Origin of the sequence: Archangium violaceum Cb vi76 (assembly GCF_000733295.1) — a bacterium.
In the GTDB taxonomy this organism is placed as follows: domain Bacteria; phylum Myxococcota; class Myxococcia; order Myxococcales; family Myxococcaceae; genus Archangium; species Archangium violaceum.
Map to the genome: position 1 here is coordinate 1 of NZ_JPMI01000322.1, position 99,149 is coordinate 99,149.

Annotated in this window: 95 protein-coding genes; 40 read left to right on the plus strand and 55 right to left on the minus strand. The window is 69.6% G+C overall.

The features are described from left to right. From Q664_RS43300 to Q664_RS43330, 7 genes are all read right to left on the minus strand, one after another. Positions 1 to 578 (minus strand): DJ-1/PfpI family protein (locus Q664_RS43300; RefSeq protein WP_043410524.1); only part of this gene is annotated, 578 nt, incomplete at its 3' end. Between the two features lie 55 nt (positions 579 to 633). Continuing rightward, positions 634 to 2,298 carry an isovaleryl-CoA dehydrogenase gene (locus tag Q664_RS43305; RefSeq protein WP_043410526.1) on the minus strand — a complete coding sequence of 555 codons (1,665 nt, stop codon included), beginning with the start codon at positions 2,296 to 2,298 and terminating at the stop codon, positions 634 to 636. 92 nt (positions 2,299 to 2,390) lie between these two features. Next, positions 2,391 to 3,050 carry a LysM peptidoglycan-binding domain-containing protein gene (locus Q664_RS43310; RefSeq protein ID WP_043410529.1) on the minus strand — a complete coding sequence of 220 codons (660 nt, stop codon included), beginning with the start codon at positions 3,048 to 3,050 and terminating at the stop codon, positions 2,391 to 2,393. A 192-nt stretch (positions 3,051 to 3,242) separates the two neighbouring features. Beyond that, a complete protein-coding gene (locus tag Q664_RS43315; protein ID WP_043410532.1) occupies positions 3,243 to 4,181 on the minus strand; it encodes a hypothetical protein in 939 nt (312 codons plus the stop codon). Next, on the minus strand, positions 4,181 to 5,158 hold the full coding sequence (locus tag Q664_RS43320) for an esterase/lipase family protein (RefSeq protein WP_043410534.1): 978 nt from the start codon (positions 5,156 to 5,158) through the stop codon (positions 4,181 to 4,183). Before Q664_RS43320 ends, Q664_RS43315 begins: the two co-directional genes overlap by 1 nt. Positions 5,159 to 5,269: 111 nt before the next feature. Beyond that, positions 5,270 to 6,604, minus strand: a complete 1,335-nt coding sequence (locus tag Q664_RS43325) for a DUF1552 domain-containing protein (RefSeq protein WP_043410537.1) — start codon at positions 6,602 to 6,604, stop codon at positions 5,270 to 5,272. Beyond that, on the minus strand, positions 6,601 to 8,283 hold the full coding sequence (locus Q664_RS43330; protein ID WP_200883852.1) for a DUF1592 domain-containing protein: 1,683 nt from the start codon (positions 8,281 to 8,283) through the stop codon (positions 6,601 to 6,603). The genes Q664_RS43325 and Q664_RS43330 overlap by 4 nt, the downstream gene beginning before the upstream one ends. A 253-nt stretch (positions 8,284 to 8,536) precedes the next feature. On the opposite strand from Q664_RS43330, the gene Q664_RS57010 reads away from it, so the two are divergent. From Q664_RS57010 to Q664_RS43340, 3 genes are all read left to right on the plus strand, one after another. Beyond that, entirely contained in the window at positions 8,537 to 9,040 is a 504-nt protein-coding gene (locus Q664_RS57010; RefSeq protein WP_152622674.1) for a hypothetical protein, read from the plus strand. A gap of 81 nt (positions 9,041 to 9,121) precedes the next feature. Continuing rightward, positions 9,122 to 9,349: a hypothetical protein gene (locus Q664_RS59640; protein WP_052519411.1), complete on the plus strand. Its 228-nt coding sequence runs from the start codon at positions 9,122 to 9,124 to the stop codon at positions 9,347 to 9,349. After that, the gene (locus tag Q664_RS43340; RefSeq protein ID WP_052519412.1) at positions 9,346 to 10,257 is read left to right on the plus strand and encodes a DUF3396 domain-containing protein; all 912 of its coding nucleotides are present in this window, start codon (positions 9,346 to 9,348) and stop codon (positions 10,255 to 10,257) included. Before Q664_RS59640 ends, Q664_RS43340 begins: the two co-directional genes overlap by 4 nt. Positions 10,258 to 10,271: 14 nt before the next feature. On the opposite strand, the gene Q664_RS43345 is transcribed toward Q664_RS43340, so the two are convergent. Further along, on the minus strand, positions 10,272 to 11,645 hold the full coding sequence (locus Q664_RS43345) for a hypothetical protein (protein WP_043410541.1): 1,374 nt from the start codon (positions 11,643 to 11,645) through the stop codon (positions 10,272 to 10,274). Between the two features lie 258 nt (positions 11,646 to 11,903). Between Q664_RS43345 and Q664_RS43350 the strand changes: the two genes are divergently transcribed. The 5 genes from Q664_RS43350 to Q664_RS43370 all read left to right on the plus strand — a co-directional run bounded on the left by Q664_RS43350 (position 11,904) and on the right by Q664_RS43370 (position 16,090). Next, on the plus strand, positions 11,904 to 12,731 hold the full coding sequence (locus Q664_RS43350; protein ID WP_043410543.1) for a CheR family methyltransferase: 828 nt from the start codon (positions 11,904 to 11,906) through the stop codon (positions 12,729 to 12,731). 98 nt (positions 12,732 to 12,829) lie between these two features. Continuing rightward, a complete protein-coding gene (locus Q664_RS43355; protein ID WP_043410545.1) occupies positions 12,830 to 13,717 on the plus strand; it encodes a hypothetical protein in 888 nt (295 codons plus the stop codon). A gap of 2 nt (positions 13,718 to 13,719) precedes the next feature. Beyond that, on the plus strand, positions 13,720 to 14,103 hold the full coding sequence (locus Q664_RS43360) for a hypothetical protein (protein ID WP_052519413.1): 384 nt from the start codon (positions 13,720 to 13,722) through the stop codon (positions 14,101 to 14,103). 41 nt (positions 14,104 to 14,144) lie between these two features. Beyond that, positions 14,145 to 14,717, plus strand: a complete 573-nt coding sequence (locus Q664_RS43365) for a hypothetical protein (protein ID WP_043410548.1) — start codon at positions 14,145 to 14,147, stop codon at positions 14,715 to 14,717. A 287-nt stretch (positions 14,718 to 15,004) separates the two neighbouring features. Continuing rightward, complete coding sequence (locus Q664_RS43370) at positions 15,005 to 16,090, plus strand: S1 family peptidase (protein WP_235217101.1); 1,086 nt, start codon at positions 15,005 to 15,007, stop codon at positions 16,088 to 16,090. On the opposite strand, the gene Q664_RS61780 is transcribed toward Q664_RS43370, so the two are convergent. From Q664_RS61780 to Q664_RS43400, 5 genes are all read right to left on the minus strand, one after another. Then, positions 16,041 to 16,544 (minus strand): hypothetical protein, encoded by a 504-nt coding sequence (locus Q664_RS61780; protein WP_052519414.1) that lies wholly within the window; start codon positions 16,542 to 16,544, stop codon positions 16,041 to 16,043. The two genes, Q664_RS43370 and Q664_RS61780, sit on opposite strands and share 50 nt — an antisense overlap. A gap of 99 nt (positions 16,545 to 16,643) precedes the next feature. Continuing rightward, positions 16,644 to 16,922, minus strand: coding sequence for a hypothetical protein (locus tag Q664_RS53490; RefSeq protein WP_052519415.1), 279 nt, complete (start codon positions 16,920 to 16,922; stop codon positions 16,644 to 16,646). A gap of 88 nt (positions 16,923 to 17,010) precedes the next feature. Further along, entirely contained in the window at positions 17,011 to 17,679 is a 669-nt protein-coding gene (locus Q664_RS43390; RefSeq protein WP_043410550.1) for an RDD family protein, read from the minus strand. 57 nt (positions 17,680 to 17,736) lie between these two features. Further along, positions 17,737 to 17,943: a hypothetical protein gene (locus tag Q664_RS43395; RefSeq protein ID WP_084610854.1), complete on the minus strand. Its 207-nt coding sequence runs from the start codon at positions 17,941 to 17,943 to the stop codon at positions 17,737 to 17,739. Positions 17,944 to 18,053: 110 nt separating this feature from the next. Beyond that, a complete protein-coding gene (locus Q664_RS43400; RefSeq protein WP_052519416.1) occupies positions 18,054 to 18,572 on the minus strand; it encodes a zinc ribbon domain-containing protein in 519 nt (172 codons plus the stop codon). A gap of 199 nt (positions 18,573 to 18,771) precedes the next feature. Between Q664_RS43400 and Q664_RS43405 the strand changes: the two genes are divergently transcribed. Next, positions 18,772 to 19,227 carry a DUF2267 domain-containing protein gene (locus Q664_RS43405; RefSeq protein ID WP_043410557.1) on the plus strand — a complete coding sequence of 152 codons (456 nt, stop codon included), beginning with the start codon at positions 18,772 to 18,774 and terminating at the stop codon, positions 19,225 to 19,227. Between the two features lie 82 nt (positions 19,228 to 19,309). Here the strand turns inward: Q664_RS43405 and Q664_RS43410 are convergent, their stop codons facing one another. Beyond that, positions 19,310 to 20,809 carry an HAD-IG family 5'-nucleotidase gene (locus tag Q664_RS43410; RefSeq protein WP_043410559.1) on the minus strand — a complete coding sequence of 500 codons (1,500 nt, stop codon included), beginning with the start codon at positions 20,807 to 20,809 and terminating at the stop codon, positions 19,310 to 19,312. A 113-nt stretch (positions 20,810 to 20,922) separates the two neighbouring features. Between Q664_RS43410 and Q664_RS43415 the strand changes: the two genes are divergently transcribed. Further along, the gene (locus tag Q664_RS43415) at positions 20,923 to 21,597 is read left to right on the plus strand and encodes an START domain-containing protein (RefSeq protein WP_052519417.1); all 675 of its coding nucleotides are present in this window, start codon (positions 20,923 to 20,925) and stop codon (positions 21,595 to 21,597) included. 30 nt (positions 21,598 to 21,627) lie between these two features. Here the strand turns inward: Q664_RS43415 and Q664_RS43420 are convergent, their stop codons facing one another. Continuing rightward, on the minus strand, positions 21,628 to 22,437 hold the full coding sequence (locus tag Q664_RS43420; protein ID WP_043410563.1) for a YwiC-like family protein: 810 nt from the start codon (positions 22,435 to 22,437) through the stop codon (positions 21,628 to 21,630). 236 nt (positions 22,438 to 22,673) lie between these two features. Between Q664_RS43420 and Q664_RS53495 the strand changes: the two genes are divergently transcribed. The 3 genes from Q664_RS53495 to Q664_RS43435 all read left to right on the plus strand — a co-directional run bounded on the left by Q664_RS53495 (position 22,674) and on the right by Q664_RS43435 (position 25,808). Next, positions 22,674 to 23,015, plus strand: coding sequence for a TraR/DksA family transcriptional regulator (locus Q664_RS53495; protein WP_043410706.1), 342 nt, complete (start codon positions 22,674 to 22,676; stop codon positions 23,013 to 23,015). A gap of 139 nt (positions 23,016 to 23,154) precedes the next feature. After that, a complete protein-coding gene (locus Q664_RS53500) occupies positions 23,155 to 23,988 on the plus strand; it encodes a DUF2381 family protein (RefSeq protein WP_084610856.1) in 834 nt (277 codons plus the stop codon). After that, entirely contained in the window at positions 23,985 to 25,808 is a 1,824-nt protein-coding gene (locus tag Q664_RS43435; RefSeq protein ID WP_043410565.1) for a serine/threonine protein kinase, read from the plus strand. Before Q664_RS53500 ends, Q664_RS43435 begins: the two co-directional genes overlap by 4 nt. Positions 25,809 to 25,811: 3 nt before the next feature. Here Q664_RS43435 and Q664_RS43440 read toward each other — a convergent pair whose 3' ends face one another. Beyond that, on the minus strand, positions 25,812 to 26,693 hold the full coding sequence (locus Q664_RS43440) for a DUF3396 domain-containing protein (RefSeq protein WP_063934863.1): 882 nt from the start codon (positions 26,691 to 26,693) through the stop codon (positions 25,812 to 25,814). Positions 26,694 to 26,779: 86 nt separating this feature from the next. Here Q664_RS43440 and Q664_RS43445 point away from each other — a divergent pair, with 86 nt between their 5' ends. After that, positions 26,780 to 27,244 (plus strand): SitI3 family protein, encoded by a 465-nt coding sequence (locus Q664_RS43445; RefSeq protein ID WP_043410567.1) that lies wholly within the window; start codon positions 26,780 to 26,782, stop codon positions 27,242 to 27,244. Positions 27,245 to 27,550: 306 nt separating this feature from the next. Next, positions 27,551 to 28,549 carry a type I methionyl aminopeptidase gene (map, locus tag Q664_RS43450; RefSeq protein ID WP_043410570.1) on the plus strand — a complete coding sequence of 333 codons (999 nt, stop codon included), beginning with the start codon at positions 27,551 to 27,553 and terminating at the stop codon, positions 28,547 to 28,549. Here map and Q664_RS43455 read toward each other — a convergent pair. Continuing rightward, positions 28,536 to 29,675: an EamA family transporter gene (locus Q664_RS43455; RefSeq protein WP_200883853.1), complete on the minus strand. Its 1,140-nt coding sequence runs from the start codon at positions 29,673 to 29,675 to the stop codon at positions 28,536 to 28,538. The genes map and Q664_RS43455 overlap by 14 nt on opposite strands. A 196-nt stretch (positions 29,676 to 29,871) precedes the next feature. Between Q664_RS43455 and Q664_RS43460 the strand changes: the two genes are divergently transcribed. After that, complete coding sequence (locus Q664_RS43460; RefSeq protein ID WP_043410572.1) at positions 29,872 to 31,284, plus strand: aminotransferase-like domain-containing protein; 1,413 nt, start codon at positions 29,872 to 29,874, stop codon at positions 31,282 to 31,284. Here Q664_RS43460 and Q664_RS43465 read toward each other — a convergent pair. The 4 genes from Q664_RS43465 to Q664_RS53505 form a co-directional block, all read right to left on the minus strand. Continuing rightward, entirely contained in the window at positions 31,225 to 32,334 is a 1,110-nt protein-coding gene (locus Q664_RS43465) for an MBL fold metallo-hydrolase (RefSeq protein ID WP_043410575.1), read from the minus strand. The two genes, Q664_RS43460 and Q664_RS43465, sit on opposite strands and share 60 nt — an antisense overlap. Before the next feature lie 92 nt (positions 32,335 to 32,426). Then, the gene (locus tag Q664_RS43470; RefSeq protein WP_043410577.1) at positions 32,427 to 32,885 is read right to left on the minus strand and encodes an Imm26 family immunity protein; all 459 of its coding nucleotides are present in this window, start codon (positions 32,883 to 32,885) and stop codon (positions 32,427 to 32,429) included. Between the two features lie 3 nt (positions 32,886 to 32,888). Continuing rightward, positions 32,889 to 33,569, minus strand: coding sequence for a hypothetical protein (locus tag Q664_RS59645; RefSeq protein WP_160174634.1), 681 nt, complete (start codon positions 33,567 to 33,569; stop codon positions 32,889 to 32,891). Between the two features lie 362 nt (positions 33,570 to 33,931). Then, positions 33,932 to 34,570, minus strand: coding sequence for an energy transducer TonB (locus Q664_RS53505; protein WP_052519419.1), 639 nt, complete (start codon positions 34,568 to 34,570; stop codon positions 33,932 to 33,934). Positions 34,571 to 34,697: 127 nt separating this feature from the next. On the opposite strand from Q664_RS53505, the gene Q664_RS43485 reads away from it, so the two are divergent. After that, complete coding sequence (locus Q664_RS43485; RefSeq protein ID WP_043410582.1) at positions 34,698 to 35,159, plus strand: hypothetical protein; 462 nt, start codon at positions 34,698 to 34,700, stop codon at positions 35,157 to 35,159. A 19-nt stretch (positions 35,160 to 35,178) separates the two neighbouring features. Here the strand turns inward: Q664_RS43485 and Q664_RS43490 are convergent, their stop codons facing one another. Next, the gene (locus tag Q664_RS43490) at positions 35,179 to 36,894 is read right to left on the minus strand and encodes a hypothetical protein (protein WP_043410718.1); all 1,716 of its coding nucleotides are present in this window, start codon (positions 36,892 to 36,894) and stop codon (positions 35,179 to 35,181) included. A 281-nt stretch (positions 36,895 to 37,175) separates the two neighbouring features. Here Q664_RS43490 and Q664_RS43495 point away from each other — a divergent pair, with 281 nt between their 5' ends. Continuing rightward, the gene (locus tag Q664_RS43495) at positions 37,176 to 37,610 is read left to right on the plus strand and encodes an acyl-CoA thioesterase (RefSeq protein WP_043410721.1); all 435 of its coding nucleotides are present in this window, start codon (positions 37,176 to 37,178) and stop codon (positions 37,608 to 37,610) included. Between the two features lie 936 nt (positions 37,611 to 38,546). Here Q664_RS43495 and Q664_RS43505 read toward each other — a convergent pair. Continuing rightward, positions 38,547 to 38,813 (minus strand): hypothetical protein, encoded by a 267-nt coding sequence (locus tag Q664_RS43505; RefSeq protein WP_043410586.1) that lies wholly within the window; start codon positions 38,811 to 38,813, stop codon positions 38,547 to 38,549. Between the two features lie 37 nt (positions 38,814 to 38,850). Continuing rightward, a complete protein-coding gene (locus Q664_RS43510; RefSeq protein WP_043410588.1) occupies positions 38,851 to 39,906 on the minus strand; it encodes a hypothetical protein in 1,056 nt (351 codons plus the stop codon). A 108-nt stretch (positions 39,907 to 40,014) separates the two neighbouring features. Here Q664_RS43510 and Q664_RS43515 point away from each other — a divergent pair, with 108 nt between their 5' ends. From Q664_RS43515 to Q664_RS57030, 3 genes are all read left to right on the plus strand, one after another. Next, complete coding sequence (locus tag Q664_RS43515; protein WP_043410590.1) at positions 40,015 to 40,422, plus strand: Mpo1-like protein; 408 nt, start codon at positions 40,015 to 40,017, stop codon at positions 40,420 to 40,422. Positions 40,423 to 40,540: 118 nt separating this feature from the next. Further along, positions 40,541 to 42,055, plus strand: coding sequence for a metallophosphoesterase (locus tag Q664_RS43520; protein WP_160174635.1), 1,515 nt, complete (start codon positions 40,541 to 40,543; stop codon positions 42,053 to 42,055). A gap of 105 nt (positions 42,056 to 42,160) precedes the next feature. Next, positions 42,161 to 42,346 carry an ATP-binding protein gene (locus Q664_RS57030; protein WP_235217102.1) on the plus strand — a complete coding sequence of 62 codons (186 nt, stop codon included), beginning with the start codon at positions 42,161 to 42,163 and terminating at the stop codon, positions 42,344 to 42,346. Between the two features lie 111 nt (positions 42,347 to 42,457). On the opposite strand, the gene Q664_RS43530 is transcribed toward Q664_RS57030, so the two are convergent. Continuing rightward, entirely contained in the window at positions 42,458 to 43,615 is a 1,158-nt protein-coding gene (locus Q664_RS43530; protein WP_052519420.1) for a Rossmann-fold NAD(P)-binding domain-containing protein, read from the minus strand. Beyond that, positions 43,594 to 44,718 carry a Rossmann-fold NAD(P)-binding domain-containing protein gene (locus Q664_RS43535; protein WP_063934864.1) on the minus strand — a complete coding sequence of 375 codons (1,125 nt, stop codon included), beginning with the start codon at positions 44,716 to 44,718 and terminating at the stop codon, positions 43,594 to 43,596. Before Q664_RS43535 ends, Q664_RS43530 begins: the two co-directional genes overlap by 22 nt. Positions 44,719 to 44,920: 202 nt before the next feature. Between Q664_RS43535 and Q664_RS43540 the strand changes: the two genes are divergently transcribed. Further along, positions 44,921 to 46,282, plus strand: coding sequence for a class II 3-deoxy-7-phosphoheptulonate synthase (locus tag Q664_RS43540; RefSeq protein ID WP_052519422.1), 1,362 nt, complete (start codon positions 44,921 to 44,923; stop codon positions 46,280 to 46,282). A 6-nt stretch (positions 46,283 to 46,288) separates the two neighbouring features. Here the strand turns inward: Q664_RS43540 and Q664_RS43545 are convergent, their stop codons facing one another. Then, the gene (locus tag Q664_RS43545; protein ID WP_084610859.1) at positions 46,289 to 48,349 is read right to left on the minus strand and encodes an ATP-binding protein; all 2,061 of its coding nucleotides are present in this window, start codon (positions 48,347 to 48,349) and stop codon (positions 46,289 to 46,291) included. Between the two features lie 237 nt (positions 48,350 to 48,586). Between Q664_RS43545 and Q664_RS43550 the strand changes: the two genes are divergently transcribed. Then, the gene (locus Q664_RS43550; RefSeq protein WP_043410600.1) at positions 48,587 to 49,549 is read left to right on the plus strand and encodes an ornithine cyclodeaminase family protein; all 963 of its coding nucleotides are present in this window, start codon (positions 48,587 to 48,589) and stop codon (positions 49,547 to 49,549) included. A gap of 50 nt (positions 49,550 to 49,599) precedes the next feature. Here the strand turns inward: Q664_RS43550 and Q664_RS43555 are convergent, their stop codons facing one another. Continuing rightward, a complete protein-coding gene (locus Q664_RS43555; RefSeq protein ID WP_043410603.1) occupies positions 49,600 to 49,857 on the minus strand; it encodes a hypothetical protein in 258 nt (85 codons plus the stop codon). 217 nt (positions 49,858 to 50,074) lie between these two features. On the opposite strand from Q664_RS43555, the gene Q664_RS43560 reads away from it, so the two are divergent. Next, positions 50,075 to 50,350 (plus strand): YgaP-like transmembrane domain, encoded by a 276-nt coding sequence (locus Q664_RS43560; RefSeq protein ID WP_235217103.1) that lies wholly within the window; start codon positions 50,075 to 50,077, stop codon positions 50,348 to 50,350. On the opposite strand, the gene Q664_RS43565 is transcribed toward Q664_RS43560, so the two are convergent. The 5 genes from Q664_RS43565 to Q664_RS59650 form a co-directional block, all read right to left on the minus strand. Beyond that, on the minus strand, positions 50,347 to 51,108 hold the full coding sequence (locus Q664_RS43565; protein WP_043410605.1) for a hypothetical protein: 762 nt from the start codon (positions 51,106 to 51,108) through the stop codon (positions 50,347 to 50,349). The two genes, Q664_RS43560 and Q664_RS43565, sit on opposite strands and share 4 nt — an antisense overlap. A 78-nt stretch (positions 51,109 to 51,186) precedes the next feature. After that, positions 51,187 to 52,095 carry an NmrA/HSCARG family protein gene (locus Q664_RS43570; RefSeq protein WP_043410607.1) on the minus strand — a complete coding sequence of 303 codons (909 nt, stop codon included), beginning with the start codon at positions 52,093 to 52,095 and terminating at the stop codon, positions 51,187 to 51,189. Positions 52,096 to 52,169: 74 nt separating this feature from the next. Next, positions 52,170 to 52,748 (minus strand): hypothetical protein, encoded by a 579-nt coding sequence (locus tag Q664_RS43575; RefSeq protein WP_043410609.1) that lies wholly within the window; start codon positions 52,746 to 52,748, stop codon positions 52,170 to 52,172. Between the two features lie 120 nt (positions 52,749 to 52,868). Continuing rightward, a complete protein-coding gene (locus tag Q664_RS43580) occupies positions 52,869 to 53,276 on the minus strand; it encodes a DUF2203 domain-containing protein (protein WP_043410612.1) in 408 nt (135 codons plus the stop codon). Between the two features lie 69 nt (positions 53,277 to 53,345). Next, positions 53,346 to 53,855: a hypothetical protein gene (locus Q664_RS59650; protein WP_052519424.1), complete on the minus strand. Its 510-nt coding sequence runs from the start codon at positions 53,853 to 53,855 to the stop codon at positions 53,346 to 53,348. 371 nt (positions 53,856 to 54,226) lie between these two features. On the opposite strand from Q664_RS59650, the gene Q664_RS43590 reads away from it, so the two are divergent. Continuing rightward, on the plus strand, positions 54,227 to 55,201 hold the full coding sequence (locus Q664_RS43590; protein ID WP_043410615.1) for a terpene synthase family protein: 975 nt from the start codon (positions 54,227 to 54,229) through the stop codon (positions 55,199 to 55,201). A 33-nt stretch (positions 55,202 to 55,234) separates the two neighbouring features. On the opposite strand, the gene Q664_RS53515 is transcribed toward Q664_RS43590, so the two are convergent. The 5 genes from Q664_RS53515 to Q664_RS43615 are packed head-to-tail and all read right to left on the minus strand — an operon-like array spanning position 55,235 to position 59,823. Beyond that, the gene (locus Q664_RS53515) at positions 55,235 to 55,843 is read right to left on the minus strand and encodes a TIGR02265 family protein (protein WP_084610860.1); all 609 of its coding nucleotides are present in this window, start codon (positions 55,841 to 55,843) and stop codon (positions 55,235 to 55,237) included. A gap of 55 nt (positions 55,844 to 55,898) precedes the next feature. Then, positions 55,899 to 56,594, minus strand: coding sequence for a c-type cytochrome (locus Q664_RS43600; protein ID WP_043410618.1), 696 nt, complete (start codon positions 56,592 to 56,594; stop codon positions 55,899 to 55,901). Next, the gene (locus tag Q664_RS43605) at positions 56,591 to 57,820 is read right to left on the minus strand and encodes a YncE family protein (RefSeq protein WP_043410620.1); all 1,230 of its coding nucleotides are present in this window, start codon (positions 57,818 to 57,820) and stop codon (positions 56,591 to 56,593) included. The genes Q664_RS43600 and Q664_RS43605 overlap by 4 nt, the downstream gene beginning before the upstream one ends. After that, positions 57,817 to 58,437 carry a hypothetical protein gene (locus tag Q664_RS43610; RefSeq protein WP_043410624.1) on the minus strand — a complete coding sequence of 207 codons (621 nt, stop codon included), beginning with the start codon at positions 58,435 to 58,437 and terminating at the stop codon, positions 57,817 to 57,819. Before Q664_RS43610 ends, Q664_RS43605 begins: the two co-directional genes overlap by 4 nt. Before the next feature lie 3 nt (positions 58,438 to 58,440). Further along, positions 58,441 to 59,823, minus strand: a complete 1,383-nt coding sequence (locus tag Q664_RS43615; protein ID WP_043410627.1) for a WD40/YVTN/BNR-like repeat-containing protein — start codon at positions 59,821 to 59,823, stop codon at positions 58,441 to 58,443. A 189-nt stretch (positions 59,824 to 60,012) separates the two neighbouring features. On the opposite strand from Q664_RS43615, the gene Q664_RS43620 reads away from it, so the two are divergent. Further along, entirely contained in the window at positions 60,013 to 61,578 is a 1,566-nt protein-coding gene (locus Q664_RS43620) for an LVIVD repeat-containing protein (RefSeq protein WP_043410631.1), read from the plus strand. Positions 61,579 to 61,701: 123 nt separating this feature from the next. Here Q664_RS43620 and Q664_RS43625 read toward each other — a convergent pair whose 3' ends face one another. Further along, the gene (locus Q664_RS43625) at positions 61,702 to 62,499 is read right to left on the minus strand and encodes a hypothetical protein (RefSeq protein WP_043410634.1); all 798 of its coding nucleotides are present in this window, start codon (positions 62,497 to 62,499) and stop codon (positions 61,702 to 61,704) included. Position 62,500: 1 nt separating this feature from the next. Beyond that, complete coding sequence (locus Q664_RS55720) at positions 62,501 to 63,571, minus strand: AAA family ATPase (protein ID WP_052519426.1); 1,071 nt, start codon at positions 63,569 to 63,571, stop codon at positions 62,501 to 62,503. A gap of 298 nt (positions 63,572 to 63,869) precedes the next feature. On the opposite strand from Q664_RS55720, the gene Q664_RS43635 reads away from it, so the two are divergent. Continuing rightward, entirely contained in the window at positions 63,870 to 64,442 is a 573-nt protein-coding gene (locus Q664_RS43635; RefSeq protein WP_235217104.1) for a class I SAM-dependent methyltransferase, read from the plus strand. Positions 64,443 to 64,458: 16 nt separating this feature from the next. Here Q664_RS43635 and Q664_RS43640 read toward each other — a convergent pair whose 3' ends face one another. The 3 genes from Q664_RS43640 to Q664_RS43650 all read right to left on the minus strand — a co-directional run bounded on the left by Q664_RS43640 (position 64,459) and on the right by Q664_RS43650 (position 68,087). Next, on the minus strand, positions 64,459 to 65,286 hold the full coding sequence (locus Q664_RS43640; protein WP_043410740.1) for a methyltransferase domain-containing protein: 828 nt from the start codon (positions 65,284 to 65,286) through the stop codon (positions 64,459 to 64,461). Between the two features lie 217 nt (positions 65,287 to 65,503). Beyond that, the gene (locus tag Q664_RS43645) at positions 65,504 to 66,781 is read right to left on the minus strand and encodes a YecA family protein (protein WP_043410639.1); all 1,278 of its coding nucleotides are present in this window, start codon (positions 66,779 to 66,781) and stop codon (positions 65,504 to 65,506) included. A 94-nt stretch (positions 66,782 to 66,875) separates the two neighbouring features. Further along, a complete protein-coding gene (locus Q664_RS43650) occupies positions 66,876 to 68,087 on the minus strand; it encodes an OmpP1/FadL family transporter (RefSeq protein ID WP_043410641.1) in 1,212 nt (403 codons plus the stop codon). A 199-nt stretch (positions 68,088 to 68,286) separates the two neighbouring features. On the opposite strand from Q664_RS43650, the gene Q664_RS43655 reads away from it, so the two are divergent. The 3 genes from Q664_RS43655 (at position 68,287) to Q664_RS43665 (ending at position 73,574) form a co-directional block, all read left to right on the plus strand. Then, positions 68,287 to 68,871: a hypothetical protein gene (locus Q664_RS43655; RefSeq protein ID WP_043410644.1), complete on the plus strand. Its 585-nt coding sequence runs from the start codon at positions 68,287 to 68,289 to the stop codon at positions 68,869 to 68,871. A gap of 261 nt (positions 68,872 to 69,132) precedes the next feature. Then, positions 69,133 to 71,100 (plus strand): Hint domain-containing protein, encoded by a 1,968-nt coding sequence (locus Q664_RS43660; RefSeq protein ID WP_152622676.1) that lies wholly within the window; start codon positions 69,133 to 69,135, stop codon positions 71,098 to 71,100. 494 nt (positions 71,101 to 71,594) lie between these two features. After that, a complete protein-coding gene (locus tag Q664_RS43665) occupies positions 71,595 to 73,574 on the plus strand; it encodes a Hint domain-containing protein (protein ID WP_152622677.1) in 1,980 nt (659 codons plus the stop codon). Between the two features lie 197 nt (positions 73,575 to 73,771). Here the strand turns inward: Q664_RS43665 and Q664_RS43670 are convergent, their stop codons facing one another. Continuing rightward, a complete protein-coding gene (locus tag Q664_RS43670) occupies positions 73,772 to 75,781 on the minus strand; it encodes a patatin-like phospholipase family protein (RefSeq protein ID WP_043410652.1) in 2,010 nt (669 codons plus the stop codon). Between the two features lie 78 nt (positions 75,782 to 75,859). On the opposite strand from Q664_RS43670, the gene Q664_RS43675 reads away from it, so the two are divergent. Further along, positions 75,860 to 76,183: a CBS domain-containing protein gene (locus Q664_RS43675; protein ID WP_063934865.1), complete on the plus strand. Its 324-nt coding sequence runs from the start codon at positions 75,860 to 75,862 to the stop codon at positions 76,181 to 76,183. On the opposite strand, the gene Q664_RS43680 is transcribed toward Q664_RS43675, so the two are convergent. Further along, positions 76,180 to 77,058 (minus strand): alpha/beta fold hydrolase, encoded by an 879-nt coding sequence (locus tag Q664_RS43680; RefSeq protein ID WP_043410654.1) that lies wholly within the window; start codon positions 77,056 to 77,058, stop codon positions 76,180 to 76,182. The genes Q664_RS43675 and Q664_RS43680 overlap by 4 nt on opposite strands. Positions 77,059 to 77,222: 164 nt before the next feature. On the opposite strand from Q664_RS43680, the gene Q664_RS43685 reads away from it, so the two are divergent. Further along, complete coding sequence (locus tag Q664_RS43685) at positions 77,223 to 77,918, plus strand: nucleotidyltransferase family protein (RefSeq protein WP_043410657.1); 696 nt, start codon at positions 77,223 to 77,225, stop codon at positions 77,916 to 77,918. A gap of 84 nt (positions 77,919 to 78,002) precedes the next feature. Here the strand turns inward: Q664_RS43685 and Q664_RS43690 are convergent, their stop codons facing one another. The 7 genes from Q664_RS43690 to Q664_RS43720 form a co-directional block, all read right to left on the minus strand. Next, positions 78,003 to 78,959 carry a porin family protein gene (locus Q664_RS43690; protein ID WP_052519428.1) on the minus strand — a complete coding sequence of 319 codons (957 nt, stop codon included), beginning with the start codon at positions 78,957 to 78,959 and terminating at the stop codon, positions 78,003 to 78,005. 131 nt (positions 78,960 to 79,090) lie between these two features. Then, on the minus strand, positions 79,091 to 80,032 hold the full coding sequence (locus tag Q664_RS53525) for a type VI immunity family protein (RefSeq protein WP_052519429.1): 942 nt from the start codon (positions 80,030 to 80,032) through the stop codon (positions 79,091 to 79,093). Between the two features lie 110 nt (positions 80,033 to 80,142). Continuing rightward, on the minus strand, positions 80,143 to 80,979 hold the full coding sequence (locus Q664_RS43700; RefSeq protein WP_043410659.1) for a hypothetical protein: 837 nt from the start codon (positions 80,977 to 80,979) through the stop codon (positions 80,143 to 80,145). Between the two features lie 84 nt (positions 80,980 to 81,063). Then, positions 81,064 to 81,891, minus strand: coding sequence for an OmpA family protein (locus Q664_RS43705; RefSeq protein ID WP_084610862.1), 828 nt, complete (start codon positions 81,889 to 81,891; stop codon positions 81,064 to 81,066). Between the two features lie 94 nt (positions 81,892 to 81,985). Beyond that, positions 81,986 to 82,573, minus strand: coding sequence for a hypothetical protein (locus Q664_RS43710; protein WP_052519430.1), 588 nt, complete (start codon positions 82,571 to 82,573; stop codon positions 81,986 to 81,988). Then, positions 82,570 to 83,256: a TetR/AcrR family transcriptional regulator gene (locus tag Q664_RS59655; RefSeq protein ID WP_052519431.1), complete on the minus strand. Its 687-nt coding sequence runs from the start codon at positions 83,254 to 83,256 to the stop codon at positions 82,570 to 82,572. The genes Q664_RS43710 and Q664_RS59655 overlap by 4 nt, the downstream gene beginning before the upstream one ends. A 74-nt stretch (positions 83,257 to 83,330) precedes the next feature. Beyond that, positions 83,331 to 84,983: a sensor histidine kinase gene (locus tag Q664_RS43720; RefSeq protein ID WP_052519432.1), complete on the minus strand. Its 1,653-nt coding sequence runs from the start codon at positions 84,981 to 84,983 to the stop codon at positions 83,331 to 83,333. A gap of 329 nt (positions 84,984 to 85,312) precedes the next feature. On the opposite strand from Q664_RS43720, the gene Q664_RS43725 reads away from it, so the two are divergent. The 7 genes from Q664_RS43725 to Q664_RS43755 all read left to right on the plus strand — a co-directional run bounded on the left by Q664_RS43725 (position 85,313) and on the right by Q664_RS43755 (position 93,052). Then, positions 85,313 to 87,853, plus strand: coding sequence for an ATP-binding protein (locus tag Q664_RS43725; protein ID WP_084610864.1), 2,541 nt, complete (start codon positions 85,313 to 85,315; stop codon positions 87,851 to 87,853). 404 nt (positions 87,854 to 88,257) lie between these two features. Continuing rightward, on the plus strand, positions 88,258 to 89,109 hold the full coding sequence (locus Q664_RS43730; RefSeq protein ID WP_043410663.1) for an HAD family hydrolase: 852 nt from the start codon (positions 88,258 to 88,260) through the stop codon (positions 89,107 to 89,109). Between the two features lie 153 nt (positions 89,110 to 89,262). Then, positions 89,263 to 90,396 carry an AAA family ATPase gene (locus tag Q664_RS43735; protein ID WP_043410665.1) on the plus strand — a complete coding sequence of 378 codons (1,134 nt, stop codon included), beginning with the start codon at positions 89,263 to 89,265 and terminating at the stop codon, positions 90,394 to 90,396. Positions 90,397 to 90,407: 11 nt separating this feature from the next. Then, entirely contained in the window at positions 90,408 to 91,157 is a 750-nt protein-coding gene (locus tag Q664_RS53535) for a hypothetical protein (protein WP_052519434.1), read from the plus strand. Between the two features lie 48 nt (positions 91,158 to 91,205). Then, positions 91,206 to 91,715: a hypothetical protein gene (locus Q664_RS43745; RefSeq protein ID WP_043410667.1), complete on the plus strand. Its 510-nt coding sequence runs from the start codon at positions 91,206 to 91,208 to the stop codon at positions 91,713 to 91,715. 39 nt (positions 91,716 to 91,754) lie between these two features. Beyond that, positions 91,755 to 92,720 (plus strand): hypothetical protein, encoded by a 966-nt coding sequence (locus Q664_RS43750; protein ID WP_152622678.1) that lies wholly within the window; start codon positions 91,755 to 91,757, stop codon positions 92,718 to 92,720. Between the two features lie 5 nt (positions 92,721 to 92,725). Further along, positions 92,726 to 93,052 (plus strand): hypothetical protein, encoded by a 327-nt coding sequence (locus Q664_RS43755; RefSeq protein WP_043410671.1) that lies wholly within the window; start codon positions 92,726 to 92,728, stop codon positions 93,050 to 93,052. Positions 93,053 to 93,176: 124 nt separating this feature from the next. Here the strand turns inward: Q664_RS43755 and atpA are convergent, their stop codons facing one another. The 3 genes from atpA to atpH all read right to left on the minus strand — a co-directional run bounded on the left by atpA (position 93,177) and on the right by atpH (position 97,049). Further along, entirely contained in the window at positions 93,177 to 94,724 is a 1,548-nt protein-coding gene (atpA, locus tag Q664_RS43760; RefSeq protein WP_043410673.1) for a F0F1 ATP synthase subunit alpha, read from the minus strand. A gap of 165 nt (positions 94,725 to 94,889) precedes the next feature. Beyond that, complete coding sequence (locus Q664_RS43765; RefSeq protein ID WP_235217105.1) at positions 94,890 to 96,332, minus strand: sensor histidine kinase; 1,443 nt, start codon at positions 96,330 to 96,332, stop codon at positions 94,890 to 94,892. A 171-nt stretch (positions 96,333 to 96,503) separates the two neighbouring features. Further along, positions 96,504 to 97,049: an ATP synthase F1 subunit delta gene (atpH, locus tag Q664_RS43770; RefSeq protein WP_043410676.1), complete on the minus strand. Its 546-nt coding sequence runs from the start codon at positions 97,047 to 97,049 to the stop codon at positions 96,504 to 96,506. 160 nt (positions 97,050 to 97,209) lie between these two features. Between atpH and Q664_RS43775 the strand changes: the two genes are divergently transcribed. Continuing rightward, entirely contained in the window at positions 97,210 to 99,030 is a 1,821-nt protein-coding gene (locus Q664_RS43775; RefSeq protein WP_043410679.1) for an Hsp70 family protein, read from the plus strand. Positions 99,031 to 99,149: the final 119 nt, after the last annotated feature.

The window sequence follows — 99,149 nt, forward strand, 5'->3', positions numbered from 1 at the left end:
TGCTGGATGCGCGTGCCCAGCACCTGGAGGAAGCCGGCGATCCACTTCGGATGCGCGGGCCAGGCGGGCGCGGTGACGAGGTTTCCGTCAATCACCGCGTCATCCACCGGCACCTGCACGTAGGTGCCCTTGGCGAGCGTCACCTCGGGGCCGCAGGCGGGGTAGGCCGTGCAACGCCTGCCCTCGAGCACACCCGCCGCCGCGAGCACCTGCAGCCCGTGGCAGACGGCGGCGATGGGCTTCTTCGCCTCGGCGAAGTGGCGGACCACCTGGAGCACCTTCGGGTTGAGCCGCAGGTACTCCGGCGCCCGGCCGCCCGGAATCACCAGGCCGTCGTACTGCGAGGCCTCGATCTCCGAGAACGTGGCGTTGACGGCGAAGTTGTGGCCCGGCTTCTCGCTGTACGTCTGCGCTCCGTCGAAGTCGTGCACGGCGGTGCGCACCGTCTCTCCCGCCTTCTTGTCCGGACAGACGGCGTGGACCGTGTGCCCCACCGCCTGCAGGGCCTGGAACGGCACCATCACCTCGTAGTCCTCGACGTAATCGCCCACCAGCATCAGCAGCTTCTTGCCCGCCATAGGGTTTCCTCCGGGTTGAAGACCCATGAGGAAATAGCACAGCGGGCGTCCCGGCTCACTCCGCGAAGGCGCGCTGGATGAGCGCGTGGAACGGAGCGTGGCCCGGCAGCGTGCCGAACGTCTGCCCGTGTGCACCCGCCAGCCGCGACTCGCAGAAGATGTCCGAGACCTGCTTGTTGCCGGCGCGGATGAGCAGGGAGGCCTGCAGCGCCAGCGCGAGGCGCTCGACGATGTAACGCGCGCGTGACTCGAGCGTGCCCTGGTCGTCGAACTCCTTCGTCAGCCGCGCGACTTCGGCGTCGAGCGCCGGATGTCCACCGCGGGCGGCGAGGAGCTCCTCGAACAGGGCGTCGCGGCTGGCCGGCTCGCGCGTCACCGCACGCAGCATGTCGAGGCACTGGATGTTGCCGCTCCCTTCCCAGATGGAGTTGAGCGGGGCCTGCCGGTACAGCCGCGCGAGGTTCGACTCCTCCACGTAGCCCGCACCGCCGAGGCACTCCTGCGCCTCGTTGATGAAGGCGGGCGCGCGCTTGCACACCCAGTACTTGCCGATGGCCGTGGCGATCCGCCCGAAGGCCGCTTCCCGGGCCTCCCGATGGCTCGCGTCCACGGCCCGCGACACGCGCGCGGTGAGCACGGTGTGCGCCTCGGACTCGAGCGCCAGGTCCGCGAGCACGTTCATCATCAGGGGCTGTTCAATCAGCCGCTTGCTGAAGGCCTTGCGGTACCGGGTATGGTGGATGGCCTGCACGAGCGCCTGCCGCATCTGGCCGCTCGAGCCGATCATGCAGTCCTGGCGCGTGAGGGCCACCATCTCGAGGATGGTGGAGACGCCGCGGCCCTCCTCGCCCACCATCCAGGCGGTGGCGCCGTGGAACTCGACCTCGGAGCTGGCGTTGCTCCAGTCCCCGAGCTTGTCCTTGAGGCGCTGGACGCGGATGGCATTGCGCTCGCCGTCCGGCGTGAAGCGCGGCAGCAGGAAGCAGGACAGCCCGCCCTCGGCCTGCGCGAGCACGAGGAACGCGTCGCTCATGGGCGCGGAGAAGAACCACTTGTGGCCCACGAGCGCATAGGGCTGTCCCGGACCGCGGCTCCCGAGCGGATGCGCCCGCGTGCTGTTGGTGCGCACGTCCGAGCCGCCCTGCTTCTCGGTCATGCCCATGCCGATGGTGGCGCCCTGCTTCCGCGCCGCGGGGATGAACCGCGCGTCATAGGTGGTCGAGCTCACACGGGGCATCCACTCCCGGGCGAGCTCCGGCTGGCGGCGCAGCGTGGGCACGCTGGCGTAGGTCATCGTCAGGGGGCAGCTCGTGCCCTGATCGGCCTGGTTGTGCAGGTAGAACAGCGCCATGCGGGCCACGTGGGCACCGGGCTTGTCCTCGTGGCGCCAGGCGAAGTTCGGCACGCCATGGGCGATGCCCAGCTCCATGAGGCGATGGTAGGCGGGGTGGAACTCCACCTCGTCCAGGCGGTTGCCGTACCGGTCGAACGGACGGAACCTCGGCTTGTTCTCGTTGGCGGTGAACCCGAGCTGCATCAACTCCCCGCCCACGACGGGGCCGTACTTCGCGAGCTCGTCCTCCGCCCAGCCGCCCCCCTCCCGCGTCACGGCTTCACGCAACACCGTGTCGGTGGCCCAGGCGTCGTAGGTGAGCGGCGGAGCCTGGTTCGTGACCTGGTGCGTGAGGAAGCCTTCGGCGATGGTGCGCGAGTCGTTCATGGGGCTGTTCCTAGCAGAAAGCCGCCCCTTCAAACGACAACGCCCCCGGGTGACGACCCCGGAGGCGGCGGTGCTCCACGGTGAGGTGGGAGCTAGATGAGCGGCATGAAGATCTTCAGCCCGCTGCGGCCACCGGCGCCGAGCGTGTTGCGCTCGATGAAGTCACTCACGGAGGAGCGGCCGTCACCGGTGGTGATGGCGGTGTGGCCGTAGATGCTGCCCAGGCGCGACGAGGTCTTCTCCCAGGTGAGCACGAGGCCCGGAGTCTTCAGCGCCTGCTCGAGCGACATGTTGACCTGCTTGAACTTGTCGCGGGGCAGGTTGTTGTCGATCTGGTTGCCATTGCCCCAGACCTTGAAGCCGAAGGCGTTCTGGATGGCCCGGCTCACGCCGGTGGCGCACAGGCCCTGGCTGTTGTACCCGCCCATGCCCAGCGCCGCCGCGCGGCCCGCGCTCGCGAGCTTGCGCATCGCGGGGGTCACGTTGCCCGGGCTCGCGGCGCCACCGCTTCCCTGGACCTTCCCGCCACCGCTCGTGCCGCCCGTGCCGCCGGGGCGGCCACCGCCGCGCGTCCCGCCCGCCTTGGCCGGCTCGAAGCTGTCACCCTTGCCAGGGATGCGCAGCGTCCTTCCCGCGTAGATGAGGTTCGGGTTGGCGATCTTGTTGTGGCGCGCCAACGCCGAGACGCTGGTCTTGAACCGGGAGGCAAGGGCCGAGAGGGTGTCGCCAGGGCGGATGCGGTAGGTGGACATGCGAAATCTCCTGCAATGATTTTCGCGATTTCCCTCCCGGAGTTGCGTCTGGATTTCCCAAACTCTTGGAATCTACGCGGGCCCTCCAGCCGCCCTCCGGGAAATCCTGAATGAAAACGGCCACCTGCCGGTGGGACGTCCTCCGCCATGGCGGAGCACCTGTTTACAAACCTTCTGGACGAACTGTTCCGCTCACTTCGCCAGCGGCACGCCCAGGTCCTGGAGGACCTTGAAGTCGAACACCAGCATCCCGCCCCAGGAGAAGTCGCCGCCGTTGGCGAGATCGAACTGGGCGAAGGGCATCACCGAGACGATGTCGAGGAAGCCCACCCGGGGCCCCACGCCGAGCTGGAGCGGGCGGTCTTCCACGCCCTCCACGCGCTTGGACCAGAAGAGGTGCGCGCCGACGCCGAACTTGAACTCCCTGGCCCACGAGCGCGCATAGGGCGCCCACTCCATCGGCCGGAAGTCGAGCGCCGCGTAGGGGCCGAGGTGCTCGGCCGCGAAGAGGTTCACCGAATCGCCATACACCCCGGCGGACCAGTACCAGGAGGGCACCTTCAAGGCCGTGCCCTTCTCGTCGAAGCGCCACTCGCCCAGGGAGCCTCCCAGGTGCAGCCCGAGGCCCGTCGAGCCGACCCAGCTCCCCTGGTACCGGTACCCCAGGGCGAGCGGGCGGATGAAGAACTGCAACCGCCGGCCGAGCGGGTTGGGATCCTTCCATTCCGAGTGGGCCTGCTTCTCGGGGCACGGGGCCTGCTCGCCGCTCTCGTTCCGGGGATTGGGCAGACGGCAGGTGTCGCACTCGTCGCCCACGCCATCGTCATCCGCGTCCGCGTGCTCGCCGTCCTTCACGGGGACGAACGGGCACGGGTCACAGAGGTCTCCCGCTCCATCCCCGTCGCTGTCTTCCTGGCCAGGGTTCGCATCGAGCGGGCAGTTGTCGGCGCACGCCTCCATCCGGCCGGGATGGCACGCGGGCGCCTCCGTCTGGCCTGGAGGCAGGTCCGGGACTCCATCCCCATCACTGTCCGCGATGGGGACGGGCCCGGTGGCCGGTGGTGTCTGGGCGGCGGCCGGAGCCAGCGCGAGCAGGAGGACGGCGAGCAGGAGGAGCGGAGTGGAGCGCATCAGAGGCAGAGTCCGAAGACGTTGGCGTCACCGCAGAGCAGCGAGTGCTCCGCGGCGGGCAGGCGGCGGATGGTGGCTTCGTCCTGAACCCACGAGGGCAGCCGGTCGCGTGTGAACTGGTCCGGGACGAGCGTGTCGCCGTCCACGTTGATGACCTCCTCCGTGCTGGGAAACTGGGGGAGCCGGAACGCCGTCTTCAGGTTGTTGCCCTGGAGGATGCGGATGAAGTCGAGCTTGCGCAGGGGCTCGAAGTAGCCGGTCGAGGTGGCCCGGTACAGCGCTCGCGCCCGCTCGAGCATTCTCCTGTCGATGTGCTGGGAGAGGTCCTCGGGCGCACCGGGCGCGGGCAGCAGCCCGGCGTTCATCCAGGTGGCGTCGAGGAGCAGCTCGGGCCGGTTGGGATTGCCCCGGGTGACGCTCCAGCGCGGCAGCATCTGGTAGACGGAGGGCCAGGTGCGCACCACCTCCTTCGGGATGGTGCTCTTGAAGAAGGTTCCCTCCAGCAGGGCGAGCAGGGCGCTCACCGAGCCGAAGAAGGGCACGCCCACGAAACACACACCCTGGACGAGCCTCGCCAGCTCCTCGGCGCCCAGGAGCCGGGCCGCCGCCAGGACGACGAGCCCTCCCTGCGAGTGCGCCACCAGCCGCCAGCGGTCACCGCGCGAGGCCTCGGCCTGGAGGTGCTCGGCGAGGCGCTTGCCGCTGTAGCGGATGTCCAGCCGCCAGTCGTAATCGAAGAAGTCCCACCTGGGGAACGCGTGCGCGAAGGGCTCGTAGGCGAGCGTCATGAACCCGCGGGCGACGAGCGTGTTCTCCAGCGGCTCGAGTGCTTCGGGATCCACCCCGTGCTTGCAGCGGAGCGTCTGTGCGGCACCGGCCTGGGCGAGGAGCTCGAAGATGGTCGCGGCCCGCGCTCCCGCGGCGCTCTCGTAGAGCACTCCGCCCGTTCCCGGAATCACCATCTGGCGGCGAGGCATGTGGCTTCCCCCTGCTATCCGGGAAGCCAACACCAGACACACACGAAGGGGCCAGCGCCATGCGCCCGCAACGGCCAGCACCTGACAGAGCGTGGCCGGGATGTTGAGCGCTCACTCCTTCAAGCGGGGGAGGGGGCCCGTGCCGTCATCTCCGAAGCGGCTCACGTCCACGCCCACCGTGTCCAGCATGGAGATGAACAGGTTGGCGATGGGCTCCCCGCCGTAGCGCACGTGCCGTCCGGGCGTCACCGCGCCCCCGCCGCGCCCCGCGAGCACCACCGGCATGTCCGAGTGCCCGTGCGAGTTGCCGTCCGCCACCTCGCTGCCGAAGTACACCAGGGAGTTGTCCAGCAGCGTCGCGTCCCCCTCGCGCACCGACTTCATCCGCTGCAGCAGGTAGCTGAACTGCTCCATCTCCCAGCGGTCTATCTTCGCGAGCGCCGCGTGGTTGTCCGCGTGGTGCTGGTGGTGCGAGTACGTGTGGTGCCCCGTCGTCAGCCCGAGGAAGTCATACACCCGGTCGCTGCGCCCGTTGCCGAGCATGAAGGTCGCCACCCGCGTCAGGTCGCACTGGAAGGCGAGCACCATCAGGTCGCACATCGCCTTCGTCTTCTCGCGCACGTCCTCCGTCCGCTCGGGCCGCGGGCCCTTCGAGCACGTGGGGGCCTGCTGGTCGAGCGCCGCCACACGCAGCTCCAGCTCGCGCACGCTGGTGAAGTACTCGTCCAGCTTGCGCCGGTCCCTCGCCCCCAGCCGCTGCTGGAGCGCCCGCGCGTCCTCGTTCACGAAGTCCAGGATGCTCTGCTCGTAGGCCTTGCGCTTCTCGATCTGCGCCCGCGTCGCGTCCGGGTCGAAGCCCGCGAAGAGCCGGTCGAACACCGCCCGCGGGTTCGTCTCCTTGGCCCGGGGGCTGGTGGGCCCCGCCCAGGAGATGTTGCGTGCGTAGGCGCAGCTGAAGCTGGCGTCGCACGAGCCCGTTCCGTCGCCTCCGTCGTTGCCCAGCTCCAGCGAGGGCAGGCGCGTGTGGGGCCGCAGGGCCCTGGCGGCGAGCTGGTCCATGGAGACGCCCGCGCGAATGTCATCCTGCCTGTTCGTCTTGACCACCTTCACACAGGAGAGGAAGGCGCCCGTGCCCGCCGCGTGGTGGCCGAACTCGTCCGGCCGCCCGGGCTCGTGCGACAGCCCGGAGAGCACCAGCACGTCGTCCTTCACCGGTGCCAGCGGTTGCAGCGTGGGCGACAGCGTCCAGGACCGCCCGGTGCCGCGAGGCGTGAAGTTCGGCATGAAGAGGCCGCAGGGCACGTAGAAGACGGCCAGCCGCAGTGGCGTGGCGCCGGGTTCCGCCGCCCGGGCCACCGTGGGTTGCATCTGCTCCAGCAGGGGCAGGGCCATCAGCGCCCCCAGGCCCCGGAGCATCGTCCGCCGTGACAGCTTGGAGTCCTTCATCGTGAACCCTCCCCGTTCGTGTCCTCCGCCTCCCCACCGCGCGAGGTGAAGGCCTCGCTCCGGATGACGGAGAGGATGAGGTCCGACAGCCGGCCTCCGCTCGTCCGGGCCTTGCTCGCGATGTCGTCCAGCGTGCAGGCATCCGCGCTCGTGGGCCCGCGTCCCAGCCCGTAGGTGAGCAGATGTTGGGCGATGCAGCGCTCCAGCGCCGGGTCCGACGCGAGGAGGGTGCGCAGCTCCACCCCATCCTTGAAGCGGATGCCGCCTGGCAACTCGCCGCTCGGGTCCACCTGGGCACCGCTCACTTCCTCCTTTTGCCGCCACGCGCCCAACGGGTTGAAGTTCTCCAACCCGAAGCCGATGGGGTCCATCAACTGGTGGCACCCCGAGCAGGTGGGGTCGCTGCTGTGCCGGGCCATGCGCTGCTTGATGCCCATGCTCGGGTCCACCGGCGGTGGCAGGCCCTCCACGTTGGGCGGAGGGGGCGGTGGTGCCTTGCACAGGAGTTGTTCGAGCACCCAGAGCCCCCGCTTCACCGGCGAGGTGCGGTCCGGGTGCGAGGTGACGGCGAGGATGGAGCCCTGTCCGAACAGGCCCGCGCGCTCCGGGTGCGCGGAGAGGTCCACCCGCGTCATCTGGCTCGTGCCCGGAGGGGGCAGGCCGTAGTGCCGGGCGAGCCGGTCGTTCACGTAGGTGAAGTTCGCGTCCAGCAGCTCTTTCGCCGGGTGGTCCCCGTGGAGGAACTCGCGGAAGACGAGCCGCGTCTCCTGGCGCATGGCCTCGCGCAGCGAGTCGTCGAAGGGGTAGAGGAGCGGGTCCGGGTGGAGTGAGTCGAGCGCGCGCGTGTACAGCCATTGCCCGGCGAAGTTGTCCACCAGCGCCTCGGCCTTCGGGTCCGCGAGCATGCGGCGCACCTGGCGCTCCAGCTCCTCGGGATTGCGCAGCGTCCCCGCGTCCGCCGCGGCCAGGAGCGCCTCGTCCGGCATGCTGCTCCACAGGAAGTAGGAGAGGCGGCTGGCGAGCTCGTGGTCGTTGAGCGGGTGGGGCGCCGTGGAGGCCGGGTCCGGGTCCAGCTCCACGCGGTAGAGGAAGTGCGGAGAGAGGAGCACGGCCCGCAGGGCCAGCTTCATGCCCGCGTCGAAGCCCTCGCCATGTGCACGCGCGAGTGGGAGGAAGGCCAGGAGCCGGTCCACCTCGGCTGGGGTGACGGGCCGGCGCCAGGCGCGGCGGGCGAAGGGCTCCAGGATGAGCCGCGCGCAGGGCAGCGGGTCCGCCGGCTCGGGCGTGCAGGTGCGCACGCGGGGCCAGGATGCCTCGGCGAGCTTCTCCGCCGCGGCCGAGTACTTCTCCATCAGCAGCGGCCCCAGGCTGAGCACGTCCGCGTTGTTGTCGAAGCCGTAGCCGTGATCGTCCGCGGGGAAGTCTCGCGCCGGGCGGGTGGTGTCTCCCAGCAGGTCGCGCACCGTGTTGTCGTACTCGGCGCGGTTGAGCCGGTGCAGGGTGACGCGGCCCGGAACTGTCGGACCCGGGCAGGCCGGGTTGCCGGGGGGCTCCGTCTGGGATGTGGGCGGCAACTCCCTCGCCTTCGGCAGCTCGTTGCTCCGGCAGCCGGCGAGCAGGAGCGCGCAGGCCGGGGCCGCCAGCACCTTCCGCCAGCTGTGTGGGAACTTCTTGGACACGTGGGACCTCCTCGCTCGGAGAAGGCCCTGAGCAATTTCCCCACCACCCGCTTTCTCCGTGCTGGAGGGATGGGTGGGTGTCGGAAACCCGTCGGGGTGGTGGGCAGGAGAAGGGACGGTGATGGAAGCGGCGTATCCCGTGTGGCCACCGCGCGCGTCACCGTGGGGCACGCGCGTTCACGGCTTCAGCCCGCGGGATGTGTTTCCTGGTCGCTGTCACCGCGAGATGATGGGCACCTCGAAAGGAGAGGACATGCCGCACCGTTTCGTACGCCGTTGGGGAGGGCTGGTTGTTGGCTGCTTGTTGCTCGAGGCCTGTGCGGGCACGCTCGGCCGTGAAGCCCCGCGTCAGTATGCGCTCGATTCACTGAGCGCCAATTGTCTGAAGAACCCTCTCTCCTGCGCCACCGTGAGTGGAAGGGAGGTGGCCACCGGGCCGGTGCAGACGGTGGGGGCGGCCGTGGCGTCCGCCGCGGCCGTGGGCCACGCGCTGAGCCCCGAGGTGATGACCTCTCTCAAGCCGGAGATGGAGAAGTGCGCGGATCATGCGCGCACGGAGGTGTTGTCGCGGCTCAAGGGGACCTTCGAGGGGCTGGTTCCCAAGGAAGCCGAGTGCAAGGCCATGACGGTGGACGCACGGGGCCGGAGCGTGACGTGGGCCATTCGTCTCGGGTTGGAGATGCACGAGGTGGCCCTGGCGTGTGCGCAGGCGAAGCTGGGTGAGCTGGGCCTGAAGTTCAGCCTCAAGCAGCGCTAACGGTTCAACCGGGACACGAAGGAGAAGTCCCTCATCAGCCCCGAGGAACTCGCGAAACTGCTGCGGCAGGGCGGAGAGGAGTTGAAGGGGACGCTGGAGCCGGATGTGGTCATCCACACGGGAGATCCGCTCCTGGTGCTGGCTGTCTACGACTTCAAGTTCCGTTGTGTGGGCTTCGAGAGGGAGCCTGGGTGGAGGAGATACCCCGTGGGCCACCGTTACGCAGGTCGACTCCAGGGAGATATATACCAGGAAGCATTTGGACCCGAGGTCCACCTCATCGGTCCTCGGAAAGGAATGTTCTGGTGAGCGAGCGTTATCCGAGAATCCGTCTCCGCACGAAATCCAGAGGCTATTGGATACACGAGGGCTTGCGGCTGGACTTCTACATGCGCCGGCCGCACACGCAAATGGCCCAGGCGGTCATGCGCTCGATGGATACCTATCTTAACGCCGTGGGCGCGGAGCATTTCGCCTTCTATGTGGACGATGAGGGGGACTGCCAGTCGCTCGATGCGGAGGGCTGGGCGTTCACTCGGCGCCATCTGCTGGAAGATCCCTGGCCCCGCGTCATCCTGCAGCAAGACAGCACGGAGGGGCCGGATCAATATCGCTTCGAGTATCAGGGCAGGCGGATCGATGATCCCGAGTGGCGAGGCTCGGACAAGGAGGCGTGCGTCGCCTCGTTCTGGCTGCCCACGGAGTACCTGGAGGAGCATGGTCCGGAGCGGGTTCGCGCGATGGCGTTGGAACTGGCGGCTCCCCTGCCCTTCTGCTCCGGCAACGTGGGTCTGGCCTTCCTGGGTCCAAATGATGTGGTGGGTGTGACGGAGGAGATTCGCGAGCGGTGCTTGCGCTACCCGGGCATGGACATCCCCGATGTGGTGTCCTTCTCGTACAACATCGGCACGCGGGTGCGCGGCCCCTCGTGGCTGACCTTCCTGGGCCAGCCGGTGTTGGGCGAACTGGGTGGCGTGGACGCCCTGCGTGCGCGGCTGCACTCGCCGGGAACCACGGTGCGGGACCTGGACGGAGGCCGCGCCGTGGTGACGCTCGGAGAATGGCCGGAGGCGGGCGACACCGAGCAGGGCCGCACGCTGCCCGCCTACCGTGAGCTGGCGCGTGTGCTGGAGCCCTGGCGTTACGAAGGGCCCCGGTACGACAAGGACTTCACTCCCGAAGAGAGGCGCCGCTGGGAGCGCCGGTTCCTCGACTGACCTCCGCTCCGCCCTCAGCGTTCCATCTGGACGAGGAAGGTATTGGCGCCCGGCGTGGGGCTCAGCGGGCCGGTGCCGAAGTCCACCGGCGCCCGGAAGGTCCCCGTGAGGACGCTCTCTCCCTGGCGTGACACGGACAGGTCCACCGGCAGTGTCTGGGCGGACGGGTACGTGTGGCTCCACAGGAGTCTTCCCGTGGGGCGCTGGAGCCGCAGCACGTACACGTTGGTCGCGCCCGGGTAGCCCTCCATCGTGCCGAGTCCGAGGCCGAAGTCCTCGCCTCCCGTGTAGCGGCCGGCCACCACCACGCCCGAGCCCTCGTCCATCTCCACCAGCCCCCCCGTGCTGCCGAGCAGCGCGCCCCAGAGCGCGGCTCCCTCCAGGCCGAAGGCGAGCGCGAAGCCGCGGCTCGTGTACGCGTCGAGCTCCCGGCCGCCGAAGACGAGCTTCCCCGTGAAATAGCCGGACACCACCACCTGACCCCCATGGGCCGCCACGCTCATGGTCACGCCCGTGGCGCCCTCGAGCGGCCGCGTCCAGGACGGAGTGCCCTCGGCGGACACTCGCGAGACGGAGGGCACGAGGAGCGGGGAGGGCGGGATGAAGCGGCCGCCGGCCAGGTACAGGTCTCCCGCGTCATCCTGCGCGAGGTCCATGGTCACGCCGCGCGCGGAATCGACGTACACCCAGCGCAGCGTGCCCTGGGCGTCGTACTGGACGAGGTAGGGATTGCTGGCGCCGGTGACGGGCCCGTTGCCGAAGTCCACCTGGCCCGTCAGGGTGCCCGCGAGGGTGATGTGGCCCCGCGTGTTGACGGCCAGCTCCGTGGCGGTGGTGGGCAGGGATCGGGACCACATCGGCGCTCCGTTCCCATCCATCCTCGCCAGGAAGGCCCCGGCGGGCAGCACGCGTCCGCCGAGCTCCAACCCACCGCTCTGCACGCCCGTGAGGAGCACCGTGTCATAGGGCTCCACGGCGAGGCTCAGTCCCCGCACGTAGGGAGTGCCCGTGCCCGGGGGCGCCGCGAGCAGCCGCGTCCACAGCAGCCCGCCTTGCAGCGAGTACTTGGAGAGCACCAGGACGGAAGTGCCTGGAGGCATGCTCCCCTCGGAGCCGATGGGGGTGCGGTGGTTGCCCAGGGTGAGGACGTTGCCCCGCGAGTCGTGCACCACGGCCACGGGCGCATCCGTCTCCGCCGCGCTGCGCAGCGTGTGCACCCATTGCGTTTCGCCTCCGGCGCTCTTGCGCCGGGACCCGGACTGGAGCTCGTGCTCCTGGTCCGCGAGGTCTTCTGGCTTCCACTCTTCTCCGGTGCCGTAGCCGCCGAGCACGGCCAGCGTGAGCAAGAGGGTGGACCGCGGGTGGGGGCGCTTCAGGTCTCCGGCCATGACTGCCTCCCGCCGGCCTTCGCCGGCCCTCGTCGGGCCAAGGTGGGGGTCGCCCGCCGATGTCTCAACAATGAAGACGACCGCCGGTTCGAGCCTCTTGCCCGGGAGGACAGCTCACCCGTCTGGCCTTCAACAACCCTGGGGGCCCCGCCGCTTCCAGTGTTCGAGAACTCGCGCGCCGTGCGCCCGCTCCATGTATGGGCTCAGGAGGGGCGGTGGTGAAAAGGTGGGCGGGGGGCGGAGCGGAGGAGGTGTCTCGTGACGGATGCCGAGTGTCTGGAATTGCTACGGTGGGCCTCATTGCACTTGCAACTGCGCTACGAGGGCTTCCGCCGCGTGCGCGGGCAGGTGTGCAAGCGCGTGGGCCGGAGGATGAAGGCGCTGGGGGGGGTGGAGCTCCCCGCCTACCTCGCGCGGCTGGAGGCGGACCCGGCCGAGCGGGCCGTGCTGGATGCGCTGTGCCGTGTCACCCTCTCGCGCTTCTACCGGGATCAGGGCGTCTTCGAGGCGCTGCGCGAATCGTTGCTGCCACGGATATTGGAGGCCATGCGGTCCCGGGGTGAGTCCGTCTTCCGCGTGTGGAGCGCGGGGTGTGCCTCGGGGGAGGAGCCGTACACCCTGGCCGTGCTCTTCCGGCTGGGCCTGCGGCCGCGCTTCCCGGAGTTCCGCCTGGAGCTGGTGGCCACCGACGCGGATGCCGCGCTGCTGGAGCGGGCCCGCCGTGGGTGCTACCGGCGCGCCACGCTGCGCGAGCTGCCCTCCGGGTGGGTGGACCAGGCCTTCACCTCCGAGGGCGAGGCGCTGTGCCTGCGGCCCGAGTACCGCGAGGGGCTCGACTTCCGCCGCCAGGACTTGCGCCAGGGCATGCCCGAGGGCCCCTTCCACCTGGTGCTGTGCCGCAACGTGGCCTTCACCTACTTCGCCCGGCCCGTGCAGCGCGAGGTGCTGGCACGGCTGTTGGAGCGGCTGGTGCCCGGTGGGGTGCTCGCCATCGGCGCCCACGAGTCGCTCCCCGAGGACGCCCAGGGCCTCGTGCGCGCCGCGGGGGCGCTGCCCCTCTTCCATCCCTCCGGCCCGCGCCTTTGACGCGTCTCGACTTGATGGAATCGAACAAATCCGTTAATCGCGAGAGTCTCTCATTTTCTGCGAATCGGAAATAACCGGTGCAGGAAGGATGCGAGCTCATGCGTAGGGTTTTGGGAGCAGTCGCGGCGGTGATGCTGTTGGGCTGTGGTGGCAGCACGCGCCCGGAAGCGCAGGCGGTGGACGGCCTGGAGCTGAAGCAGGAGTCCGGTGCGGTGACCGGCCGCTTCGCGCAGGCGGGCGCCGAGGCGAGCTTCTCCTCGAAGCAGGTGGAGGAGGGCGTCTACCGGATTGAAGTGCGGCAGAACGGCATGTCGCTGACGGGCCTGGTGGACGCGGTCAATGGCGTGTCGGACCTGGACGGCTTTGGCGAGGAGACGGGCCAGGACACGCAGATGCTGGACGGGGACCGCGAGGTGCTGACGGGCCTGTACGCGGCGCTCAACGAGCGGATTCCCGCGGGGGACGCGGCGGCGCCCGAGGCCAGGTACCTGCGGCGCGCGGTGAGCCTCTGGTCCCAGCACCCCACCTCCGTGGAGCTGCAGCGCGCGGTGATGGGCGAGGAGGGCCGTGGCTACACCATGCTGTGCAGCTACGCGAAGTGCAACGGCAAGTGGACGGGCAGCTGCGGTGGCTCCTACAACTGGTACTCGTACGCCAAGCACGACTGCCAGCACGGCGGCTTCGACCTGGCGAAGAACCAGCAGATCGCCCAGCTCGGCGACCACGCCACGTGCGGCGGCGACGAGTACTACATGAGCGGCAGCACGTGGGTGTGCGGCGAGCCGGACCACTGGAGCCGCCCGAAGGTGATGGGCATCTGCTTCGGCCGCTGCGGTGGTGGCTGCGGTGGAGACACCCAGTACACGCTGGACGCCACCAACCATGACGGGTGCGTGCGCAACGGCCACGCGCTGGCGAGCGCCTACTGCGACGACCAGTTCGTCTCCGCGAGCGACGACGAGCTGTTCGCTGGCAACTGCTACTGACGATGCGCTGGCTGAACGTGAGGGCGGTGCCTCGCGCCGCGTTGTGGCTGGGCCTGGTGGCCGCCCTCGGCTGTAACACGGAGTCCCGGAAGACCGAGGCCGCGCGGACCACGGTGCGGCGCTTCTTCGAGGAGCTGCCCTCGGGGGACTGCGCGGTGCTCGCTCCCTTGCTGACCGGCAAGGAGGGCGACACCTGCCAGGCGACCGTGCGGGAGCTGAACGAGCACGGCGTCTCCCTGGTGGAGGTGCTGGACGCGAAGGTGGACGGACGGGACTCGAGCGCGGTGGTGGTGCGCGCGCGGGTGGCACGGGACGGGAAGGTCCGCGAGCAGCCCATGTTACTGCGCGTGGAGCAGCACCCGGACGGCTGGAAGCTGCGCCTGTAGGGGCAGCGCGCCGGACGGTTTTGGGAGACAATGGAGGAGCGATGAACAACCGGTCCCGTGTCCTTCTCCCGCTCGGTGCGGCCCTGGTGTTGGGGGCCGCGCTGATGCTTCGCTTCGTGCCCACCGGGCCGCAGGCCGTCGCTCCTCCGGCCGGGGCGCCGCCGCCCATGAAGGTGGCTCCGAGCGCTCCGTCCGCGTCCATCTCCGTTCCAGCGGCCGCGCGCGAGCGGCTGGCCGAGAAGGTGAAGTCCAGTCCGGGCGCGGGAGTGACGTCGGAGGGGCGCGGGGCGACGGTGGTGCCCATCGGCCCCGGGGACGTGGTGCCGGAGCCCGAGGTGGCCAATCCCTTGCCGCAGCGGAACGAGCCCATCGAGCCGGAGAAGCCGCAGACGGCGGAGTGGAAGCACGGGAAGCTGGTGCGCATCACGGAGCTGCGGACGCGGGACCTGGAGCGGCTGGAGGAGGAGCGGGCGGCGGCGGAGGCGAGCGGGAACAAGGAGGAGGCGAGGCGGCTGGCGGTGCAGTTGTCGCGTCACCGGGCGAGGCTGGAGGAACTGCACAAGCAGACGGCGGACCTGGCGGGGCAGGCGAGCCAGGAGCAGGCTGCACAGTAAGCGTCACGTGAAGCGGTGAAGGTCGCGTGAAGCGGTGAAGGTCGCGTGAAGCGGTGAAGGTCGCGTGAAGCGGTGAGCACTGCTCCGGACACATCCCCTCTCCCCTCGGGAGAGGGACGGGGTGAGGGTATCGGATGAACCCGGGTTGCGATCACCCTCTCCCTCTGGGAGAGGGCTGGGGTGAGGGTCCGCGCGGAACCCGAGTCCTGCTGTGGCTCGCGCTGGGGACGCTGAGTGCCTGTGCCCCGACGCCGCCCACGCCGAGCCCCTTCATTCGAACGGACACCGTGGTCGCGGGAACCGAGGCCCCGGATGACGCCGCGGTGGTCGCCCTGTTGGCGAGGCGGGCGCGCTGCACGGGAGAGCCGCTCACGCTGCTGTGCACGGGGTCGCTGATCGCCCCGGACGTGGTGCTGACGGCGGCGCACTGCCTGGAGCTCTTCGGGACGGACGGGGCCTACGAGGTCTTCCTCGGGGCGAAGCTGTTGCCGGAGCCGGAGCCCGGGGGCCGTTTCATCCGGGTCGCCAGCGCGGTGCGGCACCCGGGCTACGAGCGAACGAGCCACGCCTACGACGCGGCGCTGCTGCGCCTGGCGAAACCGGTGAACGAATCTCCCCTCCCACTTCCCGAGCCCGCGAAGGCCGCACTGGAGCCAGGCCAGTCCGCGCGGGTGGTGGGTTTCGGAGACACGAGGGACGCGAGCGCCCCCGCGGGGCAGCGCCGCCAGGGAACGCTGGTCCTGACACAGGTGGAGGCGGGCGGCTTCCGAGCGGACCCCGCGCCATCCATGAGCTGCGTGGGGGACAGCGGAGGGCCGGTGCTGGTGCGGGGCGCGGAGGGAGGCGAGGTCCTCGTGGGAGTCACCGCGAGTGGTGACGTGGCCTGCCGCGACGAGGCCTTCAACGTCCGGGTGGACGTGCTGCTCGAGGACTTCATCCGGCCCTTCCTCGCCGGGCAACTGGAGCCACGAGGCCCGGAGCTCCCCCTCGAGTCCCTCTGCACCGCCAGCTGTACGAGCGATGCGCAGTGCCCGGCGGGGCTCGCGTGCGAGACGGTGGCGGAGGGAGGAGCGGCGCGTTGCCTCCAGCCCGCGTTGCAGGAGGGGAACTACGGCGCCCTGTGTTCCGAGGACGTGCAATGCGGAGCGGGCAGCGTCTGCGCGCGCCTGGAGCCCGAGGGCGAGGACGCGTGCCGCTGCTTCACTCCCTGTGTCCCGGCACCGCTCCCCGAGGAGGCGAGCGGTTGCACGGGAGCGCCGGGCGCGAGCCCCTGGTTATGGGGGCTGGGCGCGTGGAGGCTGCTCGTCAGGAGGGGCCGGGCGCTCAGCCGCCGTGGAGGGGCAGGCGCTTGCGCGGGCCGCCGCGGTGGGTGATGTCCATTTCGCTCGGGGCCTTCTTGCGGCCCTGCACGGGCGAGCCGCGCTTGGCACGCGTCTCCTGGCGCTGTCTGGCCTCGTTGCGGGGATGCTTCGGACGCTCCTCGCGGCGGTAGGCGGCGGCGGACTCGGTGGCGACCGTCTTGCGGTGCGGCCCGTGGCGGTACTGGGCGGCGGCCTCGTCCGGAATCGTCTTGCGGCGCGAGGTGGAGCTCCCCGTCTCGGGCAGGGGCAGCTTGAGGCTCTGGGCCCTCTTGCCCTCGCCGGGCGGACGGCGCTGGCTGACGGAGCGCTCGGTCGTCTTCGCGCGGCCGATGACGCCACCGCTCTTCTTCAGGGCGTGGGCGCTCTTGCCGGCGGGGACGTCACCAATGTCCGAGGCCTTCACCGTCAGGGTGGTGCCCTTGGCCTTGGCGCGCCTGGCACGGGACTGCTGGGTTTTCTCTGGCATGGGTTCTCCCCCCAATGGAGGTAGGGATGGCCGGCCGGAATGACCAGGGGAGGCCGGACCATCGCACGGGTGTCTGGGTCGTCTGTGGACGCGGAAGCGCTACAGGGCGTTCCCGCGCTTCGTCTTGCGCCGGGTAACGGTCCGCTTGCCGGGCCGCACCTCGGTGGTGGCGAGCCCGAGCCCCACGGGCTCCGTCATGGCCGGGCCAGGGGTGGCCTTGCGCAGCAGCTTCTGCCGCCGCAGGGCCGCGGCCTGGTCGCGTGGCACGGTCTTCTTGCCCCTGCCCAGACCCGGGGCCTGCCGGTTCGTCTGCGCCTCGTCGACGTCCGTCATCCGCCGCTTGTTCTTGATGCCTGCTACCCGCGTCCTGACTGCCATAGAGTGGCCTCCTGCATCGGAGGTAAGGACGCCCGGGCTGGTTTTCCATCCCCCCGCTGGCTCACCCGTATGCCGGGCGCCCGCTGGCTCAGCGCCCCAACCCGGCCGTGGCCCGCGGGCAGTCCTTCACGATGGCCTGCGCCTGCGCGTCCCCGTCCTCCGCCTCGCTCAGCGCGCGCGACACGGAGGTGGTGCACTTGAAGGGCGAGGGCGGTGTCTTCGCGTTGCAGCAGCGCCACCCGTCCAGCTTCTTCAGGTAGCCGAGCGCCTCGCGCTTCGTGGGCAACACGATGAACCACACCGAGGCGAACACCATCACCAGCCAGAAGCCCTGCCAGCCCAGGCCGCGCTGCCACTTCTTGGTGAACACGGGCACGGCCTCCGGCTGCACCTTCTGGAGGCGATCACCGTAGCGCCGCTGCACGAAGGGCGAGATGACCAGGTCCACCGGGGCGAGCACGGCCCGCACGAGGCCGCGCACCGGGCCCGGCGGGCTCCCGTCCGCCACCAGCCGCAGGCCGAGGACACCCCGCCACAACGTCCACCCGCTCAGCCCACCCGCCAGGGACATGGCGAGCCACGTCACCACCGCGGCCACCACGAGCGCCCGCGGCGTCCGGTCCACGTCCAGCGCCCGCAGCGCCCCCCAACCCAGCAGCGCCGAGGTGGCCAGGTCCAGAAGGTCCGCGAACCACAGCCGCCACAGGTAGCGGGTGTCGGCCGGTTCGAACTCCGAGGAGAACAGCGCGTCGCTCATTCGTTCCCAGCATAGTCCGCGAATCGCGCCCGTCTCGGATTTGTTGCGCGCGGGGGCTCACCCGCCGTCGCGCTTGAGGTGCATCTGGCTGGGGGGCTTCTTGCGCCCGCGCACGGGCACCTCTCCGTGGGGACGCTTCGGCAGGTGGGGCTCCGAGGCCGGCCCCAGCCGGGCCCGGGCCAGGAGCCGCTCGCGCCGGAGCAGCGGAAGCTCATCCCGGAAGGGGGTGGGTCTGCCCTTGCTCGAGTCCGATCGAACCGCCATGTGCTCTCCCTCCTCCGCAAGGTGAGGAATGGGCCCGGCGGACGGCACCGTCATCTCAGCGGGGGGCGGCGCGGGGCGCTGATCGGCCGCTCGCGGGACGGGAGGGGGCTTCAGGAGGTGCGGCGCTTGCCCTGGGCGAGCTCGTCGATGGAGAAGAGCAGGCCTTCCCGGGGAGCGGCCGTGGGCGCCGTGCGGGCGGCGGAGCGCTTGGACTTCGCGGGCTTCTCGTTGGCCGTCTCCACCAGGGTGGCCTTCACGGCGCGGCCCGAGCGGTTCGGCAGGGCCTTGAGGGGCGGCAGGTGCACCTTGCGGCAGTTGCGGCACCAGGACTGCGGCCGGCGCTCGCCGCGGATGATGCGCGTGCCGAAGTCCTGCTCGGTGGGGCCGATGTGGCCGCAGCGGGGGCAGCGCGACAGCGCCGTCTTCCCCACTTCCTTCGCCAACTGCCGCCCGTGCTGCACCACCAGCGACAGCGCCGCCACGAATCCCATCTTCTTGGGGGGCGCCGCCGGCTTGCGAGTCCGCTTCTTCCGCTCGCTTCGGCTCTGCACAGGCATCAGGTCCGCCCCGTCGAGAAGGTTGCCCTGCTCAAGGACTCGCAACGCGCCGTTGGTGGTCGAGTGGCTCACGGCTCTACTCATACTAGGGGGGTCTGACACGCCCTGCTGATCGGCCAGGTCGCCTGGACGCTCCCCTGCCTCCCGGCCCTCCCCGAGCCAGTCCGTCCCCTCTGCCCGGGTCCCCAGAAGCTCCTTCCTGATCGCCCGCTCCCGCCAGCCCCCCGCCCATGCCCACCTTCCAGAAAACGACACTCCAGAGGAGAGCCCCATGGCCGACACGCCCACCGGCGGACCCACGAGCCGCAGTGAGAAGCGCCACCAATCCCACCTGGGCCGCAGCTACGCCGCCTTCATCAAGCACCTGGCCGAGGTAGGGAAGTTGGAGGCGGGACTGGTTGAGTGTGCGGCGGTGTCGGTCATCAACGCGTTGCTGCACCGCATCCAGCCGGAGGAGGCGAAAGACCTGGAGGCGCAGCTGCCGCGCAAGCTGCTGGAGTTCCTGCCCACGGAGGGGCCGGAGAAGGCGGCGCGGAAGTATGGCCGGACGCGGGACGACTTCCTGCGGGGGGTGGCGGAGGACCTGGGCAAGGACGCCTCCGAGGTGGAGAGCCTCGTGCGCGCCGTGTTCCTGGGCCTGCGCGAGCACATCTCGGAGGGCGAGGCGCAGGACGTGGAGAGCAACCTGCCGCCGGATCTGCAGGACCTGTGGCGGCGCACGCAGTAGGGGGCCCGGGGCACCTCCCGGCCGCGCGGCGTGGCAACGGAGCCAACCGTTGGACCCGTTGCTCCCGGTCGCGGCCGGAGCCTCAGGGCGCGCTCGTGTCGTCTCCTCCGGCGGTGGAGGCGGGGAAGACGGGGGTGCCGCCCGGCGTGGTCGGATCATGCGGGAGGCTGCCGCGCGGGCTGCGCAGGTAGACGAAGGGCGTGGCGAAGAGGAAGTTGCTCACCCGGGACGTATAGATGTCCGCGTAGCGCTCCACCTGGCGCGCCAGGTGGCTCTTGTCGTTGCCCGCCCGCGTGAGCAGGCCCCAGATGGGGTTGGACAGCTCGCTGGCGGCGCGCGCCATGGGGCCCAGCTCCGTGTCGAGCTCCTCCAGTCGCAGGCGCAGCTCGGAGGCGCGGGCGTGCAACTGCTCGTCCGGGGGCGAGGGCTCGCGCGGGCCGTAGCCCAGCCGCCGCCGCTGCAGCTCCAGCCGCACCTGGCAGGCCTCGGCCTCCAGCCGCTCCTTGTGCTGCATGCGCTCGGCCAGCCGCGCCTCGGTGGCCCGGAAGGCGCTGATGGCGCGAATCTCGTCCTCCAGCTCGCGGAGGACGAGCGCGGTGCGCCAGCGCAGCACGTTCTTGGTGACGTGCACGTCGCCGAACATGTGGTCGCCCACGTAGAGGATTTCATCCCCGCTCATGCCCAGCGAGCGCTCCACCTCCGTGGCGCTGCCGCCGAAGTAGGGCACGCCCGGCTTGAGCGGCCCCGCGTGCGGACGCAGCAGCCCCTCCTGTCCCTGCACCGTCACCACCTCGAAGAGCGAGGAGCGCGTGGTGAAGAACTCGGGCTTGCGCGCGCTGACGATGACCACGTCGAACAGCTCGCGCCACGTCATCCCCTCGAGGAAGGGGTCGAACGCCGCGTGCATCATGGGCAGCGTGTACGCCCACTCGCTGTTGGTGATGAGCAGCAGCTTCTTGCCCGCGTTCTTTTGATCCAACAGCGCCAGGGCCGTGTCCGGCTCGGCCAGCACGTAGCGGCCCGGGTCGGCGATGATCTCCGCCTTGAGCGCGCCCTCCATGTGGGTGGCATCCAGGCTGCGGCGCACGTGCTCGTAGACGTCCGTGTAGCCCATGGGCCCGGCGAGCTTGCCGGCGTCCAGCAGGTCCACCACCTGGCAATACAGACACGCCTCGGAAAGTGAGAACAAGGTATTGAGAAAGACCCAGCGCCGCTCGGACAGGTCGATGATGGTGCGGGCGTACTCGTTGCGCTGGTTCTCGAAGTCCATGGGCCGGGTGCCATGGAGGGCCTTCTTCACGAAGCCGAAGCGGTTGGCCTTGAGGAGGTTGCCTTTCTCGGTGTCGATGATCAGGCCGCGCATGGCGAGCATCGGATCGAAGGTGAGGTGGCCCACGGGCCAGCCCTGCGCCACGAGCCGATCGCGCATGTGCTCGTAGGCCCTTTGTTCCCACGCCTCCACTTTGTAATGGATGAGCGTGTAGTCCATGTCATAGCCGATGGCCTTGATGGCCCTCATGTTGAGGGTGCGATTACAGAAGAGCCCGCGCTCGGGTGGGGGGGCTGTCAGGTTCCCGGTCATATGCCTACGTTCGTGCCCTGGCCGGTGCCAAAAGTCGATACTTCTGGCGGGGTGGGCGTTGGTGGAGGGCGGGGAGCTGGCCAGGACCCGCCGCAGAGTGAGGGGAGTCGAACATGCGGGGTCTGCCAGGGCTCGCGGTGTTGGTCGTGGCGTTGGTGGCGGGGGGAGCGAGTGCCGGGGACGGGTGGGAACAGGTCGCCGACGGCGAGGTGACCATCCGGGTTCGCAAACGGGCGGACATTCCGGGCTGCCGGGAAGTCTGGGCGGAAGGCGTGATGAAGGCCGGCATCCAGGACATCCAGTCGGTGCTTCGAGACCATGAGAGCTTCCGGCAGTGGATGCCCTATGTGACGGAATCGCGGGTGCTGTCGACAGGGCCCGAGGGAACGCGCGTCACGTACACGAAGTTGGACCTGCCCGTCGTCTCCAACCGGGATTACGTGGTGCGCGTGGTGGACGAGCAGCTGCTGGAGGCGGATGGGACGGGCACGTTCCGCCAGAAGTGGTCCGCGGACAACCAGGCGCTGCCGGAGCAGGAGGGCGTGGTGCGGCTGCGTCACAACGAGGGCAGTTGGGTCATCACTCCGCGCGGCGAGGGCAAGGCGCACTTCGTCTACCGCTTCACGGTGGAGACGGGTGGCTCCATTCCCGGCTTCCTGGCGGGGTTCGGCCAGAAGGACGCGGTGCTGGACACGGTGCGCGCGGTGGAGAAGCGGGCGCGCAAGCAGGCCTCGGCACGTGTCGCGGGGGGGCAGACGGCGACGGGCGGTTCTCCCCGGCCACTGTAGGACTCGGGACGGGGACTCGGGGCGTGGGACTCAGGACAGCCCCACCCCGAGCAGCACGAGGGTGAGGGTGCCGGCCACGCCCAGCGTCCAGCCGATGGAGTGCAGCCGGCGGGGTGAGGGCAGGGCCACGCACAGGCCGAGCGCCACGAGGCCCACGGGCAGCAGCGCCAGCACACGCAGGGGCTGCAGCCCGGAGGCGAGCGCCCAGAGGACCGCGCTGACGAGGGCGGCGGCCACGAAGGCGGCGCCCGTGCACCGCAGCCGCTCGCGGTGCGCCTGGGGCCGGTGGCTGGCGATGACGGTGCGCACGGCCAGGGTGGCCAGCCCGAAGGACAGCCCATAGGTGCCCCAGAGCGTCAGCGCGGTGGACGCGGGCATGCCACCGGCCATGGCGATGGGCACGGCCCAGGCTCCGAGCGCGAGCGCGGCGAGCACCTCGCCCGAGAGCGTGCGCTCCTGCCGTTTCCAGGCGAGCAGGAGCACCTCGCCGCCGAGGATGACGGGCAGCATGAGGAAGGGCCGGGCCTCGGCGGGCAGGGAGAGGGCGCCGAGCACGAAGGCCAGTGCACCCACCGCACCGGCGAGCAGGCCCCACCACCGGGCGCGGGCGCCATCCCGCTCGCCGCGGCGCGCGCCCCGGTGGCCGAGCAGCAGCAGCACTGGCTCATGGGCGAGCAGGCAGGTGAGCGCGGCGCCGGAGAGCCAGAGGGCGCTGGCGGGCGCGCCGGAGACGAAGAGGGCGGTGGCCAGGGGCAGGCCGAGCTGGAACCAGACGCCGTGCTCGCGGGGAAGGAGTCCCTGGAGGAGCGGGCCCGTGGGGTGGGTGGAGAGGGAGGTCATCGCGTGTCCTCGTGCATGCCCACACCTGGAGCAAGGGGTGTTCCAGCTCGCGCTCGGGAGGAGCCGGGAGCCCGCCTGCGCAACGGGTGCACAGGACGTCGTGGGGGGCCGCAAAGCTTGCGCGTGGGGGGCGGGTTTCCCAGGAGATGGCGGCGGGAGGCACGGTTCCTGAAATGGGCTGCGAGCACTGGCCGCGCCGGGTCCCCCGGGGTGTGTCGGAGAAGCGGGGAAGCGCCATGAACACGTTGATGGACGAGGCCCGGATCGCGTTGATTCAGCGGCGGAGCAGCTTGCGAAGCCTGCTGCGGCTCACCCGGACGGAGGCAGGTGCGCAGGGGAGGGGACGAGCGCCGGACCTGGTGGACGATGCGGGCGGGAAGAGCGCGGAGACGGTCCGGGCGCGGCTGTCGGAGCGGGAGGAGCGGGAGCTGCGGGACATCGACGACGCCCTGGTGCGCATCGAGCAGGGCCGGTTCGGGCACTGCGCGCGTTGCGGAGGGGCGATCGGCCGACACCGGCTGCGGGCCATCCCCGAGGCACGTCACTGCATGGCATGCAGCGAGCAGGTGGGCCGCTGAGGCCTTCCTCCGCGAACGCGGGCCGGGCTCCTTCGGTGGAAGGACAGCGGACCTCATCTCCGGAGTCACTCCGGAGGAGATGACCGCGCAAGTGGTTTTCCGCTTGCCTTCATGGGGACCCGCCACGTAGGTTGCTCCCGTGCGCCCTGGAGCCTGGTTCCTGTTGCCCGTGCTGCTCTCCCTGCCGGCCACGGCCTCCTCGCGGGCGGCAGGGCCAGTGCTCCAGCGGCGCACGCTCGTCTTCCCCTCGCGGCCCGCGCAGGTGCCCCCGCCGGAGCTGTACGTGGCCGCCGGTGTGGCCACGCTCGTGTTGTTCGAAACACCTCCACGGCCCGAGGCCCAGGTGCTCGTGCGGGAGGAGGGGCGCATCCACCTCGGCCGCATGGAGGATGGCTCGGTGCTGCTCGTTCCCACCGAGGACCTCGTTCCGGGCGAGCGGGTGCTCTTCTCCGTGGCCACTCCAGCCGGCGCGGAGCCCCTGCGCTTCGTGCTCGTCACCCGGCGCGACGCGGTGGATGTACGGGTGCGCGTGGTGCGTGCCCAGCCCTCCGCCGATGAGGATGGCGCGGAGCTCGTGGCCCGCAGCCTGCTCGACGCGCCGGATGCGCGTGCCACGCTCGCCTTCCCCCAAGAGGGGGTGCAGTACGAATCAGGGGAATCGCGGGGCCGGGTCGACTCCGTGCTCTGGGTGGGGCGGCGCTTCTTCATCGCCGTGTCCGTGCGTGGACGCAAGAAGGATGTGCCCCCCTGGCGGCTGGTGCAGGCGCGGCTGCGGGTGACGCTCCCGGACGGTGTCCTGCTGGAGTGGCCCGCGCGGCTGGTGACGGGGGCGGCGGACCCATGGCTCGAACGTCACATCGTGACCGGCCTGCTTCCGGAGGGGGGCTCGGAGGTGGAGCTGGCGCTGGATGGCGAGGACGCTCCCGGGCCCTTCCGTCCATTGGTCCGGGACGAGGAGCCATCGCGGCCATGAGCACACCACTGCACCCCCACCAACTGCGCGAGGGGGAGATGGTGCGGGATTTCCGTATCGTGCGCTGGCTGGGCGCCGGGGGGTTCTCCTTCGCCTTCCTGGTGGAGCGCGGAGGCCACCAGTACTTCATGAAGGTGGCGGCCCGGCCCCTGTCGCGGGAGGACGCGGACCGGGTGGATGACTGGATGCGCCGCGAGGTGACCTCGCTGGAACTGCTGCATCACACCCACCTGCTGCCGGTGCTCGAATGGGGCCGGTGGCCGGAAGTGGAGACGGGCTACGGCTACTTCGTCACGCCCTACGTCCAGGGCAGCACGTTCCATGTCTGGCGTTGGCGTGAGCGTGCCTCGCTCCACCGCTCGGTGGGCATGGTGTGCGCGTACCTGGAGGCCCTGGCGGTGCTGCACGTTCGCGGGGTGTGTCACCGCGATATCAAGGCGGACAACCTCCTGGTGCGCCAGGAGGACGACAAGCCCTTCCTCATCGACTTCGGCTCGGTGCACCTGCCGTGGGCCCGCGCGCTCACGGAGGGGTTGGCGCCGGGCACGCTCTACTGCCAGCCTCCCGAGGCCGTGGTCTTCCTGGTGTCCGAGGCCTTTCAGCCCGGCTCCCGCCTGGAGGCCCGGCCCGAGGCGGACCTGTACGCCGTGGGGCTGCTGCTCTACGAGACGCTCACCAATTGCCGTCCCTTCAGCACCCGGCTGACGCTGGAGCAGCTGCTGATCGCCATCGGCACCGCGATGCCTCCGGATCCCCGGACGTTCGACCCCGGGCTCCCCGCGGGCCTGTGCGCGCTCGTCATGCGGCTGCTGGCGAAGAATCCCGGGGAGCGCCCCTCGAGCGCCTGGGCCGTGCGCGAGGAGCTGCTGCGGATGCGGGACGAGGAGGGGCACACCGACGTGTGGCAGGCTCCGGCCCGACGGCCTTCGGAGTGCCCGTGGGCGAGCGAGGTGCCCGCGGGGATGGAGCTGTTGCGGGAGGTGGCGGAAGACGCCCCGGCACCGGAGCCCGCGCCTGCTCCCGCTGCTCCCGCCGAGCCCGAATCGGGTGGAGGCGCTGCCTCCGGAGGGGCGGGGTGGAGGGAGCGGCGCCGGGTGCTCGTCACTCTGGCGCTCCTGGTGGGGTTGCTCGGGATAGGGTGGATGCTCTCCTCCGAGAAAGGAACGCACCCCGTGTCCTCCGCTCCCCCTTCCGCGACCTCCAATGATTCCTCCCCGGCGTGGGCGTCCTCTCGCGTGTGCCGGGTGCTCGCCGGGATGGTGAGCCTGTCCACCGCGCAGCTCATCGGGTGCGCCACCGTCCCCGCGAGGCCCGATCCCCTCAGCTACCTGGAGCGGTGTCCCGCCGAGGCCCGTGCCACCCCCGCGCGGCTGGGCCTCGAGCCCCGTGAGCACCCCTCCTTCCTGGAGACGGGGACTCCGGCCTCGCGACGCACCATCGAGGACGGTGGCGCGCTCAACCTCGAGCCGGGTCCCGTCACCGCCGACATGGTCGCCATGGTGAATGGCAAGGAGGTGTGGTTCAAGATCTCCGGCGAAGCGGTGACGCTGCCCCACCGGGTCTACATCCAGTTCGATCGCATCCATCCGCCGGAGGGGGAGCCGTTGCCCATCTGTGGCGTGGCCGTGGATGACATCCACCAGTACGGCATCCCGACGTACGCGAAGCTGCCCATCGAGGGCAACGAGGTGGACCCGGAGAAGGTGGACAAGAGCCCGGGGAGCGTGGTGCTCAATGATCCGCGCTTCGAGACGGTGTTGCGGGGGCCGGAGGGTTACGACATGCCCCGCATCAAGTGGGCGCCGCCGGGCTGGCGCTGAGGCTCAGTCGAGGAAGCGGTGCTCCCAGCGGTGCATCTCCTCCTCGGAGAAATCCCTCCAGCGGTAGGGGGAGTGGTGGCGCCAGGGCTCGAGGACACGCGCCAGCTCGCGGTGGAGGGGGAGGAGGAGGCCCTGCTCGGTGTCACCAGCTTCGGGGCATGCGCCGAGCGTGACGACGACCCGGTCTGCTTGCATCTCCTGGACGGAGATGTCCGGAGAGGAGAGGCGGGAGCGCAGTCCGGCCGCGCCCCCCAGTTCCCCGAGTACCGGCTGGCCCAGGAAGGTCAGCCAGTGGGCACCGCGCACACGTGTGCCCAGCTCCTCGGAAGTCATACCGAGTTCAAGGGCATCCATCCCGGGGTAGCGCAAGGCCAACGCCTTGAAGTCCGGGGGAAGATACAGGAAGTGGAAGGCGAGCCCCGCGTGGCCGGAGTTGAAAGGCAGCTCGGTGCCCAGCTCCAGGGCGAGCTCGCGGACGCGCCCCGGGCCATGCTCATGGAGGTACTCCGTGGGAAGCCAGAAGGTGACCGCACTGAGGAGGTCCGGGTTGTTGCCGTCGAGCCTTCTGCCCCGGTATTCGACACTGTACCCGCTGACGGCATCGGGTCTTTCGTGCAGCTCGACGATGCCTCCACCCGATTCGCTCAACTTGTTCTGGATGAACTGCCATCCCCGGTGGTCCAACTCCTGCCAGTCGCCTTCCGGGTCCACGTACCATTCGAGCGTCCGCGGTCCTACCGCGCGGAGATAGGTCTCCAGGGCACGTCTGACGTCTTGGGCCACTTCCTGATGGGAGCGGCGCATGTAGAAACAGATGCTCAATCCCTCACGCAGCACGAGTGCGCCATGCTCCGCGTAGAGCCTTATTTCTGGGATCCTCTCCATCGGATGATTCTCCAAATGGGGGCCACGAGGTCAGGGCCTGCTCTTCCCTTGAGGCCTGGGTGGACGTCATCTCGAAAGGAAGACACGTGGGACTCGACTACAGCCTCAAGCTCGCGACGGACATGACGCGGGCGAATGCATTGGATCTGCTCGCCAAGTGTATTCCAGAGCTCCAGTGGAGCAAGGAGCATGGCTCCTTCTATGCTCCAGACATCATCATCACGGTACTGGAACTGAGCAGGGAGGGGGACTCCATCATCGAGGAGAACTTTGGCTTCAGGCCTGACCTGTCCGTGGGATTCCGCTATCCCTCCAACCGGGATTACGAGACCTTCGTCAAGATGATGCTGCGGGGCGCCGTGCCACTGTTGGATCAGGGGCGTGACGGCGTCCTGCTCTTCAATGGGGAGATCATCGTCGTGCAGCGGACGGGGGGACGGCTCGTCTTCAACGCGGATTACCGCCTCTACCGTGATGAGCACTGGCTGAAGGCCAACGTCCCCGTGCCCTTCGAGCGCCGTTCCCTGCCCTCACCGCTGCTTCGTGGGTGAGCCGGTCCGAATCCACCTCCCAACCGGTCTCGCGCAGCTGGGCGTCGATGAGGCGGCGGGTGGCGGCCTCGTCCAGCTCCAGCTTCTCTCCGGCCTGGTAGGAGGTGGCGGCCAGGAGCTCGAGGGCTTCGGCAGGCTGAGCGGCGGAGTGGGCCTGGATGGCGTCCAACTCCTCGGAGAGCCGCAGTGCTGGAGCCGGGCAGGTCTCCGGCCGACCCGCCGCGGTGTGTCCTGGCTGGCGGACCCACGAGGCAGGCAGCCGAGAAGGCGTGCGCGGTGCGGCCCCAGCGGCTATAGGTCGAGGGTATGAACGACGTTTCCACTGTGCGGGTCGCACCCGCTGTGTTGCCCAAACCGAACGACCCGTGCTGGTGCGGGAGTGGCAGCAAGTACAAGAAGTGCCACCGGGGCGCGGATACCGTGGAAGCGCGCAAGCGGGGGCCCGAGGCCCCCTCGCGGGGCATCCAGCCGGGCGTCGTCAGCCCCATGCGCACTGTCCCCCCCCACATCCCCCGTCCGGACTACGCCGTGTCGGGGCGGCCCGCTCGCATCTTCCCTCCCTCCGAGGTGAAGAGCCCGGAGGTCATCGCCCGCATGCGCCGCGCCTGCAAGGCCGCCGCCGAGGTGATGGCCGCCACGGCCGCCCACATCCGCCCGGGCATCACCACCGACGAGCTCGATGCCATCGCCCACGAGGAGTACGTGCGCCGCGGCGGCTACCCCAGCCCGCTCAACTACCACGGCTTCCCCAAGTCCATCTGCACCTCGGTCAACGAGGTCATCTGCCACGGCATCCCCGACAACCGGGCGCTCGAGGACGGTGACATCGTCAACCTCGACATCACCATCTACCTGGATGGCGTGCACGGCGACACCAATGCCACCTTCGCCGTGGGAACGATCGACTCGGAGAACGAGCGCCTCATCCGCGTCACGCGCGAGTGCCTCATGGCCGGCATCGAGGCGGTGAAGCCCGGCCTGCCCATCAACGTCATCGGCAAGGCGATTGAAGCGCATGCCACGAAGAACGGCATGGGCGTGGTGCGCGCCTACTGCGGCCACGGCATCGGCGAGCGCTTCCACACCGCGCTCCAGATTCCGCACCACTTCGATCCCCAGGCGAAGACGATCATGGAGCCGGGGATGACGTTCACCATCGAGCCCATGATTACGCTCGGCCACTGGCAGCACCGGGTGTGGGACGATGGCTGGACGGCGGTGACGGCGGACGGCAAGCGCACCGCGCAGTTCGAGCACACCCTGCTGGTGACGGACCAGGGGGCGGAAATCCTCACCGTGGCGTGACGCGCACGCGGCTGCGCACGCCCGTGAAGACGCACAGCAGCACCAGCACGGCCGCGCCCAGGGTGCCGTGTCCCAGCGGCTCGCCGAGCAGCAGCGCGCACCACCCCAGGGTGAGCAGCGGCTGGGCGAGCTGGAGCTGGCTGACGCGCGCCACGCCCCCGAGCGCCAGCCCCCGGTACCAGGCGAAGAAGCCGAGGAACATGCTCACCACCGAGACGTAGCCCATGCCAAGCCACGCGCGCGGACTGGCGGAGAGCATCTCGGGGCCCACGTGGAGCGCCACCACGGGCGCCAGGAAGGGCGCGGCGAGCACCAGGGCCCAGCAGATGACGCGCCAGCTCCCCAGCTCTCGCGAGAGGACCGCCCCCTCGGCGTAGCCCACCGCGGCCGCGGCCACGGCCAGCAGCATCAGCGCGTCCCCTCCGGTGGGGAGCCCCGCGCCCTGGGCCAGCGCGAACCCCAGCACGCAGCCGAGCCCCGCCAGCGCCGAGAGCCAGAAGCTCCACGAGGGACGCTCGCGCGCGCGGAAGACGGCGGCCACGGCGGTGGCGGCGGGCAACAGTCCCACCAGCACCGCGCTGTGCGAGGCGGGCATGTGGCGCAACGCCAGCGCTGACAGCAAGGGGAAGCCCACCACCACGCCCCCGGCCACCCGGGCGAGGCCCCTCCAATGACGGCGCTCGGGAAGCCGCTCGCGGCGCACGGCCAGCAGCAGCCCCGCGAGCACCGCCGCCACCAGCGCCCGGCCCAGGCCCACCACCGTGCTGCCCAGCTCCGGCACGGCCACCCGGGTGGCGGGCAGCGTGAGGCTGAAGGCCACCACGCCGAGCGCGCCCAGCAGCAGCCCCTCCCGCGTGCGCGAGGACTCGGAGCGGGGCGTGGGCGCGAGGCACAGGCGCGCGGGGTCCAACGCCTGCACCACCACCCGGCCGCGTCCCTCCACCTGAAGCGCGTCCCCGGCCTTCAGCACGTGGTCCTCGCCATCTCCCTCCCGGGTGAGCCACACCGTCCCCTCGCGGCACGAGAGCGTCAGCCCTCCCATGCGGGGCAGGTACGTCCACAGCGCGCCCCGGGCGAGCGTCAGGCCCGCGGGCTCTCCACCGGCGACGAGCGGTCTCGAGGTCATCTCTCCACCTCCTCTGGTGTGCTCAACATGGGCCTTTCATGGCGAGCGGAACAGATTCAGCGGCGCGCGTTTGTTACCGGTACAGTTGCCAGGGGTTGAACTGTGCTGGTCCTCGCGGGGGCCAGCTGTATCTGGGTTTGGAGGCGCCACCTCGTTAAGGGAGGCGGTGGCCCCGGTGTCTGGAGTGGAGGGCGCGATGAAACTGTACGAGCAGGTGGCCGAGCGGCTCGGCGAGGCCATCTCCGTGGGCACGTTGCGGGCGGGAGACAGGTTGCCCTCGGTGCGCCAGCTCAGCGCGAGCGAGCGGGTGAGCGTGTCCACGGTGCTGCAGGCGTATGTGCACCTGGAGTCGCTGGGGCTCATCGAGACGCGGCCCCAGTCCGGACACTACGTGCGCCGGCGCCAGCGTCCCCTGCTCGCCGAGCCCCAGGTGTCCCAGCCGGCGGCCTCGGCCTCGCCGGTGAGCGTGAGCGCGCTGGTGTCCCGGGTGTACCGCGCGGCGGGTGACTCGCGTGTCGTCCCCCTGGGAGCGGCGTTTCCCTCTCCGGAGCTGCTGCCCGCCCGGCGCCTCAACCGCGAACTGGCCCTGCTGGCCCGCGAGGCCGGGGAGATGGCCATCGAGTACGACATGCCTCCGGGGTGCCTGGTGACGCGGCAGCAGGTGGCGCGCCGCTCGTTGGATTGGGGCTGCCCGCTCGCGCCGGAGGACTTCGTCATCACCTGTGGCGCCTCGGAGGCGGTGTACCTGAGCCTGTCCGCGGTGGCGCGTCCCGGCGACATCGTGGCCATCGAGTCCCCCGCCTACTACGGGACGCTGCAAGCCATTGAGGCACGGGGGCTGCGCGCGCTGGAGATTCCGAGCCATCCCCGCCATGGCATGGAGTTGGACGCGCTGGAGGCGGCGCTGGCGAAGCGCAAGGTGGCCGCGGTGCTGGTGGTGCCCAGCTTCAGCAACCCGCTGGGCAGCTGCATGCCCGAGGAGAACCGTCAGCGGCTGGTGCGGATGCTCGCCGAGCGCGGCATTCCCCTCATCGAGGACGACATCTACGGGGACCTGCACTTCGGCCCCGAGCGGCCGAGGCCCGCGAAGGCGCATGACACCGAGGGCCTGGTGCTGCTGTGCGGCTCCTTCTCCAAGACGCTGGCGCCGGGCTACCGGGTGGGCTGGGTGGCGCCGGGGCGTTTCCGGGAGAAGGTGGAGCTGCTCAAGTTCGCGCAGACGGTGGGCATGCCCACGCTGCCCCAGCTCGCCATCGCCGCCTTCCTGCGCAGCGGGGGCTATGACAAACACCTGCGCGCGTTGCGCCGGCAGCTCGCGTCCCAGGTGCAGCGGATGGTGGAGGCCGTGGCGGAGCACTTCCCGGAGGGCACGCGGGTGACGCGGCCCGAGGGCGGTTCGCTCGTCTGGGTGGAGTTGCCGCGCGAGGTGGACGCGCTGGTGCTGCACGCGCGGGCGCTGGACGCGGGCATCAGCATCGCGCCCGGTCCCATCTTCTCGGCGCAGAAGCGCTATGGGAACTTCATCCGCCTGAGCTGTGGCTTCCCCTGGTCACCGCGGCTCGAGGGCGCGATGGCCACCCTGGGCAGCCTCGCGCGCAGCCTCGCCTGAGCGCACGGAGCGCCACCACGGCTCCACGGTTTCCACCCGGGACGGCTCCACCGGCACGCCTGCCTTCGGCATCACCAGGTGCACCCGCTGCTCCTGTCCCAGCCGCACGAGCGTCTCCGCCGGATCATCCCACGCGTGGATGGCGAGGTTGAACGTGCCCCAGTGCACCGGGAGGAACGCGCCGCCGCCGAGCAGCTCCAGCGCCTTCAGTGCGTTCTCCGGGCCGAGGTGGATGTCGCCCCACGCCGGGTGGTACGCGCCCACCTCCAGCATGACGAGGTCGAACGGCCCGAGCCGCTGGCGGATCTCCGCGTACTCCGGCGTGAGCCCCGTGTCGCCGCTGAAGAAGACCTTGTGCTTCGGGCCCTCGATGACGAACGACGACCAGAGCGTGCGGTTGCGATCTCCCAGGCCCCGGCCGGAGAAGTGTTGCGAGGGCGCGGCGGTGATGCGCAGCTCGCCGCGGGGGAGCGTGGCGGACTCCCACCAATCCAGCTCGGTGATGCGCTCGGGTGGAATGCCCCACGCCTCCAGGTGCGAGCCCACGCCCAGCGACGTGTAGAAGGGCACGTCCGTGCGCGCCAGCTCGAGGATGGTGGGATGGTCGAGGTGATCGTAGTGGTCGTGCGAGACGATGACCGCGTCCAGCGGGGGCAGCTGCGAGAGCGTCACCGGGACGGGGTGGAAGCGCTTGGGCCCCGCGAAGGCCCAGGGCGACACGCGCTCGCCCCAGACGGGGTCGGTGAGCACGCGCAGGCCGTCCACCTCGAGCAGCACCGTCGAGTGGCCGAGCCAGGTGGCGCGCAGCCCCGTGTCCACCGGCCGGGCCCACGTGGCGAGCGGGCTCTCCAGGGGCAGGGGTCCGGGGGGCGTGCGTTGATTGCCGCCGAAGAAGAACTCGCCCATCGTCGAGAACGCGCTGCCCGGCTTGAGCCCGGGGCCTACTCCGGCGGTGTTCTTGAAGAACCCGTCGAGAAAACGGGGCGAGGAGCGCATGCGCTCGAGACGGAGGCCGTGGGCCTTCCCACCGAAGACGGAACCCTTGGGCATGTGGCGGGTTTAACGCGGGGCCCGCCCGTGTGCCATCCCTCCTCACGGTGCCGGAGGAGGCGGGCAGGTGCTTCCCAGGTGGGCGGCCCGGGTCACCGCAGACGGACCTCGAGGTGCTCCACATCGGCATTGGGCCTTCCCTGGAAGGCGTCCAGCAGGCGTCCCTCCACGGAATCCCGTTCCCAGACCGCCGCCCGCTCGAGACCCACACATTCCTGGGGCTCGGCGGCTCGTTCATGCCCTGCCGTGTCGAAGATGGTGCAGCGGCGGAAGTCCCCCCTGTCCTGCATGAACTGGACGACGGGCTCGGTCAGGGGCTCTTCGAGTGCCCTGCGCCCCAGGACTTCCCACGCCTCCAGGGCCAGATGGCGGACAGCGATCCTGAAGAGGATGGGGCGCGATGCGATCCGGTCCAGATCGGAGTCCGGAGCCGTGGTCCTGTAGTCATAGAAGGCCGCATACGGGGACTCGAGCAGCCTCGCATAGCCGAAAGAGCCATCGGAGAGGGGAATCCTGAGGAAGGTTCCGGTCGTGGGCTTCCGCCTGCGCATCGCTCAATCTCCCGTGTAGGGATGGAGTGGTCCCCACTTCTTGGAGGCGGCGTCGTGGAACAGCCTGCCCAGCGGGTTGTCTTTCGCCACGCCGCGCTGGGCGTTCTCGGTTCGATAGGGCTCTCGGGTGTCGGACCAGGCTCCCCCAAGGGAATCCATCAGTTGCTGCTCCCTTCCACGAATCCGCCAATAGGCCACGTCGCTATACCTGTTCGCGTAGTTGACCGAGGTTCCGACGTCGAACTCATCCAACACGGCTGGCCGGAAGCCGGAGCCTTTGGGTTCATCGTTTTCGTCGAGGTGATGGTTCGAATCTCGTGCGTCGACGGCCGCCACGGCCTGCGGGCGAAGAGGCTTGTTCAGGTCGATGACCATGCTGGTGCGTCCTGCATAGTAGCGGCCGGTTCGGGAATTGAGCTTCGTGTAGGTCGCATAGACGCGTCCCCGGTTTGGCTCCTTCCTGTCTTCATGGGCGTGTGGGCTCCGTTCTGGGACGGGAGACGCATGGGGCTCGGATACCGGTTTCGTTTCAGGCGGGGACCTGGATGCTTCGGGGGCCTGCGTGGCCTTGGGGGCGTAGCAGCCCTGGACCCAGCCTTGAAGGTCGCCGAAGTGCGTGCCGTAGAAGGTATCCGCGATATCGATGGGAGTCTGCGTCCCGCTCAAGGCCGCTTTGACGGTCAAGCAGACCAGGACGACGCTCCCGCCCGCTGCCATCACGGCGCCGCCCGCCACGAGGGCTTTCCCCAGGACTGGAACGGTGCCTGCTTCCGCGACGGTCGTGGCGCCGGGTGGCGCCCATCGGAGCACTGCACTCGGAAGTCCCAGCCCCACGCTCTCGCCGGACACGCCATGGGCAGGAGTGTTCCCCTGACTCCCAGAGTAACGGAACGTATGCGGGCCAGCGCTGGGGCGCAGGCTCCATGTTGGGCCCCCACACCCCACGAGCAACAGCAAGAGCAGCAGAGCCACCGCGCGTGGCATGGATGGCTCCTGGAACCGGGTGCTCGATCGCGGGAACACCCGGCGGATATGACGTCCGCCTCTCACCCCGTGGGGATGCGCACGACGAAGGTGTAGTCCACGTCGAGCGGTTTGCCCTGGGCCATGACAGGAGTGACCCGCCAGGTGGACAGGGCCTCGAGCAGCTCCTGCTCCATGTAGGGCAGGCCATTGAGCAGCCGGCACCTGGTCACCCGGCCCTCCCGCGTCACCACGCAGCGCACCAGCGCCGTGCCGCGCACACGCTCGGCCCGGGCCTCGGGGGTCAACTGCGGCTCCCTCCCGCTCACCCGCTGCGGACGCGTCATCATCGCGGGCTCGAAGGCCACCGGCTCGCCCGCACCGGGCGCCTCCGGCTGGGGCCTCTTCAGCTCGGCCGCCCGGGCCGCCACTGGCGTCCTCTGCTCGGGCTTCGCCCCCACCTTCGTCTTCGCCTCGGCGACTGGCGCGGACCGGGACACCGCGCGCTTCTTGGGCCGCGAGGCCTTGGCCACGGGGGCGGAAGCCGGCTCGGGCTTGGGCTTGGGGGCCGGTGCCGTCTCGGCGATGGGCTCGGGCGCGGGGAGCGCAGAGGTACTCGCCCGTGAGGCCGTGGCACACCCGGTACCACCCAGGGCGATACACGCGGCCAGCAGGCAGATGAGGGCGGGGCGAGGCTGCACGGAGAGGAGAAAGCCAGTCATGCGGGAATTTTATACTAAAACGGGCCGGTGTGCTGCGAGATCAACCAGATGTTCCCGGAAATCCCGTGGAGCCACTGTATGGGATTCAGGGGCCAGGTGGGTGTTATTGGAAGAGAGGAGGTGGACCATGCCGCTGCGACGAGACATCCCCCTGTTCCAACTCGAGACCGAGGATGGGCACGAGCGTGGGACGCGCAAGGCCTGGCAACGGAGGGAGATGGTGGTGGCGTTGCTGCACGCCAATTGTGAGGACTGCCAGCGATTGCACGCGGAGCTGGAGGCGCTGGCGCCCGGGTGGCACCAGGAGGAGGTGGAGGCCTTCACGGTGATGATGCCTGGCCAGCCTGGAGCGCCGGTGCTGCCAGGAGCGCTGAAGGACGAGCAGGGCACGGTGACGTGGAAGCTCGCCGAGTGCTTCGGGCGCGTGCCCGGGACGGCGGTGGTGGCGGTGGCCAGCCGCTTCGGCGAGCTGTACGGGGTGGTGGACGTGCACGGCCAGCCCACGGCGCGGGTGCTCGCCGAGGCGCTGGAGTGGTTGGACCTGGCGCAGCGCCAGTGCGGCGAGTGCTCCGCTCCCCTCTGGGAATGAGGGGGGATGGAGCGGGGCGCTAGGAGCGCGGGCCCCGGGGCGTCACGCGGATGGGGGGCTCGATGAGCTCGGGCGGGGTGGCCCTGGGGTCATCCGGCTCATAGGCGGGCGCGTAGGGGCCGGCGTGCGTCTCCTTCCACTGGCGAGGCACGCGCTCGAGGCCCACGGGGAAGACGGTGAGCTCTCCGTCCTTGTCGATGCGCAGCCGCAGGAAGTTCTTGAAGTCGGCGATGGCGAGCGAAATGAAGGCCTCGTTGGAGTGGGCCCTGAAGCCGTTGACGCTCACCATCAGGTACAGGCCCATGATGAAGGGCCCCAAGAGGAAGCCGCCCAGGAAGGTGAAGAAGGCGCCCAGGAAGAACTTGGCCCACACGTGCTTCCACCCGGCGGCGCACAGGGTGGCTCCGGGGACGAGGATGGTGTTGCCGGGGAGGATCTCCTGACAGATGCCCAGGACGCTGGCGGTGAAGTACATGCCGCCCCAGGCCACGAGGAACGCGGCGGTGATGTGCGCCAGGCCATGCAGTCCGCCGGCCAGCCAGCGCCAGCGTCCGAAGGCCTTGTCCGCGAAGCCCACGAGCCCGCCGAGCGTGGACAGCCCGAGCACCAGGGACCAGGGGCGTGTCACCACCGAGGAGGCCACCGCGGAGAGCACCTGGGGAAACTGCGTCAGCCCGTAGCTTCCAATCTCCGTATACGTGGCCAGCGCGAGCAGCAGGTAGAGCGCGCCCGTCATCAACCCGAAGAGGGGGCTGTGGCGGATGAGCATCAGGTTCTGCCGGGCGAGCTTCCGGGAGGTCTTCTCGTCCGGGAAGCTCTTCTTGAGCGTGTACCGGTCGCGCAGCCGCCGCGCCGCCGGAGCGTGGGTGGGGTGGAGGAAGGCGCCGCCGCCGCCCGCGATGATTTTGTGTTTGCCCTCGGGGTCCTCGTGGCGGCGGTAGTGGTGCAGGTCTCCGGCGAGGAAGAGGCTGATGCGCCGGCCGAACACCTTCTCCTGGAGGTAGTCGAGGTTGTTCTCCAGGTAGCCGCGGCGCCGCCTGGCGGTGGTGGCCATGACCCAGGCGGGCTCGGCGTTGCAGAGGATGATGCGATCCTCGGGCTTCATGTGCGTGGCGACCTGGCGGAAGTACTCCACCTGGGGCACGTCGATGTCGCTGTCGAGCTGCACGTCGGTGCCGACGAGCCACCAGCTCTGGGGCAGCTTGAGGGCGAAGTAGCTGCGGCTCTGCCGGGTGCGCCGGCCGGCCAGCCAGCGGTTGGCGCAGAACAGCCGCATGAAGGCGGACAGGCCGTCATACCAGTCGTGGTTGCCGGGGATGGCGAACAGGTCCGGGCTGGGCTCCGGGGTGCGGCCCAGGGCCTCCTCGTAGGGCTGCACGAGGCGCTCCTCGTAGGTGTCGCGGCTGGCGCCCGGGTACACCTGGTCGCCGCCGAACACGAGGATGCGTCCGCGCTCGATGGCATGGGCCTGGCCGGTGGGGTCCTTCACCTCGAGGGAGGGCAGCGCGAGCAGCCGGGCCACGGCGTAGGTGGGGTTCCACCCGTCACCGGTGTCGGCCACGTAGTCCAGCCAGAAGTCCTCGCCGGGGGACTCCTCCGAGTAGTCGAAGTAGGGCGGCTGGGGACGCACCACGGCCTCGACGAGCCGGTGGTCCGCGCGAGCGCCGAAGACGGCGGCCACCAGCGCGTCCATGCCGGTGCGGATGAGCATGGAGGGGTGGAGCCAGCGCACCATGTCCGCGTGCTGCTCGGGTCTGGTGGCGGTCCCGGAGTCGTCGGGAGTGCCGGTCTCGTGGAGGGTGAAGTCACTGGCGGGCGCTTCAGGCGTCTCCGCGGGCTGCGGCTTCTTCGCGGTGGCGGGCTGGTGGGGTGTCACTGGAGGCGACGGTCCCCCAGCCCCGGGCCCGGGTCAACTCCCCGGTCCGGGACGTGATGGGGCAGGTGGAGGGGGAGCGGGCGAGCGGGCGGAAGATTCCGGTTGCCCGGAGGGCCCGGGCCGTGGTGCATGACGGGGCCATGAACGAATTTCCCATCACCGTGCGCTTCCCCGTGCAGTGGGGCGAGATGGACGCGTACGGCCACGTGAACAACGCGCGCTACTTCACCTGGTTCGAGGCGGCCCGGATCGCCTACATGGCCCGGGTGGGGCTGGTGAGCGCGGAGATGCAGAAGCCGGAGGGCGGGGTGGGGCCGATCGTCGCCGCGACGAACGCGGAGTACCTGCGTCCCGTCGTCTTCCCGGCGGAGGTGGTGGTGGGAGCGCGGGTGACGCGGTTGGGCAACACCAGCATCACCATGGAGTACGCGGTGGAGGATGCCACCAGTGGGGTGCGGTACGCGCGCGGCGGAGCGGTGCTCGTCACGCTGCGCTACCCCACGTACGACAAGGTGCCCGTGCCCCCGGAGATTCGCGCCGCCATCGAGGCGCTCGAGGGCCGCATCTTCGAGTGAGGGGCTACGGGGAGGAGCTGGCGGTGGCGCGGGGAGTGGGCACGCACCGCCATGGTTCCTTGTCCGTCTTGCGGTGGCAGGTGAAGCCGGGCTCGCAGGAGGAGGCGTCCTCGGGAGTGCAGGACTTGTGGCACTCATACTGGTGGCAGACGGTGCCCTCGGAGCAAGGAGGGGCGCCCTGGCCACAGGTTGAGATGCACTGCATCCACACCGCATCCACCGGTTGCGGATAGTCCTGGAGCAGACAGTGCTGGTGCTGGGGACAGGGGTTCTGCTGGCAATCCCGTCCGTATACCGTGGCACAGATGGAGGCGTGCCTGCCTTCGAGTGAGGGGTTGTCCAGGGCAACGCACCGCTGGCCGTCAGGGCAGGTCCGGCCCTCGCAGGTGGGTAGGCAGGAGGGCCCATCCGCCGGTCCCTCCTGACAGAAGAAGCCCTCGGGACAGGAAGATGGGTCCTCGGTTTCGCAGCGGCGGCCACAGCGGGACTGGCAGAGCAGGTCTTTCTCACAGGCGTAGTTGCGGCTGGGAGCGTGCTCCATGCACTCCTCGCCTTCTTTGCGCATACCTGCAAGGGAGCAGACGCGGATGGGGGCTCCGTTAGAGGTGAACTGGGTCCGGCAGACGAATCCCTCCTGGCATTGCAAGTCCGTCACGCACCGGCTGTCCGTGCAGTAGCGGCTCATCGTGTGAGTGCTGAAGAAGCACCGGAGGGGGGATTCACAATCCCTATCCGAAACGCACGATTGCCCGTAGGTGAGAAAGCCTCGCCGTTGCTCGTTTGAGAGCATTGGGACGGGTGCATTGCCCTGTGTGTCTGGCTGGCTCGTGCCCTGCTTGAACATGGCGGCATGGAGCAGCCACGCTAGAGGCAGCGTCAAGAAGAGGCCGGACAGGGCGGCGAGGAGCGCATGCCATCGCATGGGGCTCTCCATCCTCACGGTCTGCCAGGGGGACGGCCAGGGCGACACTCGGGTAGGCAGCGTTGCTGTGCCTCGGGGGTATTTCCAGGCTCGTGGTACTTCATACAGAACTTCATCCAGTCTTCCTCATCGAGCGCACAATCCTTCATCGAGTAGTACTCGTTCATGTCCCGCTCCAGAGCCTGCTCGATCGTCCCATCCCTGCTCCAGGCATGAGGGCAGCCCACCGTCGCGATGAGCAGCAGGGGAGACAGCGTCAGCATCACGGCTCGACTGTTCATACGGCCTCTCCTGTACAGGGGTTGAAAGCCTCGGCCGCTACCCGCCGCGCTTCGCGTCCGCCGGGGCGTTGGGATGGCGTTGCAGCAACTGGCGCAGCATGGGCTGCCGGCGGACGGCCTCCTGCTTGAGCAGGTGGACGATGAGGGCCGGCGGCGCCGCGCTCCAGCGCGCGATGTTCTGGATGAGCATGGGCGAGCGGTAGGTGCGTCCGCACAGCAGCGCCGCCGTCTTGCCGTCCACCGCCAGCCCCACCAGCGAGGCCAGCACCCGGCCCTCCGTGTTGAGGATCAACTCCACGCGCTCCTCGGCCGGCGCGGTGTTGAAGCGCGTGCGCATCACCTCGCGTGCCGTGCGGCGGGTGCCCTCGGGCACGTCCCGGTCCATCGCCACCTTGTACTGCTCCATCAGCCGGCGCCCTCCCCACAGGCGGCGGAAGAGGCTCACCGGCAGCTGCGGATTGCGCACCAGCCAGCGCCGCACCCCGGCGTCCGATGCGAACGACGCCCGGCCACAGAGCGCCTCCAGTCCCACCGGGTGGTGGTGGTGCCGCGCGATGAGCCGCGCGTGCCCCAGCCCCACCCGCGTGTTCTCCAGCACCGACTTGATGACCGCCGGCACCGGGTCGAAGCAGAAGGCGGACAGCTCAGGGTCCTCGGCCCCCCGCGCCCGGCTCGCCCGCTGGTCCTCGGGGAGCGGATGCAACTGCCGCTCGAACAGCTGCCGCCAGTTGCCCGCGGCGGCCTCGACCGTGTCGTCCTCGGGCTCCTCCCCTTCCTCCGCGGGCTCCTCCTCCTCGAGAGGCAGGGGCTCCTCACTCCCGGCCTGGGGCTCCTCGGATGCGGCCCCGGTCCTCGCGGCGGGCGTGGTGGGTGGTGGCGCGGGGGCGGGGGTAGGGGCGGGTAGTACCGCGCCGTGTTCGACGAGGCGGGTCAGGATGGCCTGGACGCGCTCGGGGGGAAAGCCGGTGAGGGCGGGCAGGTGCCGCACGGACGTGAATCCGTCCAGACGCGACAGGAGGAAGCCCTCTTCCGGGGTGAGGGGGAGCTTCGAGACGGCGGCCGAGGGAATGGGCTTGGGCGTCCAGTCGTTCACGATCCGTCTTCCTGGAGTAGGTCAACCCTAGGCCGAATGACACCAGATCGCCAAAGAGACGTGGCGGAGGGTTGACGAATGGGGAGGCTCCGGAAGCACAATTCACCCATGAACGAGCGCATCCCGACCTACGCCGAGTTCTGGCCGTACTATTTGCGTGAGCACTCGCTGCCCAGCACGCGCTGGCTGCACTTCCTGGGCACCTCGGTGGCGGTGAGCCTGGCCGTCACCGCCGGGCTGACGGGCAAGGCGAACCTGCTCCCGTTCGCGCTGGTGTCCGGCTATGGCTTCGCGTGGGTGAGCCACTTCACCCTCGAGCGCAACCGCCCGGCGACCTTCAAGTACCCGCTGTGGTCGCTCTTCTCCGACTTCCGCATGGCGGGCCTGATGCTGGTGGGCCGCCTGTCCAAGCACCTCGCGCGTGCCGGCGTCCGGGACGAGGACGATCAGTCTGGAGGTCATTTGCGGCGGGTGCCGGTACCGGTTCCGGTCCGTACCCGCCGCCACGGCCGCTGAGCGGCGAAGCCGTACCGGGGACGGGGAGCGCCCGTCCCCCCAGGCGGGCAGGCGAGCGCCGGGCCCGTCCTCTCCTGGAGTTGGTCCTGGCCCGGCCCGGTGAGGTATGGAAGGGCGGGTGCCGTCCGACCCGAATCCTCCCGATCTCATCCTCGTCAGCGACCTGCACCTGGGGCGTGGGCGCCTGAGCGGCACGGGCCGCTACCACGCGCTGGAGACGTTCTTCTTCGACGAGGACTTCCTGGACTTCTGCCAGGGGCTCGTCGCCGAGGCGGAGCAGCGGCGCACCCCCTTCCGGCTCATCTTCAACGGGGACACGTTCGATCTGCTGCGCATCGAGCCGGCCCACGTGGGGCCCTCGGCGGCGCGGCGCGAGAGGCGCTTCGGCGCGCCGGTGACGCCCGAGGTGGCCGCCGAGATGATGACGAGCATCCTCGCGGGGCACCCGGCGTGGGTGGAGGCGGTGGCGCTCGTGCTGGCCGCGGGCCACGGCGTCCTCTTCCTGCCGGGCAACCATGACGTGGAGCTGCAGTGGGAGCCGGTGCAGCGTCCGTTGCGCGAGGCGGTGGCCGAGGCGCTGCGGCGGCGCGGGGCCGGGGTGGAGGAGGCGCTCGGGCGGCTCGTCTTCGAGCCCTGGTTCCACCACGAGCCGGGCCGCATCTGGGTGGAGCATGGCAGCCAGTACGATCCCGAGTGCTCCTTCCGCTACCCGCTGCGCGCGGGCCAGCCGGCGCTGTGGGACGGCCCCGCGCTGGAGCGGGACATGCCGCTGGGCAACTTCTTCCAGCGCTACCTCTACAACGCCTTCGGGGCCATCACCTTCATCGTCCCGAGTACCCGGGCCAACTCGCGCTACCTGAGGTGGCTGGTGTGGAACCGGCCCGGGTTGTTGCTGCGGGTGCTCTCCGGCCATGGCCCCTTCTCGCTGCAGCTGTTGCGGCGCGTGGCGATGACGGCGGGGGGCATGAGTCCCCAGGAGGAGGCGCACCGCGCGGAGCTGGAGCGGCTGGCGGCCGGGTCCGGGCTGGGCCGGACGCTGCATGACATCGACGCCCTCAAGCACGTGCCGCCCAACCTCGCCCAGGCGGCCCGCGCGGTGGTGTGGCCGCTGGCCCGGCTCGTGCTGCTCGCGCTCACCGTGGGGCTGGGAGGCTTCGGCCTGTGGTTCGCGGCCTTTGGTGCCATCACCCACCTGCAGGCGGGGCTGGGCTTCAAGACGGTCCTCTTCCTGGGCATGCACCTGGCGCTCATGGCCGTGCTGCTGGGAGGGCTGGCCTGGAGGCTGTTGCGCGCGCCGGCCGCCCCGCCCCGCCCCCTGCGCCGCGCGGCCGGGCACATCGCCCGCCTGCTGGGGGTGCCGATCGTCACCTTCGGCCACATCCACGAGGAGGTGGTGGCGCCCCTGGACACCGGCGCCCCGGGCGCGGCCACCTACTTCAACACCGGCACGTGGATCTCCGTCTTCACCCACGAGCCGCTGCTGCCGCGCGAGCGCATCCAGTTCTCCTTCCTGCGTGTGCGCGGCCACCAGGCGGAGCTGCTGCACTGGAGCCCGAGCCGGGGCCGGGCGGTGCCCGCCATCCTCTTCGAGGAGGACGAGCACGCGGTGGAGCCCGGCGTGAGGGCCGCCTGAGTAGGTGGCCAGAAGTTCCCGACACAAGCGTGGGGTCTCCGCACTGCGTGCGAAGCCACGCCAGGCCGGCCTGTCGGCCGTGTGCTGCACGAACTTGTCCAACAGTTGGACAGGTTTCTGAAGACCGAGCCCGGCAGGGGCACCCGTCCCGCCCGCAAGCCCCCGGGCGAAGGCACCGGCCTGGGGCTCAGCCTCAGTCGCGAGATCATCGAGAAAGGCAACGGCGGCACCCTCCGCTTCGAGTCCGAGGAGGGCCAGTATTCCGAGTTCATCATCACTCTCCCTCGGTGAACCGAGGGAGGTTGTGGCTCAGACGGCGAGCTCGGTGGATGCACGGAACTGGAGGAACTTCACTCCCTGGCCAACAAACCCTTGAGACCCGGCACGGGCGGCGCGGGGGGTTCAGTCCTGGGCCTCCTCGCTGCGGGGTGCCTCGAGGCCGCCGTTCCACGAGCGCAGGCTGGCGCGGCACAGGGCCCGCTCGTGGAAGTCTCCGTCCGGGCGCAGGTTCCGCACGCCGCCGCGCAGGAAGAGCGTCTCCAGCAGCGGCGCGAGCTGCTGCTCGTACAGCTCCATGCACTCGCGCGGGTGCACCCCCGGCCACGAGTAGCACGTCACCGTGGCCCGCCGGTGCTTGTGGGGAATCTCCGCCGGCACCGTCTTCATCCAGCCCGGGTCGTCCGGCAGGAAGACGTACTGGTCCAGGTCCCCGCGCGGAATGCCCTCCAGCGAGCGCACCGTGGGCGGCGTCACCTCCAGCACGTATGGGTCCACCACCAGGTCACACACCACGGCGTGCTGGGGCAACCACGCCAGCCACTCGTTGGGGATGAGGGGCTGGGAGGGGTTGGAGCGCTGGGTGGCATCCACCAGCACGTCCGTGTTGCGCAGCCGCTCGCGCATGTAGGCCCAGTGGCCCGTCAAATCCCTCCCCAGCACCGTCACCTCCACGCCCGGTAGCCCGCGCTGGCGGAAGGCCTTGCTGCGCTCGAGGCGGCCGTACTTGGTGGCCGCCTCCGCCGCGTGCTTGCCCACCATGCCCACCCCCATCACCGTCACGCGCACCGGTGGGCGCCCCGAGTCCAGCAGCGTGGGGTCCGTCTTCTCCAGCGTGTCGAAGGCCGCCTCCAGCCCGTTCCACGCCACCGCGCGCATGTTCTCCACCAGCCGCCGCCCGTCGTCGTCCTCGATGGAGTCCAGGCTGAGCGCCTCCAGCCCCAGCTCGGTGAGGCGGCGGATGCGCCGGGGGCGCGTGGGGAAGTGCAGCATGGACACGAGCGTGGCGCCGCGCTCGAGCTTGGGCAGCTCGTCCAGCTCCGGGGCGCGCAGCACCAGCACCACGTCCTGCTTGTAGGTCTCCAGCCCGTCCACCACGTGCACGCCCGGGCCCGCGTAGTCCGCGTCCGTCAGCCCCATGCCCGCGCCGATGCCGGACTCCACGTACACCCGCACGCCCCGCTCCGTCATCCGGCGCACCAGGCTCGGGAGGAAGTCCCGGCGCTCTCCCCGCTCCTTGTGCATGCGGGGCAACCCCAGCGTCAGCGATTCGCCTTGTGCCATCTCGTCGACTCCGCGCGGGCCACCGCGCGCTCGAAATACCTGCCCTGCTTCTCGTCCAGCTCGTCCAGCGGCTTCTCGAAGGCCACGCGCAGCAGCGGCTCCACCTGCTTTCCGTACACCTCCATGCACTCTCGCGGGTGCACTCCCGGCCACGAGTAGCACGAGAGCGCCACCCGGCGGTGCTTCGTGTTGATGCGCTTGTCCATCCGCGCGTACACCGGATCCTCCGGCTTGAAGACGTACTGGTCCAGGTTGCCCTCGGGGATGCCTTCAATCCCCTTGAGCTGAGGTGGATCCGTGGTGAAGTCGTATGGGTCCACCGACAGGTCCAACATCACCGCGTGCGCCGGCAGCGCGGCCACCCAGTCGTTGGGGACGACGGGGCGGCTGGGGTCCGGCCGGTAGGTGGCGTCCACCAGCAGATCCGTATGCTCCAGCTTGGAGAGCATGTAGTTCTCGTGTCCCGTCAAATCATGGTCCAGCAGGGACACCTCGATGCCGGGCACGCCCGAGGCGAGCATGGACTGGCGCAGGCGCTCGTCGCCGTAGCGGCTGGCGGCCCGGGCCGCGTGGCCTCCCACCGCGCCGGCCCCGAGGATGGTGGCGCGCAGGGGGCGCCGCCCCGGGTCATGGAAGCGCCGGTACGTCCGCGTCAGCTCACGGAAGGCGGCCTGCACCCCGTTCCACCCCACCGACTGGAGGTTCTCCACCAGACGCTTGCCCATGTCGTCGGTGAGGCCGTCCAGGCTCACCCCGCGCAGGCCGAGCTCGCGCAGCAGGGCCACCCGGTGGGGCCGCGTGGGGTAGTGCAGCATGGAGTAGAGGAGGGTGCCCGGGCGCAGCTTGCGCAGCGTGGCGTCATCCGGGCAGCGCAGCACCACCACCACGTCCTGGGCCAGGCTCTCCTCCCAGGTGCCCTGGCGCGCCCTCGGCGAGGCGGCGAGGTACTCGGCCATGGGGATGTCCATGCCGGAGCCGTAGCCCTCCTCGAGGACGATGTCGCGCGCGCCCAGCCGGTCCAGGAAGGAGACGAGCTCGGGGAGGAAGTCCCGCTTCTCACCCGCCTCCTTGTGCATGCGAGGCAATCCGACGGAGAGATTCATGCACGCACCATAACCGGTCGCGAGGGCTCGGGGTGAATCCGCCAGCCGCACTGGCGCGTGACGCACGCGCGGCTCGCCTGCATGCCCTGCTCCGTGCGGGTGGTGAAGCAGGGCGAGTGCCGAGCGGGGTGGTGCCCGCGGCGCGAGCCTCATCACCGGCCGGGGGCGGACGGGCCGGCGGTGTGATATCCCTCCGCCTGGCATGAGCACCTGGACCCCCACTTCCTGGAAGACGAAGCCCATCACCCAAGACGTCCGCTACGAGGTCCCCAAGGAGGTGGAGGACGTCGTCGCGGAGCTCGGCCGGCTTCCTCCGCTGGTCACCTCCTGGGAAGTGGAGCGGCTGCGCGAGCTGCTCGCGGAGGCCCAGCAGGGCCGCCGCTTCCTGTTGCAGGGCGGGGATTGCGCCGAGTCGCTCTCCGACTGCCGTCCGGACATCATCACCAACCGGCAGAAGATCATGCTGCAGATGTCGCTGGTGCTCATCCACGGGGGGCACCGGCCCGTCATCCGCGTGGGCCGCATCGCCGGCCAGTACGCCAAGCCGCGCTCCAAGCCCACCGAGACGCGCGGCGGGGTGGAGCTGCCCAGCTACTTCGGGGACCTGGTCAACCGGCCCGAGTTCACCCCCGAGGCGCGGCGCGCGGATCCTCGGCTGATGCTGGCCTGCTACCACCACGCGGCGATGACGCTCAACTTCGTGCGCTCGCTGAGCGACGGTGGTTTCGCGGACGTGCACCACCCCGAGTACTGGGACCTGAGCTTCTTCCAGCAGGCCGCCGTGCCGGGAGAGCTGCGCGAGGAGTACGAGCAGACCACCCGCAAGCTCAGCGAGGCCCTGCGCTTCATGGAGGCCCTGGGCGAGCGCAACGTGGCGGACCTCACGCGCGTGGACTTCTACACCAGCCACGAGGGCCTCAACCTCCACTACGAGTCCGCCCAGACGCGCCAGGTTCCGTGGCGTCAGGGCTGGTATGACCTGACCACGCACCTGCCGTGGATTGGCGAGCGCACCCGCGCCCTGGACGGGGCGCACGTGGAGTTCTTCCGCGGCATCCGCAACCCGGTGGGCGTGAAGCTGGGCCCCAGCGTGTCTCCCGACGACGCCGTCCGTCTGGCCGAGCAGCTCAACCCGGAGAACGAGCCGGGCAAGCTCGTCCTCATCACCCGCATGGGGGCCCAGAAGGTGGCGGCCGCGCTTCCCCCGGTGGTGGAGGCCATGCGGCGGGCCGGCCGGCTCGTGCTGTGGGTGTGCGACCCGATGCACGGCAACACCGTGAGCACCTCCTCCGGCATCAAGACGCGCAACTTCGATGACGTCCTGCGCGAGGTGGAGCAGAGCTTCGAGGTGCACGAGCAGCTCGGCACCCACCTGGGCGGGGTGCACTTCGAGCTCACGGGCGAGGACGTCACCGAGTGCATGGGGGGCGCCGTCGGCATCACCGAGAGGGACCTGGAGCGCAACTACGCCACCCTGTGTGATCCGCGGCTCAACTACCGCCAGGCCCTGGAGATGGGCTTCCGCATCGCCCGGCGCATGAGCCGCATGCCCCGCCCGGCCTAAGCCCCGCTACACGGGGGGCGAGGGCGTTCCTCGGGGGAGGTGCACCGTGAAGGTGGTGCCCTCGCCCGCCACGGAGCGCACCTCCACCTCGCCGCCGTGCGCGTGGGCCACCTGCCGGACGATGTAGAGCCCCAGTCCCACGCTGCGGGTGGCCGCCTTGCCCGTGGTGCCCCGCCGGAAGGGCTGGAAGAGTGTCGCCTGCAACTCGGCGGGAATGGGCTCTCCCTCGTTGTGCACCGAGAGCAGCACCTCCTCCCCGTCCTCGCGCACCTCCACGTGGATGGGTGTGTCCGGCCGCCCGTGATGCAAGGCATTGCTCAGCAGGTTCCCCACCACCTGCGCCAGCCGGTCCGCGTCCCACCACCCCCACCCGTCTCCCCGGACTTCCAACTCGAACCGCCGGCCCGGGTGCGTCACCTGCGACTCCTCCAGGGTTCCCCGGGCGATGTCGTGCAGGTTCACCCGCTCGCGCAACACCGGCAGGCCTCCCCCCACGCTGCTGCGCGCGAAGTCGAGGATGTCATTGAGCATCCTCGCCATCCTCGCCGCGCTCTTGTGGATGCGCTCCACCGCGCGCACCGCCCCATCGCCCAGGTCCTCCGCCCTCTGCAGCAGGAAGGCCGAGGCGGTGATGGCGTTGAGGGGGTTGCGCAGATCATGCCCCAGCACCCCGATGAGCTGCTCGCGCAACTCCCCGGAGCGGCGCAGCTCGGCTTCCACCGCCTTCTGCGGGGTGATGTCCACCACCACGCAGCCCAGCCCCAGCACCTCGCCGCTCTCGGCGCGCACCGGGTAGTAGTTGCCCAGCCAGTAGCGCGCCGGGCCCTTGCAGTCCGGGCCATGGCTGATGAACTCGTGGTTGGACACCGGCTGCCCCGTCTCCAGGATGCGGCGGAAGAGGGGCTCGTAGAGGTCGGCCACCCAGCCGGGCACCACCTCGCGGATGCGCTTGCCCCGGTGGTACTCCACCGAGTGGCCATGGATGCTGGCCAGGGTCTCGTTGATGCGCAGGTAGCGCAGCTCCTGGTCCAGGAAGGCGATGCCCACCGGCGAGGCCTTCAACAACGTGTCCAGCTGCGCCAGCGAGTGCTGGGCCTCGGCCCGGATGAGCCGCTCGCGCTCGGCCAGCTCCGCCTGCACGATGAAGCCGGTGGCGCGGGTGACCATGGCCCGGAAGAGCAGCTTGTCGGACTCGCTGAAGTCGAACACCGTCCGTGACGCCATGTGCGCCACGCCCACGAGCGTCTCGCCCTGCTGCAGCGGAACGCTGTAGACCGCGCGCAAGCCCAGCTCGCGGACGGGCTCGTAGCCCAGCTGGGGATGGGTGGCGGCCGAGCGCACCGAGCGCGGCTCCCCCTCGGCGATCACCTGGCCCGTGAGGCCCAGGTCCAACGGGATGCTGATGCCCTCCGCCAGCGCCTGTTCCGCCCCGAGCCCCGCCGCCGCCCGCAGCCGCAGCTGCTCCCCCTCGTGCAGGAGGATGGAGGCCCCGTCCACCGCCACCGCCGTCTCCATCAACACCTTGAGCAGCCGCGGCAGGAAGGTGTCCAGGTCCTCGCTCTCGAGCGCCGCCTGGGACACGCGCTCCAGCGCCTGGAGCATCCGCTCGCGCATGTGCGCGTACTGGGTGATGGCGGTGATGATGCCCTGGTCGATGGTCTCGTCGAGCAGCTCCAGCTCGGCGATGCCCGGCCAGAGGCCCGAGCGCTTCATGCGCCGGAGGATGCAGAGGCGCAGCAGCCCGTACTCCAGGGCGACCTCACCCGGCTCGAAGCCCAGCTCCAGCCGCTGCAGGCCGTGCTCCCCGGGGACGAATTCGGGAATCCGTGGCGGTTGGCCCTCCGAGGCCTGCTCCGCGGCGTCCGCCAGCCGGTCGAGGAACTCGGGGATGTGGTTGCGCAGCAGGGCGCCGTCCGGGGGGGGCTCCGGGTGCCGGAGCCGCACGGCGCGCTCCCAGTCCGCGAGGATGTCCTCCCGGTGCTTCCGTAGGAAGTCCGTCAACTGGTACCGGCCCTCGGGCTCCGGCCCGGACAGCCCGGACGGTTGAGGTGGCTCCTGATCCCTCATGCGCGCTCCCCCAAGGCGGACCCCCGCGGCTCGCCTTGAGTCTGCTCATGGTGGAGGGGCATGGCCTCGTACCTGCGATCCAGGAGGAGGCGCCCGGGAGCCGCCCGGTGCTCTCCTCTTCCAGCGGCCCGGCCTGCCAGCCCTTCCCGCCTCGTTCGTCCCTCCTCGGAGGGTAGAGGCCGCTTCCCACCGACGAAGCCCCACCCGGGGGAGGGGAAGGGTTAGGTTGGAGGCAAGATGAGCACCCTTCTCCTCGCCCGCAGTGATGTCGTCCGCCACATGGAGGCCCTCACCCTCCTCTCGGAGATGCGCGAGGCCTTCCGCGCGGACGCGGAGCACCGTACCGCGGAGCCCCAGCGGGCCCGCGCTCCCCTGCACGACAAGGGCAGTGCGCTGGTCGTCTTTCCCGGAACCCTGCCCGGCATTCCCGCCTACACCGTGAAGGTGCACGCGAAGTTCCCCGGCCGCTCGCCCGCCATTCAAGGCGTGGTGCAGCTGCATGACCTGGAGACGGGGGCGCTGCTGGCGATGATGGACTCGGGCCACCTCACGGCGTTGCGCACCGGGGTGGTGGGCGCGCTGGCCGCGGACGTGCTCGCCCGGCAGGACGCCTCCCGGGTGGCGCTCATCGGCGCGGGGGCCCAGGCCTCCATGCAGCTCAAGAGCCTGCGGCTGGTGCGCAGCCTCAACCACGTGCGCGTCTTCGACGTGGACATGGCCCGGGCCGTGGAGTTCTCCACCCGCATGTACCACGCGCTCAACCTGCCGATGCGCCCGGCCATGTCGGTGGAGGAGGCGGTGGAGGACGCGGACATCGTCATCACCGCCACGCCCTCGCGCGAGCCCTTCCTCTTCCCGGGCATGTTGCGCGGCGGCTCGCACGTCACCGCGCTGGGCGCGGACGAGCCGGGCAAGGCCGAGCTCTCCGCCGGGCTGTTGCGCCAGTCCACCTTCTTCTGCGACCACCGGGCGTTGAACGTCGCCATGGGGGCCCCCGCGGGGGCGGGGCTCGGCGAGGACATCATCCACGCGGAGCTGGGCGAGGTGCTGGCCGGCAGGAAATCGGGGCGCACCGACGCCGGGCAGGTCACCCTCTTCGGCGCGGTGGGGCTGCCCTTCCAGGACCTGGTCGCGGCCTGGCACGTCTACCAGGGCGCGCGCCATGACGACTCGGTGCAGCGCGTGGACTTCGGCGCCTGAGGGACGGACGGTGGCGTCCGGACAGCTCGCTCGGCGCCTCGCTCCGGACTTCAGTGCGTGGTGCGGCGCGGCGGGCGGGAGATCTCCCGCGGCCCGGACAGGAGGCTGTCGGGGCCATGGTTCAGGTACACCTCGTCCGCGATGATCTCCCGCACGTCCTCGAGTGACACGGCGTAGTCCTTGCGCCAGACGAGCAGGCCCTTCTCGACGATGAAGCCCTCGTCCGTCACCTCGATGACATGTCCGAGCTTCTCGCCCCGGTGGGTCCAGACCACCATGCCCTCTTGCAGCTCCGAACGCTCCGCCATGTGCCCACTCCTCCTCACGCTGGAGGGACCGCCGGGCGGCGGCCCCGGACACTCAAGCTAGGGTCGGGGCGATGGCCCGTCACCGGGCGGGCAACCCGGCTCGCGCGGAAGGTTGGCCGGTGCACGAAGGTGGCGAGCGGCCCGGGGGCGCTGGTGTCGTCTGCCCTCGCGTGCCCATCTTCCCAGGGTCCGGAGGTGGATGATGATGGTGGGCTTCATGGCTTCGAGGACGGGGCGGTGGACGCGCATGCTGGCGGGCGCGTCCCTGGTGGTGGGCGGCCTGTCCACGGGCTCGCTCAAGGGCAAGCTGATGGCGCTGGGGGGGCTCGTTCCCCTGCTCACGGGCGCCTTCGATGTCTGTCTCTTCGGTCCGCTCTTCGGCCTGCCGCTGAAGGGGGAGGCCATCCGCCGCAAGGTGGGGCTCATCGGCGAGGACTCGCTGCTGCCCCACCCGTCGATGCCGCTCACCGAGCGCCCCACGCTCCTGCACTAGGAGCTCACGCCGAAGGGGATGGCGAGGGTGGTGACCAGCTCTCCGGTGCGTGCGTCCACCAGCCGCGCCTCGAGGGTGACGGCACCCTCTCGCCCGCCCACGTTCTGGAAGTAGAGGAAGCCGGTGAGGGTGCCGCCCGGCTCCAGCGTGCCCTCGGGCAGGGCCTTGCGCAGCATGTCGCGCGTGGGCAGCGGCTCGGGCGGTGGCCACGCGTACCAGGAGGAATACGGTCCCCAGAAGGGGTCATACCAGCCCGGCCCATAGAAGGATCCATACCAGCCGGGGCCGTAACCGGGGCCATACCAGCCCGGGCCCCAGGGATGGCCCCAGCCGACCGCGCCCGGCCCCCAGCCCCAGTAGGGGGACACGCCCACGCCCACGGACAGGGCCACGTTGCCCTCGTAGCCCGAGCCCCCCACGGCCGCGTTGCCTTCCTCGCTCATCTCGAAGGGGGAGAGGGCGGCGTAGGAGAACCGGGAGCCGCCCTGGAGGGTGAAGGAGCCAGGGTCGATGCGCAGGGGCCGGCCGCTCTGGTTCTCGATGTGGACCTTGACGGGGGTGACGACGCGCCCGAGGTCCGAGGGATTGCCCCTCCACGCGTCCCCAGCGGCCAGCAGGCGCACGCCTCCGGCTTCGGCGACGGCGACGCCGGCCTGGGCGACGGGAGTGCTCGGCAGGGGTTGCAGGGTGGGGATGGTAACGCAGCTCGCGGCGATCAGCAGCGCGGCGAGCGCGGGCCAGGGAGCGCGCGTACGCATGGGGGGTTCTCCTCCCTGAACAGTAGGAGTGGACCCCGGGACATGCCGAGGCGCCGCGGTGGCCGCCTGGAGTGGAAGCTAGGGCCCGGCGGCGTTGGTGCCGCGCCAGGCGGTGCCCAGCAGCGCGTCCCAGTCCTGCACGCGTGCCCAGTCCTCGAAGGTGTGCCAGCCCACCTCGGGGAAGTCCCGGCGCAGCAGGGAGATGTTGGCGTGGTAGCCCACATTCCGCAGCCACTCGAACATGCGGCCCAGATCCTCGTTGGCCGAGCGCACGGCCTCCAGCGGCGTCTCCTCGTAGTGCAGCTTGTGGCCGCCGACGTAGGCGAGGAGGGCCGCGGCCTGCTCACCTGTCACCTCGTCGGAGGCGACCTCGAAGCGCTTGCCGAGGAGCTCCTCGGGCCACTCCATCACCCGGGTGCAGAAGGCGGCGAGGTCCGCCATGCTCACCAGCTGCAGCCCCTGGTGGGGCGGCAGTGGCAGCGACAGCACCCCCTCGCGCATCCGCTGCACGTAGGCGTCGCCGAGGAAGTTCTCCATGAAGAAGACGGGCGCCACGATGGTGTAGGGCAGGCTGCTGCGGCGCAGGTGCTCCTCCACCACGTGCTTGGTGTCGAAGTGGGGGATGCCGGTGTTCTGGTCCGCGCCCGCCACCGACGAGTAGACGAAGTGGCGCACGCGGGCCAGCTTCGCGGCGTCGATGAGGTGGCGGCCGTGGCGCACCTCGCCCTCGAGCCCTCCGCCCCCGAAGGGCGTGGCCATGGCGAACACGGCGTCCGCGCCCACCATGGCGCGCTCGAGGCTCTCGGGCTCATCGAAGTCCCCGGTGACGAGCTCCGCGCCCCGTTGCGCCAGCTCCTCGGCCGCGGGCGAGTCCGGGGAGCGGACGAACGCGAGCACGCGATGCCCCCGTTTGAGGAGCAGGCGGGCCAACGCGCCGCCCTGCTTTCCGGTGGCACCGGTCACCAACACGCTCAGGGGTCGGAACATGCGATTCCTCCGGACAGAACCTTCTCCCCAAGGTGGGGATGAACGGCGCGTGGGTCGAGGGGCGCGGCCCGTGGCTAGCGCTTCTTGCTCGGTCCCTTCTTCTTCTTCGTGCCGCCTTCCTGTTCCTTTTCCTGCTCCTGCTTCACGGAGCGGCCCGTCCGGGCGGACACCTCCTGGGCGACCCGGCGCACGCCGGAGACCGCCTCACCGGCCAGCTTCCTCGCCCCGCTGAGCGGTCTTCCCCTGGCCGCTTCCTTCGCCGCCTCCAGCACGCTCGACACCGCCTGCTGGGCCAGGCCCTTCAGGCCCGCCTGTCCGGCCTCGTCCGGCTCGAGGGCCTGGGACTGCTCGGCCCGGGGCTGCTCCCTGTCCTGGCGTGGGGGCTCGGCGGCCCGCGGCTCCATCGCCTCGCGCGGCGCGGCCTTGGACTCCGTGGGGGCCTCGGAGACGCGCATCTGCTCGGCGCGCTCCCGCTCCTCGCGGTGCTTGTGGTACAGCTCCGCCGTCTGCGCGTGCTGGCGTCCGTAGTGCAGTCCCTCGTCGGTGTGGGGCCTGGCCTGCTCCACGGGAGGCGTCTGCTCGGCACCACCTGGATTCGTCGTGCTGGGCTCCGGCTTGTCCGCCTTGTAATGCTCGAAGCGATAGGTGCGCATCCCTGTCTCCTTGCCCGTGGTTTGAATTCCCGTGCTGGACCGGAAGGTAGGGAGTACCTCTCGGGACAGGAACCGGGGTTGGGGGCAGGCAGGAGGGCGAGGGCCGCTCCGTCAGGAGTTTCAGCTCAGGTAGGACGTGGCGAACTCGTCGGCATGGACGATGGGCTGCCGTCCGGCGAAGCCCCCCTCCAGCTCGTGCCAGTGGGTGACCGCCGTCTCGCCAAAGCGCCAGCAGAGGTACACCGGCCGTCCGTCCTTGAGCGCGCGGAAGTCCACCAGCCCGTCCGCGGCCTTGAGCTCCACGCCCAGGTCCTGGAACCGCTCCAGCTCGCCCTGGATGCTGTCGATGAGCGCATCCCGCTCCCCGCGCAGCGGCGCGGTGCGCTCCGGGCCTGCTCCCGCCTCCTGGAGCGCTTCCAGCTCGCGCACGAGCGCATGCACACGCTCCACGAACGGCCGCACCCGGGTGAAGGTGCGGGTGAGCACTGGGATGAGGCGGTTGGCTTCTTCCACTCCGAAGTAGCGCATGGCGGTCCCGAGTCTAGCGTCCGGGGCCGGTGGAGAGGGGCGCGAGCCACGCGTCTCGGCGCTTCCCCGTCAGCGCTTCTTCTTCGTCGGCACGCGTTTGGCGGCCGTCTTCACCGCGCGCGCCACGGTCTTCTTCGCCGCCGCCGCGGCACGCGACAACACCTTGCGCCCGACGTTGCGCAGCGACACGGGCTCGGCCTCGCTCTTCCGGGTGGGGCTCTTCTCCACCATGGGCTTCCGGGTCGTGGTGGCCTTGGGCGCCGCCGTCTGCTTGCGAGCGGGTGCCTTCCTGGCCGCCGCGCTCTTCGTCTGGGCCGTGGCCTTCTTCGCCGCGGGCCTGCTGGCCGTGCCCTTCGCCTTCACCGCCGGTGCGCGCTTCCTCGCCTGGGCGCGTGAGCGATAGCGTTTCACGGTTTCGGCGTGGGCCTGTCCATAGGTGGCGGGAGCCTTGGGCGGCGTGGCGTGCTCCTGGCTCGGGGCGAGCTCGTGCTCCGCGTTGCCGAGCCGCGCGCCCGAGCCCTGGTAGGTCTGCGCGGGCTGTTGCGACTTGAAGGGTTCGAAACTGTAGGTTCTGCCCATAGATGTCTCCTGCTGGCGTACTTCGGCTGACCCAAAGGTAGGGAGCATTCCCAGGCGGAGGAATGGCTCGCGGGTCAGGGGGAGCGGGCGAGCGACGGGTCCGGATGGACCTGCGGAAAGCCCGCGCACAAGGCGTGGTGGGGGCGGGTGCAGGATGACCTGGAGGGTCGGATGGACCTCCCCGTAAATCCGGACAGGGCCGGATAGAATAAAAAGTCCTACTGGAATTCTACCCCCCCTCGTCTCGTGGAGACTTGTATCAGGGCGAGGGAGGTCTGGTGGGAAAGGGCAACCCTTCACGTGGGCCCATGGCTTGCACGACTTCGTGTCGAAGCAGACTCGACAGCAGTCCGGGGGAGAGCGAGACCACCATGAGCGCCTTTCACCTGCCGCAACTGTTCTGCCCGATCACTCCCGAGTTGCACCCCCTCATGAGGGAAATCGAGGGCGATGCGCTGGAGCGCTGGTCGAAGTACCTGGGTGTGCACGCGAGGCACTCGGTGTTCCACAAGCTGCAGCGCAGCCACTTCCCCTTCCTGCTGGGCCGCTGCCACCCGGACGTGCCGCAGGAGAACCTGCGCGCGGCGCTGGACTTCCTCATCTGGAATTTCTCGTGGGATGACCAGGTGGACGTGGGCGAGGTGCCCGCCGAGTGGGTGCGCCAGCAGAGCGAGATGGCGCGGGCGGTGCTTGAGGGCGCCATTCCCTACCACGACGCTCCGCCGCTGCTGTGGCTGCTGGCGAGCATCCGCGAGCGCATCGCCGAGCGGATGCCGGCGCAGTGGATGAAGCGCTTCATCCATGCCTGCCAGTGCTACTTCGAGGGCACCATCTGGGAGGCGGAGGTGCGTGGCAACCGCGTCTGCCTGGACGTGGACACGTACATCCAGCTGCGCCGCCTGTCGGTGGGCACGTACATGGGCTTCACCCAGGTGGAGGCCATCGAGGGCTTCCTGCTGCCCGAGGAGGTGCTGGCGCACCCGGCCCTGCAAGCGCTGGTGGAGACGGCCACGGACGTCATCGCCTGGGCCAACGACTTGTTCTCGCTGGCGCAGGATCTCCAGGACGAGTTCCACCCCAACCTGGTGTTCTCCCTCCAGAAGGAGCGGGGGCTGGGGCTGCAGGAGGCCATCGACGTGGCGGTGGACATGCACGACACGGCGATGCGGCGCTTCCTGGAGCAGGAGAAGAGCCTGCCCTCGTTCGGCGAGCACGACGCGCACGTGGCGCGCTACGTCACGGGCATCCGCCGCTGGGTGCGCGCCAACGTGGACTGGTCCATCCAGACGGGCCGCTACCAGGAGGGCACGGGTGAGGCGGCCCCCCAGCGGGTGCGCGTGGCCTGAGAGGCCCTGGGCGCGAGGCCGGGGCCCTCGCGCCTACTCCCAGGAGAACTCCACCGCGAAGTCGGTGAGGGTGCTCTGCCGCACGGTGACGCGCGTGCCCTTGAGCTGGGCGGCGTTGAGGATCTGCATCAACGAGCCGGCGAAGTAGGCCCCGGGGATGGCATTGACGTAGTCGATCCGCCCGCTCTTGGGGCCGCTCCACGTCAGCGAGCAGGAGCCGTGGTCCCACGCCGTCTTGTAGGCCGAGGGCATGCTCTCGACGAGCCGCTTGGGCTCCTTGCCCACCAGCGACAGCAACATCTTCCCGGTGGTGGACTCGAGGAAGCGCGGCGCGACGCGCATGCCCAGGTGCTGCATCGCCCCGTCGAAGCCGCCGTGCTTGTCGCTCAGCTCGCGCGCGGCGGCGTACGTCAGCTTGAGGAAGGTGCCGACGGGGTAGGAGAAGAAGGCGGTGAAGTTGGCGCTTCCCGCCGCCTCCACACAGCGCTTGAGCGACTCCGCGCTCCCCTCGCTCCGTACCAGCTCCAGCGCCGAGCCGAAGAGGAATCCACGCGTGGTGTCCTTGGGCCCCAACACGGCCAGCCGCTGCTCCAACTGCTGTTGCGTTGCTGCGGATCCCTGCGACGACTGCGCCATGCTCATGCGTGTGACCCCCGGGAGGTGACGTCTACTCTACGACGGTTCCCGGGGGTCTGTTCTAGAGGTCCAAGAATTCGAGCAGTGCCCCGAGTTCCTGGTCGGACAATGCTTCCTGGCTGTAGGGCGGCATATTTCCACCCACGCCGAAGAAGCGGCCGTGCCGCACCTTCTCGATGAAGACAATCCGGGGAGGAATTCCGGGAAAGAGCGTGCCGTAGTCATTGGCCACGTCGGGGAGGATGGAGGCGAGCTCCGTGAGGCGGCCCTTTCCGGTGTGGGGCTCGCCGTGGCAGTCCTGGCACGCGGCCTGGTACACGCGCGCGCCCTCGCTGGCGCTGCCCCGGGGCACGTCGGCGATGTCCTTGACGAGCGTGAAGGGCTGCGCCGGTGCCTGGGCGTCCGGGCTGATGCTCACGAGGTACTCGTAGAGGGCGCGGCTCTTCGGGTCCTCGGGCGTGAGCGGGGTGACGCCGCGCATGAAGGCCGTGTAGCAGAAGTTCACCGCGTCCAGCAGGCGTGTCTCGTAGCCGCCGAACCAGTGGGGACGGGACGCCACGTTGTACAGCGAGAGGCCCGCGTACACCTTGTCCGCGGGCGGCGTGGCCGTGGTGGCGTGGCACGTGGCGCACGAGAAGCTGTTGTACTGGCTCTCCGACAGCGACGCGTCACGGAACAGCTCCTCGCCGTACTCCGCCGCGGGCCGGGGGCCACAGCCGGCCGCGAGCAGCACCACTCCCAATCCCAGCCACCTCATGGCTTCCTCCGCAGGACGCCCACCGAGTCCGGATAGATGCCCACCTGCACCGTCTTCACCACCGTGCCCACCTCGCCGGCCTGGAGATCCAACACGTGCAGCGTGCCGGGGCCCCGGTGGTCGCCCTCACACACCGCCAGTGCATGCCGGCCATCCGGTGTGAGCTCCACCTGGTGCACGTTGAGGCAGCCCGCGTCCGACAGGTGGATTTCTCCCTGGATGGTGGACGTGGCCGTGTCGATGACGGCCACGGCGTCCACCGCCTGGTAGGGCAGGTAGAGCGTCTTGCCGTCCGGGGTGACGACGCCGAACATGGGCGCGCCGCGCAGGCCATAGATGGAGCGCTCGGGCCGCACCGTGAGCGACTCGGGGTCCAGGTAGTGCACGATGCGGCTCTTGAGCGAGCTCACCCACAGCGTGCCATCCGTGGGCGACAGCGTGAGGGCGTACGGCTCGTGCCTCGGCGCCAGGACGGTGCCCGCGTTGGGCATCTTCACCGGGGTGACGGTGGGCGTCGGCGTGTCGAGCCGCACCACCGCCACCTCGTCCGAGATGCAGGCGGCATAGGCCCGCTTCTCGTCGGGGGACAGGCGCACCGCGTGCGGCGCCGGGCACAGGGACACCATCGCCTTGCGCGTCATCGTGTCCGCGTCGATGACGGCCAGGCGCGCGTTCATCTTGCTCGCGTCGGTGACGCCGCTGTTCGCCGCCTCCTGGATCTTCAGGATGTCGAAGTGCGTCTGGTAGAGCGTGCGGCCATCCGCGCTGAGGATGAGGTCCCCGGGGTTGCGGTCCACGCGCGTCGAGCCCACCAGCCGGTTGTCCTTCGCATCCAGCTTGAGGGCGTAGCCGTCCGCGGTGCCACTGCCGTGGTTGCCGTGCGGGCCCGAGCCGGCACCGGGCACGAAGTAGGAGAGGCCCACGTAGTAGTAGTCCCCGCGCGGGGAGAAGGCGGCGTGGTGCGGCCCCTCCAGCTCCACGGGGTTGAGCCCCACGGGGAGGCGGGCCAGCTCGCCCCAGCCCGGCGAGAGCATGCTGTCCAGGTCCAGCAGGCTCACGGTGTCATCGAGGCTGTTGGTGACGATGATGCGCCCGCCACCGAGCGCGGGCAGCTCCGGCCCGGTGGGCCAGGCCGTGTCATGGGCGAAGTCGAGCTCCGTCGGTTCCGTACCGGTGCAGGCCCCGAGCGCCAGCGGGGCGAGCAGCGCGAGCAGGCGCCGCCTCACTGCGCGCTCCGGCGGAAGGTGCGCGGCTCGGCGAGGCGGAAGGGGCCCTCGGTGACGCGGTTCTGCACGAGGTAGGCGCTCATCACCTGCACGGTGAGGTCCTTGCCCGTGTGCTTGCCCAGCTCGGCCCAGGAGGTGTCATCCATCTGCCAGGACAGCTCCGAGGTCAGTACCTGGACCACCGGGCACTCGCCGCCGGCGGAGATCTCCACCCAGTAGAGGTCTCCCGTGTACGGAGGCAGGTGCGCGTGGGCGGTGGGGAGGATGAGCTCTCCCAACCAGGCGCCGAAGGAGCGCGAGGGACGGGGCGCCGCCTTCAGCGCGAGCATGCCCTCGGCCGGGCGCTGCAACGAGGCGCTCAGGGGCGAGGTCCACTCCCAGGTGGGCGGGGTGGCGTTGGCCGGGTACACCTCGCCCACGGAGGGGGAGACGAGGTCGACGGCGCGGGAGGAGTCGATGGGCCGCGGCTTCACGTCCACCAGGGCGCGCCAGGCCTCGTCGGTGGACCTGCCGGCGTAGAGGGGCTCTCCGCAATCCACGGGGGTGTTTGGCTCGCAGGCGGAAGTGGCCAGGGCCAGGGTGGCCACGCAGACGGTGCTCAGGTGTTTCACGTTCATGGCTCAGTTCTCCGGGTTGCGCCGCCGCGTGCGGCGGAGGGTCGACAGCACGAGCAGACAGGCCGCGGGCACGAGGCCACTGGCGGACGAGCATCCCTTCTTGGGCGGAGGCTGGGGCTCCTCCGGTCTGGGATTGGTGGTGCCGGCATCCGGGATGTTCGTGCCCGCGTCGTCGCCGCCGGGTGAGCCCCCATCCGGCGGAGTCCCGGCATCCGGCGTCTCCTCGGGTGGCAGGTACGGGTCGGCCTCGATGGTGGGGGCGAACTGGGGCCAATAGGGCCGGCAGATGTCATGTGTCGGGGTGCCCGCGGGGCACGCCGGGGGTTGGGTGTCGGGCAGGTTGAAGAGGGCCGTGTACGTCTGGCCCTCGTCGGTGGTGGTGGCCAGGGCCCAGTCGTGCAGGCGCGAGGCGCCGCAGACGTAGAGGACGTCCCCTTCGCGCTGCGCGCAGGCATTGCCGTCGGGCAGGGGGAGCTGGGTGGCGCGGCTCTCCCCGGCGCGGACGCGGAAGAGACGCGTGTGCGTGGCGGCCCAGAGCGTGTTGCCATCGGCGGAGACCTCGATGCCGATGAGGTACTCGCCGAGACCGTCGTGCTCCTCGCCCTCCGGGTGGACCACGGAGGTGAAGGTGCGGCCACCGTCCTTGCTCTCCATCACGTAGGTCCAACCCTGCCAGGAGACGCGCACCCAGAGCCGGTCCGGGTCGGTGTCGGACACCTTCAGGACGAACAGATCGTAGGGGTACGGGGGTCCCACGAACTCCTTGAAGGGTTGCTCCGTCCAGGTGGAGCCCTCGTCATCGCTGCGGTAGAGGCTCAGGCGGGTGGTGGTGCCGCCGGAGACGTAGATGCGTCGCGAGTCCGAGGGCGCCACCTTCACGGCGGTGAAGACGAGGGTGTCGCTCTGCATGACGGGGGTGAACGTCTGGCCGCCATCGTCGCTGCGGTAGACGCCGTTGCGCGAGGTGCTGCGGCTCGTCGTCACCCACAGGCGCGAGGGATTGGACGCGGGCGATGCGAGCCCGATGGGCCATAGCCCCTGGGACTTGAAGTAGTCATGCACCGTCCAGGTGCAGCCGCCGTCGGTCGAGCGGATGAGCGAGGCGCCGGTGGCGGCGAGCAGGGTGCCATCGGGCTGCCAGAGGAAGGTCTCCGGGCGCCAGCCGCCGTAGTTCATGGCCTCGGGGCAGATCCAATTCCAGGTCTTTCCCGTGTCGCGAGAGATGAGAGCGCCGAAGGTGGCGCCGAGGAACATGTCCTCGGGGTGGCCGCGGCGGATGGTGACACTGGTGGTGTCCGGGTAGCCCAGGTGCGCCAGGGCGGGAGGGGTGTACAGCGCGAGCGGTGCCAGCAGCAGCGCGCGGCGGAGCGAGGAGAGGAGATTCAAGGGAGGCCCTCCAGAGACGGAACCCGCACGATAAATGGCTGGGGTGGAAGGGTATACCGGTGCCCGGTGAGAGGGGACCGATATGTGTCTGGTGGCCCGCTCGTTCACCGGGCGTGCGCGCGGGTGGGAGCGAGGCCCTCGAGGGGCGCGGTATCGTGGGCGCACCGAGCCATGAAAGGAAACGCCGACATGAAATGGACGCGTCGTGCCTGTGCGGTCCTGGCCCTTGGAGTCCTGCCGTTGTCCGCCTGCGATCGCGAGCCGCCGGAGCCGCCGGTCACCAACGATGTGGAGGGAGATTGGGTGGACACGGGCCGCTACGCGGCGTGCACGGTGCGCAACACCACGGAGTTCGCCTGCGGAGACCTGGAGGGCTTCGATGTCTCCCGATGTGACGCGGGCTCGCTGGCCGGCATTCCGGGGGATGGCATCTACACGATGCTGTACCGGCTGGACGCGGAGTCCCCGGGCATCGGGGCGGGTTCCTTCCGCGTGTCGGCGGATGGGAGCGAGGACTCGTTCCGGGGAGCGGCGCCGACGCAGCGGCAGGTGGACGCGGACACCTTCTTCCTGTCGAGCACGCGCGCGCAGTCGTCCTCGGTCTCTTTGCGCAACTCGGTGGTGGGGTGCCGGGCCGAGGGCAAGCGGCTGTACGGCTGCTACGTCAACTGCCGCAACGGGAAGCGGACCAGCGCGGGCACCTTCGTGGCGGAGCGCTGGGAGCAGCGCGCGGGCGAGGCGGAGGCCTCGGGGTTGAGGCGGGTCTCCGAGTCGTTCGTGGAGGGGGGCATGCCGGTGGACATCTACGTGACCCAGGGCCATGCGTACGTGGTGTCGGTGCCGGATGGAGTCGAGCGGGGAGGGCTCACGGTCTTCGATGTGAGCAACCCGGAGGCGCCGGTGTTCAAGACGTGGTTCAGCCTGCCCAACGACAACTATTGGAACGGGGTGTGGGCGAAGGGGAACGCGCTGTACGTGGCGAGCGCGGACTCGGGGGTGGTGGTGTTCGACATCACGAACCCGGCGAGTCCACAACTGGTGAAGAGCGTGTCGTCGGGACAGGGGCTGCTCAACGTGCACACGGTGTTCGTGGAGGGGGAGCGGCTGTACGCGATGTCACCGAGCCCGTCGCCGCGGACGTTCATCTACGACATCCAGAATCCCCTGGAGCCGAGGCGGCTGGGCGATTACGCGGAGGTGGGAGCGGGGACGGATCCGACGGTGGGCTATCCGCACGACGCGCTGGCCTTCGAGGGGATGCTGTACATCAACCACTGGTCGGGAGGGTACGTGATGGTGGACGTGAGCGACCCGGCGAATCCGAGGAAGGTGGGGGCGTACAAGTACCCGTACGCGACGAGTCACGCGAACGCGGTGGGGAAGTTCGGGGACAGGCGCATCGCGTTCGAGGGAGGGGAGAACTGGGGCGCGCACCTGCGGGTGCTGGACGTGACGGATCCGGCGCAACCGAAGCGGTTGGGCGAGTACAAGCTGGAGGAGAACGCCTCCATCCACAACATGGTGCTGAAGGGGGAGCGGCTCTACATCGCGTACTACCACCATGGAGTGAGGGTGCTGGACGTCTCGGTGCCGGAGAGCCCGAGGGAAGTGGCGCACTACAACACGTTCCGCGAGACGGACCCGGGCCGAGGGGAGAGCTTCTACGAGGGAGCGATCGGCATGCGTGTGCCAGGAGACGGGTACGTGTACGTCATCGACACCTCGAGGGGGCTGCTCATCTTCCCGGAGCTCTGAGCACCCAAACAACCCCTCTCCCCCCGGGAGAGGGACGGGGTGAGGGTGCCTGTCACGGGGGCTGCATCTCGCCCCTCTCCCTCTGGGAGAGGGACGGGGTGAGGGTTATGGAGCACCCCGCTGTCAGTCCTGCGTCAGCGGTCTGGGAGGAACACCGCTCAAGCGTGGAACCAGCGATTCCGCGGTCTTGTCGAGGAACGTGGTCAATCCACTGAGCGTGCCGCGAGCGTGCAAAAGGACGAGGGGCGCCTCGGTCCAGCACCGAACTTCTCGCTCGTGCTCGCTGGCAGTGAGGACATCGAGCACGCGCTTGGGGCTCCGTTTGGCATGCTCCTTCTTCGCATCGAGCCTGTGTGCTTCCTCGCAGGGGTTGAACCCAAGTTCCTGGCGCATGTCGGCGAGGGCGGCCCGTTCAGCCTCCGATTGGGGTTCGAATCCAGCGAGCACCCAGGCCTCACGCATCGGGTCGGGACAGCCGAGGACGATTTCGAATGAGACAAGGGGCCGGGCCTCGGCGCTGGCCTGGTCCAGACCCGTGCGTCTGGCCGCTCCCTGGTCATCCATGTCCCACACGAGGATGACCGCGTCGATCGCCGTGCCACTCAGTGCGAGTTCGCGGGCCACGAGGAAAGCAGTGCGTCCCATGAGGGCACCGGCTTCTCCCGGATGCCCCGCGAAGTGTCCCTGGGGCACACGGAGCTTGAGACGGTTCGCATAGGTCGCCAGCTTGTGGAGGTCGAAATAGCCTCTGCCCTCTCCGTCGGGTACCCAATCGCGGAATCCCTTCCGGGCATCTTCGGAAGGGCCCTCGAGCAGTTCCCGGACCCAATCGGGACCTTGCTTCCGGAGGACACGATCGACCAGCCCCTGGATGGTCTCGAAGTCGGCGGGGGACTCACAGAAGACGAGGAGCCTCGCCATTTCACTGCTCTCCTACGACCCAGCGCCACTCCGGGTCGAGGCTCCAGAGCTGGCCTGCGGTGAGGACGCCGCGCATCTTCTCAGCCTGTGGGTGCTCCGAGAGGCTTCTACATGCGACCGAGCCGTCCTTGCGTGGAGCGAACACACGGACATCGGAGGGATCGAGCGCGTCGAGGATGTAGGGGGAATGCGTGGTGGCGACGAGCTGGACCTCCGGGAAGCCCTCGAGCAGGCGCTTGAGCTCGCCCATCAGTTCCATCTGGGCCTGGGGATGGAGTGATTGATCGATGTCATCGAGCAGCAGGAGGCGCGGGCGGTTCGGGCTGCAGAGCGCGGTCAGCAGCGCGAGGGTGATGAGCGTGCCCTCGCTGGCTCCGTGCGCTGGAACATCGGGGGCATCCTTGAAGTCGATGAAGACCTTGTTGCCGATTGGCGGCTCGGTCTGGTTCGGCGACTGGGACATCTTGACCCGTCGGACGCGAATCCGCTGAACGCCTGGGACGATCTTGCGAAGCTCCGACTCGATCTGCTCGAAGGCTTCCTCCCGCTCGAGCTTCAGGGCCGCGAGGGCAACCGCCGTGTTGCTCCCATCCGCGTCCACAGCGGGGTTCTCCTCGGAACTATAGGCAGTGGCGGAGATCCGGTGGGCATCGAAATGGTAGAGCACCGCTGGGCCGATGAGCGATGCGAGCCTTCGTTGCGATGGGATGGCGACCGTGTCCACGCGACCGTCGCTTCCGCCATGAGACCAGTCGACCCTGATTGCTTGGTGATCGCCTGAAGCTGGTTGAGAGAATTGGATGGCGAGCTTCCATGGAAGCGCATGATCCGTTCCCTCTGCGGCGAGGGTGATGGGCTGCTGTTCCGACCGGCGCAGGAGATCCTGGGGGCTCATGTCGCCCCGAAGGACCGCGAGAGGTTGCTCGTTCATCAACCTATCCATCAAGTTGAGCGCCTGGAGCACACTGGTCTTCCCAGTGCCATTGGGGCCAACGAGCACGGTCAGTCGTCCCAGGGGGACGGTGGTGTCGCGGTGGCCCTTGAAGCTCCGGAGTTGAATGGACGTGATCATCCAGGGGGTTCCTTCAGCCGTTCCTGGCGGGGCACCCTAGCAAGGTCACGCTGCGGGAGGTGGAGCATAAGGAGCCCGCATTCCGGGTGGTGGACACGGGCCCCGTGGGACATACGCTCGGTGCTCCTGAAACGGAGGCAGCCAGATGACCCCGAGTGTCTTTCCCCGACCCCGAGCCGTGAGCACCCTCTTCGCCGCATGGCTACTGTCCGCCGCGGCCTGCGCGCACCGCGCATCCCCTGAGCCGAGCGAAGCACCGGCCCACACGAAGCACGCTCACGGAGAGCACCACGGGGGGATGCCGCACCGCTTCGAGAACGCGGAGGAGTGGGTGAAGCGCTTCGAGGAGCCGGAGCGCGATGCATGGCAGAAGCCGGACGAAGTCGTGAAGGCCCTGTCCCTGCCGGCGGACGCGAAGGTGGCGGACATCGGAGCGGGGACGGGCTACTTCGCGGTGAGGCTGGCGCGGGCGGTGCCCCAGGGGCGGGTGTACGGCGTGGACATCGAGCCGGACATGGCGCGCTTCATGAGTGAGCGCGCGAAGCGCGAGAACCTGGGCAACCTGGAAGCGGTGCTGGCCGAGCCGGGGGATGCGAAGCTGCCGGAGCCGGTGGACGTGGCGCTCATCGTGGACACGTACCACCACATCGGCGACCGGGTGGCCTACATGAAGCGGCTCGGTGAGAAGCTGAGGCCCGGGGGGCGGGTGGTCATCATCGACTTCCGCGTGGAGTCGCCGAAGGGGCCGCCCCGGCAGCACAAGCTCTCACCCGAGCAGGTGCGCGGGGAACTGGAGGCGGCGGGCTACCGGCAGACCCAGACGCACGACTTCCTGCCGGACCAGTACTTCCTGGAGTTCCAGCGCGGGTGAGCGCGCGGCCACCCGCTCACACCCGCTTCGCCGTGATGACGATGTAGCCCATGCTGCGCATCGCGGTCTCCGCGATGCGCGACCATTGCTCCTGGATGGCCGCGAGGAATTCGTCGCTGTACGCCCGGCGCACCTCCTCCTCCTTCTCCCGGATGGCGGCGGACACCGCATCGAAGGTCGCCATGACGTTCTGGGTGATGTCCAGCACCTGCTCGACCTCGTAGCCCGTGTCGCGGATGAGATACGGGTAGTCCTCGGGGCTCATGTAGCTCCGGGCGACGAACGCGTTCTGGAGGAACGTCTGGTCCTCCGGCGACGCCTTCTCCTGGACGACGATGTCCGCGATGAGCAGCCGTCCGCCCGGATGGAGGACGCGCCCCACCTCGCGCAGTGCCGCGGCCTTGTCCGGCATGTGGAAGAGCGACTCGAGCGCCCAGGCCGCGTCGAACGACCCCGCCTGGAACGGCAGCGACATGGCGTTGCCGCAGGTGAACGAGGTCTGCCCACTCGTGCCATGGAGGCTCGCCCAGCGCTCGGCCTGCGCGGCCTGCCGGGGGCTGATGGTGATTCCCTCCACCATGCATCCGCTGCTCTGTGCCAGGCGCGTCGCCGGCTCCCCGAGCCCACTGCCGATGTCGAGCACCCGGTGCCCCTTCTGGGCCCCGAGCTGTTGGATCATCAGGTCCGTGAAGCGTTGCTGGGCCTCGGCGAAGGTTCCGCCGGATTCACCCGGGGGCCAATAGCCCAGGTGCAGGCTCCTGCTGCCGATGATCTCGTAGAACGGCGTGATGTAGTCGTAGTGCCGCGCTACGGCTTCCGGTGTCGTCTTGCTTGCCGCGGTCATGGTTCCCCACAGCATACGCCTCAAGCCCGTGTGGGTCGCGGGGCTCGCGTTGTGTCACCCCGCTCGCACCCCTCGGACCTCCCCTCCCACCCTCGTTTCAGCCTGGATCATCCTGGAAGAGCGGCTCTCCTCGCCCGTGCCGGCTTCACCTGCGGTGCGGGGGGCCCTCTCCCCTCACCCCAGCCCTCTCCCAGAGGGAGAGGGTGCTCGCAATCCCTCACATCGCGATGGGGTGGGCGCGCAGCCACTCCTGGGCGCGGTGGATCCGCTCGGCGGCCGCCGGCAGGTTCATGTCTCCCATCAGCTTCCGGTAGGGCTCCAGGTCCTCCGCCGTCCACCGCGTCTTCGCCTCCAGGTCCGCCCTCACCACCTGCTCCTCCGCCGAGCGCGCCTGCGGCTCGCTGTACGACGTGAGGATCGCCGCCAATATCATCCGCACCGGCTCCGCCTCGAAGGCCACCGCCGCGTCCGAGAAGAAGGCCCGCGTCGTCTCGTCCAACGCCGCGTCCTTCGCCTTCGCCCGCATCCGCTCCAGCATCCCCGGCAGCATCTCCCGGTCCGTGTCCAGGGCCGTCCTCACCGCCCCCAGGAACGAGGACACCGCCGCGCTCCGGGCCTTCGCGTCCATCCCCGGCGTCTTCAACGCGTTCAGCGGCTCCCACAACACACTGGTGAGCCACACCTGCTCCTCGGGTGTGAAGACGGACGGTGTCATGCTCTGGCGTATCGCCGCCTCCACCCGCGCCGAGCGCTCCTTCGCCTCCTGGGTGATGCGCGCCGCCAACTGCGGATCCGACTCCACGTACTTCACCAGCGGCTCCATCTCGCCCTCGCCCGCCTTGCGCAGCACCTCGCGCGCCTCGTCCGAGAGGTCCGCGTGCTCGGCGAGCGCCTCCAGCTTCGACGCCAGCTCCTGGCCGTGCCTGGCGCCCCACTCGCGGAACTGCACGCCGAACACCACGTCCAGCACGGGCCGGTCCTCGGGCCGGAAGCTGCCCGTCTTCGGCGTGGTGGCCAGCAGCGCCCCCAGGCACAACACCTGTCGGTCCTCCGCGCTCAGGCCCGCCGTCGTGGCCCGCACCAACAACGTGGTCCGCAGCTTCTCCAGGAAGGCCCGCGTCCCCAGCTCGCGCACCGTGCCCAGCCGCAGCGAGTTGCGCGCCTGCGCCGGGTCCCTCGCCACGGCGTCCTCCAGCCGCTCCAGCTCCCGCGACACGTGCTTGTCGAAGGCCGCCGCATCGAAGCGCAGGCCCGGGGCCGGGCCCCACTGCGTCAACAGCTCGCCCAGGTGGTCCAACCCCTCGGACACGCGCGACATGTCCCCGCCCCCGAGCATGTCCATCGCCGCCTGCAAGTCATTGGCGAGCGGGTGCGTGGCGGGCCTGGGCGCGGCGGCCGCCTCCTTCGCCCGGTCCTCGGCGGCATGGCAGGCCTTGTACTTCTTGCCACTTCCGCAGGGACAGGGGTCGTTGCGTCCGGGCTTCTGGGAGCTCATGTCCTCACACACCTCTCTGAAATGACGGAGCCCGGCACACGGTAGTGCCGGGCCCCCTCTTCACCCAGGTGTGCTCCCTAGCAGGGCGAGCGCGTCAGGGCGAGTAACCGAGCGTCAGTCCAATCACGTGGGCGGAGCCCTGGTAGGTGCCTGGCAGCGGCGGGAAGGTGCTCTCGGTCTCCAGCAGGGAGACGAACTGGTAGGCCGCGTCCACCCGGAAGCCCCCGAAGGCATAGCCCGCGCCCAGCGAGACGCGGATGCGGTCCGCGTCCGGCAGGTCCGGCGCGAGCGTCTCCGGGGGAGAGGGTGTCGGGTCGTAGACGAAGCCCGCGCGCACCGCCAGCGCGTCCGTCACCAGGTACTCACCGCCCACGTGGAAGTTCCACCGGTCCTCCCAGTTCTTGACGGAGGGCTGGTTGAATTCGGGCGTCGTCTGGAACTCGTAGAGGAGCTGTTGGACGCTGGACCACTGCACCCAGTTGACGTCGACGGCCAGCGTCAGCTTCTCCAGCGGCTTGACGGACGCGCCCAGCCCCAACGTGGCCGGCATCTCGATATCCAACTGGACGGGCTGATCCGGGAACGCCGGGGCCACCGGGTCCGGGAAGCCCGAGAAGTCCGCGTCGCCCGCGAGGTCCATCACCACCCGGCTGCGGTATTGCACGCCGAGCGTCACCGTCCCCTGCAGCAGGTCCGCCTGGATGCCCGCGTTGTAGCCAATGCCCCAGGCGCTGGTGGACAACGCCACCTCGCCCGTGGCTCCGGCGGCGGGGGAGGGCGGGGGCACGACGAGCTGCCGGCGGGCATCGACGGTTCCGTAGACGGACTGGAAGCCCACCCCGAGCCGCAGCCAGCTCAGCGGCGCATACGCCAGCGTCGGGTTGATGTCGAAGGTGGCCACCTGCGACTCGAGGGCGATCTGCCGTCCCACGAAGTCGTCCGGCCATTTGCTGTTGGCGCCATAGGGCGTGAACACACCCACGCCCACCGCGAACTGCTCGATGGGCTTGTAGACGATGTAGCCGTGCGGCGGGGGTGACACCGGATTCTGCGTCTGCTCGACGCCCGTTGCGGTGGCGGTGAAGCCCAGGTGCCCGAGGATGAGCGAGTCGCCGAGCTGGACGTCCAGCTTCTTCACCCCCAGGATGCCCGCCGGGTTGTAGTAGATGGAGGCGGCATCCTTCGAGCTCGCCACACCCGTCGAGCCCATGCCGGTGGCGCGGGCGCCCTGGGTGTCGATGGCGATGCCGGCTGCCTGGCTGGCGCCCGCGGCGAGCAGCGTCACGACCGTGAGTGTCTTCTTCATACGCGAGTCCTTCTTCGCGACGACCGACTGCGTTTGTCTTTGGTGGGGTAAGGTTGACTCGTACCTGGAGTGAGGCATCCCCCGCCTTTCGGGCCATGGTGCGTGTGCTGCCGGACAGAGGGGGCGGGGGGTCGCGGCTTCGCGTCGGGTGGAAGACGGACGATGCCGCTGGGGCGGTTCCCGGATATAGGTTGGGCCCATGAAAAGACTGCTCGGTGCGATGACACTCATGGCGGCCGTGGGCGTGGCCCAGGCCCAGGCGCAGCAGACTCCTCCTCCGGCCTCCCAGGCGCAGGCTCCCCAGGGCGCTCCCGAGGCGGGCGGCCTCACCTGGACGTCTCCCTCGGGCTGGGAGACGCAGGGCACCCGGCCCATGCGCGTGGCCACCTACCGCATCGCTCCGGCCAAGGGGGATGCCGAGGCCGCCGAGCTGGCCATCTTCTACTTCGGCGCCGGTCAGGGCGGCGCGGTGGACGCCAACGTGAAGCGCTGGCTGGGCCAGTTCCAGAAGGCGGATGGCACCCCCATCAGCGAGAAGGACGCGCGCTCCAAGAAGGAGACCCTCAACGGCCTCGGCGTCACCACGCTGGACGTCAAGGGCACCTATACCGGCGGCGGCCCCATGATGGGCCCCTCCACGCCCAAGCCCGGCTACCGTCTGCTGGGCGCCATCGTCGAGGGTCCCGAGGGCCCGCTCTTCTTCAAGCTCACCGGCCCCGAGCGCACCGTCGCCGCCGCGGAGAAGAACTTCCGCAAGCTGCTCGAGTCGGTGAAGAAGAAGTAGGAAAAAGTTTTCCCACCGCGTCCATCCGGAGTCACCCTTGAACGTCGGGCGTGCGACGCACGTCTGACTCGGGTGTTCCGGGATTCAACAGGCAACCGCCTTCCCTCTGCACGCCGCGCGAGGCGGATACACGTTGGCGGTGAGCCGGGACGTGTGCACTCCGACCCATCACCTTGAACTCCACCCGTGACCACGACACCAGGGCTCCTCCTCCCTGGGTAGGGGAGGTGCACCCTCATCCCCCTTGCTTCGGATGGAATCATGCGAAGTTCCTTGCTGACCCTGATGATGGTGGCCGCGCTCTCGTCCGCGTGCGGCCAGCAGCGGCAAACCCCCGCCTCCGGACAGGTGGACACGAAACAGCTCGCGGAGGACTCGCGCGAGATGGTGCGGCGCTACGGGCAATGGCAGGCGGCCCTGCGCGCGCAGGCCTTGCGGAGCGGTGACAACGAGAAGATGCCCCTGGACCTGAGCGACGAGGTGCACTACCGCTTCGTCTTGAACCGGTTGAAGGCCTCGGGGCTCTCCGCGCTCAACGCGCCCCAGCTCTTCGTGCGCCTGGACGAGCTCCACCGCCGGCTGCCCCTGCCCGAGCGGCCCATGCATGCTCCGGGGGATGGAGTCCTCGCCGCGGGCCTGACGGCCACGGCGGACGGCATGGCGTGCGGACACATGATTCCGCTCGGCCTCGGTGGAGGGGACGACGCCACCGCCCGCTTCCATGGCACGGCGCTCACCTCGTGCTTCGGTGGCTCGGACTATGGCTACGTGGACCTCACGGCCTTCGTCACGGACGAGGACCAGATGTCCTTCCAGTACCTCGCCAGTGAGTCCCACGAGGAGTACGCCGTCAAGGTGTTGGAGACGCCGCCGCTCGCGCTCTCCGTGCCGCGGCAGGACGACAAGCTGCTGCTGGTGGACTCGCTGGCCATGGCCTTCAACGAGACGACGGGCGAGGAGCAGTTCACCTATACGTCGGTCTCGGCCACGCTTCACCCGGTGCCGGGGCTGGGCGAGGGCGACATCGTCCTGGAGCACCCGAAGGATCTGCTCAGGGACACGATCGAGAAGCACATCCGCGTGTGCCTGGAGCGCGGGGCGATCGGCGGCTACCTGGATTGTGATTACGGGATGGTGCGCCGGGAGGCGGATGGGACGTGGACGCCCTTTCCGGCCTCGGGGGCCACGGGCATCGCCGGGGTGGACGTGGACGCCACGAGGGCCTCCGGTGGCGCGACGGGCACGCCGACGTGGATTCCCGACCCGGACGCGTACTTCGAGGCCCCGGTGAAGCCGATGGATCCATCACGCTTCCAGTTGCCCGTGCGCGGCCACTTCATGCCCCACGTCCTGGAGGAGTGCCAGGTGACGAAGGTGAGCAGCAAGGTGGCGGCCATCCTGGTGGATGACGGGGGCTGGTGCGACGCGGGCACGGCGGCCGGCACGGTGGTGGGCAAGGGCGAGCTGCCCTGGACGGTGACGCCCACCGCGTCCGGCGAATACCCCTTCGACGGCATCATGGATTTCGGCACGGGCAACTGCCTGATGCACGCGCAGAACGTGCGGCTGGAGATGTGGGTCTACACCGAGGGATTCTGCCCGGACCCGTATGGCGGCGAGCCGGAGCCCTTCCGCTGCCCGTCGAAGAAGGAGGTGAGGCCGGTGGACTACAAGCGCGGGTGCCTGGCGGAGGGGACGCGGGTGACGCGGGCGGACGGCCGGAGCGTGCCGGTGGAGCAGGTGAAGGTGGGCGAGAAGCTGCTGAGCCAGGGCACGGAGCGGGCGCTGACGGTGACGTCGGTGACGCGCGGTGGGGAGAGCAACCCGCTGGTGAAGCTGCGCGACGAGCAGGGCCGCGAGGTGCGGGTGACGCAGACGCACCCCATGGTGACGGCGGCGCGCGGGGTGGTGCCGGCCAGCGAGCTGAAGGTGGGTGACGCGGTGTTGACGCGCACCGGTGCCCGGAAGCTGGTGGCGGTGGAGCGCGTCCCCTATGCCGGGGCCGTCTACAACTTCGCGCTGGGCACGCCGGAGGAGCTGGCCGGGCTGGGGCCCGAGGCGCGCACGCTGTACGCCGATGGTTTCCTGGTGGGTGACAGCCAGATGCAGGAGGCGCTGGAGAAGGCCCGGCGGGTGGACGCGCGGGCGCTGCTGGCGCGGCTGAACGGCGCCTGGCACGAGGACTTCCGGCTGTCCCAGGCCCGGAAGCTGGCGCGAGCGCGCCGGTAGCCCACGGCCAGGTGCTCGAGGTCCCCGAGGGGCCGTCCCGGACACACCGGGGCGGCCCTTCTGCTTGTGCGCCGTGCTCCGATGGGGGCCCCGGGGTCCTGGGTGGAATCACACCTGCCCCCACCTTTCTACAGGCCAAAAGGTAAGGAAAAGCTTTTCCCCATCCTTTCTACAGACACGTGTATGGGAAAGGATTTGCCCATCCTTTCTACAGCTTTCCACGCGGGAGCCATGAAAGGCTTTCAGCTTCTTCCCTCTCACGTGGGGGGAGGCGGGCGAGGACATCCGCTCGGCTGGCCGTGCCTCCTTCCCGGCGGGTGCAGGGCATTGTTCTTTGTTCGCGGGTTTTCCCCGAAGTGTGTCTGTGTTTGGACAGGGAAGGAAAATCCTTTCCCAGGCCGTCTTCCCATTGCGCGAGGCATCCCCAGTTTCCGCTCGCCTCGCGCTGGTCCGTGAGGAGCCGATTGCCTTTTCATCCCCTGAGGTCAAACCCCATGAAACTGTCTCTGAATGCGTCGTCCCGGAGGCTTCCGCGCCTCGCCCCGGTCATGTTGGGCCTGGCGATGCTCGGCGCTGGCTGCGCCCAGCAGAAGACGCCCGCGCGCGAGGTGGACAAGCAGGCCCTGGCGGCCGACTCGCTCTACATGGCCCGGCTCTACGCCGGCTGGGAGAAGCAGTTGGAGGCGCAGGGGAAGTCGCGCGGCGGCCGCGGCTCGCACATGGAGATCGACCTCGCGGATGACACGCAGTACCGCTTCGTGAAGAACCGCCTCCTGGCCGCGGGCAGCACGCCGGAGAACTCGCCCCAGCTCTTCCGCAAGCTGGAGACGCTCCGCAAGGAGAAGAAGACCGGCACTCCCGGCCCGAAGGCCCGCGAGGACCGGCTCGGCGCTACGGGCGAGCCCATGGAGAACTCGCGGTGTGGCCACCTGCTGCCGCTCACCGACGTGGCCAGCGCCGACAACACGGTGGCGAAGTTCCAGGCCTCCGGCCTCGTCACCTGCTTCGACGGAGCCGACTACGCCTTCGCCGACGTCAACGCCATCGCCACCAACCACGAGCAGACGCAGTTCCGCGTGCTCGGCACCGAGTCCCTCGAGGAGTACGCCAGCGCCGTCCTCGAGACGCCGCCGCTCCCGCTCTCGCTGAAGGTGAACCCGGACGAGGAACTCTTCGTCGACTCGGTGGCCATGGCCTTCGACGAGGAGACCGGCGAGCAGCACCTGTCCTATACGAGGGCCGAGTCCTCCCTGGTGGCCCTGGGTGCGCACGACTTCAACACCATCACCGTGCACCACCCCAAGGAGCTGATCGGGAAGATGCACAGCGACAATCCCGTCCGCACCTGCCTGGAGCGTGGCGCCGTCGCCGGCTTCCTGGATTGTGATTACGCCTCGGGCAGCAAGGATCCCGTCACGGGCATCTTCAAGCCCTTCGCCAAGCCCTTCACGGGCGTGGGCGCGGCGGACCCCGAGGCGAGCCACACCCTGTGGATCCCCGCCGCCGGGGCCTACTGGGAGCCCGCCAGCGGAGCCTATGACCCGAGCCACCTCTACCTGCCCATGCGTGGCTGGTACCAGGTGACCCTGCCGTCGTCCTGCACCCTGGATGCCTTTACGAGCGATGCAACCATTTTCCTGATGGAGCGTGGCGGCCGCTGCTCCGCCGGCACCATGCCCGGCAGCAGCGTCTTCAAGGGGAGCCTGCCCTTCAAGACGCCGATCGTCGACGATTATGACCCCACGAAGCTCAACGTCCCTTTCGATGGGCTGGTGGACTTCGGCAAGGACTGCCTGGACATGTACCAGAACGTGCGCCTCCTGATGCGCGCCACGATGAAGGCCACCTGCGTGGATTCCTCTGGCAACCGCAAGCCCTACACCCGCTCGCGCACCCAGGACATCTTCAACCTCGACTGGCGCAACGCCTGCCTCGCGGAGGGCACGCGCGTGACGAAGGCCGATGGCTCGCAGGTGCCGGTGGAGCAGGTGAAGGTGGGTGACCAGCTGCTGGCCAATGGCCAGGGCCAGGCCCTCACGGTGACGACCGTGTCGCGCGGCGGCGAGCGCAAGCCCCTCGTGAAGCTGCGGGATGCCCTGGGGGGCGAGGTGATGGTCACCCAGACGCACCCCATGGTGACGGCCACCCGCGGCGTGGTGCAGGCCGGTGAGCTGAAGGCCGGTGACTCCCTGTTGACCCGCGCTGGCGCGGCGAAGCTCGTGGGCGTCGAGCGCGTGCCCTTCTCCGGTGACGTGTTCAACTTCGCTCTCGGCACTCCCGAGGAGCTGGCCATCGCCACGCCCGGGACGAACACGATGTACGCCAACGGCTACCTGGTGGGTGACAGCCAGATGCAGCTCACCCTGGAGAAGCAGCGCTCCAGCGACTCCCGCGAGGTGCTCGCCCGCCTCAATGGCGCCTGGCACGAGGACTTCCGCCTGCACCAGGCCCGGAGCAAGAGTGCTCGCCGCTAATCCCCTTCAGGTATGTCCGTGAAGGGGGCCCCTGGGAACAAGCGCGGCCATTTCCCCTCGCCCGCCGGGAGAGGGACGGGGTGAGGGTATCTCGGCTCCCGGGTTGAACCCACTGTCCACACTGGGGTCCAGGGGTTGGAGAACAGGGACGGGCACCCTCACCCCGACCCTCTCCCGAGGGGAGAGGGAATATTCGGTCAGAAGGGCAGCCAGCTCGGCTTCACGCTCCGGGGATTCGTCAGGGTGTAGGCGAGCTGGCTCCGCAGATCTCCGAAGGCCATGTTGTCCAGGTACATGGCCTCGATGCGCTGCCGGCCCACCGCGAGCTCGATGGGCTTGCCGCCCCCCGCGGGCGTCGCCACCAGCGTGTCGCCTCCCGCGTAGCTCACCTGGTAGCGCTTGCCCTTCACGTCCACCGGCACGTCGAAGCGCAGGTCGCGAGGCACCTCGGCCTTGAAGTTCGTCCCCCGCGAGCCCGGCACACGCAGGTCGTCGAGGAAGTCGCGCAGGAAGTCGCGCGTCACCTGGCGCGACTGGCCGTCCAGTGCCGGGTCCACCTTGTCGTCGTACCCGAACTTCAGCGTGCTGTCGCCCTTGCTCGGGTCCGTGAGGTCCCACGTCGGCAGCGTCAGCATGAACTGGTTGGCCTGGGGCTTCGTCCGGTCCATGTAGTCGTTGTAGTCCGCCCCCGAGTCCTTCAGCAGCGTGTAGCCGTTGAGCGCGTTCCACAGCACGTTCGTCGCGTCCAGGTTGCCCGCGGGCAGTGGCTTCGTCGTGTCCTGGTGGTCTGCCGGGTGGCCCGTGGCCCGCGTGTAGAGCGACGCGCCAATCGCCGGCAGGCCGTTCTTGTTGTAGCCCATGGGCAGGTTGTCCAGCGCCCCGCCGTCCACCAGGTGCATGCGCCGGCCCGTCGCCGGGTCCACCACCTGCACCGGCTCGAAGACGCCCGGAATCGCCATCGAGGCGCGCACCGCCAGCGCCACCGGAGTGTCCGGCGTCGTCTCCTGGCTGAAGACGAAGATGCGGTCCTTGGCCGACGTCATCCCGTTGGCCCCCGCCCCGCTGTCGTAGGCCTTCGCCGCTATCAACTGCAGTGGCACCTTCAGGTCCGCGAACGTCACCGGCCGGTCCGTGATGCCCGTCAGCTCGCGCAGCTCCTGGTCGAAGAGCTCGAAGGCCTGCTCCCCGTTGAGGAGTCCTCCGTCCTTCATGTCCAGGTCCCAGTCGTAGAGGTTGCTCAACCGGGGATCCTTCGCCAGGGCTTGAATCTGCTCGGGGCCCGCGCCCGTGGCCGCGAACGCCGCCGCGATGGAGCCCGCCGAGGTGCCGCTCAGGCTCGTGGGCACCACCCCCAGCTCATACATCTCCGCCAGCATCGCGCCGTAGCGCTTGCCCTTGCCCCCTCCTCCCTGGAGGCTCAGGTGCACACCCTGAGGCTCTCCGTCCTTCACGGGCATTCCCAGCTCCGCCCGCCGCGCCGCCACCGCCGCCTTGTATTCCCCGGGCGTACGCACCGTGCGTGCCGAGGCGCCCTCGCCCAGCTTCAGCTCGCGCGGCCCGTTGCCGAAGAGGAAGTCCATGGGCGCTGGCGGCTTCGTCACCGGCGTGCCCGTGGGGAAGTGGCTCGCGTGCAGCTTCCCGCCCGCCAGCTCCTTCTCGAAGAACTGCGGGTCCACCCACAGGGCTCCCGGCTTGGGCGCCGTGGCGCGCGTGTAGCCGGAGTCCGCCTTCAGCTTGCCCTCGGCCGCCTCCAGCGCCTTCTGCAGCTCGGCCCGGCGCGGGTGGTGGGCCGGCGTCATCTCCAGCTCCAGGGCCAGCTGGCGCACCTTGCCCAGCGTCTCGCGGAAGTCCTTCGTCTGGTCGACGAGCTTCTTGCCCTCCTCGTCCCGGATTTTCGGCGGGAAGATGCGCTCGAGCGCCTTGCGCAGGTCGCCCAGGTCCACCTTCTTCAGGGCTTCCAACGGAATCTGGAGCGGCTTGCCGGTGAGGGTGATGCCCTCCCAGCCCGTCTTTCCCGCGGCGGGCTTCACGCCCGTGGGCAGCCGCGCCTCGAAGGTGTCCACCACCCGATTGACGTGGGTGCTGACGTTCTTCGCCGCGTTCTGCAGCGCCTGGCCCACCTTCTCCAGCGGGTGGGAGGGAGCGGCCTCGGGCTGACGCGGGGGGGGCGCCGGGAGGGACGGCGTACGGGTGGGCTTCACGGACATGCCCCATCATCCCCCCAACGGCAAGGCGCTTGCTACAGCCGGAGAGAGCCCGAAGGGGCTTCTTCACTGGAGGTAGTCGTGACGCGCCGCGCTGTCGAGCCCCAAGTCGTTGCAATGCCTGACATCATCCTCTATCCCCGCGACACGGTGATGCGCGCGCTCGAAGTGATGCACCGTTACGGCGTGCACCTGTTGCCAGTGGTGGATGAACGACACGGGGAGATCCTCGGCCATGTCTCCGAGGATGAGCTGCACCGCATCTGGTCCACGCTCCCGCTGGCCCGCATGACTGAAATTCTGACTGCCCGCGCCACGCTCGCTTCGGAAGGAAGTGCAGGCGATCGGCCGCGCGTCGTCCTCCTGCCGGGCGGGCAGGGCGTGCGCTCCACCTGGTTGCACTAACGCGCGTCCGCCACCCGACGGATGGCGGCGACGATCTCCTCGGGCACCTCCTCCTGGAGGAAGTGGCCCGCGGGAGTCTCGGTGACACGGGCGCGCGGAAACACCTCGCGGTGACGCCGCAGTGCCCGGCCGAGAATGGGGTCCTTCACTCCCCACACCAATTCCACGGGTCCCTGGAAGGAGCGGGCCCAGGCGTCTCCCTCGGTGAGCTCGGCCACCGTGGGGTGCTCCGGGCCGTTGGGCACCATGCGCGCCAAGGCCAGGGGCGCCGCCCGGTCCACCACCTTCCTCAAGGGCCACGCATAGGCCCTCGCCACGTCTCCGGAGATGGAGGACGGGTCCCCTTGCGTGCGCCCCAGCACGGGCAGGGGAAAGTTGAACAGCCGGAAGGCCACGTCGCTCACCACCGGCATGCGGGAGAAGCGGTGGAAGGCCGTGGTGCGGAAGCGCTCGGGTTTGAGGAGCGCGGTGTTCATCACCACCAGCCCCGTCACCCGGCCGCCCGCCCTCGCCGCCATCCACGCGCCGATGGGGCCTCCCCAGTCCTGCACCACCAACACCACGTCCTTCAACTCCAGTCCCTGGACGAGCTCCAGCAGGGACTCGCCATGGCGCCGCAGCGTGTGCGCGGACAGCTCCCGGGGCTTGTCGCTCAGCCCCAGGCCGATGAGGTCCGGCGCCACCACCCGGTACGGCCCTCCCGCCAGGCCCGCCATCACCTCGCGATAGAGGAAGGACCAGGTGGGGTTGCCGTGCAGCAGCAGGACGGGGCGCCCCTCCCCTTCGTCCACGTAATGCATCCGCCCGAAGACAGTCGGGGCGAAGCGCGCGCGGTACGGGAAGAGCCGGGTGATGAAGGTGGGAAGTTCGCTCATGGGCGGAAAGCCCTAGCACTTGCGTGCATGGTCAACATCAGCGATCCGCCCAATGCCGACTTCCCAACGGGTTGCCCCCGGGGGCGCGGCCAGATCGCTTCGCGCTTGCCAGGGTGTAGGGGGTCGCCCCCACGCCAACCGGTGGGGGCCGGAGGAGGCGTGGCATGAAGGCTGTGGCGATCATCCTCGCTGCGGGGGAGGCCAGGAAGATGGGCTACTCCAAGGCGCTCATCGAGCACGAGGGGGGCAAGAGCTTCCTGCAGTCGCTCGCATCGACGTTTGGCAAGGCCGGCTGCTCGGTCATCGGCATCATCGGCAAGGAGGCCGAGGCCGTACGCGACCAGCACCCGGCCGTTCACCTGGTGGAGAACGAGCGGTGGCAGGACGGCCAGCTCAGCTCGGTGAAGGCCGGACTGGAGGCGGCCTTCGAGGACGGGGCGGACATCATCCTCCTGCACCCGGTGGACATGCCCGCGCTGCGTGCTTCCACGCTCAAGTCGCTCATCAAGGCGATGGGGGACTCGGTGGAGGCCATCCGCCCCGAGTTCGAGGGGGCCTCGGGCTTCCCCATCATCCTCTCGCGCGGCGCCGCCGAGCGGCTGCGGGACAGGGACTCGACGGAGTCGCAGCTGGAGGTGGCGGTGCGGGGCCTGCAGATGCGCCGCATCCCGGTGAAGGACCCGGGCGTCGTCGTCAACATCAACACCCCGGAGACGTACGAGCGGCTGTTCGGCTCCGCGCCGAAGCTCGCGCCTCCGCCCAAGCGCCGGGGCAAGAAGACCGAGTCCACTGGCACCACGGTGTCCACCGGCGCTTCGGCTCCCATGGAGGCCTCCTCCGAGGGGATCTCCGGCTCGTGAGTCCGGAGTGGCGCGCCCGGACCCGGCTGGCGGGTCCGTGGCCATCCCTCCCTCTCCGAAGCGCGGGAGAGGGGAGGGGAGCCGTTAGAAGTACAGGCCGACGCCGGCGTAGGGGCCGCTGAAGTAGTCGCGGTGCACGACGCCGTCGACCTGGCCCCTGTCGTCGAGCGTCATCACCCGCCAGCCGGCGCGCAGGTTGATGGCGCTGAGGTGCAGCGCGAGGCCCGCCTGGGCATCGATCTGGAGGTGCGGCGCCGGGACGACCTGCGCGCGGGTTTCCAGGTCCAACACGCCGTTGAGGCACCGCTCGAAGGACACGGCGAAGCTCGGGCCCGTGAAGGTGGCGCTCGGTGCCTTCGCCGAGGCGACGCCGCCCTCGAGCCGCAGCCGGGTCTGGTCGTCGGTGTACACCGCGAGCGTCAGGTGCAGGTTGAAGAGGTCGATCTTGTCCACGCCCGGCGTGCCGTCGTCCGTGGGCAGCCGCATGCCGGTCCCCGCCAGGGCCACGCCCCAGTGCTGGCCCTCGATGCCCGCGTTGAGCCCCACCGCCGAGCCCCCCGAGGCCACCGCGAGCCCCTCCGCGTTCACCCGGAACATCAGCAGGTTGCGGTTGCGCTCCTGGGTTTGCTGGACCTGCTGCTGGACCACCGGCTCCCGCCCGTAGGGGTACATGGGCTGCTCGCCGGGCGCGAGCTGCACCTGGGCCTGGACGGGGGGCGGCTGCTGGTAGGTCGTCTCGTAGGTGGTCGTCGCCTCGACGTGCGATGCGATTTCCGCGACATCCGCGGCGATGTGGAGGATGTCCAGGATGGTGCCCACGGTGTCCACGGCGTTGCTGGAGGAGCTGGAGCCGCCGGAGCTGGAGCCGCCAGAGCTGGAACCGCCGGAGCTGCTGTTGCTCGAACCCACCGGGCTGGCGTCGTGCACCTTGTCGTTGCTGGAGGAGTTGGAGCTCTTCCCGAAGCGCGCTTCGGCGGTGCCAGCGGTGAAGAGCAGGCTCGATGCCAGGGAGGTGCACAGCAGTTGCCGGAAGGAGGGCACGGGGATTCTCCGGGGCGGAAAAATGGGCGCCAGTGGGTGACCAGAGGCTCGGACGGCCGCCCGCCCGGTTTATTCACGGCATTTTTCCGCGCGGATTCCGGGGAGGGGTGGAGGCATGTGGGTACGAGGTGTCAGTCGAGGAAGCGTCTCCACCAGCGCGTCGCCTCGTCCTGGGTGAGGCGCAGGCTCGAGTAGGTGGGCGGCTGGTCCAGGGTGGTGGTGTCCGAGAGGTCCAGCGGTTCGAGCCATGGCTCCAGCACCCGAGCGAGCTCCCGGTACGCGGGGAGGGTCTGCCCGGTGGAGAGGTCTCCGGCTTCGGGGTGCTCGCCAAGGGAGACGACCACGCGCTCCTCGTCGAGTGCGTGCATGGTGGTTCCGGGAGAGTGGATGCGAGCGCGAAGGGCCGCGGCGCCACCAAGCTGGTCCAACACGGGCTGCGCGAGGAAGTTGAGCCAGTGGACGCCATCGACACGTGTGCCCATCCGGTGCTCGAAGAGCCAGGCCGGGCGCAGGTCGATGCCCGGGTGGCGGAGGAGCTCGGCGCGGAAGGACTCATCCCTGGAGCGCAGGGGCCAGTAGAGCTGCAGGGCGAGGCCCACGTGACCGGTGGCGAAACGCAGCTGTGAGGCCATCTCCAGGGCGAGTTCTCGCACCTTCGCGGAGCCGTGCGCTTGCAGGTACTCGGTGGGAAGCGTCGCGGTGAGGGGGCTCACCAGGTTGGGAGGGGGCGTACGCGTGGGAAGGCGGGCCCGGTACCAGAGTTGGTAGCCGTTGGTGCTGCCGAAGCCGCCATCGAGGATGAGCTGTGCGAGGTGGCCCCTCTTCACCAGGCGGTGGACCGTGGGTTCGCTGAGCTCTTCGATGAAGCGGAACGGCCGCTCGGGGCGGAGGAGGTAGTGGATGGATTCCCAGCGCTCCTTGCTCAGGGGGCCGCCTTCATCGTCGTTGATATAGGCATGATGGATGGTGCTGGGACCCTGCCCCACGGCATGTACGTAGCTCTCGACCGCGTGCCTCACTCCAGAGGCGATATCGAGGTGGTCGTACGGCAGGTAGAAGGCGAGGCGGACCACGTCTCGCGCGAGCAGTTCTCGCGGCGGAAAGCGTGGGGGCTTGCCACTCCAGAGCCTGACGTGAACGGGGCAACGTCCACGGTGGCGGATGCGAGGAAGGGCAGGCGTCATCAAGGGATGCCAAGTTGGAAGAGTCCCGCGGGAGAGATGACGGCCGCGGGACAACGGATCGAGAGCTTCTGGTAGGCCTTCAATTGCGCCTCTACCCAGCGGGAGTTGCGTGGGTCCAGCTTGTGGGCGGCGAAGCAGGGGAATTTGATCTCATAGACGCACTGCACGTCGGTCGCATTCCTCGTCCCGTGCACCACGAAATCGGGATGGAGGGTATCGACGCCCTTGTCCGTCAGCGCGACTCCATTCACGTCGGGGTCGGGCTTGTAGCGAGGCTCGACGGTGAAGTTCTCGCGAAGCTCTGGAGGTAGGCGAGCCTTGAGGCAGGCAAAGGCCGCGGCGTGCTTGAGCTTCCCCAGTTCCTGGGCAAGAGAGACCTCATCCCCCACTTCATCGAAGCCGACTACTTTCAGGCACTCGGCGTCATTGGGGAACTTCCCGTTCTCGAACCTGAATCCGTCATCCCGCTGTTGGTAGGCCTCGTTGATGTCCGCGTGCGCCTGCGCCACGCACGCCTTGAGGGTTGCTTCGACGAGATCCAACTCCGCGCCGGTCAGGGCCCGTTCGAGGGTATTGAGTCCCTGGACGGCCTCGGCAACCTGGACGACCTTCCCAAGGACCTGGCCAGTCCGGGTCGCCGCTGGCGCGATGAGCTCCCCGGTGCTCGCACTGACCGGAGTGGCACAGGCCGGGCCACACGACTGGTCGAACCGAGACCGAGCGCCGGTGAGTTGCCCGCTCCGGGATGGCTGGGCCTGAAGAGGCCCTGGTTGGAACGTAGTGGAGCAGGAGATGCAGAGGAACGCCGAGAGATGAAGCCAACCAATCCGAGCCACGTGTTCCCCAGCGGAATGAGCCAGGGCCGAGAATGCACCGGGCGCACAACGCCGTGAAGCAGCTCGGGATGTTCCTCGTTCCGGTTACCGCGTCTGTCCCGTGCGTTTCTTGGCCAGCCGTTGATCCGCGGGCGGCGGAGGAGGCGGTGCGGGTTTCGGTGGCGCGGGCATGAGTTGCAGCTCCAGCCGCCGGTTACGCTCCCGGGCCAGCGGTCCGTCATCCACCACCACCGGGTGATACGGCCCGTAGCCCGCCGCCACCAGCCGCTCCGGGCCCAGCTTCGTCTTCTCCCCCAGCAGCCGCACCACCGTCACCGCTCGCGCCGAGGACAGCTCCCAGCTCGTCGCTTCCGGCGCCGTCTCCGGCACCGCGTCCGTGTGCGCCGCCACCTGCACCAGGTGCCCCTCCACCGCCAGCTTCGCTCCCACCCGCGCCAACAGCTCCGCTCCCACCGGAGTCAGCGCCGCCTGGCGCGGCTCGAAGAGCAGCCGGTCCGCCAGCTCCACCCGCAGCCGTCCCTCCGCCTCCGTCAGGAAGACCTCGCCCTTCTCCAGCTCCGCCTTCAGCAACTGCTCCAGCTCCGTGCGCGCCGCCTCGCGCCGCGCGAGCAATACGTTCTGATCTCCGGCTCGCTTGTTGAACGCCGCGTTCTGTGTGGTCAGTCCCTGCTGCTGTTGCTCCAGCAGGCGCATCCGCCGCGTCATGCTGTCCCTCAGCACCTGCAGCTCCGCCACCCGGGCCTCGGACTCACTGGCCTCGCGCTCCAGCTGCTCCACCCGCTGCATCAGCGACGAGATGGAGCGCGACGCTCCCCATCCGCCCAGCACCGTCACCCCCAGCGAGCCCGCCAGCAGCCACCATGGCAACCACCGGCGCCGGCGCTTCTCCGCGTCGCTCGCTGTTCGTTCCATCCGGGCCCCTCGGTTCGCGTGGTTTGAACTCCAAGGATATTCAGGGCGCGCGGGTAGGTCTCAAGGGGGAAGGGGTGGCGGGGCCGCGTACCGTTCAGCGCAGCCAGTTCACCAGCGCCCACGCCGCCAGTGCGACCGGGGCCAGGAAGGCCGCCATGTTCACCGCCGCCATGAGCAGCGCCGCCGCCGACCAGCCCGCGAACGTCATCCGGTCCTTCCGCGTCGGCGCGGGCACCGGCACGTCCATTCCGAGCGCGCTCCGCATCTCCTCCACCGTCCGGCCCAGCAGGGTTTCCCCGTACTCGGAGCGGTAGAGGTTGCGCGTGTGCAGGCCCCGCTGGAAGGCCCTCGCCATCCGCCGAGGCATGAAGAACAGCCCCGCGCCCATCCCCGAGAGGTTCAGCAGCCACGCCACCCAGTGGTCCGTGCACCCGCTCGCCACTTCCCACGCCGAAATCTCGCACTCGCCGGGGAAGTCCGTGCGGTAGCCCGTCAGCACGTGGTGCAGGTCATGGAAGCGCAGCGCCCGCACCCGCTCGGCCGAGTTGGGGAACCAGAACGGCACCGGGCCCACGTCCACCCGCACCCAGCGCTCGTCGTAGTTGCCGCCCTGCCCGAAGCCGTTCTCCTCGAAGTAGCGCTCGCGCGCCTGCCGCAGCGTCAGGGTTGCCTCGATGCTCATGACCGCCTCCGTCTGTTTCCTCCAGAAGTCCCCGCCCCCGGCCCGAGCCCCTTCAGCTGAAGGGCGAAGGAGCGCTCGAGCACCGGGCGCCAGCTGTCCCCGGGGCCCAGTGCCCCCGACAGCCAGCCCATCAACGTCGTGAGGTACAGCGAGAAGAAGTTGAAGCCCGCCATCTCCAGGTCCACGTCCCCGGCCACCTCGCCGCGCTCGCGCGCCGCCGCCACCAGCCCCGCCAGCCGCGCCGCGAAGGCCCGCTCCAACTGCAACCGCTCCCCGGCCGGCCCCGGCTCCATGAAGAGCGCCTCCCGGATGAACATGCGCGCCAGCGCCGGGTCCTTCGCGTACAGCCGGAAGAAGCCCTCGAAGACGTGCAGCAGTTGCTCGAGCAGCGGCGCCCGCGTGGGCAGCGTGCGGAAGCGCTCCTCCTGCACCGCCTCCACCTTCTCGGCCAGGACGAGCATCAGCAGCTCCTCCTTGGTGCGCGCGTAGAGGAACAGCGTCCCCGTTCCCACGCCCGCCCGCTCGGCGATCTCCCGCGTCGTCGTCTCCGCGAATCCCTTGCTCGCGAAGAGCTCCCGCGCCGCCTCGCGGATGCGCTCCAGCTTCTCCTGCTTGTTGCGCTCCCTCAGTCCCGGGGCCTCGGCGGCCTTCGGGGGGGCGCTTCCTCTCCGAGAAGTGACCATGCTCAAAAATGAGTATGCTCAGAAAAATGGCACGGCGCAAGCCAATCGCCCGGGCGTGGGACGGGGAGGGGCGTTCAGCCGAGCGGAAGGAGGAGGAAGAAGTGGGCGCCCTGGCCGGGCGTGCTCTCCACCTTCAGCTCGCCGCCGTGGGCGCGGGCGATTCTCCGGGCCACGTACAGGCCCAGTCCCAGGCTCTCGCGCGAGTGCTTGCCCGAGGCCCGCTGGTAGCGCTCGAAGATGCGCGCCTGGGCCTCCGGGGTGATGCCCGGGCCGGAGTCCCGCACGCCGAGCACCGCCATCCGTTCCCCTCGCTCCACGTGCAGCTCCACCGGCTGGCCGGGGGCGTACTTCATCGCGTTGGACAGCAGGTTCATCACCACCTGCTCCACCCGCAGCCGGTCCACCTTCGCCACCACGGGCGCGTCCGCGCGCACCACCGTGGCGCAGCCCGCCTCGGCCAGCTTCTCCTCGAAGCGGACCACCACCCAGCGCACCAGCTCCGCGAGGTCCACCTCCTCCAGCTCCAGCTCCATCCGCCCGGTGGAGATGCGCGACACGTCCAGCAGGTGTTCGACGAGTTGCTCCAACCGCTCCGTCTGGCGCCGGGCCGTCACCAGAGACCGCCGCAGCTTGTCCTCGGTGGGCATGCGGCCCGCGTCCACCGCCCGCTGCAGGGCCGTCAATTGCAGACTCAGCGCGGACAGCGGCGTGCGCAGCTCGTGCGTGGCGATGGCGACGAACTCGTCCCGCGCCTCCACCGCCTGCTCCGCCTCGCGGTAGAGCCGGGCGTGCTCCACCACGAAGGCCACGCGCCGGGCCAGCTCCTCGGCGTACTTCAGCTCCCGCTCCGTGTAGCTCCGGCCCGGGGTGGCGAGGATGAAGTCGAGCAGGCCCACCCGGCGCGCTCCCACCGACAGCGGCACCGCCATGCACGCGCGCGGCCCCAGTCGCTCCATGGCCCGCAGGTGCTCGGGCGAGCGCGCCGCCATGCTCAGCACCTCGGGGGTGATGTCCGGCAGCAGCAGCGGGCGGCCCTCGTGGAACACCCTCGACAGCGGGCTGGGGCCGCCCACCTTCGGCGGAAAACGCAGCACCTCGTTCATCAGCGGCTGGTGCTCCGGCGCTCGCGCGGCGGCCACCAGGCGGTGCAGCTCACCGTCCTCGCCCACCACGTCGATGATGCAGTAGTCCGCCAGCTGACGCGTGGCCAGCCGCGCCACCGCTCGCAGCGTGCCCTCCCAGTCCAGCGATTCCACCAGCAGGCGCGTGGCCTCGGAGAGGAAGGCCTCGGCGTACTCCGCCCGCCGGTGCGTGGTGATGTCCACCTTCACCGCCACCGCGCCCACGATGGTTCCCAGGGAATCCTTCAGCGCCGTGGTGGAGTGCAGCACCGTGCGCCGCGCACCGTCGAAGGCGACGATCTCCACCTCCTCGTTCACCACCGGGTGCCCGTCGCGCAGCGTGCGCGCCAGTGCCCACTCGTGGGCCTCCAGCCGCCGGCTGTTTCCCGGCCAGTAGCCCTCGTAGATGCCGTACTCCTCCAGCCCCACCCGCGGCAGCGGGCCGCCCCAGATGTTCTCCACCACGGGGTTGGATTCCAGCGGCCACCCCCGCGCATCCACGATGAAGACGCCCACCGGCATCAGCCGCAGCAGTGCCCTCAGGTGCTCGCGCTCGGCGAGCAGGGCCGCGGCTTCCGGAGGACCGGGTCGATCGAGCTGGGACATGACTGCGTGGACTCCCCCCGCTTCCACCATACCGTCACGTCCACCCGGGGGGCGTGGGGGGACGGGCTGGACGTCCTCCACTGCGCGTTTCCCAGGGATTCCCAGGGGCTGAGAACAATCCCCGCCTCCTGCCTCGCGTGAGGTGCGCGGGGCCCACCCCCTTCCGAGCAGGGTGCGCAGTGGACGGACGCCCTGGGGGGATGGGCATGGGCCCGGTGGGTTCCTGGGTTCTGGGAGGGAGGGCCTCCGCGCGAGCCCGGGCAGGGGCGGTCAGGCATGGGACGTGCCTGACTGGCAGTCCGCTGGATTGACGAGGGAGAAGGCCGACCGTGACGAGGGTGACTGCCAGGCCCGCCGTCCTGCTGGTGGACGACCACCCCACCAACCTCCTGGCGCTCGAGGGAGTGCTGGAGCCGCTCCAGGTGCGCACGACGCAGGCCACATCCGGGGAGCAGGCGTTGAAGTGTCTGCTCCGGGAGGACTTCGCCGTCATCGTCCTGGACGCGGTGATGCCGGGGATGGATGGCTTCGAGACGGCCCGGCTCATCCGCCAGCGGGCGCGGCACCGGGACACGCCCATCATCCTCATCTCGGCCTACCAGAAGGATGAGTCCTCCATCATCCGGGGCTACGTGGAGGGCGCGGTGGACTACCTCACCAAGCCCCTCGAGCCGGAGGTGCTGCGCGCCAAGGTGGCGCTCTTCGTGGGCCTGTTCGAGAAGGACCGGGAGCTCAAGGAGCGGGCGGCCCGGCTGCGTGAGGAGCAGGCCGAGTTGCTGGCGCGCGAGCATGCGGCGCTCCTGGAAGCGGCCGTCCAGCGGGCGCGGCTCCACGGCGTCTTCACGCAGGCCCCCGTGGCCATCGCCCTGTTGCAGGGGCCCGTGCACGTCTACGCCTATGCCAATCCGCTCTACCTGCGGCTCGTCGGGCAGGGGGACATCCTCGGCAGGCCCGCGCGCGAGGCCCATCCGGAGATCGACGGGCAGCACGTCTTCGAGCTGATGGACCATGTCTTCCGCACGGGCGAGCCGGTGGCGGGCAAGGCGATTCCCCTCCATCTGGAGGAAAGGCGGGAGACGGCCTTCTTCGACTTCGTGTACCAGCCGCTGCGCGACGGTGTGGGGCGCATGGAGGGCCTCCTCGTGTGTGCCTGCGAGGTGACGACGCAGATGCGCGCCCGGCTGAAGGCGGAGGAGCTGTCGGCGAGCCTGCGGAGCCAGCACGAGGCCCTGCGGAAGAGCGAGGAGCGCTTCCGCTCCCTCATGCACGCCGTCTCGCAGATTGTGTGGACGACGGACGCCGAGGGCCGTGTCGCCGCGGACTCGCCCAGCTGGAGGGCCTTCACCGGCCAGCCGCGGGAGAAGTACCTCGACGGGCGCTACGGCTGGTTGGAGTGCATCCACCCCGAGGACCGGGGCCGGACGGTCCGGCTGTGGGTGGAGGCGCTGCGGCTGCGGAAGGTCTTCGAGGCCGAGCACCGGTTGCGCCGGCATGACGGGACGTACCGGACCATGTCCGTGAGGGGCGTGCCGGTGGCGACGGAGGATGGGCAGGTGCGCGAGTGGGTGGGCATCCACATCGACATCACCGAGCAGCGGCGCTCCGAGGAGTCCGCCTCCTTCCTCGCCCGTGCGAGCGCGGTGCTGTCCTCCTCCCTGGACTACGAGGGCACCCTGGCCCACGTGGCCCGGCTGGTGGTGCCCACGCTGGCGGACTGGTGCGCGGTGGACCTGCTGACGGCGGACGGCGGCCTCGAGCGTGTCGCGGCGGCCCACCGCGAGCCGCAGAGGGTGGAGCGGGTGTACGAGGTGCTGCGCCACTTCGAGCTGGACTGGAATGCGTCCCGCGGCCTGGCCAGGGTGCTGCGCACCGGCGAGCCGGAGTGGCTGCCCAACGTCCCGGAGTCCTTCTTCGACGCGGGGGCGCGGGACGAGCACCAGACGCGGCTGCTGCACGAGCTCGGCCTCGCCTCCTACCTGTGCGTGCCGCTGCTCAGCCGGGGACGGATTCTCGGGGCGCTCACGCTCGTCTACGCCCGGGAGGGCCGGGAGTATGACGAGTGGGCGCTGCGGCTGGTGGAGGACCTGGCGCGCCGCGCCGCCAGCTCGGTGGACAATGCCCGGCTCTTCCGCGAGGCGAAGGAGGCCGTGCAGGTGCGCGACGAGTTCCTCTCCATCGCCTCGCACGAGCTGAAGACGCCCCTGACGCCGCTGCGCCTCAAGCTGCACTCGCTGCGCAGGTCCGCCCGGGTCGCGGGGGATGGGGCCATGGACAGCCGGGCGCTGCTCGCGCACCTGGACGCCGCCGAGCGGCAGGTGGCCCGGCTCTCGCGCCTCATCGACAGCCTGTTGGATGTCTCGCGGATTGGCGCCGGCAAGCTCGAGCTCGACTGGGAGGACGTGGACCTGGTGGAGGTGGTGCGCGAGGTGGTGGGCCGCTTCGAGCCCCAGGCCACCAAGGCCGGCTGCCGCGTCACGGTGAGCGCCCCGGGGCCCGTCGTCGGCCGGTGGGACCGGCTGCGGTTGGATCAGGTCGTGACGAACCTGCTCACCAACGCGCTCAAGTACGGGGCCGGCAAGCCCGTGGAGCTCTCCGTGTCCACGCAAGCGGGGCACGCCGTGCTGCTGGTGCGGGACCAGGGCATCGGCATCGACCCGGGCAACCTCTCGCGCATCTTCGAGCGCTTCGAGCGCGCCGTGTCCCAGCGCCATTACGGCGGATTGGGCCTGGGCCTCTACATCACCCGCACCATCGTCCAGGCGCTCGGCGGCACCATCGAGGCCCGCAGCACCCCGGGCGAGGGCTCCACCTTCAGCGTGTCGCTGCCGGGCGTGTATGCCGAGCGCGCCCTGCGGACACCCGCGTCATGAGCGAAGAGGGAAGGGGGCCGAAAAAGTTGAGGCGGCGCGCCCGGGGAGGGGAACCGGACGCGCCGCCCCCGCCGCCCCCGCACCCATGAGGTGCCAGGCGGAAGTGCAGCCCTACTGCATGAATGCACCGGTGGCCTTCCCAGGGGACCGCCGGAGCTTGCGGCGCCTACCTCGCGCCGACACTTTCGGTTGTACTCGGAGGGTCTGACATCCCCGTGGGCCCCAGCGTCTCCCCGGCGCCAGGGCCCACGGTTCCTCCGCCGACCGCGATTTCCTTCTACACGGAGGGTCTGACACGCCCGCGCCACCAGTGGTTCCACCTCCGGGCTGACGCGCTCCGGCTTGATTCCGGGGGGGGCGGGAGCCTATTTCCTACCTCCTGCGACAGAGAGGGGCCCAGGACGATGGCGATTCGATGTGTGGTGCTGGATTTCGACGGGACGTTCACCGACGCGGCGGCGGAAGGCGCGCCCTTCGTCCAGCACTTCCGTCGGCGCCTGTCCGAGGAGCTCGGCCGGGACGTGATGGAGGCGGGGTGGGCGGACGTGGAGGCCGGGGTGCTGGCCAGCAACGAGGAGCACGGCTGGGAGGTGGGAGGCCGCATCGTGGCGCCGGCCACGGCGGACCCGTACCTGCTGGCCAACTTCGTGGCGCGGCGGCTGTGTGACCGGCTCGGGGTGATGCAGGACAAGGCCCAGCGCGCGGCGCTGTTGGACACGCTCTACCGCGAGGCGTACGCGCAGGTGGGCATGGCCTTCAAGCCCGAGGCGAAGGAGGTGCTGGAGGCGTTGCTGGACACGGGGCTGCCGGTGCACGTGGTCACCAACGCGCACACGGCCACGGTGGAGGCGAAGCTGACGAAGCTGGCCCCGCGCGGCCGCGAGCGGCTGCGGGTCTCGGGGGATGCGCGCAAGTTCCTCATCGAGCCGGCCTCCGCCGAGGACGCCATCTTTGGCGCCGTGCCGGAGACGATGCAGGTGGAGGCGCTGGTGCGTCCCGTCCACCTGCGGCGGGGCCGCTACTACGATGCGCTGCGCCGCATCTGGAACGAGACGGACACCTCGCCGGAGACGACGCTGGTGGCCGGCGACATCTACGAGCTGGACCTGGCGATGCCCGCGGCGCTCGGCGCCCACGTGCAGCTGGTGCAGCGCGCCAACACGCTCGAGTACGAGCGCCGGGCCATCACCGCGCTCGGCTCGCGCGGCGGCATGGATCCGAGCCTGCGCGCCATCCTCCCGCGCCTGCGCGGCTGAGGCGGTGCACTGTGTTCGTCGGTGCTCCCTTGCGAGGGCGAGGGGGCGCGCTTCTTCATTCCAGCGGAGGTGGAGCTTGCTGCCGCTGGAAGCGAAGGGCTAGCTTGCGCCCGGAGCGCACCATAACGAACCGATGACGAGGCCAGCGCACCCATGATTCGCGAAGTCTCGATCGAGAACTTCAAGTCCATCCAGGAACTCAACCTGCAACTCGGACGGGTCAACACGTTCATCGGCGCGAATGGCAGCGGCAAGAGCAACATTCTCGAAGCGATTGCACTCCAATCGGCTGCGGCGCAGAACAAGCTCGACAACGAGTTCCTGGCATCGCGGGGCATTCGCGTCACCGAGCCGGTGTTCATGCGGGCGGCTTTCGCTGAAGAGGGAGCGCCGCGTGACATCACCATCAGCGTACAGATAGACGACGGTGTCGAGCTTAAACATCGCCTTCGGGCCGATGAGACATCGGCATATGCGCGATGGCAGGATGAACTCACCCTGAATTTTTCCGGGCCGATGCGGCATCATGCTGATGAGGTCATTAGAAGGATCGTGGGGGAAATGCCCCCCGACTTCTCACCTCCACTGCGCGCGGCGTTGGAGAGGGTGGCGCTTTCTACCTATTCTGGATTGCCAGACTTCATTGTTTTCTCTCCTGAGAATTCATATCTGCGCGTATTCCAAGCCGAAGGTCAGATCTTGCCGCTTGGAATCAAGGGCGAAGGACTCTTCGCTCATCTCAAGGCGCTGAATACCAGTTCCCACGCTCGTCTCGCCGAGGTCATGGACAAGCTCGCGCTGATCGACTGGTTCGAGCGTCTGGACTTCCCTGCTGCTCTCGCGCCCGGCGAGCGAAGCATTCGCATTCGCGATCGCTATCTGGCCGAAGGTGCCCTCTTCGATCAGCGCAGTGCCAACGAAGGTTTCCTCTTCCTCCTGTTCTACCTCACTCTCTTCATCAGCCCGGACACGCCCCGTTTCTTCGCCATCGACAACGTCGACGCGTCCTTCAACCCCAAACTCTGCGCCACCCTCATCCAAGAACTCACGGGGCTCGCCAAGAAGTATGAGAAGCAGGTGATTCTCACCACGCACAACCCCGCCGTGCTCGACGGTATCGATCTCACCGATAGCGAGCAGCGCTTGTTCGTCATCGCCCGGAACAAGGACGGGCACACCAAGGCACGTCGTGTCTCGCCGCCCAGGCCCGTCGAGGGGGAGCCACCCATGAAGCTCTCGGAAGCGTTCATGCGTGGCTACATCGGTGGGCTGCCCAAGAACTTCTGACGAGGTGACACGTGCCCAGCTTCGGCATCGTCGGAGAAGGAGTCACCGACCAGATCGTCGTCGATAACATCCTGCTCGGATACTTCGGCGATGAAGAGCCAATCGTCAACTACGTGCAGCCGCCGCTCGACAAGACTGGCGAGACGAGGGACCCCGCTCCCGGTGGCTGGGGCCTGGTGTTGAAGTTCTTCGAGCTTGGCGAGCACCGGCGCGCTCTGCAGTTCAACGACTACCTGGTGGTGCAGATCGACACCGACGTGTCCGAGCAGAAGGGCTACGACGTCCCCCACCGTGAAGGTGGCCGGGAACTCGAGGTGGCGGAGCTCGTCATGCGCGTCACCGAAAAATTCAAGGGAATCATCGGAGACGAGTTCTTGAGGGCACATGGCCACCGCTTCCTCTTCGCCGTCGCCGTACACGGAATCGAGTGTTGGTTGCTGCCCCTCTTGTATGAGGACAATCGGGCGACGAAGACCACGGGTTGCCTGGATGCCTGCAATCGCGAGCGCATCAGGCGCAACAAGCCACCGCTCTCTGCCGCGGGACACAAGAGTGAAACGAAGAATGTGAAGGCGTATCAGGAGGTCGCTCGCGAGTACGCGAAGCGCAAGCGGCTGTACGCCGTTCGTGACAAGAATCCGAGTCTCGCGCTCTTTATCGCCCAGCTGGACACAAGCAATGTGAAGGCCCAGCCAGGTGCTGCGCCCCTGGAGGGCCTGCCCGTGGAGCAGTCCCCGGGCGCATCGGCTGCGGAGGAGTAACTTGTCTAGAATGGCCCGCCTCCACACACGTGCGAGGGGAGTCGATTGATGCGCGTCGTCCAGAAGCCGTGCCTCGTTCTTCTCGTGGGTGTTTTCGCGAGCGCCTGCGCCACGCCGGGGGAGAAGCGCGAGCCCTCCCAGTTCAAGAAGTGGCCCTCCAAGCCGCCGGATTGTGAGTTCGATGTCTTCGAGGCGGACGTCGAGCCCTCGGAGCCCTCGCGTCCCTACGAGGTGCTGGGCACGCTGGCCCTCGACGGCAACCAGTGGATGGGGCAGGGGGGGCGCAAGGAGGCGCTGCGCCAGACGGCGTGCACGGCCGGCGCGGACGTCGTCCTGCTCTCCCGTCCCTTCGAGCGGGGTTTTGGCAAGCAGGTCATCCGCTCCTACGACGTGCGCTTCGCCGTCTACACGGATGTGCCCCCTCCGCCCGAGGTCCAGGCCGAGCGCGAGGCTGCCCGAGAGAAGCCGCCCCCGCCGCGTTCACCGGACACCGTTCTGGTCCCCGCCCCCTCCTGGGAAGAGGGGACGGAGGGCACTGCTGTCATCAAGAAGCAGTAGGCTGGAGGGGTCGACTCCACACTGACGGAGGAGGAGCCCATGAGAGGGATGCGAGGAGGGGCGTGGACCCTGGCGGGTGTATCGCTGGCGCTCGCACTGGTGCTGCCTGCGGGCTGCAAGACACCGGGCAGCTTCCGCGAGCCCGTGGCCCGTTTCCAGGAGGGCAGCACCGAGGCCAGTACCGCGCTCGGCCGGTACTACTCGGAGCTCAACCGCTTCGAGCGTGACCTCTATCTCGACGAGCGTTTGTATGACACCTCCCTGGAGGTGTTCGCCAGTGACGCCGCGGGGAGGCCCACGCCCCTGGTGGGCAAGCTCTTCTCCCCCGAGTCCATCCAGGCCCGCATGGATGCCATCGCCCTGCTCGGCGTCTACGCCGAGCGGCTGGCCACCCTCGCTGGCGCGGAGAACCCCGGCAAGCTGTCCGAGGGCTCCCAGGCCCTGGGCACGCAGCTCGGTACCCTGGGCAAGCAGATGGAGTCGCTGGCGGGCAGGGGAGACGCCTCGGCCAGCCGGTACGTGGAGCCGGTGACGACGCTCGTGGGCGTGGCCACCTCGCTCTTCCTGGAAGCCCGGCAGGCCGCGGCCCTCCAGAAGGGCATCGAGCAGGGCGCACCCCAGGTGAACGCCATCCTCGACCTGTTGGAATCGGACCTCGTGGAGGTGCTCGGGCCCCAGCGTCTCACCGGGGCGAAGCAGGCCCTCGCCTCCCGGGTCATGTTCTACAACCTGAACCGCGAGAAGCTCTCCCTCGCCGAGCGCCGCGCCGTGCTCGACGACATCCGCCGCGCCTCCGATACCTACGAGGCCCTCGTGGTGGCCCAGCCCGTGGAGATGGCCCGCGCCCTGCGCGATGCCCACGAGGCCCTCCTCCTCTTCGCCCGCTCCGAGCGCAAGGTGGAGTCCTTCGAGGAGCTCTCCGCCGCCATGCAGTCCTTCCAGGGCCGTGTTCAGACCGCCGCCGCCGCCGTCCAGCGCATCAGCGAGCCTCCCAAGAAGGAGTAAGCCCCATGCTCTTCGACACCCAGACGTTGACCCGCATCGTCGAGCGCAGCTTCGAGTTGTCGATGAGTGGTGCCCTGCCCGCCGAGACCCGTGCCCAGTACCTGGCTCATGGCAAGCGTCTGCGCGAGCTGCTCATGCAACTGCTCGGCGCCCGCTTCGACGCCGACGCCGCCGAGTTCAAGCAGGCCACCGACGCCATGCACAACACCAACCACGCCCTCACCGAGGCCGCCGATGAGCTGAACAAGGTCACCCAGGCCGTGGCCCGGTTGACCGAGCTCGCCGGGTACCTGGACAAGGCGCTCGGGATCGCGAAACGGGTTGTCTCGTAGCAACCCGGGGTACGTGGCACCCTCACCCCGACCCTCTCCCGGGGGGCGAGGGGATATTGAAACACGAAGCCCCGCGTTCCTTTCGGAGCGCGGGGCCTCGTGAGGCTTCAGCTCGGGGCGTGGATCAGATCTTCGCGCCCGCCGTCGGCTGGAACATCTCGTTGAACTCGGCGATGCACTTGTTCAGCGCCGTCTTGATGTCCGCCGTCAGCTCGCGCTTGGCCGCGATGTCCTTGGCGACCTGCGGGTAGCGGCCATCCGCGAACTCGATGAACTCGCGCATCCAGCGCACCACGTCGGACACCGGCACCTGACGGATCCACCCGCGCTTGTTCGCGTCCTCGCGGTTGGTGGCGGCGTACAGCTGCATCACCTGCTTCTCGACCGGCATCGGCTCGTACTGGCCCTGCTTCAGCACCTCCACCAGGCGGGCGCCGCGCGCCAGCGTCTCCTGCGTCGCCTTGTCGAGGTCCGAGCCGAACTGCGCGAACGCCGCCAGCTCGCGGTACTGCGCCAGGTCCAGCTTCAGCGTACCGGCCACCTGCTTCATGGCCTTGATCTGCGCCGCCGAGCCCACGCGCGACACCGAGAGGCCCACGTTGATGGCGGGACGCACACCGGCGAAGAACAGGTCCGTCTCGAGGAAGATCTGCCCGTCGGTGATGGAGATGACGTTCGTCGGGATGTAGGCGGACACGTCACCGGCCTGCGTCTCGATGATGGGGAGCGCGGTCAGCGAGCCGGCGCCCTCCTCGTCGGACAGCTTGGCGGCGCGCTCCAGCAGGCGGCTGTGGATGAAGAACACGTCGCCCGGGTACGCCTCGCGGCCCGGCGGACGGCGCAGCAGCAGCGACAGCTGACGGTACGCCACGGCCTGCTTGGACAGGTCGTCGTACACGATGAGCGCGTGCTGCTTGTTGTCGCGGAAGTACTCGCCGATGGCCACGCCGGCGTACGGGGCGAAGAACTGCATCGGCGCGGGGTCCGAGGCGTTCGCCGTCACCACCACCGTGTACTCCATGGCGCCCGCGCGCGTCAGCTTCTCCACCACCTGGGCCACCGTGGACTGCTTCTGGCCGATGGCCACGTACACGCAGTAAACGTTCAGGCCCTTCTGGTTGATGATGGCGTCGATGGCCACCGCCGTCTTGCCCGTCTGGCGGTCACCGATGATGAGCTCGCGCTGACCGCGGCCGATCGGAACCAGCGCGTCCAGGGCCTTGATGCCCGTCTGCAGGGGCTCGTGCACGCTCTTGCGCTTCACGATACCGGGCGCCTTCACCTCCAGGCGGCGCGTCTCGGTGGACGTGATGGGACCCTTGCCATCCAGCGGCTCGCCCAGGGGGCTCACCACGCGGCCCAGCAGTCCCTTGCCCACGGGCACGGAGGCGATCTGCGAGGTGCGCTTGACCAGGTCACCCTCGCGGATGTCCTTGAAGTCACCCATGATGGCGATACCGACGTTGTCCTCCTCGAGGTTGAGCACCAGGCCCTTCACCCCGTTGGAGAACTCCACCAGCTCGCCCGACAGCACACCCTCGAGGCCGTAGACACGGGCGATACCGTCGCCCACGGAGAGCACGGTCCCGGTCTCGGCGACGGTGACCTTCTTGCCGTAGTCCTTGATCTGCTCGCGGATGATTCTGCTGATCTCGTCGGCGCGGATTTCCATCTTGCGTCCTTGCACAGGGGCGGCCGGTGGGAATGCCGCCAGAGAAACCTATATGGCGGGGCCCCCTTACCACGCGTACCCCCCCACCGCAACGCGCAAGGGCCCTCTGGGGCACCGGTTGTCATCGGCGCTGTAAGCGACACTGGAGGGGAGGGAGCTTGCCTCTCAGGAGCCCGGGGCGTGCCGGGGCAGCCACACGATGAAACGCGTGCCCAGCCCCACTCCGGACTCCACCGAGATGCGGCCCCCAAGGGCCACCACGATCTGCCGGGCGATGTAGAGGCCCAGTCCCAACCCGTCGCCACTGGCGCGCTTGCCCCGCTTGAAGGGCTCGAACAAGGTCGCCCGCTCCTCCAGCGGCACTGGCGGCCCCTCGTTGCGCACCGTCAGGGTGACGCCGTCCGGCCCCCCCACCACCTTCACTTCCACTGGCGTGTCCTCGGGACTGTGCTGCACGGCGTTGCCCACCAGGTTGTCCAGCAGCTGGCCGAGCCTCGACTCGTCCCAGCTTCCCCGCATGTCCCCCTCCGTCTTGCAGACGATGAGCCGCGTGGGGTGCGACACCTGGAACTCCTCCACCACCCGCTCCAGCAGCTTGTCGAGCGACAGCGGCGTCGGCTTCACCGGAATCCCCCCGGCCAGCCGCGCCCGCGTGAAATCCAGCAGCTCGTGGATCATCCGCTCCATGCGCCGCGCCGCCGTGGACACGTGCGTCACCTGACGGGCCTGGGTCTCGCTCAGCCCACCGCCGCGCTGGAGCGCGCCCACGCTGAGCTGGATGGCGTAGAGGGGGGTGCGGAGATCATGGCCCACCACGCCCAGCAATTGCTCGCGGAAGGTGTCGGCCCGGGCGGCGGCTTCCTCTGCGGCCTTGCGCGCGCTGATGTCCCACACGGCCGTCATCCGCACGCTGCGTCCGCAGAACTCCACCGGCCGTCCCAGCACCTCCAGGAAGAGGCGCTTGCCGTCGGCGCGCAGCCCCGTCAGCTCGTACGGGGACTCCACCTGCCGGGACACGGCCCGCTGCACCGCCTCGCGGGACTCGGGCGCCACCCAGCGCGCCAAAGGCTGGCCCACCATCTCCTCCGGCGGGCTCCCGAAGAGGTTGGCCAGCGCGGGGCTCACGTCCAGGACGATGCCCGCGTCATGCAGGAAGTAGCCGTCACACGAGACGGTGACGAGGCCGCGCAGCCGCTCCTCGCTCTCGCGCAGCGCCTGCTCCCGCTCCACGCGCTCCGTCTCGTCCTCCATCATCAGCCCCACGCCCGAGCGCAGTCCGCCCGAGGAGGCCGGGAGCACGGTGACCCGGAAGTGCCGCACGTGGGTATTCGAGGTGAAGCCCGGCTGGCCCGACACCCGCGCGCCCGCTACCTGCTCGCCGGCCAGGGCGCGCTGGAGCAGGGGCGTCAGCTCCTTCGTCATCCCGGGCCAGACCTCGCCCACGGAGCGGCCCTCGTACGCGCTGCCGGGCAGCCCGCTCAGGGTCATCAGCGCGGTGCTGACGAAACGGAAGCGCAGCTCCTTGTCGAGGAAGGCCAGTCCGATACCCGACGCATGGAGTAGCGCCCCGAAGCACTGCTGGGCCTCCTCGGAAAAAGAAGGGGCCATAGGGGCGGCATGAGAGCGGTGGAGGACGGGCTGCGCCATGGTGGAGGACACGGGCTGGACCCGTGTGGTCACACCATAGCCTTTCCCTGGGCCGCTGGGAATACCGGGCTTGCCGGGAAGTGGGGAGGAGCCGACAACTCGGCTTCCTCGGGAGTCCAGCGAGCGAGACGGCTAGCGCTGCTTGAGCTCGCGGCGAAGCTGCTCGAGCTGGGTGCGCAGGGTGCCGTCATAGAGGGTGCTGCCCACCTGGGCGGCGACACCACCGAGGACGGAGGGGTCCACGCGGGCTTCCAGCACCACGTTGCGCTGGGTGAGCTGCTTGAGGGTGCCGGCCAGCGACTGGAGGGTGTCGTTGGACAGGGGGACGGCGCTGGTGACGTGGCCGCGCACGCGGCCGGCCTGGGCGTCCACCATGTCCCGGTAGAGGCGGGCGATGTCCGGCAGGTAACCGAGCCGGTTGCGGTCCACCAGCAGCCGCATGCTGTTGGCCAGCACGGGCTCCACCTGGCCGAGCGCCTTGAGGAGCGACTCCACCACGCGGGCGCGCTGCTCGCGGGTGTAGGCCGGGTTGAACAGCACGTCCGCCAGCTCGCGGTTTTGACCGACGGCGCTGGAGACGGAAGTGAGCTGCTCCGACACGGCATCGGCGCGGCCAGCTTCAGTGGCGACGTCGAGGAGCGCGCGGGCGTAACGGCGGGCGATTGACACGTTCACCATGGCGCGGCGGCCCTTAGCACGCCCCCCGGCCGGGGGCAACGCCGGGCCGTGTTCCCCTTACGGGGTCTCCAATAAGTTCCCCTGGGGCTGTACCCGCCGGGGGGGGTCCACGGAGGGACTCCGGGACCGCGCATCTCCGGCGTATCATGGACTTCCTTCAATGCGCGACCCCGTCATCGGCATCGATCTGGGCACCACCAACAGCGCCGTGGCCTCCGTGGAGGAGGGCCGGCCCCGCATCGTCCCGTCACGCTCGGGAGGCCGGCTGACCCCCTCCGTGGTGGGACTCACCCCCAAGCTGGCCGAGCGCGTGGTGGGCACCAAGGCCCAGGAGCTCGCCAACGAGCACCCCGACTGCGTGGTGTGGGCCACCAAGCGCTTCATCGGGCGGCGCTTCACCCCGGAGCTGGTCCAGCAGGCCAAAGCGGTGGTGCCCTACCAGTTGGCGGGCGGCAACACCGGAGACGTGCGCGTGAAGATGGCCGGGCGCACCGTGCCCGTCACCCAGGTGTCGGCGATGATTCTGGGGGAGCTCAAGCTGGACGCCGAGGCCTTCTTCGGGCGCGGGGTGAGCAAATGCGTCATCACCGTCCCCGCCAACTTCGATGACAGCCAGCGCCAGGCCACCCGCGAGGCGGCCACCATCGCCGGGCTGGACGCCATCCGCCTCATCAACGAGCCCACCGCCGCGGCGCTCGCCTACGGGCTGTCGCGTGGCTTCCAGGGCCATGCGCTCGTGTTCGACCTGGGCGGCGGCACCTTCGATGTCACCGTCCTGGAGATTACAGACGGCGTCTACGAGGTGAAGGCCACCGGAGGAGACCCGGCGCTGGGCGGCGAGGACTTCGACCTCAAGATTGTGGAATGGCTGCTGGCGCAGGTGGACGACAACCACCGCGAGCTGGTGCACCGGGACGTGGTGTCCATGCACAAGCTGAAGGTGGCCGCCGAGCAGGCCAAGCGCGAGCTGACGGAGTACGAGGAGACGCTCATCTCCCTGGACGGGTTGGGAGACCACACCCAGCCGGCGCGCAAGCTGACGGGCCTGGAGACGGCGCTGACGCGGAACTTCTTCGAGCAGCTGTGTGAGCCGCTGTCCAAGCGCTGCATCGCGGTGTGCGAGTCGGTGATGAAGGAAGCGGGGATGGACCCGCACGCGGTGGACACGGTGCTGCTGGTGGGCGGCATGACGCGCGTGCCGTTGATTCGCCGGCTGGTGACGGACTTCTTCGGCAGGTCGCCCTCCACGGAGGTCAACCCGGACGAGGCGGTGGCGCTGGGCGCGGCCATCCACGCGGACGAGCTGGCGCGGCAGTCGGGCGCGGCGCTGCTGCTGGACGTGGTGGGCAACTCGCTGGGCGTGGGCGTGATGGGCGGGAGGGTGAAGCACCTCATTCCCCGGAACAGCTCGGTGCCGGTGGTGGCCAAGGACGTCTTCCACCCGGGCCGTCACGGACAGACGGAGGCTCGCATCCCCATCTTCCAGGGCGAGAGCGAGATGCAGGACGAGAACCGCAAGCTGGGCGAGGTGGTGCTGCGCAACCTCCAGGGCGCCTCGCGCTCGGACACGCCGCTGGAGGTGACGTTCGAGCTGTCCAACGAGGGCACGCTGTCGGTGCGCGCCACCGACCTGAAGTCGGGGCTGAGCGAGGCGGTGAAGCTGGAGGCCCGTCCCCACCTGCCGGGCCAGGAGGCCGAGCGGCTCGTGAAGGAGCAGGCCGCGTACGCGCAGCGGCAGGCACAGGCGGACGCGAAGAAGACGGAGGAGACGTTCCGCAAGCTGCTGGAGCGCGGCGAGAAGCTGGCGAAGCTGCTGCAGCGCTCCGCCGAGGAGAATCCCAGTGACGAGGCGGACGCGGCGATGATCAACGTGCGCTCGCTGCTGGCCACCGGCTACTCGGCCCTGGAGGGCCGCGACGCCGAGCAGTGCGCCCAGGTGGCGCGCCAGCTCACCCAGTTGCTCTCCGGCCGCCGGGATTGAGCCCTTTATTTCCCCTCTCCCACCGGGAGAGGGACGGGGTGAGGGTGCCACGCATCCCGGGTTGAACCCCCTGCCCACACTGGGGGCCATGGATTGGAGAACGGGCCTGGATACCNCNC

Coding starts and splice junctions, on each gene's coding strand:
- Q664_RS43305 (WP_043410526.1), bottom strand. CDS start 2,298: ATGAACGACTCGCGCACCATCGCCGAAGGCTTCCTCACGCACCAGGTC.
- Q664_RS43310 (WP_043410529.1), bottom strand. CDS start 3,050: ATGTCCACCTACCGCATCCGCCCTGGCGACACCCTCTCGGCCCTTGCC.
- Q664_RS43315 (WP_043410532.1), bottom strand. CDS start 4,181: ATGCGCTCCACTCCGCTCCTCCTGCTCGCCGTCCTCCTGCTCGCGCTG.
- Q664_RS43320 (WP_043410534.1), bottom strand. CDS start 5,158: ATGCCTCGCCGCCAGATGGTGATTCCGGGAACGGGCGGAGTGCTCTAC.
- Q664_RS43325 (WP_043410537.1), bottom strand. CDS start 6,604: ATGAAGGACTCCAAGCTGTCACGGCGGACGATGCTCCGGGGCCTGGGG.
- Q664_RS57010 (WP_152622674.1), top strand. CDS start 8,537: ATGCCGCACCGTTTCGTACGCCGTTGGGGAGGGCTGGTTGTTGGCTGC.
- Q664_RS43345 (WP_043410541.1), bottom strand. CDS start 11,645: ATGGCCGGAGACCTGAAGCGCCCCCACCCGCGGTCCACCCTCTTGCTC.
- Q664_RS43355 (WP_043410545.1), top strand. CDS start 12,830: ATGCGTAGGGTTTTGGGAGCAGTCGCGGCGGTGATGCTGTTGGGCTGT.
- Q664_RS43360 (WP_052519413.1), top strand. CDS start 13,720: ATGCGCTGGCTGAACGTGAGGGCGGTGCCTCGCGCCGCGTTGTGGCTG.
- Q664_RS43365 (WP_043410548.1), top strand. CDS start 14,145: ATGAACAACCGGTCCCGTGTCCTTCTCCCGCTCGGTGCGGCCCTGGTG.
- Q664_RS61780 (WP_052519414.1), bottom strand. CDS start 16,544: ATGCCAGAGAAAACCCAGCAGTCCCGTGCCAGGCGCGCCAAGGCCAAG.
- Q664_RS53490 (WP_052519415.1), bottom strand. CDS start 16,922: ATGGCAGTCAGGACGCGGGTAGCAGGCATCAAGAACAAGCGGCGGATG.
- Q664_RS43390 (WP_043410550.1), bottom strand. CDS start 17,679: ATGAGCGACGCGCTGTTCTCCTCGGAGTTCGAACCGGCCGACACCCGC.
- Q664_RS43395 (WP_084610854.1), bottom strand. CDS start 17,943: ATGGCGGTTCGATCGGACTCGAGCAAGGGCAGACCCACCCCCTTCCGG.
- Q664_RS43405 (WP_043410557.1), top strand. CDS start 18,772: ATGGCCGACACGCCCACCGGCGGACCCACGAGCCGCAGTGAGAAGCGC.
- Q664_RS43410 (WP_043410559.1), bottom strand. CDS start 20,809: ATGACCGGGAACCTGACAGCCCCCCCACCCGAGCGCGGGCTCTTCTGT.
- Q664_RS43415 (WP_052519417.1), top strand. CDS start 20,923: ATGCGGGGTCTGCCAGGGCTCGCGGTGTTGGTCGTGGCGTTGGTGGCG.
- Q664_RS43420 (WP_043410563.1), bottom strand. CDS start 22,437: ATGACCTCCCTCTCCACCCACCCCACGGGCCCGCTCCTCCAGGGACTC.
- Q664_RS53495 (WP_043410706.1), top strand. CDS start 22,674: ATGAACACGTTGATGGACGAGGCCCGGATCGCGTTGATTCAGCGGCGG.
- Q664_RS43435 (WP_043410565.1), top strand. CDS start 23,985: ATGAGCACACCACTGCACCCCCACCAACTGCGCGAGGGGGAGATGGTG.
- Q664_RS43440 (WP_063934863.1), bottom strand. CDS start 26,693: ATGGAGAGGATCCCAGAAATAAGGCTCTACGCGGAGCATGGCGCACTC.
- map (WP_043410570.1), top strand. CDS start 27,551: ATGAACGACGTTTCCACTGTGCGGGTCGCACCCGCTGTGTTGCCCAAA.
- Q664_RS43455 (WP_200883853.1), bottom strand. CDS start 29,675: ATGACCTCGAGACCGCTCGTCGCCGGTGGAGAGCCCGCGGGCCTGACG.
- Q664_RS43460 (WP_043410572.1), top strand. CDS start 29,872: ATGAAACTGTACGAGCAGGTGGCCGAGCGGCTCGGCGAGGCCATCTCC.
- Q664_RS43465 (WP_043410575.1), bottom strand. CDS start 32,334: ATGCCCAAGGGTTCCGTCTTCGGTGGGAAGGCCCACGGCCTCCGTCTC.
- Q664_RS43470 (WP_043410577.1), bottom strand. CDS start 32,885: ATGCGCAGGCGGAAGCCCACGACCGGAACCTTCCTCAGGATTCCCCTC.
- Q664_RS53505 (WP_052519419.1), bottom strand. CDS start 34,570: ATGACTGGCTTTCTCCTCTCCGTGCAGCCTCGCCCCGCCCTCATCTGC.
- Q664_RS43485 (WP_043410582.1), top strand. CDS start 34,698: ATGCCGCTGCGACGAGACATCCCCCTGTTCCAACTCGAGACCGAGGAT.
- Q664_RS43490 (WP_043410718.1), bottom strand. CDS start 36,894: ATGGTGCGCTGGCTCCACCCCTCCATGCTCATCCGCACCGGCATGGAC.
- Q664_RS43495 (WP_043410721.1), top strand. CDS start 37,176: ATGAACGAATTTCCCATCACCGTGCGCTTCCCCGTGCAGTGGGGCGAG.
- Q664_RS43505 (WP_043410586.1), bottom strand. CDS start 38,813: ATGAACAGTCGAGCCGTGATGCTGACGCTGTCTCCCCTGCTGCTCATC.
- Q664_RS43515 (WP_043410590.1), top strand. CDS start 40,015: ATGAACGAGCGCATCCCGACCTACGCCGAGTTCTGGCCGTACTATTTG.
- Q664_RS43530 (WP_052519420.1), bottom strand. CDS start 43,615: ATGGCACAAGGCGAATCGCTGACGCTGGGGTTGCCCCGCATGCACAAG.
- Q664_RS43535 (WP_063934864.1), bottom strand. CDS start 44,718: ATGAATCTCTCCGTCGGATTGCCTCGCATGCACAAGGAGGCGGGTGAG.
- Q664_RS43540 (WP_052519422.1), top strand. CDS start 44,921: ATGAGCACCTGGACCCCCACTTCCTGGAAGACGAAGCCCATCACCCAA.
- Q664_RS43545 (WP_084610859.1), bottom strand. CDS start 48,349: ATGAGGGATCAGGAGCCACCTCAACCGTCCGGGCTGTCCGGGCCGGAG.
- Q664_RS43550 (WP_043410600.1), top strand. CDS start 48,587: ATGAGCACCCTTCTCCTCGCCCGCAGTGATGTCGTCCGCCACATGGAG.
- Q664_RS43555 (WP_043410603.1), bottom strand. CDS start 49,857: ATGGCGGAGCGTTCGGAGCTGCAAGAGGGCATGGTGGTCTGGACCCAC.
- Q664_RS43560 (WP_235217103.1), top strand. CDS start 50,075: ATGGCTTCGAGGACGGGGCGGTGGACGCGCATGCTGGCGGGCGCGTCC.
- Q664_RS43565 (WP_043410605.1), bottom strand. CDS start 51,108: ATGCGTACGCGCGCTCCCTGGCCCGCGCTCGCCGCGCTGCTGATCGCC.
- Q664_RS43570 (WP_043410607.1), bottom strand. CDS start 52,095: ATGTTCCGACCCCTGAGCGTGTTGGTGACCGGTGCCACCGGAAAGCAG.
- Q664_RS43575 (WP_043410609.1), bottom strand. CDS start 52,748: ATGCGCACCTATCGCTTCGAGCATTACAAGGCGGACAAGCCGGAGCCC.
- Q664_RS43580 (WP_043410612.1), bottom strand. CDS start 53,276: ATGCGCTACTTCGGAGTGGAAGAAGCCAACCGCCTCATCCCAGTGCTC.
- Q664_RS59650 (WP_052519424.1), bottom strand. CDS start 53,855: ATGGGCAGAACCTACAGTTTCGAACCCTTCAAGTCGCAACAGCCCGCG.
- Q664_RS43590 (WP_043410615.1), top strand. CDS start 54,227: ATGAGCGCCTTTCACCTGCCGCAACTGTTCTGCCCGATCACTCCCGAG.
- Q664_RS53515 (WP_084610860.1), bottom strand. CDS start 55,843: ATGAGCATGGCGCAGTCGTCGCAGGGATCCGCAGCAACGCAACAGCAG.
- Q664_RS43600 (WP_043410618.1), bottom strand. CDS start 56,594: ATGAGGTGGCTGGGATTGGGAGTGGTGCTGCTCGCGGCCGGCTGTGGC.
- Q664_RS43610 (WP_043410624.1), bottom strand. CDS start 58,437: ATGAACGTGAAACACCTGAGCACCGTCTGCGTGGCCACCCTGGCCCTG.
- Q664_RS43620 (WP_043410631.1), top strand. CDS start 60,013: ATGAAATGGACGCGTCGTGCCTGTGCGGTCCTGGCCCTTGGAGTCCTG.
- Q664_RS43625 (WP_043410634.1), bottom strand. CDS start 62,499: ATGGCGAGGCTCCTCGTCTTCTGTGAGTCCCCCGCCGACTTCGAGACC.
- Q664_RS55720 (WP_052519426.1), bottom strand. CDS start 63,571: ATGATCACGTCCATTCAACTCCGGAGCTTCAAGGGCCACCGCGACACC.
- Q664_RS43635 (WP_235217104.1), top strand. CDS start 63,870: ATGCCGCACCGCTTCGAGAACGCGGAGGAGTGGGTGAAGCGCTTCGAG.
- Q664_RS43640 (WP_043410740.1), bottom strand. CDS start 65,286: ATGACCGCGGCAAGCAAGACGACACCGGAAGCCGTAGCGCGGCACTAC.
- Q664_RS43645 (WP_043410639.1), bottom strand. CDS start 66,781: ATGAGCTCCCAGAAGCCCGGACGCAACGACCCCTGTCCCTGCGGAAGT.
- Q664_RS43650 (WP_043410641.1), bottom strand. CDS start 68,087: ATGAAGAAGACACTCACGGTCGTGACGCTGCTCGCCGCGGGCGCCAGC.
- Q664_RS43655 (WP_043410644.1), top strand. CDS start 68,287: ATGAAAAGACTGCTCGGTGCGATGACACTCATGGCGGCCGTGGGCGTG.
- Q664_RS43660 (WP_152622676.1), top strand. CDS start 69,133: ATGCGAAGTTCCTTGCTGACCCTGATGATGGTGGCCGCGCTCTCGTCC.
- Q664_RS43665 (WP_152622677.1), top strand. CDS start 71,595: ATGAAACTGTCTCTGAATGCGTCGTCCCGGAGGCTTCCGCGCCTCGCC.
- Q664_RS43670 (WP_043410652.1), bottom strand. CDS start 75,781: ATGTCCGTGAAGCCCACCCGTACGCCGTCCCTCCCGGCGCCCCCCCCG.
- Q664_RS43680 (WP_043410654.1), bottom strand. CDS start 77,058: ATGAGCGAACTTCCCACCTTCATCACCCGGCTCTTCCCGTACCGCGCG.
- Q664_RS43685 (WP_043410657.1), top strand. CDS start 77,223: ATGAAGGCTGTGGCGATCATCCTCGCTGCGGGGGAGGCCAGGAAGATG.
- Q664_RS43705 (WP_084610862.1), bottom strand. CDS start 81,891: ATGGAACGAACAGCGAGCGACGCGGAGAAGCGCCGGCGCCGGTGGTTG.
- Q664_RS43710 (WP_052519430.1), bottom strand. CDS start 82,573: ATGAGCATCGAGGCAACCCTGACGCTGCGGCAGGCGCGCGAGCGCTAC.
- Q664_RS59655 (WP_052519431.1), bottom strand. CDS start 83,256: ATGGTCACTTCTCGGAGAGGAAGCGCCCCCCCGAAGGCCGCCGAGGCC.
- Q664_RS43720 (WP_052519432.1), bottom strand. CDS start 84,983: ATGTCCCAGCTCGATCGACCCGGTCCTCCGGAAGCCGCGGCCCTGCTC.
- Q664_RS43730 (WP_043410663.1), top strand. CDS start 88,258: ATGGCGATTCGATGTGTGGTGCTGGATTTCGACGGGACGTTCACCGAC.
- Q664_RS43735 (WP_043410665.1), top strand. CDS start 89,263: ATGATTCGCGAAGTCTCGATCGAGAACTTCAAGTCCATCCAGGAACTC.
- Q664_RS43745 (WP_043410667.1), top strand. CDS start 91,206: ATGCGCGTCGTCCAGAAGCCGTGCCTCGTTCTTCTCGTGGGTGTTTTC.
- Q664_RS43750 (WP_152622678.1), top strand. CDS start 91,755: ATGAGAGGGATGCGAGGAGGGGCGTGGACCCTGGCGGGTGTATCGCTG.
- Q664_RS43755 (WP_043410671.1), top strand. CDS start 92,726: ATGCTCTTCGACACCCAGACGTTGACCCGCATCGTCGAGCGCAGCTTC.
- atpA (WP_043410673.1), bottom strand. CDS start 94,724: ATGGAAATCCGCGCCGACGAGATCAGCAGAATCATCCGCGAGCAGATC.
- Q664_RS43765 (WP_235217105.1), bottom strand. CDS start 96,332: ATGGCCCCTTCTTTTTCCGAGGAGGCCCAGCAGTGCTTCGGGGCGCTA.
- atpH (WP_043410676.1), bottom strand. CDS start 97,049: ATGGTGAACGTGTCAATCGCCCGCCGTTACGCCCGCGCGCTCCTCGAC.
- Q664_RS43775 (WP_043410679.1), top strand. CDS start 97,210: ATGCGCGACCCCGTCATCGGCATCGATCTGGGCACCACCAACAGCGCC.